83 protein-coding genes and 10 pseudogenes are annotated in these 95,191 nt (G+C 55.2%); 72 read left to right on the top strand and 21 right to left on the bottom strand.

Features of this window, described 5'->3' with window-relative positions:
* Positions 1 to 57 precede the first annotated feature (57 nt).
* The 11 genes from traL to QLG07_RS05445 all read left to right on the top strand — a co-directional run bounded on the left by traL (position 58) and on the right by QLG07_RS05445 (position 9,278).
* Positions 58 to 294, top strand: a complete 237-nt coding sequence (gene traL, locus QLG07_RS05495; protein ID WP_282468710.1) for a type IV conjugative transfer system protein TraL — start codon at positions 58 to 60, stop codon at positions 292 to 294.
* 14 nt (positions 295 to 308) lie between these two features.
* Positions 309 to 875, top strand: a complete 567-nt coding sequence (traE, locus tag QLG07_RS05490; protein ID WP_048918017.1) for a type IV conjugative transfer system protein TraE — start codon at positions 309 to 311, stop codon at positions 873 to 875.
* 25 nt (positions 876 to 900) lie between these two features.
* On the top strand, positions 901 to 1,605 hold the full coding sequence (traK, locus tag QLG07_RS05485) for a type-F conjugative transfer system secretin TraK (RefSeq protein ID WP_282468709.1): 705 nt from the start codon (positions 901 to 903) through the stop codon (positions 1,603 to 1,605).
* Positions 1,592 to 2,986, top strand: a complete 1,395-nt coding sequence (gene traB, locus QLG07_RS05480; RefSeq protein ID WP_282468701.1) for an F-type conjugal transfer pilus assembly protein TraB — start codon at positions 1,592 to 1,594, stop codon at positions 2,984 to 2,986. Before traK ends, traB begins: the two co-directional genes overlap by 14 nt.
* 21 nt (positions 2,987 to 3,007) lie before the next feature.
* Positions 3,008 to 3,541 (top strand): type IV conjugative transfer system lipoprotein TraV, encoded by a 534-nt coding sequence (gene traV / locus QLG07_RS05475; protein ID WP_282468700.1) that lies wholly within the window; start codon positions 3,008 to 3,010, stop codon positions 3,539 to 3,541.
* Positions 3,542 to 3,662: 121 nt separating this feature from the next.
* Positions 3,663 to 3,887, top strand: coding sequence for a TraR/DksA C4-type zinc finger protein (locus QLG07_RS05470; RefSeq protein WP_282468699.1), 225 nt, complete (start codon positions 3,663 to 3,665; stop codon positions 3,885 to 3,887).
* 224 nt (positions 3,888 to 4,111) lie between these two features.
* Positions 4,112 to 6,742, top strand: coding sequence for a type IV secretion system protein TraC (gene traC, locus QLG07_RS05465; RefSeq protein WP_282468698.1), 2,631 nt, complete (start codon positions 4,112 to 4,114; stop codon positions 6,740 to 6,742).
* The gene (trbI, locus tag QLG07_RS05460; RefSeq protein ID WP_282468697.1) at positions 6,739 to 7,086 is read left to right on the top strand and encodes a type-F conjugative transfer system protein TrbI; all 348 of its coding nucleotides are present in this window, start codon (positions 6,739 to 6,741) and stop codon (positions 7,084 to 7,086) included. Before traC ends, trbI begins: the two co-directional genes overlap by 4 nt.
* Complete coding sequence (gene traW, locus QLG07_RS05455) at positions 7,086 to 7,733, top strand: type-F conjugative transfer system protein TraW (RefSeq protein ID WP_282468696.1); 648 nt, start codon at positions 7,086 to 7,088, stop codon at positions 7,731 to 7,733. Before trbI ends, traW begins: the two co-directional genes overlap by 1 nt.
* 5 nt (positions 7,734 to 7,738) lie before the next feature.
* The gene (traU, locus tag QLG07_RS05450; RefSeq protein WP_282468708.1) at positions 7,739 to 8,719 is read left to right on the top strand and encodes a conjugal transfer pilus assembly protein TraU; all 981 of its coding nucleotides are present in this window, start codon (positions 7,739 to 7,741) and stop codon (positions 8,717 to 8,719) included.
* Between the two features lie 16 nt (positions 8,720 to 8,735).
* A complete protein-coding gene (locus QLG07_RS05445; protein WP_282468695.1) occupies positions 8,736 to 9,278 on the top strand; it encodes a hypothetical protein in 543 nt (180 codons plus the stop codon).
* A 79-nt stretch (positions 9,279 to 9,357) separates the two neighbouring features.
* On the opposite strand, the gene QLG07_RS05440 is transcribed toward QLG07_RS05445, so the two are convergent.
* A complete protein-coding gene (locus QLG07_RS05440) occupies positions 9,358 to 9,960 on the bottom strand; it encodes a hypothetical protein (protein ID WP_282468694.1) in 603 nt (200 codons plus the stop codon).
* A gap of 59 nt (positions 9,961 to 10,019) precedes the next feature.
* Between QLG07_RS05440 and QLG07_RS05435 the strand changes: the two genes are divergently transcribed.
* From QLG07_RS05435 to traD, 10 genes are all read left to right on the top strand, one after another.
* Positions 10,020 to 10,607 carry a hypothetical protein gene (locus QLG07_RS05435; protein ID WP_282468693.1) on the top strand — a complete coding sequence of 196 codons (588 nt, stop codon included), beginning with the start codon at positions 10,020 to 10,022 and terminating at the stop codon, positions 10,605 to 10,607.
* Positions 10,608 to 10,686: 79 nt separating this feature from the next.
* The gene (gene trbC / locus QLG07_RS05430) at positions 10,687 to 11,286 is read left to right on the top strand and encodes a type-F conjugative transfer system pilin assembly protein TrbC (protein ID WP_282468707.1); all 600 of its coding nucleotides are present in this window, start codon (positions 10,687 to 10,689) and stop codon (positions 11,284 to 11,286) included.
* Complete coding sequence (gene traN / locus QLG07_RS05425) at positions 11,283 to 13,145, top strand: type-F conjugative transfer system mating-pair stabilization protein TraN (protein ID WP_282468692.1); 1,863 nt, start codon at positions 11,283 to 11,285, stop codon at positions 13,143 to 13,145. The genes trbC and traN overlap by 4 nt, the downstream gene beginning before the upstream one ends.
* A 9-nt stretch (positions 13,146 to 13,154) precedes the next feature.
* Positions 13,155 to 13,898 carry a type-F conjugative transfer system pilin assembly protein TraF gene (gene traF, locus QLG07_RS05420; RefSeq protein WP_282468691.1) on the top strand — a complete coding sequence of 248 codons (744 nt, stop codon included), beginning with the start codon at positions 13,155 to 13,157 and terminating at the stop codon, positions 13,896 to 13,898.
* Positions 13,899 to 13,914: 16 nt separating this feature from the next.
* On the top strand, positions 13,915 to 14,160 hold the full coding sequence (gene traQ / locus QLG07_RS05415; RefSeq protein WP_282468690.1) for a type-F conjugative transfer system pilin chaperone TraQ: 246 nt from the start codon (positions 13,915 to 13,917) through the stop codon (positions 14,158 to 14,160).
* Positions 14,157 to 14,705 (top strand): type-F conjugative transfer system pilin assembly thiol-disulfide isomerase TrbB, encoded by a 549-nt coding sequence (gene trbB / locus QLG07_RS05410; protein ID WP_282468689.1) that lies wholly within the window; start codon positions 14,157 to 14,159, stop codon positions 14,703 to 14,705. The genes traQ and trbB overlap by 4 nt, the downstream gene beginning before the upstream one ends.
* A complete protein-coding gene (gene traH / locus QLG07_RS05405) occupies positions 14,705 to 16,075 on the top strand; it encodes a conjugal transfer pilus assembly protein TraH (RefSeq protein WP_282468706.1) in 1,371 nt (456 codons plus the stop codon). The genes trbB and traH overlap by 1 nt, the downstream gene beginning before the upstream one ends.
* On the top strand, positions 16,075 to 18,903 hold the full coding sequence (gene traG, locus QLG07_RS05400) for a conjugal transfer mating-pair stabilization protein TraG (RefSeq protein WP_282468688.1): 2,829 nt from the start codon (positions 16,075 to 16,077) through the stop codon (positions 18,901 to 18,903). The genes traH and traG overlap by 1 nt, the downstream gene beginning before the upstream one ends.
* A 59-nt stretch (positions 18,904 to 18,962) precedes the next feature.
* Complete coding sequence (locus QLG07_RS05395) at positions 18,963 to 19,427, top strand: hypothetical protein (protein WP_282468687.1); 465 nt, start codon at positions 18,963 to 18,965, stop codon at positions 19,425 to 19,427.
* 313 nt (positions 19,428 to 19,740) lie between these two features.
* Positions 19,741 to 21,942: a type IV conjugative transfer system coupling protein TraD gene (gene traD / locus QLG07_RS05390; protein ID WP_282468686.1), complete on the top strand. Its 2,202-nt coding sequence runs from the start codon at positions 19,741 to 19,743 to the stop codon at positions 21,940 to 21,942.
* Between the two features lie 8 nt (positions 21,943 to 21,950).
* Here traD and vapC read toward each other — a convergent pair whose 3' ends face one another.
* The gene (vapC, locus tag QLG07_RS05385; protein ID WP_048918034.1) at positions 21,951 to 22,349 is read right to left on the bottom strand and encodes a tRNA(fMet)-specific endonuclease VapC; all 399 of its coding nucleotides are present in this window, start codon (positions 22,347 to 22,349) and stop codon (positions 21,951 to 21,953) included.
* Entirely contained in the window at positions 22,349 to 22,576 is a 228-nt protein-coding gene (gene vapB / locus QLG07_RS05380) for a toxin-antitoxin system antitoxin VapB (RefSeq protein WP_282468685.1), read from the bottom strand. The genes vapC and vapB overlap by 1 nt, the downstream gene beginning before the upstream one ends.
* Before the next feature lie 116 nt (positions 22,577 to 22,692).
* Between vapB and traI the strand changes: the two genes are divergently transcribed.
* The 14 genes and pseudogenes from traI (at position 22,693) to QLG07_RS05310 (ending at position 36,849) form a co-directional block, all read left to right on the top strand.
* Positions 22,693 to 27,942 (top strand): conjugative transfer relaxase/helicase TraI, encoded by a 5,250-nt coding sequence (gene traI / locus QLG07_RS05375; RefSeq protein ID WP_282468684.1) that lies wholly within the window; start codon positions 22,693 to 22,695, stop codon positions 27,940 to 27,942.
* 1 nt (position 27,943) lies between these two features.
* Complete coding sequence (gene traX, locus QLG07_RS05370) at positions 27,944 to 28,681, top strand: type-F conjugative transfer system pilin acetylase TraX (protein ID WP_282468683.1); 738 nt, start codon at positions 27,944 to 27,946, stop codon at positions 28,679 to 28,681.
* Between the two features lie 67 nt (positions 28,682 to 28,748).
* Entirely contained in the window at positions 28,749 to 29,423 is a 675-nt protein-coding gene (finO, locus tag QLG07_RS05365; RefSeq protein ID WP_282468682.1) for a fertility inhibition protein FinO, read from the top strand.
* A 356-nt stretch (positions 29,424 to 29,779) separates the two neighbouring features.
* Positions 29,780 to 30,397 (top strand): DUF2726 domain-containing protein, encoded by a 618-nt coding sequence (locus QLG07_RS05360; protein WP_282468705.1) that lies wholly within the window; start codon positions 29,780 to 29,782, stop codon positions 30,395 to 30,397.
* Positions 30,398 to 30,595: 198 nt separating this feature from the next.
* Positions 30,596 to 31,189, top strand: coding sequence for a hypothetical protein (locus QLG07_RS05355; RefSeq protein ID WP_282468681.1), 594 nt, complete (start codon positions 30,596 to 30,598; stop codon positions 31,187 to 31,189).
* 361 nt (positions 31,190 to 31,550) lie between these two features.
* A pseudogene (locus QLG07_RS05350) lies at positions 31,551 to 31,652 on the top strand (hypothetical protein); the annotation flags it as partial.
* Positions 31,653 to 31,782: 130 nt separating this feature from the next.
* Positions 31,783 to 32,307 carry a phospholipase D family protein gene (locus QLG07_RS05345; protein ID WP_222941367.1) on the top strand — a complete coding sequence of 175 codons (525 nt, stop codon included), beginning with the start codon at positions 31,783 to 31,785 and terminating at the stop codon, positions 32,305 to 32,307.
* 130 nt (positions 32,308 to 32,437) lie between these two features.
* Entirely contained in the window at positions 32,438 to 32,698 is a 261-nt protein-coding gene (locus QLG07_RS05340; RefSeq protein WP_166712764.1) for a replication regulatory protein RepA, read from the top strand.
* Between the two features lie 91 nt (positions 32,699 to 32,789).
* Positions 32,790 to 32,993, top strand: coding sequence for a RepA leader peptide Tap (gene tap, locus QLG07_RS24225; RefSeq protein ID WP_321187767.1), 204 nt, complete (start codon positions 32,790 to 32,792; stop codon positions 32,991 to 32,993).
* Positions 32,986 to 34,053 (top strand): Replication protein, encoded by a 1,068-nt coding sequence (locus QLG07_RS05330; protein WP_282468680.1) that lies wholly within the window; start codon positions 32,986 to 32,988, stop codon positions 34,051 to 34,053. The genes tap and QLG07_RS05330 overlap by 8 nt, the downstream gene beginning before the upstream one ends.
* Positions 34,054 to 34,947: 894 nt before the next feature.
* On the top strand, positions 34,948 to 35,544 hold the full coding sequence (locus tag QLG07_RS05325) for a DUF2913 family protein (RefSeq protein ID WP_282468679.1): 597 nt from the start codon (positions 34,948 to 34,950) through the stop codon (positions 35,542 to 35,544).
* Positions 35,545 to 35,663: 119 nt separating this feature from the next.
* The gene (locus tag QLG07_RS05320; protein WP_282468678.1) at positions 35,664 to 35,921 is read left to right on the top strand and encodes a hypothetical protein; all 258 of its coding nucleotides are present in this window, start codon (positions 35,664 to 35,666) and stop codon (positions 35,919 to 35,921) included.
* Positions 35,921 to 36,148: a hypothetical protein gene (locus QLG07_RS05315; protein WP_282468677.1), complete on the top strand. Its 228-nt coding sequence runs from the start codon at positions 35,921 to 35,923 to the stop codon at positions 36,146 to 36,148. The genes QLG07_RS05320 and QLG07_RS05315 overlap by 1 nt, the downstream gene beginning before the upstream one ends.
* 89 nt (positions 36,149 to 36,237) lie before the next feature.
* A complete protein-coding gene (locus QLG07_RS05310; protein ID WP_282468676.1) occupies positions 36,238 to 36,849 on the top strand; it encodes a DUF2913 family protein in 612 nt (203 codons plus the stop codon).
* On the opposite strand, the gene QLG07_RS05305 is transcribed toward QLG07_RS05310, so the two are convergent.
* Complete coding sequence (locus tag QLG07_RS05305) at positions 36,846 to 37,775, bottom strand: Rpn family recombination-promoting nuclease/putative transposase (RefSeq protein ID WP_282468675.1); 930 nt, start codon at positions 37,773 to 37,775, stop codon at positions 36,846 to 36,848. The two genes, QLG07_RS05310 and QLG07_RS05305, sit on opposite strands and share 4 nt — an antisense overlap.
* Positions 37,776 to 37,920: 145 nt before the next feature.
* Between QLG07_RS05305 and QLG07_RS05300 the strand changes: the two genes are divergently transcribed.
* The 4 genes from QLG07_RS05300 (at position 37,921) to QLG07_RS05285 (ending at position 43,898) form a co-directional block, all read left to right on the top strand.
* Complete coding sequence (locus QLG07_RS05300; protein WP_282468674.1) at positions 37,921 to 41,745, top strand: DNA-binding protein; 3,825 nt, start codon at positions 37,921 to 37,923, stop codon at positions 41,743 to 41,745.
* Between the two features lie 439 nt (positions 41,746 to 42,184).
* Positions 42,185 to 42,859 carry a tyrosine-type recombinase/integrase gene (locus QLG07_RS05295; RefSeq protein WP_282468673.1) on the top strand — a complete coding sequence of 225 codons (675 nt, stop codon included), beginning with the start codon at positions 42,185 to 42,187 and terminating at the stop codon, positions 42,857 to 42,859.
* A gap of 174 nt (positions 42,860 to 43,033) precedes the next feature.
* Complete coding sequence (gene parA, locus QLG07_RS05290; RefSeq protein WP_282468672.1) at positions 43,034 to 43,657, top strand: ParA family partition ATPase; 624 nt, start codon at positions 43,034 to 43,036, stop codon at positions 43,655 to 43,657.
* A gap of 1 nt (position 43,658) precedes the next feature.
* Complete coding sequence (locus QLG07_RS05285; protein WP_282468671.1) at positions 43,659 to 43,898, top strand: plasmid partition protein ParG; 240 nt, start codon at positions 43,659 to 43,661, stop codon at positions 43,896 to 43,898.
* A gap of 144 nt (positions 43,899 to 44,042) precedes the next feature.
* Here the strand turns inward: QLG07_RS05285 and umuC are convergent.
* Positions 44,043 to 45,083 (bottom strand): annotated as a pseudogene (umuC, locus tag QLG07_RS05280) (translesion error-prone DNA polymerase V subunit UmuC); the annotation flags it as partial.
* Positions 45,084 to 45,540: 457 nt separating this feature from the next.
* On the bottom strand, positions 45,541 to 46,764 hold the full coding sequence (locus tag QLG07_RS05275) for an IS91 family transposase (RefSeq protein WP_282468670.1): 1,224 nt from the start codon (positions 46,762 to 46,764) through the stop codon (positions 45,541 to 45,543).
* A 935-nt stretch (positions 46,765 to 47,699) separates the two neighbouring features.
* Between QLG07_RS05275 and QLG07_RS05270 the strand changes: the two genes are divergently transcribed.
* The gene (locus QLG07_RS05270; protein WP_282468669.1) at positions 47,700 to 48,740 is read left to right on the top strand and encodes a CAP-Gly protein; all 1,041 of its coding nucleotides are present in this window, start codon (positions 47,700 to 47,702) and stop codon (positions 48,738 to 48,740) included.
* 422 nt (positions 48,741 to 49,162) lie between these two features.
* Here QLG07_RS05270 and QLG07_RS05265 read toward each other — a convergent pair whose 3' ends face one another.
* On the bottom strand, positions 49,163 to 49,822 hold the full coding sequence (locus tag QLG07_RS05265) for a YetF domain-containing protein (RefSeq protein ID WP_282468668.1): 660 nt from the start codon (positions 49,820 to 49,822) through the stop codon (positions 49,163 to 49,165).
* Positions 49,823 to 50,026: 204 nt separating this feature from the next.
* Here QLG07_RS05265 and QLG07_RS05260 point away from each other — a divergent pair.
* A pseudogene (locus QLG07_RS05260) lies at positions 50,027 to 50,383 on the top strand (transposase); the annotation flags it as partial.
* A gap of 867 nt (positions 50,384 to 51,250) precedes the next feature.
* On the opposite strand, the gene QLG07_RS05255 reads toward QLG07_RS05260, so the two are convergent.
* From QLG07_RS05255 to QLG07_RS05245, 3 genes and pseudogenes are all read right to left on the bottom strand, one after another.
* A complete protein-coding gene (locus tag QLG07_RS05255; RefSeq protein WP_282468667.1) occupies positions 51,251 to 51,505 on the bottom strand; it encodes a helix-turn-helix transcriptional regulator in 255 nt (84 codons plus the stop codon).
* A gap of 255 nt (positions 51,506 to 51,760) precedes the next feature.
* Positions 51,761 to 52,443, bottom strand: a pseudogene (locus QLG07_RS05250) (IS1 family transposase).
* 1,761 nt (positions 52,444 to 54,204) lie between these two features.
* Positions 54,205 to 55,995 carry a sensor domain-containing phosphodiesterase gene (locus QLG07_RS05245; protein ID WP_282468666.1) on the bottom strand — a complete coding sequence of 597 codons (1,791 nt, stop codon included), beginning with the start codon at positions 55,993 to 55,995 and terminating at the stop codon, positions 54,205 to 54,207.
* Between the two features lie 756 nt (positions 55,996 to 56,751).
* Here QLG07_RS05245 and QLG07_RS05240 point away from each other — a divergent pair.
* The 8 genes from QLG07_RS05240 (at position 56,752) to QLG07_RS05205 (ending at position 65,283) form a co-directional block, all read left to right on the top strand.
* Complete coding sequence (locus tag QLG07_RS05240; protein WP_282468665.1) at positions 56,752 to 58,593, top strand: methyl-accepting chemotaxis protein; 1,842 nt, start codon at positions 56,752 to 56,754, stop codon at positions 58,591 to 58,593.
* A gap of 490 nt (positions 58,594 to 59,083) precedes the next feature.
* Entirely contained in the window at positions 59,084 to 59,314 is a 231-nt protein-coding gene (locus tag QLG07_RS05235; protein WP_282468664.1) for a hypothetical protein, read from the top strand.
* Between the two features lie 413 nt (positions 59,315 to 59,727).
* Positions 59,728 to 60,627, top strand: coding sequence for a GGDEF domain-containing protein (locus QLG07_RS05230; RefSeq protein ID WP_282468663.1), 900 nt, complete (start codon positions 59,728 to 59,730; stop codon positions 60,625 to 60,627).
* Between the two features lie 1,328 nt (positions 60,628 to 61,955).
* On the top strand, positions 61,956 to 62,159 hold the full coding sequence (locus QLG07_RS05225) for an Hha/YmoA family nucleoid-associated regulatory protein (RefSeq protein ID WP_282468662.1): 204 nt from the start codon (positions 61,956 to 61,958) through the stop codon (positions 62,157 to 62,159).
* A 1,076-nt stretch (positions 62,160 to 63,235) separates the two neighbouring features.
* Positions 63,236 to 63,976, top strand: a complete 741-nt coding sequence (locus tag QLG07_RS05220) for a site-specific integrase (protein WP_282468704.1) — start codon at positions 63,236 to 63,238, stop codon at positions 63,974 to 63,976.
* Positions 63,977 to 64,340: 364 nt separating this feature from the next.
* The gene (locus tag QLG07_RS05215; protein ID WP_348994607.1) at positions 64,341 to 64,508 is read left to right on the top strand and encodes a GGDEF domain-containing protein; all 168 of its coding nucleotides are present in this window, start codon (positions 64,341 to 64,343) and stop codon (positions 64,506 to 64,508) included.
* Complete coding sequence (locus tag QLG07_RS05210; RefSeq protein ID WP_348994606.1) at positions 64,480 to 64,848, top strand: GGDEF domain-containing protein; 369 nt, start codon at positions 64,480 to 64,482, stop codon at positions 64,846 to 64,848. Before QLG07_RS05215 ends, QLG07_RS05210 begins: the two co-directional genes overlap by 29 nt.
* A 144-nt stretch (positions 64,849 to 64,992) precedes the next feature.
* On the top strand, positions 64,993 to 65,283 hold the full coding sequence (locus QLG07_RS05205) for an EAL domain-containing protein (RefSeq protein ID WP_282468661.1): 291 nt from the start codon (positions 64,993 to 64,995) through the stop codon (positions 65,281 to 65,283).
* A 609-nt stretch (positions 65,284 to 65,892) separates the two neighbouring features.
* Here the strand turns inward: QLG07_RS05205 and repE are convergent.
* A complete protein-coding gene (repE, locus tag QLG07_RS05200; protein WP_282468660.1) occupies positions 65,893 to 66,636 on the bottom strand; it encodes a replication initiation protein RepE in 744 nt (247 codons plus the stop codon).
* Between the two features lie 530 nt (positions 66,637 to 67,166).
* Between repE and QLG07_RS05195 the strand changes: the two genes are divergently transcribed.
* The 3 genes from QLG07_RS05195 to QLG07_RS05185 all read left to right on the top strand — a co-directional run bounded on the left by QLG07_RS05195 (position 67,167) and on the right by QLG07_RS05185 (position 70,763).
* Positions 67,167 to 68,327, top strand: a complete 1,161-nt coding sequence (locus QLG07_RS05195) for an AAA family ATPase (protein ID WP_282468659.1) — start codon at positions 67,167 to 67,169, stop codon at positions 68,325 to 68,327.
* Positions 68,324 to 69,280 (top strand): ParB family protein, encoded by a 957-nt coding sequence (locus QLG07_RS05190; RefSeq protein ID WP_282468658.1) that lies wholly within the window; start codon positions 68,324 to 68,326, stop codon positions 69,278 to 69,280. The genes QLG07_RS05195 and QLG07_RS05190 overlap by 4 nt, the downstream gene beginning before the upstream one ends.
* 1,147 nt (positions 69,281 to 70,427) lie before the next feature.
* Entirely contained in the window at positions 70,428 to 70,763 is a 336-nt protein-coding gene (locus QLG07_RS05185) for a hypothetical protein (RefSeq protein WP_282468657.1), read from the top strand.
* Between the two features lie 10 nt (positions 70,764 to 70,773).
* On the opposite strand, the pseudogene QLG07_RS05180 reads toward QLG07_RS05185, so the two are convergent.
* A pseudogene (locus QLG07_RS05180) lies at positions 70,774 to 71,476 on the bottom strand (IS1 family transposase).
* Between the two features lie 109 nt (positions 71,477 to 71,585).
* Here QLG07_RS05180 and QLG07_RS05175 point away from each other — a divergent pair.
* Together QLG07_RS05175 and QLG07_RS05170 are read left to right on the top strand one after the other, a co-directional pair.
* Positions 71,586 to 71,777: a hypothetical protein gene (locus tag QLG07_RS05175; RefSeq protein ID WP_282468656.1), complete on the top strand. Its 192-nt coding sequence runs from the start codon at positions 71,586 to 71,588 to the stop codon at positions 71,775 to 71,777.
* Between the two features lie 679 nt (positions 71,778 to 72,456).
* A complete protein-coding gene (locus tag QLG07_RS05170; RefSeq protein WP_282468655.1) occupies positions 72,457 to 73,206 on the top strand; it encodes a LuxR family transcriptional regulator in 750 nt (249 codons plus the stop codon).
* Here the strand turns inward: QLG07_RS05170 and QLG07_RS05165 are convergent.
* Positions 73,178 to 73,810 (bottom strand): acyl-homoserine-lactone synthase, encoded by a 633-nt coding sequence (locus QLG07_RS05165; protein WP_282468654.1) that lies wholly within the window; start codon positions 73,808 to 73,810, stop codon positions 73,178 to 73,180. The two genes, QLG07_RS05170 and QLG07_RS05165, sit on opposite strands and share 29 nt — an antisense overlap.
* Positions 73,811 to 74,345: 535 nt before the next feature.
* On the opposite strand from QLG07_RS05165, the gene QLG07_RS05160 reads away from it, so the two are divergent.
* Entirely contained in the window at positions 74,346 to 74,957 is a 612-nt protein-coding gene (locus QLG07_RS05160; protein WP_282468653.1) for a DUF2913 family protein, read from the top strand.
* Here the strand turns inward: QLG07_RS05160 and QLG07_RS05155 are convergent.
* Positions 74,954 to 75,818, bottom strand: a pseudogene (locus QLG07_RS05155) (Rpn family recombination-promoting nuclease/putative transposase). The gene QLG07_RS05160 and the pseudogene QLG07_RS05155 overlap by 4 nt on opposite strands.
* A gap of 29 nt (positions 75,819 to 75,847) precedes the next feature.
* Positions 75,848 to 76,346: pseudogene (locus QLG07_RS05150) on the bottom strand (recombinase family protein).
* Between the two features lie 315 nt (positions 76,347 to 76,661).
* On the opposite strand from QLG07_RS05150, the gene QLG07_RS05145 reads away from it, so the two are divergent.
* On the top strand, positions 76,662 to 77,330 hold the full coding sequence (locus tag QLG07_RS05145; RefSeq protein ID WP_282468652.1) for an epoxyqueuosine reductase QueH: 669 nt from the start codon (positions 76,662 to 76,664) through the stop codon (positions 77,328 to 77,330).
* An 80-nt stretch (positions 77,331 to 77,410) separates the two neighbouring features.
* On the opposite strand, the pseudogene QLG07_RS05140 reads toward QLG07_RS05145, so the two are convergent.
* Positions 77,411 to 77,533, bottom strand: a pseudogene (locus QLG07_RS05140) (LysE family translocator); the annotation flags it as partial.
* 350 nt (positions 77,534 to 77,883) lie between these two features.
* Between QLG07_RS05140 and QLG07_RS05135 the strand changes: the two are divergent.
* The 6 genes from QLG07_RS05135 to QLG07_RS05110 all read left to right on the top strand — a co-directional run bounded on the left by QLG07_RS05135 (position 77,884) and on the right by QLG07_RS05110 (position 81,395).
* Positions 77,884 to 79,536 (top strand): methyl-accepting chemotaxis protein, encoded by a 1,653-nt coding sequence (locus tag QLG07_RS05135; RefSeq protein ID WP_282468651.1) that lies wholly within the window; start codon positions 77,884 to 77,886, stop codon positions 79,534 to 79,536.
* Positions 79,537 to 79,819: 283 nt separating this feature from the next.
* Complete coding sequence (locus tag QLG07_RS05130) at positions 79,820 to 79,945, top strand: chromosome partitioning protein ParB (protein WP_282468650.1); 126 nt, start codon at positions 79,820 to 79,822, stop codon at positions 79,943 to 79,945.
* A 41-nt stretch (positions 79,946 to 79,986) separates the two neighbouring features.
* Entirely contained in the window at positions 79,987 to 80,184 is a 198-nt protein-coding gene (locus tag QLG07_RS05125; protein ID WP_282468649.1) for a plasmid SOS inhibition protein A, read from the top strand.
* 20 nt (positions 80,185 to 80,204) lie between these two features.
* Positions 80,205 to 80,537 carry a plasmid SOS inhibition protein A gene (locus tag QLG07_RS05120; protein ID WP_282468648.1) on the top strand — a complete coding sequence of 111 codons (333 nt, stop codon included), beginning with the start codon at positions 80,205 to 80,207 and terminating at the stop codon, positions 80,535 to 80,537.
* Between the two features lie 238 nt (positions 80,538 to 80,775).
* Positions 80,776 to 81,108 (top strand): type II toxin-antitoxin system RelE/ParE family toxin, encoded by a 333-nt coding sequence (locus QLG07_RS05115; protein ID WP_191931319.1) that lies wholly within the window; start codon positions 80,776 to 80,778, stop codon positions 81,106 to 81,108.
* On the top strand, positions 81,105 to 81,395 hold the full coding sequence (locus QLG07_RS05110) for an XRE family transcriptional regulator (protein WP_191931320.1): 291 nt from the start codon (positions 81,105 to 81,107) through the stop codon (positions 81,393 to 81,395). The genes QLG07_RS05115 and QLG07_RS05110 overlap by 4 nt, the downstream gene beginning before the upstream one ends.
* Before the next feature lie 857 nt (positions 81,396 to 82,252).
* Here the strand turns inward: QLG07_RS05110 and QLG07_RS05105 are convergent.
* The 5 genes and pseudogenes from QLG07_RS05105 to QLG07_RS05085 form a co-directional block, all read right to left on the bottom strand.
* On the bottom strand, positions 82,253 to 84,376 hold the full coding sequence (locus QLG07_RS05105; protein ID WP_282468647.1) for a tyrosine-type recombinase/integrase: 2,124 nt from the start codon (positions 84,374 to 84,376) through the stop codon (positions 82,253 to 82,255).
* Between the two features lies 1 nt (position 84,377).
* A complete protein-coding gene (locus QLG07_RS05100) occupies positions 84,378 to 85,361 on the bottom strand; it encodes a tyrosine-type recombinase/integrase (protein ID WP_282468646.1) in 984 nt (327 codons plus the stop codon).
* 73 nt (positions 85,362 to 85,434) lie between these two features.
* Positions 85,435 to 85,662 (bottom strand): annotated as a pseudogene (locus QLG07_RS05095) (DNA polymerase V subunit UmuC); the annotation flags it as partial.
* An 8-nt stretch (positions 85,663 to 85,670) separates the two neighbouring features.
* Positions 85,671 to 86,120 (bottom strand): translesion error-prone DNA polymerase V autoproteolytic subunit, encoded by a 450-nt coding sequence (gene umuD / locus QLG07_RS05090; protein WP_282468645.1) that lies wholly within the window; start codon positions 86,118 to 86,120, stop codon positions 85,671 to 85,673.
* Entirely contained in the window at positions 86,117 to 86,347 is a 231-nt protein-coding gene (locus tag QLG07_RS05085) for a hypothetical protein (protein WP_282468644.1), read from the bottom strand. Before QLG07_RS05085 ends, umuD begins: the two co-directional genes overlap by 4 nt.
* A gap of 406 nt (positions 86,348 to 86,753) precedes the next feature.
* Between QLG07_RS05085 and QLG07_RS05080 the strand changes: the two are divergent.
* The 10 genes and pseudogenes from QLG07_RS05080 to QLG07_RS05035 all read left to right on the top strand — a co-directional run.
* Positions 86,754 to 87,434 (top strand): annotated as a pseudogene (locus QLG07_RS05080) (DNA methylase).
* A complete protein-coding gene (locus tag QLG07_RS05075; protein ID WP_282468643.1) occupies positions 87,431 to 87,655 on the top strand; it encodes a hypothetical protein in 225 nt (74 codons plus the stop codon). The pseudogene QLG07_RS05080 and the gene QLG07_RS05075 overlap by 4 nt, the downstream one beginning before the upstream one ends.
* 47 nt (positions 87,656 to 87,702) lie before the next feature.
* Positions 87,703 to 88,113: a DUF1380 family protein gene (locus QLG07_RS05070; RefSeq protein WP_282468642.1), complete on the top strand. Its 411-nt coding sequence runs from the start codon at positions 87,703 to 87,705 to the stop codon at positions 88,111 to 88,113.
* A 450-nt stretch (positions 88,114 to 88,563) separates the two neighbouring features.
* Positions 88,564 to 88,989 (top strand): antirestriction protein, encoded by a 426-nt coding sequence (locus tag QLG07_RS05065; protein ID WP_282468641.1) that lies wholly within the window; start codon positions 88,564 to 88,566, stop codon positions 88,987 to 88,989.
* A 41-nt stretch (positions 88,990 to 89,030) separates the two neighbouring features.
* Positions 89,031 to 89,438, top strand: a complete 408-nt coding sequence (locus QLG07_RS05060; RefSeq protein ID WP_282468640.1) for a DUF1380 family protein — start codon at positions 89,031 to 89,033, stop codon at positions 89,436 to 89,438.
* A gap of 218 nt (positions 89,439 to 89,656) precedes the next feature.
* Positions 89,657 to 90,097, top strand: a complete 441-nt coding sequence (locus tag QLG07_RS05055) for a hypothetical protein (protein WP_282468639.1) — start codon at positions 89,657 to 89,659, stop codon at positions 90,095 to 90,097.
* 118 nt (positions 90,098 to 90,215) lie between these two features.
* Positions 90,216 to 91,592: a DUF3560 domain-containing protein gene (locus QLG07_RS05050; protein ID WP_282468638.1), complete on the top strand. Its 1,377-nt coding sequence runs from the start codon at positions 90,216 to 90,218 to the stop codon at positions 91,590 to 91,592.
* Between the two features lie 63 nt (positions 91,593 to 91,655).
* Complete coding sequence (locus tag QLG07_RS05045; protein WP_282468637.1) at positions 91,656 to 92,222, top strand: methyltransferase; 567 nt, start codon at positions 91,656 to 91,658, stop codon at positions 92,220 to 92,222.
* A 730-nt stretch (positions 92,223 to 92,952) separates the two neighbouring features.
* Entirely contained in the window at positions 92,953 to 94,839 is a 1,887-nt protein-coding gene (locus QLG07_RS05040) for a ParB/RepB/Spo0J family partition protein (protein WP_282468636.1), read from the top strand.
* 42 nt (positions 94,840 to 94,881) lie between these two features.
* The coding region (locus QLG07_RS05035; RefSeq protein WP_282468635.1) for a plasmid SOS inhibition protein A at positions 94,882 to 95,191 on the top strand (310 nt) is incomplete at its 3' end.

Raw genomic sequence — 95,191 nt, 5'->3', positions numbered from 1 at the left:
GGATGTGTGATCTGATCCTTCAACTCAGCAAAAGTTCGATTTAATCAACAAAGCCGTCTGCCCGTGGACGAACTGATCCCCGCCATCATTTGCCTGGGATGGGGGATATGGTCGCAGCACTACCTTTTGGGAATTGTCGCGGGCGTACTGGCCTATCTGGCTATTAAAAAACTGAAAAAAGGGCGTGGCAGTACGTGGCTGCGGGACCTGGTCTACTGGTATATGCCGACCTCCCTGCTGAGGGGCATTTTCCACGACGTACCGGACTCCTGCTATCGGCAGTGGATCAAATAGACAGGATTATTCACATGGATCATGGAGCACGCCTCAGTACACAGCGCGTTATCGCCATCGGATTTCTCTCGCTGGGAACACTGCTGCTGCTGAGCCTCAGCACTAACGTCATTCAGGGGATTAACAACTACCGCCTGCAGAATGAACAAAAGGTGGCGGTGACGCCGATGCTCTACAACGCACCGTTCGCCGTGTCACAGAATCAGGCCGATGCGTCATACCTGCAGCAAATGGCCCTCTCGCTCATCGCCCTGCGGGTTAACGTCACGCCGGAAACCGTGGATGCCTCTCACGAGCAGCTGCTGACCTACGTCCGGCCGGCGTCCCAGAACGCACTGAAAATCAGGCTGGCGGAAGACGCCACGCGTATCAAGGACAACAACGTGAACTCCTCCTTCTACATGACCAGCGTGAAGGTGTATCCGGCCAGCAGCCGCGTGGACGTGCGCGGACAGCTCAAAACCTGGATTGGCGATTCCAGACCCTATCCTGAGCTGAAGCAGTACGTCCTGCAGTTTGAACGTCAGGACGGGGTCAGCTGGCTGGCTCACTTCGGAGAAATCAGCGATGAACAAAAATAGCCTCAAGACGCTGACCGCATTACTGATGCTGGTCACCGGGCACACGGCGGCAGCGCCGGCGGCTGTATCCGCGACCGTCGTGCCGCTGGCAAACGGGGGGCAGGCGAGTATCGCCGTCAGCAACACCGACCCCAACCTCTTCACCGTGGCGGGCGACCGCGTGACCGCACTGACCAGCCTCGACGGTGAGCTGACCCGCCAGGAGCAGACGGCCAGCGGCGGCGTCATTGTCAGCACCCTCAACAAAAAACCCTTCACCTTTATCCTGGAAACGGAGCGTGGGTTGAACTTCTCCGTGCAGGCGGTGCCCCGTGCGGGCGTGGGCCGGACGATACGTCTCGTGAGTGAGCTTTCCGGCACCGGTGAGGCAGCGCGCACCTGGGAAGAGTCTTCCCCCTATGAGGCCACGCTGGTGTCCCTCAGCCAGCACCTGCTCGGCGGAAAACTGCCGTCCGGCTGGCAGAGCATTCCGGAGACGAACGAAATCCTGACCCCTCCCGCAGGCCTTACTGCCCGCGCTGAGCGCGTCTGGGTGGGTAACCATCTCAAAGTGGTGAGCTATCGCGTCACCAACGGCACCGCCGCCGACCGTAGCCTGAAGGAGAGTGATTTCTGGCAGCCGGGCATCCGGGGGGTGCTGTTCGCCGTGCCTGCCCGTCAGCTGATGGCGGGAGGGGCGCTGCAGGTCTTCATCATCAGCAGCGGGGAGGCGGCGGATGGCCAGTATTAATGCGCTTGTAAAACGTAAGCAGTTTGTCTGGCTGGGGATTGTGCTCGCCACGGTCGGCGTGGTCGGTGGCGGAGGCTGGTATCTGGCGGAAGCCCGCAACGGAGAGGGCGCAGCGCCTTCCGTGGCGGACGAGCCCGCTCCGGACATGACCGGCGTGGTGGACAGCACCTTTGACCAGAAGGTGCAGCAGCATGCGACCACCGAAATGCAGGCGACCGCCGCCAGCATGCAGAAGCAGTACGATGCCATGCGCCGCGAACTGGAGCTGGTCAGCAAGGGGCAGTCCGACTACCAGCGGCAGATTGACCGGCTCAGCGGCGAGAACGCGGCGCTGGCCGCGCAGGTGAGTGCGCTGGGGGCGAAGCCGGTCACCGCATCGGGCGAACCGGCTCCGCAGCCGCCGTCACCGCCGCCGGGTCCGGAAGGTGAGCCGCAGCCCGTGGGCTTCCCGCCGCAGGGCGGGGGCGCGGTCCCCCCGCCGACGGCGTTCTATCCCGGCAATGGCGCGACGCCACCGCCGCAGGTGAGCTATCAGTCCATACCGGTGCCAAACCAGGTGCAGCGTAAAACGTTCAGCTACGGCGACGGGAAAAAAGGCCCCTCTCTGCCGTATATCCCTTCCGGCAGCTTTGCCAAATCGATGCTGATTGAAGGGGCGGACGCTAACGCGTCCGTTACCGGGAACGAGTCCACCGTGCCGATGCAGGTGCGCCTTATCGGACGGGTTGAGATGCCCAACAGCAAAACCTACGACCTGACCGGCTGTTTTGTCGGCCTGGAGGCCTGGGGTGACGTTTCCAGTGAAAGGGCCATCGTTCGCACGCGCAGCATCAGCTGCCTCAAGCACGGCGTCACCATCGATCAGCCGATTGCCGGGCACGTGAGCTTCATGGGCAAAAACGGCATCAAGGGCGAGGTGGTGATGCGCAACGGCAAAATTCTGGGCTGGGCGTGGGGTGCCGGCTTCGTGGACGGCATCGGGCAGGGGGCGCAGACCGCCTCACAGCCGGCAGTGGGGCTGGGAGCCACCGCGGCGATAGGGGCCGGGGATGTTCTGAAAATGGGCATCGGCGGAGGGGCATCGAAAGCCGCCCAGACGCTCGGTGACTATTACATCAAGCGCGCGGAGCAGTACCACCCGGTCATACCCATCGGGGCGGGCAATGAGGTCACCGTGGTGTTCCAGGACGGATTCCAGCTGAAAACCATTGAAGAGCTGGCGCAGGATGCATCGCAGGCCAGAAAAGAGGGGGAAGGCAGCAGCCCTGTGCCGCCGCCCTCCCTGCCCGGCAACATGAACGGCATGAACACCGACCAGATGCTCCGGCAGCTGGGGAAAATTAACCCGAATCAGTTTATGCCCGGCGCAGGGGCACAGTAATCGCGCAATGAGGAACCGTACATGAACAAGATACCGCTACTCACGCTGACCCTGGGCAGCATCCTGGCCCTGTCGGGCTGTGCCGGAACGTCCGGCGACTTTGAGTGTAATGCCACCACGTCAGATACCTGTATCACCATCGAACAGGCGAACGAAAAGGCCAAAAGGCTGGAAGAGGGCAGCGGCGCAAAGCCGGATGCGGTCGCGCTGCCTCGGCTGGCTGAGGGGAACTTCCGCACCGTCTCCGCGCAGCCACTGGCCGCGCCAGTAACGCCCCCCGCCGGGGCGTCCACGAATGTACCGCGTCAGAATGGGCCGTTTATCCGCACCGCGGCACTGACCGCGCCGTCCGCTGCGCCTGCCGGCTACCCGCCGCTGCCGGCGTCGCCTTCAGCCTACGACAGAATCGTTGATCCGCGCCCGCTACGCGTGGGCGAAAAGACGGCAGGGCTCTGGATCGCGCCCTATATCGACACGCAGGACGTTTATCACCAGCCGACCCGGGTGTTTTTTGTGGTTAAACCGTCAGCGTGGGGAACCCCGCGCGTTAACTGAATCCTGAGCCGCCACCGCGTGTGGCGCCCGTTTTTGAAAAATCTGTCGTTCTCACGCGTGCCCTGAAACGTGAAAAGGGATGGGCGGTAGCGTGTCAGGACGGTGCGACCAGGGAGCGCTGATGGCAGACGAACCCGATCTTCTGCAGGAGCAGTACGAATTGCTGAACCAGCTGCATATTCAGGCCGTCCGGCAGCAGTGCTGCCGGCAGGGAGTGAGCCTTACCCTGTGCGAGCGCTGCGGTAATGCCATACCCGCCGGACGGCAGCAGGCCATCCCGGGCGTGCGTACCTGTACGGAATGCCAGCGGGTTCTGGGAATCCGGAAAAAACAGTATCTGAGGTGAACGATGAGTAAAGCAATCACTGAGCAGGGCAATGTTAGGGTCCCGGGCTGCACGGGAGGCGGTAAGACGGTTTTCTGCGCTCAGATGTTACAGGTGTTTCTTGCGCGTGCTGATGTCAGCCAGCGCCGGGAACAGTACAGCGGCGGGGCGGGTGAGGCGTTCGCCAGGGCGATAAGTGAGAACTGCGCTCTGAGGGTCGCAGAGTGCAAAAAAGGACGGACGCCATGAGTAGCCCGATGGATGCAGTAACCCGCACGGTCAACGCGCTGGTTACCGCGCTGAAAATGCCCGATGATTCCGCGAAGGCGAATGACATTCTCGGACAGATGAACTTTCCGCAGTTCAGCAGGCTGCTGCCCTACCGTGATTATGACGCCCGGACCGGGCTGTTCATGAATGACAAAACGATGGGGTTTATGCTGGAGGCTCAGCCCATCAACGGGGCGAATGAGACCATCGTCGCGTCGCTCGAAAACCTGATGCGCACCAAGCTGACCCGGGAAGTGCCGCTGGCCATTCACCTGGTGTCCAGCCCACTGGTGGGGCAGGACATTCAGTACGGCCTGCGCGAACTGTCCTGGACCGGCGAGGAGGCGGGCAGGTTCAACGCCATCACCCGCGCCTATTATCTGAAAGCGGCTGAGGAGGGCTTTCCCCTTCCCGAGCATCTTAATCTGCCGCTGACGCTGCGCAATTACCACGTCTACTTCTCCTGCTGCGTGCCGCGCAGGCGGGGCAGCCAGGCGAGCGTAATGGAGCTGGAGAACCAGGTGAAAATCATCCGTGCGTCCCTGCAGGGCGCGCAGATTGTAACCCGGAGCGTTGATGCCGATGCGTTTATTCGCATCGTGGCGGAAATGGTGAACCACAATCCGGACGCGCTCTACGGCAGGGATCGCGAGCTCGACCCGCTCAAGGACCTGAACTATCAGTGCGTGGACGACGGCTTTGACCTGAAGGTGAAGGCGGACCACATGACGCTGGGCCTGCGTGAAAACGGGAAAAACAGCGCGGCGCGCATCATGAACTTTCAGCTGACCCGCAACCCGGAGCTGGCATTTTTATGGAATATGGCCGACAACTACAGCAACCTGCTGAGTCCGGAGCTGTCCATCTCAAGCCCGTTTATTCTGACCCTTATTCTGTCGGTTGAAGACCAGGTGAAGTCGCAGAACGAGGCCAACCTGAAGTTTATCGACCTGGAGAAAAAATCCAAAAACAGCTACGCCAAATTCTTCCCCGGCGTGGTGCAGGAGGCGAAGGAGTGGGGTGACCTGCGCCAGCGACTCTCCTCGGGCCAGTCGTCACTGGTGAGCTACTTTCTGAACATCACCGTTTTCTGCCGCGATGAGCAGGAAACGGCGCTTAACGTCGAGCAGGACGTGCTGAACAGCTTTCGTAAAAACGGATTCGAGCTCATCTCTCCGCGGTTTAACCAGATGCGTAACTTCCTGGCTAACCTGCCGTTCACCGCCGGCGGCGGTTTGTTTAAGCAGCTGAAGGCGTCCGGCGTCGTGCAGCGTGCCGAAAGCTTTAACGTGGCCAACCTGCTGCCGGTGGTGGCTGACAGCCCGCTGGCCAGCTCCGGCCTGCTGGCACCCACCTACCGCAACCAGCTGGCATTCATTGACCTGTTCAGCCGGGGAATGGGCAACACCAACTTCAACATGGCGGTCTGCGGCACCTCGGGCGCCGGCAAAACGGGCCTGATCCAGCCGCTTATCCGCAGCGTTATCGACTCCGGTGGCTTTGCCGTGGTGTTTGATATGGGGGATGGTTACAAGTCGCTGTGCGAGAACATGGGCGGGGTGTATCTGGACGGCGAAACGCTCAAGTTCAACCCGTTTGCCAACATCACCGACGATAACATCGACGAGATGGCCGAACGCCTGCGCGACCAGCTCTCCGTGATGGCCAGCCCCAACGGCAACCTGGACGAGGTGCATGAAGGTCTGCTGCTCAAGGCGGTGAAGGCCACCTGGCTTGCGAAGAAAAACCGCGCGCGCATCGACGACGTCGTGGACTATCTGGTCATGGCGCGCGACAGCGAGGAGTACAGCGGCTCCCCGACCATCCGCAGCCGCCTTGATGAGATGGTGGTGTTGCTGACCCAGTATACCCGTGACGGCGTGTACGGCAGCTACTTCAACTCCGACGAGCCGTCCCTGAAGGACGAGGCCCGGATGGTGGTGCTGGAGCTGGGCGGCCTGGAGGACCGGCAGTCCCTTCTGGTGGCGGTGATGTTTTCCCTCATTCTCTACATCGAAAACCGCATGTACCGCACGCCGCGCAGCCTGAAAAAACTCAACGTGATTGATGAAGGCTGGCGCCTGCTCGACTTTAAAAACAACAAGGTCGGGGCGTTTATTGAAAAGGGCTACCGCACCGCCCGCCGCCATACGGGGTCGTACATCACCATCACGCAGAATATCGTCGACTTTGACTCAGAAACGGCTTCTACAGCGGCCCGCGCCGCGTGGGGTAACTCCTCTTACAAAATCATCCTCAAGCAGTCGGCCAAGGAGTTCGCCAAGTACAACCAGCTTTATCCGGATCAGTATTCACAGATGCAGCGCGACATGATCGCCCGCTTCGGCGATGCGAAAGAGCAGTGGTTCAGCAGCTTTATGCTGTCGGTGGAGCACCTGACCTCCTGGCACCGGCTGTTTGTCGACCCGCTCAGCCGGGCAATGTATTCGTCAGACGGGGCGGACTTTGAGTTTGTGCAGCGTCGCCGCCGGGAGGGGCTGACCATCCACGAAGCCGTCTGGGAGCTGGCCTGGCAGAAGTCCGGGCCGGAAATGGCCTCGCTCGAGCGCTGGCTTCAGGAGCATGAAGGGAGAACGATCTCATGAAAAAAAACACGCTCGTCACTGTCGCGCTGATTGCCGGCACGCTCATTGCCAGCGCCGGCATCAGCTGGCTTACCTGCTGGCTGAACCGTCCTGTGGTTGCGGCCTTCAACATGAAATCCACGGTGGATGCCTTCTTTGAAAGCACCACGCGCCGGTCGCTGGATGAGGAGCAGGCAAAAGCACTCTCAGACCGCTTTAACGCGTCACTGGAGGCCAGCCTCCGGGACTGGCAGGTCCGCCATCGTGCCCTCATCCTTGTCGCACCTGCTGTGGTGCAGGGGGCGCCGGATATCACGCGCGACATCCAGAAGGACGTGGCCCGCCGGATGAAGGAGGGAACGTGATGCGCGCTCTTGCCCTGGGCCTGACGCTGCTGACCGGCAGCGTGACGGCCGCTGACCTCGGGACGTGGGGCGATCTCTGGCCGGTGGCGGAGCCGGATATGCTGACTGTTATCGAAAGCCGGCTGCAGGCGCTGCAGCAGTCTGGCGAGATGGACCAAAAGATGACGGCGTTCAAAGACCGCGTGGTGCGCAACAGCCAGCGTCCGCCGGCCGTGGAGGGGATAACCCGCGCGGTGCGCTACGGGAGCCGCTGGTTTGACCCGAGTATCCGCCTGGACAGGGGCCTGTCAGACCATGAGGGCCGGGTGTTTGCCCGGGCCGGTGAGGTCTTTAATCCCCTGAGCGTGGTGCCCTTTAATGAAACCCTGCTGTTCATTGACGGTGACGACGCGGAGCAGGTGGCCTGGGCGGCACGCCAGAAGCCGCTGACGCTGATAACCCGCATTATTCTGGTGAAGGGCAACATCCCGGAGACGTCGGAGAAGCTCGACAGCCGCATTTTCTTCGACCAGAACGGCGCGCTGACGGCCCGCTTCGCCATCAGCGAGGTTCCGGCCCGCGTCACGGCGGCACCCAGCGGGATGCGACTGAAGGTGGAGGTGATTCCGCCGGAAATGACGCAGCATGATGAGGGAGGTGCCCGGTGAAAATCCTGACTGCTTTGCTGTTCGGGCTGACTCTGTGGGGCAACAGCCACACGGCGGCGGCGGCGGACGCCGCCTGCGAAGGGCGTTTCGTCAATCCGATCACCGATATCTGCTGGCGCTGCATGTTTCCCCTGTCGCTCGGCAGCACAAAAGTCACCGGCGGCGATTTACCGGACACGGCCAACCCCGCCAGCCCCATCCAGATCTGCCCGATGACGCCGCTGGTGCGCGTCGGGCTGGCAATAGGGTACTGGGAGCCGATGGCCATGACCGACGTGGCGCGTTCTCCGGGCTGCATGGTGAACCTCGGCGGATTCACCATCAATCTCGGGAAAATGGGGATGGGCACCGCCAGAAAGGATGACAAACAGGTCAGCGGCGCGTTCTACCACGTGCACTGGTACAAATACCCGCTGACGTACTGGCTGAATATCATCACTTCTCTCGGGTGCCTGCAGGGCGGCGATCTTGATATCGGATACCTGTCTGAAATCGATCCGACATGGGGTGACAGCGCCCTGACCTCCATTCTGAATCCGGAGGCGGTCATTTTTGCCAACCCCATCGCGCAGGGTGCATGTGCCGCCGACGCGCTGGCGGGCGCAGCGGGTATGGCGCTCGACCCGCTGTTCTGGTGCGCCGGTTCGCAGGGTTCAATGTATCCCTTTAATGGCTGGGTCAGCAATGAGTCCAGCCCGCTGCAGTCTTCGGTTCTGGTCAGCGAGCGCATGGCGTTCAAGCTGCACCGGCAGGGGCAGATAATGGAGAGTATCGGCGTCGATAAGAAGGTCTGCTTCGAGTATCCGTCCCCCATTATTCCCAAAACGCGCTGGCGCTATCAGATGGTGAATATGTATCCGGACGTGGCGCAGTGCCATCCCTTCGGCCGGACCGTGATGCGCTGGGAGACGGGGCGCAACCCGCCGAACACGAGGAAAAACTACGGCTACCTGTTGTGGCGCAAGCGCAACTGCGTATTTTTATAACCTGAGGCGGTGGTTCATGCACAAAAATTTTGTTTTTCTGAAAACGTCGACAGACCAGGTCTGTCAGTCGCTGAAGACCGCGCCTCTGGCCTCGCTGGACGGCATGAGCAGCTTTTGTGCTGCGTTTAATTCCATCTCTGCCCGGCTGCGTTTTGGCATCCTCCCCCGCCCTGAAAGAATTAACGCGCTCGGTGCGGGGTTGTGGCTGACAAAAATGCGCGTGGCGGAGCTTTCCGGGCACCGGTGCGCGGCGGTGAGCGAGCTGGAGAGGCTGGTTGATTTGCTCGGGCGGGTCAGCTGCATACTGAAAGAATGCTGGATTTACCGGAAATGGACGTCTTCGCGGGCATCGACAGCAGTGTCGGTTCTGGCGATCGTTCCGGCATTTCTGGTGTTATGGCTGGTGTCGTGGGCCGGCGGGTCGTTTCCGTTGTGTTCAGTCATGGTGGCATGCTTTCCCGGCGTGACTGCGGGTGTCAGCCTCTGGATCAAAGATCCGGTCGGGATATTCTGGAGCCTTTACAGCTGTATACCGTTATATATCCTGGTAAACACGTGATCGATTCATGATCCAGTCTTATAGTTGTAAATTTTGAAGGCCCCCCCGTTGCGATGCACCTTGAATCCGTTGGGATGCTTTAAGTATGTAAAAAAACGATAACGTGTTTACCGCCATATCTCAGATTCAGGACCATTGCTTCAGGAAGGTGAGTTTTTCTTTCTTTAACGGTAAATGCTATTTCTCTTTCTCTCAGACTCTTACTTAAGCAATCGCGCAGTCCCGCTCTTAACAGGTGCGACTCGAATACGATGGTTTTACTGGGAAGCATACTCATAAGATGGCTGATATCCCCTGCAATTTTATCACTAATATCTTCTGGAGAACCGGTTGAAGGCAGGGTTTCAATGTATCTGGGGTTAATATCTATCCGCAAGCTCGATAAGAAGGGCGTTAGCAACATATCGGGAACTGTTGTTTTTAACATTGATGACGAAGCAAAGTAAGATAAAACCCAGAAGGCAGCTACTGATAAGAACGTCATGGGATATAGCGTAAAAACATTTGCTCCGAAATAGTGGGGGTTTTCCAGTGTCGTCAAGCACAGGGCTGAAGACAGCGCCAATAAAGCCAGTTCTGCAAAGAAGGGTCTTCTCAGTATTATAAAAAGATAATGATTGTCTCTGAAGCGAAAGCGGAGAGCTACAGTCAGCAATATTAACAGGATAAAAAATTCAGCCATTCGGGCCTCCGCTCCCTGGTGAAATACCAGCGCTGAGCAATCTGATAAGGAAATGATACATGTATAACCGCGACCACGGAAATGAATTTGCCTGCATCCGCGAGAGGTTGAATGAAAATTTTCGTCGTATGTCCGGTGGACCGTTCGCCCACCTTTATCACGCCGTCGCTATGCAGCGCAATCTTTCAGACATACAGTGGATGCTGAATCATAACTTTTATCCGGCACCTGGACATGTGAGTTTTGTTATCAACGCGCTACGCAAAGAGAAATTCAGGGTGGTCAGGGAAAACGGATGCCGGGCAGCGTCAGTCGCCGAGCTTCAGCACATGATCGCTACGTTAAAAGATATACGGAGGTTTTTACAGCTTGTCACCCGGTATGAGCAGGAGGGGGATATTATTAAAATCCACCGGCAGCCTGGGTGGGGGAGTGTCGGGTCGTTTCTCCTGCTTGCGATTATTTTTGGTTTGGTTCTGGCGCAGGGATTTATATTATCAGGTCATTCTCCTTCGGGGGTTTATCTGTGCGGCGTTGCTGTATTTTTTGCGCTGTCATTCATTCTGGATAACAAAGCTCAGCTGTATTCGTTTGCCGGGCTGACGGTGTTTACTTTCTGCGGTTTTATTTCGTGGGTAGTGAGTTAGTCAGTAAATACAACCCGTCAGCAGCATTAATTAGCGTGAGGGCAATATGATTAAATTAATAACCGGGCTGGCCTGGGGGATGGGTGTGTTTTGTGCGAGCGTTTCCGCCGCTGACAATACGAATACACCGGATAATCGTCAGGGGCTTAAAGAGCAGGAGTCTTTCAGCCAGCAGCTGAGGGAACAGGACAATACGCCGCTGCGCCAGATGCTGGAGCAGCAGGTCCGTCAGAACCCTCTTTCAGCCGACGACGCCCGTTTTATCGGCGATCTGAAGCAGCAACAGGATGAGGCTCAGCAGGACAGACCGACCCACGGTGCCCTGTATTTCGTCTCCTTCGCTATCCCGCAGGCGGGGCTTAAGCGCATGCTGACCGAGGCCCGCCGCTACGACATTCCCGCCACCCTGCGGGGTATGGTGGACAACGACATGAAAACGACGGCAACCGCCGTGATGGCGCTCGTTCAGGACGGTTCAGCCAGCGGCGTGGCCATCGACCCGACCCGCTTTCGCGAGTACGGGATAACCAGCGTGCCGTCACTGGTGGTGTACTGCGAAAGTGGCCATGACGTCATCCGGGGCAATCTTCGTCTTAAGCTGGCGCTTGAAAAGGTGGTGGAGAAGGGCGACTGCCGGGACGAGGCGCAGCGGCTGCTGAGCAGGGGAGAGACCCGATGAGAAAAGCAATACTGATGTCGGTGCTGGCTTTCACCACCCCGATGGCGGGCGTGAATGCACTTGCTGATGCCGGTGCGCAGTACAAAGGCGGTGCTGACTTTGCGAAACAGGTGAAGGGGCAGGGGGAGAGCAGCCTGAAAAACTTCAACCCCGGGGCCAGTATCCCCGGCTATACCGCTACGCCGGAGGCGCAAAAATACTATGGCGGCGTCACGTCGACCGGCGACGGTGCGCTGAAAGCGGACGGTAGCAGTGGCTGGACCCGCAACGAAGCAACAAAGGCGGTGACCGACTCGTTTATCAACAACCCGAAGGAGGCCATCTCACCCGACGCGCCGTTTATTAAGGCCAGCCAGGACGTCCAGTCCCGGGCAGACGCCATCACCGGTAAAACCGGGCAGCTGCAGTGCGACGCGCAGAATATCACCCGCAGTGAGTTCACCAACTACAGCTGTGAGCGTGACCTGCTGGTTGAGCAGGCCTGCATCCGCTCGGCCAGCATTGAGGTCACCGGCTCGGTGGAGACGGTCAAAACGGAGCTGGTACTGGATCCGGCAAAATCAGGCCCGGTTTATCTCAGTGACTGGTGGGTCCGGTATGACTTCATCGTCCCCGAAAAGGGAACCATCAGGAACGGAACGCTGGACATGCGTTTCCCGGCCAGGCCGAATTACAACGGCGGGCAGTTTAACTACACCGTAAAAATTCCCGGTGCCTCACTGAGCACAAAGCTCAATGAGCGGCACGCCTTCAGTACCCCGGTGCGTCAGGTTGCGAAGGGTGAAAAGATTTCTCTGCTCATGCGTTATAACACCAGCGGACACCATGACAGCGGGCGCGACGCCTTTGTCCGCAACCTGAAAAACGGAACCTACGTTCTGAAGGTCACGTTAGCGATGGAAGCAGAGCGATATACGCCAAAGCCGGTGGTGAAATGGAATGAAAGCTGCCCGTTCAGTAAGAGTGAGGGCACGCTGAAGAGAACCGAGTGTACCGAACCGGGCAGCACCAGAACAATTGTCATTGAAGGCAAGCCCTACCCGGTTACTCAGGCGTGCTGGAAGTATAAAGATACCTGGATGACCCAGGCGGCAGACGCCGGCAGCTGCAAAAAGTATATCGACAACCCCGCCTGCACGCTTTCCTCCCGGCAGTGCGCCTTCAGTGCCGAAGGCGGCGGCTGCCTCCATGAGTATGCGACCTGGTCCTGTGAGACCCGCACCGCCGGCAAGGTGATGATCTGCGGCGGCGACACGTTCTGCCTTGACGGGGACTGCGAGCGCGCGCAGCAGGGGAAAAATAACGATTTTGCGCCCGTCGTCTCCTCTCTGGCCGCGCTGGCTGCGGCAGGTAAGGACGTTGCCGCACTCAATGGCGTGGACGTCCGCGCCTTCACGGGCAGCGCAAAGTTCTGCAAAAAGTTCGCGGCGGGCTTCAGCAACTGCTGTAAAGACGGCGGCTGGGGTCAGGACGTGGGGCTGGCGAGCTGCAGCAGCGACGAGAAAGCGCTGGGCAAGGCCAAAGAGAACAAACTCACGGTCAGCGTCGGGGAATTCTGCTCGAAAAAGGTGCTGGGCGTGTGCCTGGAGAAGAAGCGTGGCTACTGCCAGTTTGACTCAAAGCTTGCCCGGATTGTTCAGCTGCAGGGGCGCAATGGCCAGCTGCGTATCGGCTTCGGGGCGGCCAGCAGCCCTGACTGCCGGGGTATCACCCAGGATGAGCTGCAGAAAATCAGCTTCGACCGTCTCGACTTCTCGGACTTCTTTGACGATTTGCAGAAAAACCAGCGCATCCCCGAGAACAGGGCGCTGACGGAACGCGTTCGTGAGCAGATAGCCACTCAGCTTAAGGGTAAGTAAGGCGGGCACATGAAAAAACGACTCTCCCTGACGGCGGCCGCGCTGCTGCTCAGCCTGCCGGCGCTGGCGAAGGATGCCGGCTGGCAGTGGTACAACGAAAGCCGCACGCGGCAAACTGAAGACCTCGCGGCGGCTGTGGCACCGCCTGCACAGCCGGACATCATGGGCAAGCTGGCCGCGCTGCAGCAGGCCACAACGCGGGCAAGGTCTGAGGCCATCCTGTACCCGGGCGTGGAAAGCTTCACCCGCTATTTCCGGCTGCAAAATTTCTGGGCGCAGCAGGCCGGGCTGTTCGCCATGAGCGCCAAAAAAGCCATGCTGGCGCATCCCGAGCTGGACTACAACCTGCAGCACAGCCACTACAACGGCACCGTGCGCAACCAGCTGGCGGCCGATTTTGCCGACCAGCGAAGGGCCATTGAGGGACTGGCTCAGCACTACGGGGTGATGTTCTTCTACCGCGGGCAGGATCCGATTGACGGCCAGCTGGTTCAGGTCGTCAAAAACTTCCGCGAGACGTATCACCTCAGCGTCATTCCGGTATCCGTCGACGGCATCGTGAATCCGCTGCTGCCGGATACCCGGATGGACGGGGGGCAGGCGGGCCGGCTGGGTATCCGCCACTTCCCGGCGCTGATGCTGGCCGATCCGAAAAGCGGGACGATCAGACCCGTCTCGTATGGCTTTATCAGCCAGGACGACCTGGCGAAGCAGTTCCTCAACGTTTCCACCGATTTTGCCCCCAACTTCTGACGCAGGGAGCGTACGCATGCGCATATTCCGTTTTCGACTGCCCGGGTTTGACGTGCCCGGATTATGGGTGCTGAGCCTTGGCGCCTGGTTTTACATTGTGTCCCGCCTGGTCCGCCGTGAGCCGGAGATGGCCGTTCTGCTGGCGCAGATAATCGGCGTCTCGATGGCGCTCTGGGGCGGCTACCGCATTATTAACCGCTGGATTGACGACGCCCGTGAGGCTGAAAAAGCGCACGACGCCGGGGAGAAGCAAGCACCATGAACCGTAGACAGACACTTTTTGTCACCACGCTCGCGGCTTTCAGCCTCGCTTCGCAGGCGGCAACGCTCGACGAGGTCAGAACGCTCTGGAACCCGCAGGGGGGGCGCGCGGCTGAAGCCCCGCCCGCCCCGGAGCAAAGCCCGGTGATAAAACCGCGTCCGGCGAAGCCGCCCGTCTGGTACCGGCTGAGCAACGGCCGCCAGGTTAACCTCGCCGACTGGAAGGTGGTGCTGTTTATGCAGGGTCAGTGTCCCTACTGCCACAAATTCGACCCGGTGCTGAAGTCGCTGTCTGAACGCGTGGGATTCGGCGTTATGGCCTACACCATCGACGGTCAGGGAGACGCGTCCTTTCCGGACGCGCTACCCGCACCGCCGGAGGTGATGAAAACCTTCTTCCCCAACCTGCCCGTGGCGACCCCCACCACGTTTCTGGTGAACGTCAACACGCTTGAGGCCCTGCCGCTGCTGCAGGGCGCCACCGACGAACCGGGTTTTATGGCCCGCCTGGATACGGTTCTGCAGATGCGGGGGGCCGGAAAATGATGAATTTATTCAGCCCGCGCACGGTTCTGGGCGGCGTGCTTCTTGCCTGCTCCGCCGCCGCGTGCGCCGATGTGAACAGCGATATGAACAGCTTTTTTAATAAGCTGGGCTTCGACGCCAACACCAGCCAGCCCCAGGTCTGGCAGGGGCAGGCGGCAGGATACGCCTCCGGCGGATCGATGCATGCCCGCACCCAGGTGAAAACCGTACAGCTGGTCTCGATGACGCTGCCCGACATTAACGCCGGATGCGGGGGTATCGACGCCTACCTGGGCTCGTTCAGCTTCATCAACAGCGAGCAGCTGCAGCGATTTGCCAAGCAGATCATGTCAAACTCGGCCGGTTACTTCTTTGACCTTGCCCTGCAGACCACGGTGCCGGAAATCAAGACTGCAAAAGACTTCCTGCAGAAGATGGCCAGCGACATTAACAGCATGAATCTCAGCTCCTGCCAGGCCGCGCAGGGCATTGTGGGCGGGCTGTTCCCGCGCACGCAGGTTTCCCAGCAGAAGGTCTGCCAGGACATCTCGGGGGAGAGCAATATGTTTGCCGACTGGGCGGCATCCCGGCAGGGCTGCACGGTGGGGGGCAGCATGGATAAGGTGCGTGATAAGGCCAGTGATAAGGATAAAGAGCGCATAACGAAGAATATCAACGTCATCTGGAATGCGCTCGGCAAGAACCGCATGTTTGACGGAAATAAAGAGCTGAAGGAGTTCATCATGACCCTGACCGGCACGATGGTCTTTGACGAGAAGGGGAACATCACCCCGCTTCCGGCAAGGACGACCGACCGCGACCTTATCCGGGCCATGATGGAGGGCGGCACGGCACGGGTGTACCACTGCAACGACAGCGACAAGTGCCTGAAGGTGGTTGCCGATGCCAGCGTCACGATAAGCCAGAAAAACGCCCTCAAAAACCAGATCAAAGACATCCTCGCCGGCATTCAGAACAAGGCCGTGACCGATGAGAAGCTCACCGAAAAAGAGAAGGGCTTCATCACCAGTACCACGATCCCGGTTTTCAAATACCTGATTGACCCGCAGATGCTGGGCGTGTCGAACAGCCTGGTGTATCAGCTGACCGACTACATCGGCTACGACATCCTGCTGCAGTACATTCAGGAGCTGGTTCAGCAGGCGCGGGCGATGGTGGCCACGGGTAACTATGACCCGGCCGTGATGGAGGCCATCAACAACAACCTTAACGAAGCGACCCGCCAGATAGCGTCCTTCCAGACGCAGGTCCAGGTCCAGCAGGATGCGCTGCTGGTTGTGGACAGGCAGATGAGCTACATGCGCCAGCAGGTCTCGGCCCGCATGCTGCAGCGCTACCAGAATAATTACCACTTCGGGGGAGCGCGCTGATGCAGGAAATCTACGTCATTGCCGGCGGTGACTGGCTGCGGGGAACCCTCAACGCCATCGTCACCTTCATGAACGGCAGCAGCTGGGCAACGGTACAGCGCATGGCGATCGCGTTTTCAGTGCTCCTGGTCGCGGTGAACTGGATACGCCGCCACAACGTGATGGATATGTTGGGCTGGGCCGGAGTGCTGGTGCTGATGTCGCTGCTGGTCGGGGTGCGTACGCCGGTGCAGATAGTGGACAACAGCGACCTGACGCGGGTTTACCAGGTGGACAACGTCCCGGTCGGGCTGGCGCTGCCGGCGTCCCTGACCACGAAAATCGGCTATGCCCTTGTGCAGGGCTATGAGATGGTGTTTTCGCAGCCCGACAGCGTGACCTACAGCAAGACCGGGATGATATTTGGGGCGAATCTGGTGTCGCGCAGCACCGACTTTCTGTCGCAGAATCCGGAAATCACCACGCTTTTCACCGACTACGTTCAGAACTGCGTGATGGGCGATATTTTCCTGAACAGGAAATACAGCATGGAGGACCTGATGAACAGCCCCGATCCGTACACGCTGATTTTCTCAAAGCCCAGCCCGCTGCGGGGCGTGTTTAACGACAAAAATCAGTTCCTGACCTGCGAAGAGGCGGCCAGCGTTATCAAACCGAAGCTGGCGCTCGATACCCAGACCGGCGGAAAGACCTGGAGTTACTACGTGCGCCAGGCGTTTGGTGGCCGTCCGAATCCGGATGCGCTGTTCAGCCAGATGGTGGGCGACAGCTACAGCTACTTCTACGGGGCGGGGCAGAGCGCCGCGCAAATCATGCGTCAGAACGTCACCATGAATGCGGTACGCAACGGCATCATGAGCTACGCGGCCCGCAACGGTGACACCTCAAGCCTGCTGAACATTTCCACCACCTCGTCGATGGAAAAACAGCGGCTGGCGCATGCCACCGTCGGACAGGTGGCGCTGCGCTCCCTGCCGATGTCGCAGACGCTGATTGTGGGGCTGACGATAGGCCTGTTCCCGCTGATGGTATTGGGCGGGATGTTCAATGCGGTGACCCTGAACGTGCTCAAAGGCTACGTGCTGGCCATCATGTGGGTGCAGAGCTGGCCGCTGCTGTATGCCATCCTGAACAGCTGCATGACGTTTTACGCCAAAGCCAACGGCTCGCCGGTAGTGCTGTCCGAACTCTCGCAGGTGCAGATTAAATATTCCGACCTCGCCACCACGGCAGGCTACCTGTCGATGCTCATTCCGTCGCTGGCGTGGGGCATGCTCAAAGGACTGGGCGCAGGGTTCTCAAATCTCTACAGTCACCTGGCCTCTTCGTCCATCAGTCCTGCGGCCACAGCCGCCTCTGGCGCTGTGGATGGCAACTATTCGTATGCCAACATGCAGACCGAGAACGTGAGCGGCTATAACTGGAACACCAACAGCTCAACGGTGTTTGGGCAAATGAGTCAGCAGCTGGGGAATGGGGCAATGACGACCCGCACCCGGGGCGGCGACACGGTGCTGGACAGCTCGGGGGCCATGTCCAGACTGCCGGTGGATATCAACGTATCGCGCCAGATAGCGAGTGCGCAGCAGCAGATGGCCCGTGAGTCTGAGTCTCAGGCGCAGACGGCAATGAGCGGGTTTAACAGCAGCATCAGCAGTGCCTGGAATACCCTGCAGCAGTATACCGGCCAGAGTGGCAACAGCAGCACGATGACCCGGGGAGCGGACAGCTCGCAGGGCGGGCAATCGTCCATGATGGCGAGCAAAATGCGCAGCGCCGTAGAAAGCTATGCCAAAGCCAACAACATCAGCGAAGACCAGGCCACGCAGGAGCTGGCTCAGTCTTCTGTTAATACATCAGCAGGACTGCATGCATCACTTACTGGCAGGGCAAGTGGTGGATTTAAAGTTTTAGGTACTGGCGCTACTGTTGAAGTAGCAGCTGGAGGGAAAGCAAGCATAGATGGTATAGATCAAGACAGCCATTCAGCAAGCTCAGGAACGCGTGCCAGTCAGGACGCCCGCCACGATGCCAGCGCCCAGGCGGTGTCTGACTTCAAGCAGGGGATGGACTATTTCACCAGCCAGAAAACCAGCGAATCCGGCAGCCACAGCCAGAACAATGCCGATTCGCGGGTAGACCAGCTGGCGGCGTCGCTCAGCAGCGCGAAAAGCAGCTACGCGCAGTACAGTGATGCGCATACCCGCAGCCAGGAATATGCGGAAATGGCCTCACGTACCGAAACTATGTCCGGGCAGATGAGCGAGAATCTTACCCAGCAGTTTGCTAACTTCGTGGCGAAACGCGCGCCGGAGAATGCCGAAGAGATCCTGACCAATACCGGCTCACCGGAAGTCGCAGCGCAGCGTTCTGCGCTGGCGCGGGAATTTGTGAATGAGCAGGTAGCACCTGTCGTGGATGCGCATTATGTCAGTGCCAGAGATGCTGCTGGCAGCGGGATGGGAGCTGTTTCTGGAGGAGGCAATGCCGATGCGGTCCGGGCAGATTATGCGAGCCACAGCCAGGAAGTTGACCGCCATGCGTCCAGTGCTGGCATCGCTAATGACGTTGGTGATAAAGTAGACACAATGATAAGCGGAAATAAAAATTCACAGGCGGAAACCCGTCACAATATAGATGGACAGTCAGGCGAAATCAGCGCACGGCAGGACAGCCTGAAAGAGAATCACGCTGAAGTGCGAGCAACACAGAATAAAATATATTCTGACGAGAAAGAAAAGCAAAATTTAATCTCGGGTGCAGCTACGCAGGAAGAACTAACTCAGCGAGCACGAGAAATGCAGGATAAATTTAAAAAGAAAAAATGAGGTGCATGATGCTTACACAAAAAGTCATCCGACAGGAAATAGATGAACTTAGGAGGGTTATGAGCAATGACACCCTCACTATCCCTAGTCTTTGGGAATGTGCAAAACCGGGGGTTTTGATCCTGTTATGGATGTTTTTATGCCCATTAATAGCTTTCAGTATAAGTGGTGGCGGCTTTGAAAGTACGCTATTCGCAGTAGGTTTTAGCTCTTTTATTGGTGTAATTATGTTGTTCGGCGTAATGAATGCTAGAGGTTTTATCCTTGCAATTCCTAAATCGTTTCGCGAAAAGTCGAAGATTGTCAACATATTTAAAAACAAGATAAAAGTGTATGCGTTGCTGTATATGATTTTGAACATGGCATTTTGCGTATTGGTAGTGTTCTGGGGAGTGAAGGCATTGCTATATGCAATGGCAATGATTTTCCTATCTGTTGTGTTGGTTTTTTCCTTTAATGCGGACGTTTCTCGCTATCAACTCTCGGCATTCACCGAGATCGTGAAAGCCTTTAAAGCACAATAACAGCACCCTGCCTGCTGGGTCGACCAGGTCCCCCGGCAGGCAATCCCCAGCTGCTTTGATCACAACCCAATCGCTTAACTGACCATGCCTTTTACCCTAGACGCTGAACGACTGTGCAAATCCTTTGTGCAGCCGTGAAGCGTTGCCGGCACAGCCGGAATTCGTGGTCGAATTAAACCGGAACATGCTCCCGGGCTTCACCGGGGCCAGCATTCGGTTTTGTCGGGATAAGTAATCGCAGCGCCAGTGATGCTTATCAGCACTGCAGTGAATTTAATTTCTTTAATCCTCACTTTCATTCCGGACGAATATTATGAGTTTTAATGCCAAGGATATGACCCAGGGCGGTCAGATCGCGAGCATGCGCATCCGTATGTTCAGCCAGATCGCCAACATCATTATTTACTGTCTCGTTATTCTCTTTGCCATCATTGTCGTCCTGACCTTCTGGGTGAAGCTCTCCTGGCAGACGTTTGTGAACGGCATGCTGTATTACTGGTGCCAGACGCTGTCGCCGATGCGCGATATCCTTAAATCCCAGCCGGTCTATACCGTGCGCTATTACGGGAAGGAGCTTAAGTACAACGCGTTTGAGGTACTGCAGGATAAATACCTCGTCTGGTGTGCGGGGCAGGTCTGGGCCACTTTCCTGCTGGCTGCCGTCATCGGCGCCGTGGTCTGCGTGGTGACGTTCTTTACCGCCACCTGGGTGCTGGGCCACCGGGGCAGGCAGCAGAGCGAGGATGAAACCACCGGAGGGCGTGAGCTGAGCGATGAGCCTGAACGCGTGGCGAAAATGCTCAAACGCGACGGTGTGGCCTCCGATATCAAAATTGGCGAGCTTCCGCTCATTAAGGACTCGGAGATCCAGAATTTCTGCCTCCACGGTACCGTCGGTTCCGGGAAGTCCGAGGTTATCCGCCGCCTGATGAACTATGCCCGCCAGCGCGGCGACATGGTTATCGTTTACGACCGCTCCTGCGAGTTCGTTAAAAGCTACTACGACCCGGCAACGGATAAAATCCTCAATCCGATGGATGCCCGCTGCGCGGCCTGGGATTTATGGCGGGAGTGCCTGACGCAGCCCGACTTCGACAACGTGTCCAACACGCTTATCCCGATGGGCACGAAGGAAGACCCCTTCTGGCAGGGCTCAGGGCGCACCATCTTTGCCGAGGCTGCCTATCTGATGCGCAACGATAAGGACCGCAGCTACAGCAAGCTGGTCGACACGCTGCTCTCCATTAAAATTGAGAAGCTGCGCTCGTATCTGAAAAACTCCCCGGCAGCGAACCTGGTGGAAGAGAAAATCGAGAAAACGGCCATCTCCATCCGTGCCGTGCTGACTAACTACGTCAAGGCCATCCGCTACCTGCAGGGCATCGAGAACAACGGCGAGCCGTTCACCATCCGCGACTGGATGCGCGGCGTGCGTGAGGATGGCAAAAACGGCTGGCTTTTCATCTCCTCCAACGCTGACACCCATGCGTCGCTGAAGCCGGTTATCTCCATGTGGCTCTCCATTGCCATCCGGGGCCTGCTGGCAATGGGAGAGAACCGGAACCGCAGAGTGTGGATTTTTGCCGACGAGCTGCCGACCCTGCACAAGCTGCCGGACCTGGTTGAGATCCTGCCGGAGGCGCGTAAGTTCGGCGGCTGCTACGTCATCGGCATTCAGTCCTACGCCCAGCTGGAAGATATTTACGGGCAAAAGCCGGCCGAGACGCTGTTCGACGTGCTGAACACCCGAGCCTTCTTCCGCTCGCCGTCGCGTAACATTGCGGATTTCGCCGCCGGTGAAATCGGTGAGAAAGAAATTCTTAAAGCGTCAGAGCAGTATTCCTACGGTGTGGATCCGGTACGTGACGGCACCTCGGTCGGCAAGGACATGGAGCGCGTCACCCTGGTGAGCTACTCCGACATCCAGACGCTGCCTGACCTCTCCTGTTACATCACGCTTCCCGGACCCTATCCTGCCGTGAAGATGGCGCTGAAGTACCAGCCACGCCCGAAGGTGGCGCCGGAATTTATTCCGCGTCCCCTGGACGAACAGGCGGATGCACGCCTGAGCCTGGCCCTGGCCGCACGCGAAGACGAATCACGCAGCATCGCCATGCTCTTCGAACCGGATGCAGATGTTATCGCGCCAGAGGCCGGTGCAGAGCTTACTGGCCAGCCGCAGCCGCAGCCGATACAGCAACCTCAGCAACCGTCTCCGATGACCCGCACCGCCGACGCTGCAACGGCTTCGGCAGCCGTCGCAGATTCGTCCGGCACCGGCACCGGCACCGGCACCGGCGGCGTGGAGGCGGAGCTGAAGACTAAGGCGGAAGAGGCTGAGCAGCTGCCGCCCGGCATCAGTGAGAGCGGTGAAATGGTGGATATGGCGGCGTGGGAGGAATGGCAGGCGGAGCAGGATGAGCTGTCTCCCGCGGAGCGACAGCGTCGGGAAGAAGTGAACATCAACGTTTACCGAGGGCCTGAAAAGGACCTTGAGCCGGGAGGGTATATCTGATGCTCAGATCAGCACCAGTCTTCAGTACGTATACCCGGAATACGCTCGAACTCGCGGATGTTGTTTGTGACAACTATCAGCCCGCGGCTTCGTGCATGCCCCGCAATCATCTGGTCGTATGGCCCCACGGGCGTTCCCTTACGGGCCAGGTCGGCGCGGATTTGACCACTATGTATCGCAGCCTGAGCGTCATAGTCCAGGACTTCAAGACGGGAGACAAATCCCTCAACTACGGCAAGATTGCGCTCCGGGGCCTGGCTTTTTTCCGCACCGTATATCAGCTCCATCAGGGTGATGGAGCTGATGCACATTCTGGACGTGTTAAGGTTGAAGCGTTCTCTGACGTGTTCAGGCTTGTTCTTGATAGTAAAAATGCAGATGTTGGTATCAAGCATGAATTTCAGCATCAGAAACCTTCTCTTTCCTGCTCCGGGGGCTGTTCCCTGCTGCTCATGAAATCGGCGCTGACGCATTCATCATTGAACCAGCTATCCCAGCTTTCTCCGGCTGGCGTAATGAGCCTGCTTCTGCCAACGGCAATAACCTCGACGTGTTTCACGCCCGCCGGAAAGGAAATTGATTTAGGCAATCTGACGGCCTGGGTCCGGTTACTCAGGAAAAGTGTTGTATACATGACAGCCCCTTACTTTGGATATACGCATTGTATATACATTATGGGGCGGCAGGGCGTGTCTGTCAAAAAGGTATACGTTCGGTTTCTGACGGTGGCAGTCGGGGAGGGAACATCTGATGATGAGCATCGGCTCGGTTAAATCCGCCGGCAGCGCGGGTAATTACTACACCGACAAAGACAACTACTACGTCATCGGCAGTATGGGGGAGCGCTGGGCCGGAAAGGGCGCTGAAGCGCTGGGGCTCTGCGGCGGGGTGGACCAGAAGGTCTTTACGAAGGTTCTGGAGGGACGCCTGCCGGACGGCAGCGACCTCAGCCGGACTCAGGACGGCACCAATAAGCACCGCCCGGGCTACGACCTGACCTTCTCCGCGCCCAAAAGTATCTCGGTGATGGCGATGCTCGGTGGCGATAAGCGTCTTATTGAGGCTCACAACCGCGCGGTGGAAACCGCCCTTAAGCAGGTGGAGGCGATGGCCTCCACGCGGGTAATGACAGAGGGTAAGAGTGAGACGCAGCTCACCGGCAATCTGGTGATGGCGCTGTTCAACCACGACACCAGCCGCGACCAGGAGCCGCAGCTGCATACCCACGCCGTGGTGGCCAACGTGACCAGGCAGGGTGACGAGTGGCGCACGCTCAGCACCGATACGGTGGGTAAAACCGGATTTATCGAGAACGTCTACGCAAACCAGATAGCCTTTGGCCGCCTGTACCGTGCCGCGCTGAAGGATGACGTCACGGCGATGGGGTATGAGACGCAGACGGTCGGTAAACACGGCATGTGGGAGCTCAGGGACGTCCCCACAGCGCCCTTCTCAAGCCGCAGCAAGGCCATTCAGGCGGCGGTCGGGGAGGATGCGTCCCTCAAATCCCGCGACGTGGCGGCGCTCGATACCCGCCAGTCCAAACAGAAGGTGGACCCCGAACAGCGCCTGGTGGAGTGGATGCAGACGTTGAAGGAGACCGGATTTGATATCCGGGCATACCGTGCGGCGGCAGACCAGCGCGTGCAGAAAGGAGACGTTTCCGTTACCGCCGCTGAGACGCCTGACGCCGGTGCCTCCGTCGGGCGGTCAGTCGCGATGCTGAGCGACCGGCGGGCGCGGTTCACGTACTCCGAATTGCTGGCCACCACGATCTGGCAGCTGCCCGCGCAGGCGGGCATGGTGGAAATGGCGCGTGAAGGCATCGATGCCGCGATACAGAACGGGCAGCTTATCCCGCTGGACAGAGAGAAGGGGCTGTTCACCTCGAACATCCACGTACTGGACGAGCTGTCGGTGTCGGCCATTACCCGTGACCTGCAGCGGACGGGGCAGGCGGACGTTTATCCGGGTAAGGGCGTGCCCCGCAGCCGGCCATACGGCGACGCCGTGAGCGTGCTGGCGCAGGATCGTCCCCCGGTGGCCATCATTTCGGGTCAGGGCGGGGCGGCCGGCCAGCGTGAGCGCGTGGCGGAGCTGGCCATGATGGCGCACGAGCAGGGGCGTGACGTGCAGATTATCGCCGCCGACAGGCGTTCGCGCAGCGCCCTTATGCAGGATGAGCGCCTCAGCGGTGAGTATATCACCGACAGGCGGGGACTGACGGAGGGCATGATTTTTACGCCCGGCAGCACGCTGATTGTCGACCAGGGTGAAAAGCTGACCCTGAAGGAGACGCTGACGCTGCTCGACGGCGCGCTGCGCCACAACGTCCAGCTGCTGATTGCCGACAGCGGCCAGCGCACCGGGACCGGCAGCGCCCTGACCGTGATGAAAGAGGCCGGGGTAAACACGCTGGCGTGGCAGGGCGGTGAGAGGACGCAGGTCTCGGTTATCAGCGAGCCCGACCGGCGGCAGCGCTATGACCGCCTGGCCGAGGACTTTGCGCGCAGCGTCCGCGCCGGGGAGCAGAGCGTGGCGCAGGTCGCCGGGCCGCGCGAGCAGGCGGTGCTGGCAGGCATTGTCCGCGAGGCGCTTAAGGCGGAAAAGGTGCTGGGCGGGCGTGAGGTCAGTATCACCACGCTGGAGCCGGTCTGGCTCGACAGCCGCCATCAGCAGGTGCGCGACCACTACCGGGAGGGGATGGTCATGGAGCGCTGGGACGGTGAAGCGCGCACCCGGGAGCGATTCGTCATTGACCGCGTGACGGGCCGCAACAACAGCCTGACGCTGCGCAACGCGCAGGGGGAGACGCAGGTGACGCGCCTGTCTGAGCTCAACAGCAGCTGGTCGCTGTACCGCACCGGCACGCTGCAGGTGGCCGAAGGCGACCGCCTGGCGGTGCTGGGTCAGGCGCAGGGGACGCGGCTGAAGGGGGGCGATACGGTGACCGTCAGGGCGCACGGGGAGGCGGGGCTCGTCGTCAGCCTGCTAGGGCGTAAGGCGGACGTGGTCCTGCCCGCCGGCGACGGTCCGTTTACGGCGGCGAAGGTGGGCCAGGGCTGGGTGGAATCACCGGGCCGCTCTGTGAGCGACAGCGCCACGGTCTTTGCCTCGCTGTCGCAGCGCGAGCTGGATAACACCACGCTGAACAAACTGGCGCTCAGCGGTCCGCAGGTGCGTCTTTATTCCGCGCAGACGGCTCAGAAGACGACGGAGAAGCTGTCGCGGCAGTCCGCCTGGAGCATCGTGTCTGAACAGATTAAGGATGCGGCCGGGCGCGGGCGTCTCGGGGATGCCCTGGCGCACCAGAAGGCCAGCCTGCACACGCCGGCGCAGCAGGCTGTCCATCTGGCCATTCCGTCACTGGAAGGCAACGGCCTGGCGTTCACCAGGCCACAGCTGATGGCCGCCGCGAAAGACTTTGCGCAGGGCAGCCTCAGCCTGCAGGCCATCGAAAAGGAGGCGGAACGTCAGGTGCGCAGCGGCGAGCTGCTGTCGGTGCCGGTATCGCAGGGAAACGGCCTGCAGCTGCTGGTCTCCCGGCAGTCTTATAATGCCGAAAAAAGCATCATCCGGCACGTCCTTGAGGGAAAAGAGGCCGTCCCCCCGCTGATGGCAGGGGTGCCGGACGCGCAGCTGGCGGGGCTGACTGACGGACAGCGCAACGCCACGCGCATGATACTTGGGTCCACCGACCGCTTTACCCTGGTACAGGGCTACGCGGGGGTGGGTAAGACCACCCAGTTCCGGGCGGTCATGTCGGCCCTCGGTACGCTCCCGGCCGAGCAGCAGCCCCGCGTTATCGGCGTGGCCCCCACCCACCGGGCGGTGAGTGAAATGCGCGACGCCGGCGTGCCGGAATCGCAGACGCTGGCGGCCTTTATTCACGACACGCAGCAGCTGCTGCGCGGCGGCGAGCGTCCTGACTTCAGCAACGTGCTCTTCCTGGTGGATGAAAGCTCGATGGTCGGCAACGCCGACATGGCGAAAGCTTACGGTCTGATTGCCGGAGGCGGCGGTCGTGCGGTCTCCAGCGGCGATACCGACCAGCTGCAGTCCATCGCCCCCGGCCAGCCCTTCCGCCTGCTGCAAAAGCACAGCGCCATCGACGTGGCGGTGATGCAGGAGATTGTGCGCCAGACCCCTGAGCTGAAGCCCGCCGTCTACAGCCTGATTAACCGCGACACCGGCAGCGCCCTGACGACCATTGAGCGCGTGGCGCCGGCACAGGTGCCGCGTCAGGCAGGTGCATGGCAGCCGGACAGCTCCGTCATGGAGTTCAGCCGCGAACGGGAGCATGCCATAGCGCAGGCGGTGGCATCCGGTGACCTGACGCCCGGGGCGCAGCCGGCAACCTTGCTGGAGGCCATCGTGAAGGACTATGCCGGGCGTACGCCAGAGGCGCAGGCGCAGACCCTCGTTATCACGGCCCTGAACGCCGACCGCCGCCAGGTGAACGCGATGGTCCATGATGCCCGTCGTAATGCCGGGGAGGTGGGTGAAAAAGAGGTCACGCTGCCGGTGCTGACGCCCGCGAATATCCGCGACGGCGAGCTGCGGCGCATGGAGACGTGGGAGGCATCCCGCGACAGTCTGGTCCTGCTGGACCGCACGTATTACAACATTGAGGCGCTGGACAGGGATGCTCACCTGGTGACGCTGAAGGATGCGCAGGGCAACACCCGCAGCCTGTCGCCCGCGCAGGCGGCGACGGAGGGCGTCACGCTCTACCGTCAGGACGCCATAGCCGTGTCGGAAGGCGACCGGATGCGCTTTTCGAAAAGCGATAACGAACGGGGCTTCGTGGCCAACAGCGTCTGGTCGGTCAGTGAGATAAAAGGTGACAGCGTCACGCTAACCGACGGCAGGCAGACCCGCACGGTTAACCCGGCGGCGGAGCGCGCGGAGCAGCATATCGATCTGGCCTACGCCGTCACCGTCAACGGATCTCAGGGGGCGAGCGAGCCGTTCTCCATCTCACTGCAGGGTACGGAGGGCGGACGCAGGCAGATGGTGAGCTTTGAGTCGGCCTACGTGGCGCTGAGCCGCATGAAGCAGCACGCCCAGGTCTACACCGACAACCGGGAGAAGTGGGTGGCCGCGATGGAGAAGTCGCAGGCGAAAAGCACGGCGCATGACATTCTGGAACCCCGCGGGGACCGGGCCGTCAGCAGTGCCGGACGCCTGATGGGCACCGCAAAGCCGCTGGGCGAGGTGGCGGCCGGACGGGCAGTACTGCGCCAGGCCGGACTGTCGCCGGACGCGTCAATGGCGCGCTTCATCTCGCCGGGCCGAAAATATCCACAGCCCCACGTGGCGCTGCCGGCCTTTGACGGTAACGGAAAGCCGGCGGGCATCTGGCTGAGCGTGCTGATGCCCGGTGAGGGTGACGTGCGGGGGCTGACGGATAAAGGCCGCGTAATGGGCAGTGAGGAGGCCGCGTTTGCCGGCCTGCAGATGAGCCGCAATGGGGAGTCGCTGCTGGCGCCCGATATGCCGACGGCGGTGAAGCTGGCGCGGGAAAATCCGGACAGCGGGGTGGTGGTACGGCTGCCCGGCGGAGAGGGGCGCCCCTGGAACCCCGGTGCCATTACCGGGGGGCGGATCTGGTCAGACGGCGTTCCCGACGATGTGGTCACCGGTACGCAACGCGGCGAAACGCTGCCGCCGGAGGTGCTGGTGCAGCAGTCCCGGGAGGCTGAGGCACAGCGGGAGCTGGATAAGCGCGCAGAAGAGGCGGTCCGCGAGATGGCCCGCAGCGGCGACGGGCCAGCCGCCGGGGCTGAGGTCGCCGTGCAGGATGTGGTGCGGGATATGGACCGGGTGAAAGAAATGCCGCCATCCCCTGTCATGCTGCCGGATGCGCCGGAAGAGCGCCGTAGGGATGAGGCGGTGTCTCAGGTGGTGCACGAGAGCGCGCAGCGGGACCGCCTGCAGCAGATGGAGCGCGAGACGGTGCGCGTCCCTGAGCGTGAAAAGACCCTGGGAGGCGACTGAAATGCGGGCTGAAAACCATCCGTTATTCCCCCTGGTTGTGGTGGCCGACTGCTGGCTGCAGCGTCTGCTCATCTGGACGCCGGGGCAGGCTGACCTGATTAAAACCGTGGCGCTGCTCCTGATGGTGGGAGACCACCTCAGCATGCTGTGCGGGCTCAATAACGACTCGCTTCGCCTGGCCGGGCGGGGAGCGTTTCCGCTGTTCGGCCTGGTGTGGGCCATAAACCTTGCCCGGCGTCCGCACATTCAGCAGCGCGCCCTGAACCGGCTCTGGATATGGGCGGGGGTGGCGCAGGGTGGATGGATACTGGCGGGACTGCGCCCGGACCTGGGCAATATCCTGTTTACCTTCGCGGTCAGCGGTCAGGCGCTGGCGCTGATGCAGCGGCACGGACCCCGCATCTGGCCTCTGCCACTGATGCTGGTACTGGCCTGGCTTCCTTTCTCGGGCGGCAGCTATGGCCCTGCCGGCGTCATGATGCTGCTGCTGGCCTGCGGGGTCTGCATGACGGGGCGGCGCACGACGCGCACGGGGCTGGCATGCTGTCTCGCGCTGGCCATGCTGGCGCTCAACGCTGCGGACGGCGCGGCCCTTGCCATAGCGGGGCTGGTGATACCCGGCATAGTCCTGACGGTGCTGAGCCGCACCTGCAGTCGGGTCACGCGTTTCTGGCCACGGGAGTTCTTCCCGCTGTTCTACGCCGCGCACCTCGCCGTTATCGGACTGATAGCGATGTGATATCAGCCGGTTCAGGATAAGGTAGAGTAGTGCGATAACGATGAAACAGACGTATCCGGAGGAAAAAATGAAAGAGCAGGGGCGCCCAACGCTGACGCTGCGCCGTAAAGCGGCACCTGAAGGTCAGGGCAGCGGTAATGACGGCGGTGAGGAGCGACAGGCGGGGACGGTCAGCGTAAGGCGCAGAAAGACCGTCGTGGTAAACGCCGCGCCGGCCAGAAGGGGTAAGCCGCAGGTTGCGGATGAGAAGGCGCTGCAGGCGCAGGAGAAAGCAGCCCTGAAAGCGGAGAGGACCCGTCAGTGGGCGGAGGAGCAGGCGAGGGGGTGCGCGGCGATGAAGGCTGAACGGCACAGGCCTGCACCAGAGCCTGTGTACCGCAAGGTGATGCCGCTTGCGGACGCGCTCGCGCTCCTGGGGAACTGCTGGCCCGCCCTGGTGATGGAGGGTAAACCGCAGCTTCTGGCGGTCGGTATCCGGGAGGCGATGCTGGCAGATATTCGCGAGCGCGGGCTGGGTATCTCCGGGAAGGCGCTGAAGCGCTGCCTGTCGGCGATAACCCGCTCAGAGGTATACCTCGATGCGATGACGGCGGGTGCCTGGCGTAAAAACCTTGCCGGGGAGCCGGTTGCACAGGTGGGAGTGGACGAAGCGGCCTGCGCTGCGGAGCGTAAGGCACAGGAAAGCAGGAAGCGACAGCGCAGGGCGACCAGGGAGAAAGCCGCCTGCGGGGTGACGAGCTAAGCGCGAGAACAGCACCACTCAGACCGGAAGAAAACGACGGAATATAACGATTTCTGTCGTTTTCGTTGCCCTCCACCGAATGAATACAATCAAACCTGCTCATGGATGTTTCGTTATGCCGGTTATGAAGCAGGTAGGTATTAAATATCTGGAAGAGCTGGTTTTTTATTGCCAATTTAGACCTGCACCATGTCTGCTTTGGGCTTATATATAAATAACGTCATTATTATCACCAGCTCAACCAGAGTAACAATTGAAGGGGTGTGTGGTTAATATGCGCGGAAAATTACGAATGCGAAAGGGAGAGGGAATAAAATGGTGAAGATAACGATTGAATATCAGGAGGGAGCGTAATGATGAATGCCGGTGCAGTGTTGTTTTTTGTATCCCTGCTGATACTGGCGTCCCTGCTGACCCGCGTACTGCCAGTAAGGCGGCCACGGTCTCCGCTTATCAGGCGGCTGAAGGAGGCGGGCATCAGGCCGGGGGATACCGAAAACCTGATGGCCAGCGGCGTTTTCTGGGAGCGCCAGGCGCAGCTGATGACCGACCGGGAGGTGCATTTTATGCAGGGGCTTCTCCGGACGGTGGACATGAATCGGTGGTATCTGTGCCCGCAGGTCAGGGTGGCTGATATCGTGCAGATTACGCCGCGCGTCAGGGGCCGGAGCCGGACGTGGTGGAAGCTTTTTCACATGGCGGCACGGTGGCACTGTGACGTGGTTATTGTAGACCGCAGGACGTTTCGCGTAGTGGCCGCCGTGGAGCTCGATGATGCGTCCCACCTGAAGAAGAGTCGCCGCAGGCGTGACATTCTGCTGGACGAGGTCATGCGCCAGGCTGGCCTGCCGCTGCTTCGAAGCCGCGATGCCCGTGAGCTGCAGGGAATGATACGGGACTTTCTGGCGGCGTACGCGGCTGAGGCCGGAATATCCGGTGAGTCAGATGCCGTCACTCAGCAAGGGGCGGGCTGAATGATTAAATTAAGGTGCGCTTAAATTACTTCCTGCCCGTTTCAGCCCGGAAACAGAAATTTTCCACGAAGAAATGACGATTTAAAACTTACTACTATAAGCCAACTTAGTTTCAGCCATGAACTTATGCTGGTGCTTTTAATTACTACCCGTCGAAAATCAAGTTTGAACTTCAGTTTTAAAATGAAAAGGTGATATATGAAATTAACGGAATATACCGTAATGGTGTTTTTCTGCTGTCTGATATTCCTGTTTGCCTTTCTGGCAATAAGCAGCGTTCAGTCTGAGGGGGGCGGATTGAAAACATATGTGCTGATGAGCATGCCGTTATTTCTCTGGATGATTTATCAGTGCGTTACTGTGATGACTGAAAAGGCCCGCACCCGTGAAAGCGATGAGGTCACCTTCATGAGGATGGCGGAGCAGGTACGGCAATATGAAAAAACAGAGCGCGTGGCCGGTGGCCGCCGGCTCCTGAAAGGCATTCTTGAGTGTCGCGAGGTGGCACGGGCGATAAGGCAACCCGAGTGTGAAGACGCATCCCTGACGCTGAGCCGGGTGGCTTACATTGAGCGGCTGATGAATGCCCTGGTTCCTGGTCTGTGCAGGAAAATGCCGGAAGGTGAGATACAGATGTGGATGCGGATGCTGAACGAACCGGCCCCTGGTGAAGGCGCTGCAGGTGAGCGCCGCAACGAAAGACCCGCCACTCAGGGCGGGTCGGGGGAGGAGAGAGAGGGATTGCGCCTGGTATCCGGAGATGCGGAGTGGGTGGAAGGAGGTAAATCATGAGTTTCTTCAGCTACTTCCGTCTCCGCGCCGCGCAGCAGGTGCTGTGCGTCTCTTACAGCGTGCCGGGGGCGCTATTCCTGACGACGGCGTTCTCGTCATTCGGTACGTGGTCCGTTTCGTTGTTCTGGGCATGCCTTACGGCATTGATGGTGCTCACATGGGGCGGGCTGGCGCTGTACACACGGGAGACTGACCGGGTTCGTAAGCTTGCTGCCTCGCGGGAGGCCACCATCCGCAAAGGTGAATGTGTCGTTGTGGCCAGGATGAAGGCGTATGAGAAGGCACAGCTGATGTGGGAGGTGCTGCAGGACGATGATGTTGTCCGCCGTCAGCTGCAGGCGTGGGGGCGCTGCATCATGCGTTACCCGAACCGCCGGACGATGGCGGCTGGTTTCTGGGCTCAGTCCATGATACCGACGACGGGCCTGTCTGCTACTGGTTCCGCAATACCATAAGGGCCTGACGCCTCCGCCAGGCGTCGTTGTCCAACCCCGGCCAGCGGGAGAAAACGAGTTTCTCCCACTGCCGGCGTTTCTGAATAAATCAGTGAAGGAAATAATGTGAAAATTAACCGTACATTCGGCAGATGGTGTCTGTCCGCACTGGTTACTCTGAACCTTTGTTTAACCGCGCCGATCGTTTATGCCGCGAGCACAGAGGCCGGGTTTTCCCCGGAAGGAACTGCCCTGCAGCTGGTTCTGAAAACCATTACGACCGCACAACATGAAATACGCCTGATGGGCTATTCCTTCACGTCGCCGGAGGTTGTCCGTTCGCTCATTGCCGCAAAACGGCGTGGTGTGGACGTCAGGGTGGTGCTGGACTGGAAAGCCAACGCCGGAAAGAATAACAGCGCAGGCAGAGCTGCCATGAACCTGCTGGCCGGTGCGGGTATCCCGGTTCGTACAGCGGATGCGTGGAAAATTCTTCACGACAAAGTGATTATCGCTGATGGCCGTAACACCCAGGTGGGCTCTTTCAACTATTCCCGGGCAGCAGACCGCTCGAACTCGGAGAATGTACTCGTGGTGTGGGACGACCCGGTAGTCGCATCGAAATATCTGAAGCACTGGGGTTCCCGCTGGGCGCAGGGAACGGATTGGAAACAGACGTACTGACATCCCAGGAAACGATCTTGAAACGTAAACCGTGCGCCAACACAGGTTACGTTCATAAAGTAAGTCGCTGATTTAAGGAATTTGTAGTACTCTCTGCAAAGATCCTGATTTGATCCTTGAGGAGGCATAGATGTCGCAGGTTGAAAATGCAGTAACTTCCTCATCGAAAGAAAAGCGTTCTTACCGAAAAGGTAATCCGATGACTGCTTCTGAAAAGCAGTTAGCGGCTGTAGCCCGAAAGCGGATTACACACAAAGAAGTAAAAGTCTTTATACGTAACCCTCTTAAAGATCGCATGATTGCACTGTGTGATCAGGAAGGAATAACTCAGGCCCAGTTCATTGAAAAACTCATCGAGCGGGAACTTAGTGAACAGGGGCTGCTGAAGTAAAGGCTTTACTTTTTGATGTTCAATGTTAGATTACTGATCGTCTGAAGAATTTTGGCTGGCCACGCCGTAAGGTGGCAGGGAACTAGTTCTGATGAGGTGTCTACCCGGAACCAGAAAAGCAAAAACCCCGATAATCTCTCTAATCTTGGCGGGTCAGGAGATTAACGGGGCCTACTTAAACTGTATAGAAGCTGTTGCTCTATGCAGGGAGTATAGTTTTATGCTCAGAAAACTGCAATACCTTCTGTGCTACCAGCTCCTTCCGTGCAACATAAGCGCAGGAAGGTGTGACTGAACGCATCCTTACAATTTCTCCGACCGGAGCGTCCATTGCTTCTGCCGGTGCTTACCGTCCTTCCCGCCGCGGCGAGTCCAACTCGCTGCGCAGGGGCCAGTCGAAGACGCACCGTAATCATCAGCCTGAATTCAATGGAAAAACCCCACGCGGCATGGCGTCAAAGGTCGTGGCTTGCATCCGCCATCACGACTGGTGCCGCAATGCCGACCTGATAGCCCTGCGTCAGAAGGGGTACACCCCCTACAGCCGCATGTTCGACCGCACGTTTCGCCCAAAGCCGATGCGCATCACCGCACGCTCCGAGAGCCGCGAGGCCCTGAGCGCCCTGTCTCTGGTGCTGGCCGCAAACTGCGACTACAGCCCGGACAGTGAGTACATGTTTGAAGTGATGCTTCCGGTTGAGGACATGGCGCGCCGCATGGGCGTTCTTCACGTTTACGAGAGCGGCCGCAAGGCTTACGACGTGCTGCTGAACGCGCTGCGCGTGCTGGAGCAGCTGGACTACGTGGTGGTTCACCGCGACCGCGATGCGGACTCCGGCCAGAACAAGCCGATGCGCATCTTCCTGACCGAATCCTTCTTTACCTCGCGCGGCATGTCCCTGGAGGACATCCGGACCTGGCTGCACAGGTACCGCCAGTGGGCGGTAGCCTCGGGCATCGCCGAGTCCCTGCGCGACAAGTACGCCCGTCACCAGCTCAAAATGGCCCGCCTGGGCATCAATATCGACGGCCATCACTCCCTGAAGAACCGCCTGAAGAAAATAAAGCGCTGGGTGGTCAGCCCCGAACTGCGCGCCGAAAAGGAGCGCGTGACCTCCGACATCGAGCGCGCGCTGGACGGCCACGCCGCGAACCTGCGGCAGCTGCGCCCGGCTAAGGGCAGCGACCGCTACCGGAACGCCTGGCGCCGCTACGCCGCGGGCGGCGAGCTGACCATGGCCGTGCAGATGAAGCTGGAGCAGTCCGTCAGGGCGGAGCATCCGCAGCTGAACGTGACGGACGCCGAGAAATACTACCGTCTGCTGCTGGAGCGAGCCGGCGTCCCGCTGCCGTAATATCCGCCGTACATCCACCACGCCTCCCTCCCCGCGGCCTCCGCGCGTCGTATGCTGGTATTTCCGGATGCCCGGCAGGAGCACCCCTGCGCGCAATCCGGCCAGAACCCCTCCCTGACGTCCTTTTTCCGCCCGTTTCCGCCTTCACCTGCATCGGTATCGCCACGACAACTCGACAGGCTCACCATTAACTTCGAACAGCACGACCAACTTCACACCTGAGCCTGATTAGCTTCGAAACCCCCTCAGCAGGTACCGTTAACTTCGAACGTTACTTCTGAACAAAACATGCTTTCTAAAGAAAGAGTACCCGGAGCCTGCTGCGCAAGGCTTCAGGGTAGCTCTCTTCGCTCTGCTCAGAGCAAAACACCCCACCGGTCTGAAAACCCTCACGTCTGGTCAGAAAGACAGAAATAGCTCCCCGGAAAAGACCCCCGGGGCAGAAGAAAAGGGGCAGGCGTGACGCACCGCACTCACGCCACATCAGCCCAGCTGCAAAGCCGCGCCGCCCCGGGCCAGAGGCCCGGAACCGTGTGGCTTTGATGCCGGGTGTTGTAACTATCTGATTTATCGCTTTGGAAGGTGTCGCTGAAGCTCTCTTTTGTCTCCGACCGGCAGGCTTCTTCGTCGCTGTAAGAACGCTGCTTAAGGGCGTCTGGCAGGGAAGGGTTGGGTTTGTGGCACCGTGAGGCCCGTAACCGGCTTCGCCGGGCTGACGGCGCCCGGTGGCATCCGTGCCGTCCTTAACCGCATATGGCGCCTCCATGCCGCTGACGCGGCATCCGGTGAGGGGCTGCGCACTGCTCGCCCCTCTGCAGGCAGCCGGGTTTTCAGGTTCCCGGTTCACGTTTACAATTACCTGAAAGCACTCTGATTAACCGAAAGGACGAATGAATGGATAACGGAAACCTCAGCGCCAGCCACCTCGCCTGGTGCGGACTGGTGGCCCTGCAGAACGCCCGCGCTGACGGAGAGGTCAGCTCGCCGGCGCAGGAAAACCTGTTTCTGGTCAGGTGGCTGGCGCTGGCGGAAAAACAGCGCAGGTTCAGCAGGGAGCTGGCCAGCGACATCAGCTGGCTGCTGAAGGAGGGAAGGGGAAAGGGCGTGCATGCCGACCTGCCCGGCAAGCTGAACTACCTCTGGCGCGCCGGCAGTGGCAGCCTGGAGGCGCAGAACGACCTTTACCGCCTGCAGCATGCGCTGAACGCGGTGAGGATGACAGGGTGGGTGTACATGGTCCTGTCGGAGAAGGAGTGGAGCGGGCGCAACAGGATACGCCTGAATCCCGCCGTGTCGGGAATCTACATTAACCGGGCAGCCCTGGAAAACGGGTTTGATGACGGGGGAAAACAGCGTTACCCGCTTCCCGCGCGCATCAGCGGGAACCTCGCCGGGCTGGACGTGCTGCTGAAGCGTTCGGGGTGGTGTCGTGAGCCGGTGAACGGCGATGACCCGATGCTCCACAACCTGCTGGCCCTGCCAGAGCACTGAAGGGCGCTGACGCGCATGGGAAAACATCCGGCCACCGCTGATATTCTTACGCTGGACCTCAAAGCACGGACAGGCTTATTATCCGAACACAGACCGGCGGTGACGGACAGGGGGAAGTCATGAAGGATGACAATTTTGACGACGACAGCCACAAGATAACCGGAGACTGGTTATCACTGGAGTCCAGCTTTATGGTGGGCGAACTCTGCTTCAGGATGATGGCGCGGGGCGAAGCCCCTCTGCGTGCAGCGCTTACGTCCACGCTTAAAGAGGCGCTGGCATCGGAGCAGAACTCTGCAGGTCCGGGTGCACTTTCACTGCAGCTGGCCATTAAACAGCTGGAAACAGGACCGGCGAACGGAAAGCCGGAGCACTGATGACGGATTTTGACCGTACTCCTGACAGCTGGCACATGGCGTGCTGCCTTCTGGGAAGCTGTTGCTTCAGGATTGCACTGCGCGGTGACGAAACATCGGCTCCTGCACTGCTTGCGGAGCTGAAAAAGCTGGAGGCCGTCTTTTCAGGTTTGCCCGGCGGCGAGTATCTGCCGCTGCGCCTCGCCATTGAGCAGGTGGAGATGGCGGTCGCCGGTGAGGGAGGCTGAAGTCGCTCGCGCCTGACCTGCTAATGACGTAACGGAATTTTGACGGTTCCCGGGTAGAACCCCATATTTTATACAGGGAGTTAGCCAACGTGGCTGTGACAGAAAAATCGGGCCATCTGGCATGGTGCGCGCTGGTAGCGCTTGCACTTGCCAGACAGGATGGTGGCGTTCTTTCGCCGGCGCAGGAAAACCTCTTTATCACCCGATGGCTGGCGGCTGCGCTGAAGCAGCGTCGTTTCTCGCGTGATGTTACACCTGATATCGAATGGCTGCTGAAACAGGGGCGCCAGCTGGGCGTAGGCGCGAAGCTGGCCAGCAAACTGAATTACCTCTGGCGCTCCTGCACCGGCGAACTGTCTGAGCAAAACGATCTGTTCCGGCTGACCTATGCGCTGGAAACGGCGAAAGATATGCTCTGGAACTACCGTCTGCTGAGCGACAGGGAGTGGTCAGGCAGATATGCTGTGGAACTCAGTGCCAGCGTGAACGGTATTTACCTGTCACGCACCCGCCTCGATGTCGCTTTTGACGAAAATGGCAGGCAGATAAACCCGCTGACAGCACATCTGACGGGCAACGTTGATGACGTGGTGGCGCTGCTTAACGAGTGTGGCTGGCAGGCAGCGTCAGCACAGGATGACTCCCTGCCTCACCAGTTTACGCTGATAGCCAGACAGGGAGTGTCAGAAAAGGATGATTAGTGGCGGAGTTGCGCCAGGTCGTCTTCAGTCAGACCTGTCATTTTTATGACGGAACTGCGGTCAATGCCGTTCTGCAGCATGGTAAGGGCTATTTTCAGGGTTGCCTGGCGCTCCCCCTCCTTAAGGCCGCGTTGTTCACCGAGCTGAATGCCCTTCTCGATGCCCTTCTGTTCAAGCTGTTGTGCGATGGTCATAAGTGCGTCTCCGTGTTGCGGCACACGCTGTGCCAGCTCGCGTACAAAGGCTTCAGCGTCGGATGTTTCGCCAGCCTGTACGATATAGTGTACCAGCGAAATCACCTGCGATGAAGACAGGTAACCGGCCAGTAAAATGGGCGCCAGTCGTTCAACCAGTTCTGCCAGGTCCCGGTGGTGAATATGTTTCTGCAGCAGGGTCAGGGCAGCCATGCTGCGGTGGTCTGCGATTTCGTCATCAGGAATGACGGTAACGTCAACCAGCGGGAAGGCACCACCGTAGAGTCGGCCTGCCAGCTCCGGGTCGTCAAACTCATCCAGCCACCGGGTGGAGTAGGGATACGGGCTGCGTTTACCCGCATAGAACAGCACCGGTATCACCAGGGGCAGCTTTTTATGCCCGGCCTCCAGGTGACGCTGCATGGCCGCCACCGCGTAGCGTATCAGACGAAAAGCCATGTGCCTGTCGGGCGAAGACTGATGCTCGATGAGCACGTGAACGTAGCCATCACCGGCAGCAGTTTTCAGGCTGTAAAGAACATCGCTGAAGTACTGGCGGAGATCGTCCTCGACGAACGAGCCGGATTCGAGCTTCAGCGTGCTGAGATCGCAGATGGCGCGCAGTTCTGCGGGCAGGTGGAGTTCCATAAAATCACGGGCAATATCCGGCTGAGTCAGAAACTGCCGGAATGTGGCGTCATGGGGTGTTTGTGTGCTGTTCTTCTTTTTCATTGGCTGATAGCCTGTGTCTATTACTTCTTTCTATATTATCACGGGCAGTTGCTGAATCAGCTCGAAAAACTAATATATGATGATTGATGAAGATAGAAGTTAGCATAAAACCGGGCGGAATGTCTGCCAGCCATAAGGAACGGAAATGACAATGCTGGAACGTATAAAAAATTTCTTCGGTAATTTGAACTCAGATACGCGCAATCAGGATGCCACAGAAAACCAGAATGAAGAAGTCTATGATGCACTGACACCAAAGATAATAACGAATGACAGTATGAAGGAGTATTTCAAGGCCCTTGATTTCGCTTTTTTAAAGAAAGATGTGAGAAATATCGCGATTACCGGTCCTTATGGAGCAGGAAAAAGTACTGTGATACTTTCTTATCTAAATGCCAGGTTGAAAAAAGACTTCATCAATGTGTCCCTGGCAGATTTTTCAATGTCAGGAAAGAAAGACGCCCACCCCCCAGAGAATGCTGAAATTGAATTAAGCATTCTTCAGCAGATCCTCTATAAAGAAAATAAGGATAATCTTCCCGACTCTCGGATTGACAGAATTCAGAACAGAGATATAAAACACGTTATTTCACTTTTTGGAACATCCATCAGCATAGTGGTTCCGTTATTTTGTTTGTGTTTATCCGTTTTTCCAAAAAAAATTCTATCATTCTTCAGTGTGAATGAGGCGACCATTTCTCTTGTAAATGATGCTTATCCTGAGCGTTTATGGTGCAGTACCGCACTGGTGTTGGTAACCTTGTTTTGTATCGTCAGGGTGGCGTCAAAGGTTGGTTTCTTTGATAAAAAATTAAAACTAAGCAAGATAGCTTTTCTTCAGGCGAGTGCAGAGATGGCTCAACAGGAGTCATCCTCACTGCTCAACAACTGTCTCGACGAAATTGTCTATTTCTTCTCCCGTTCAAAGAGTAAAATCGTGGTATTTGAAGATCTGGACAGGCTTGGTAATACGGAAGTTTTCGTGAAGCTGAGGGAGATAAACCAGATAGTAAACAATAACCTTAAGAATGATCCTGTAAGATTCCTCTATGCCTGTCGGGATGATATTTTTCTCGGAGCTGATATACGCACTAAATTTTTTGATTTCATCGTTCCTGTTGTACCCGTGCTGGATGCCAGAAATGCCTATACCCATCTGAAAAATAAACTAAAAGATTTCCCCGTTAAGGATGATGTGCTTCTTAAGCAAACGTCTCTGTATATTACAGATATGCGTTCACTACATAATATTGCCAATGAGTTTAATTTATTCAGGCGAATGGTTGATGAAAATAAAAATGAAGCGAAGATTTTTGCGGTTATTTTTTACAAAAATATCTACGCGCAGGATTATAGTTTAATTGACAAGAAAGCAGGGGTTTTGTATTCTTTTATAAAAGATTACTGCCTAAAAAAACTGCATGAAAACTATTTTTCTTCTTTAAATGAAAGGGAAAGTAATCTTTCTGCTAAACTCGAAAAATTAAAAAAAGAGTCAGCATCATCATCTGCTGATGTAAGAATGGAAATTATCTGCAGGTATATTTCAAAGGAACTATGGTCAGCAATACATTTTGCCCACGACCAATATGGAGGCCGTCAGGGAACTGGTAATGCCACACCGGGGAATTTATATGAAAATGTACATGGGTTCGTAAAATTTTTCAGTAGCAATGATCCTGTTTATATCGGTTATTATGAACAAAGTTACAATAGATACCATTATTTTCAAATCGAAGCCGGAAATATCATTGATGAATATGAAAAACGATCAAGACTGGTTTCTTCAGACCGGATGCAGGAATACAAAAAAACCGCAATTGAACTGGAGGAAGTAAAGGAGGAGATACGTACCAGAAACTCTATCACGCTTGCAGAGTTAACGACACTTATCGGAGAAAAAAAATTTAGCAAAATTGCGGAGCATTACATAGAACAATGTAATTCCCCGGATTTTCTTGATGAAAAGCAACTTGAGACTGTTAGCGCTGGTTTTCTCCGTGGTGGTTTTGAGGTTCTTTATTACCTCTTGACGAATGGCTATATCATGCAGGATTACATGAGGTTCCGGTCCATATTTCATGAAGGAGCAATCTCTGTTAATGATAATGATTATATTAAAGCAGTAGGCCGTTTTATGGGTTGTAACGATGTAAATGACAAATTTTCTCTCGATAATGAAAAAGATGTGCTTTCAGAACTGGTCGACCAGAATTACATTTACCGGGGAGGAGCCATTCATCATCAGCTTGTGGCTTATATGATGAATAACCTAAACGCAGTGAATATGCAGTGTCTTTCTGGCATGATCTCAAAGATTTTCGAAAAAAATGTCGATGAAGTTATTTCTGTATTCGATGTTCTGGCGTCGAAATTCACTCAGCAGGATACCTTTTCAGAATTTATTGTTCTCTCTCTACAAAATAATCGCTATCTTGACAGAATGCTGTCCCTTCTTGAGGGAAGAGAGTCAGATGTGATACAAACAAAAATTATCATAAATATGATTGCGTTTGTGGAGCCAGATACATCAGGGGATCGAGAACATTACAGGCAGTTTGTTGAAAACAGGGGACACCAGCTGATCTCTCATCTGAATTATGATACGTTTCAGCCGTTCCTCGACAACATAAAAAAACTCGGGGTAGTCTACGATGACATTATCCTGCCGGTAACAGATATGGAGGTCAGGGCTTTACATTTCATCGCTGATAATAAGATGTATAGCTTTGACAAAGCCAACTACAGGGCGGTGGTCGCGGGTCTGATATCCGATGATAAGGTATCACGTGAGAATGTTGATGCCCGGCCACTCTCACTGGTCACTGATTTTAACCTGGAAAATGTTAAAGCACATATTGATTCAAATATTGATATTTTTGCCCGCGAGATATTCATCGGCTCAGAGGAAAACAGCGAAACAATCGTCAGTCTGCTACTGCACCCTTCCCTGAGCGGTGAGGTCAAGGCTGAGATCCTGGAAAAAATGCGGTTTTCCGTGCCGGACCTGGCCCTTTTCAGAGAGGACGTCGACGTGGAGGCTGACGGACTTTCTTGGCACGATCTGTTCTACCGGTATGATCATGTTGAACCGGGATGGCCGTCTCTGCTCGCCTATATGTCTGAAGAGTGTAACATGCCCGTCCTGACCGGCTATATTGAGAAGCATGCACTGACCCTTAGCGGCCAGCATGTTGAACTCACTGACGGAGATAAATATGAAATCCTGTACAGGAAAGTCATCTGCAATGATGAACTCAACGATTCTGCATATGGTGCAGTTCTTAAATCTTTAAATATTAATATTGAATGCTGGGATGAAAAGCTGAGCTTCAGTAATTTCCGGCGGATCATAGAAAACAACAGGGTCACTCTGAATGCTGAATCATTCATAAAGGCAACAGACCGGTTCGGCTCGCTAACCGATGATGCTGAATGCGAAACTTTCCTGAGCTGGTTCAAGCAGTATAAAGATGAGTTCCTGAGTGATACGGACCTTTATCTTCGTGCTGATGGTGGCGATGCCTTCCTGGAAGAACTACTGACGAAGATATGCCGTTCAGCTGATTTCAGCGTGAAGGAAAAGGCGGAGTTGCTGCTGAAATATAACACTACGTATAATGAGAATTTCCTGGACAGTTTAAAACTATCCAGTGACGTGATTAAAGGGATGATTAAACTATCGCGTAATGACAGTCAGAAAATAAGTTTTATAATCGACCTTCTGGTTTATACAGATATTCGCAGGTCGGAGATTTCAGACCTTGTGACTGAGTTAGATGAATCAGAATATAAAAAATTATTCAGTCAGCAGACGGCCACGCTGGCACTGAGCAACCGTGATGAAGCTGAATCCTTTATGTCCGCCCTGCAGGAGAGGGAATTCATCGTCGAATGGTCGCTCCGTGACGACGGGAAGTATTCCGTTATCTGTCGAAAAAAATTGCGTCAGGAACCAGGCGACAGCTGACACCGATCTGGTTGGGGATTTCCGCTGGACTCCCCAACCGCCCGGCCCGGCCGGCATATGGCACATTTACCCTTTTGTAACAGATGGTTAATGCCTATCTCTACTTCCCTTTCGCCAAGCCAGTGCACATTGGCTCCAATTGAGGTTACGTTTTTTACGCTCTATCCGTTTTTTCCCCAACTTTTATGCGATGCTGTCCTGACCGATCACTGATTTATTCGGCTTCACTGCGCCGGGGCTGACACAGCACAATAGTGCATTGTGCGCTGACTAGGCGATCGTCGAGGGTGTCAGCGTGAGATAGCGGCCTTTGTAGGGCAAAAAAAGCACAGCGTGCGGAGAATGAAAAATTGAGTATATCCCCCTCGAGATGGGACAGAATTCACGTAGCGCGATCAGTCTGCCTGGCGGTTTTGCGCGTGCCGTCCGGCTACGCGAAATGGCCATTGCTGCCGATCTTGATGTGCCTCGCTACCTGCTTGCGCCGGAAATTGCGGTATTGCTCGACTACCTGCCTGATCTGCGCCAGCGCATGCTGATTGAAACGCTGTGGAATACCGGTGCCCGTATCAACGAAGCGCTGGCGCTGACGCCGGGTGATATGTTCTTCAACTCCGACCTGCCGTTCGTGCGACTTCGCACCCTGAAGCAGCGAGTGCCCCGTCCGCGTAGGCGACCGACCAGGGAAGAGCAACAGCTCTGGGTGGCCCCGTTTAGGGCGGTGCCATTGCCAGATGCCGGTTATGTGCGCCGGCTGCAGGAATACTTTGCCACGTTCAAATTGCTGCAGCGTCGGGCGACCCCGATGTGGGATGTGGCCAGCCAGGAAACACCGCGCAACTGGCTGCGGGCGGCGGTCCATCGTGCCGCCCAGGATGGTGTAACCTTCTCGGTACGCCCTATTACCCCCCATACGTTTAGGCACAGCTATGCGGTGCATCTGCTGATGAGCGGTGTGCACATCAAGCAGGTGCAGGCGCTGATGGGCCACAAGCGACTGGAAAACACAGAAGTCTATACGAAGATCTTTGCGCTGGACGTCACGCCGGATCTGGAGTTCTCCCTTCCGGCCGATGAGGCACGGAGGCTGTTGGCATTGCCTGGCGCAAGATAGCTGTCAATCGTGTTTACTGGTAAGTACAAATACGATTTCACAGAAAAACGCATTTAATGATTTCAGTATTGACCTCGTCCCCGGTTATGCATACACTGCAATTGAATCGTAATTGTTATTTTGCGGAAATGTGATTTTACTGAAAATCGTAATTACTCATACCAGGAGAGCCTGATGATTATCTCTGTACTGAACCAGAAAGGTGGGGTTGGCAAAACCACACTCAGCGTGAATATCGCCGCAAGACTGGCGGCGGATGGGGCGCGTGTGTTGCTGCTTGATGCTGATCCTCAGGGCAGTGCCCTGGACTGGGCGGCAGCAAGGGAAGAAGAGTCGGCTTTCCCGGTGCTGGGTTTACCGCGCGCAACTCTGCACAAGGATATTGGCAAGTTTACCGAGGATTATGATCATATCGTTATCGATGGCCCACCCCGCGTCACGGATCTTGCCCGTTCTGCCATCATGGCTGCAGACCTGGTCGTGATCCCCGTCCAGCCCAGTCCATATGACGTTTGGGCGGCACAAGAAGTTGTCACGCTGATCCATGAAGCCAGAATCTATAAAGAAACCCTTAAATCTGTATTTGCGGTTAATCGTAAAATCGTAAATACTGCGATCGGCCGCGATGTGGGTGAGGCGCTGTCTACCTATGAAACACCGGTGCTGGAAGCCACGGTTTCACAGCGCGTGATTTTTGCTGAGGCAGCTGCGGTCGGTAAGGCGGTATTCGAACTTGAACCTGATTCCGCAGCGTCTAAAGAGATACGTGCCCTGGTTAACGAGATTCTGGAGCAATAACATGAGTGTAAAAAAAGTGACTTTCGGTGCCAAGCCAACCAAACCTGCTCCCAGCGCGGATGCATGGGTAGAAAGCCGCTCTGTTGAAGAAGAACCACTCCCTGTCGAGAAAATGAAGCGACTCACTATCGATATTCCGGAGAGTCTCCATAAAGCCATCAAGTCATCCTGCGCCCTGAGAGGGGCCAAGATTGCTGATGAAGTGCGTGAGCTGTTGTACAGTAAATACGGAAAAGAGTAATTCTGCATTTAAGATTTTACGATTAAACGCATTTAAGTTTCTGTTTGCTTCGGTCTGCCTGCTGGCAGGTACATCAAGAAACCCTGTCCGGTGTTTAACGTGATAGTGTCCATCAAATCGGTGGACACTATGCTTACAGGTCTTCTACCTGACATGTGCAACCGGAATGTCATCCCAGTGGGTTGTCCATGCCGGTGAAAGCATTTCCCGCTTCATCTTCCATTCGGTACTTATTCCCTGACCTGCAAACCACACGTTGCCCAGCCCGGACTGATTGATACCATCAAGCGCCTTCATAAGCTGCTCACTGTTGGCCCGGGGCTGTGCATCTCCAAAAAGACTCAGCTGAGAGACGCCGTCTGGTGTGAAGTCATCCAGCATAATCCCGGCTTTCATGTAACGCCGGCCTTCCAGCCAGATACGATCCAGGCTGCGCATGGCTACTTCAATAATGTCGCGCGTGTCCTGAGTCGGTATGCAGAGCTTTTCGCCTGCGGAGTTGCCGTAAAATACCTCTCCGACGGCATGGGGCGACGTCCGTATAAAAACGAAGACACGCCTGCAGAACTGTCGCTCTCCCCGGAGTTTTTCTGCCGCACGCGTCGCGTACTGGCAGAGTGCCTGCTGCATGGCCACCTTCGAAGTGATGCGTTCACCGAAGGACCTCGAGCAGCAAATCTGCTGTTTGGCCGGTGGCAGTTCCTCAACCGGAATACAGGATTCGCCGTTCAGTTCGCGCACGGTTCTCTCCAGCACCACGTTAAAGTCTTTGCGGATGAGGGCCGGGTTCGCGCGCGCCAGCTGCAGGGCGTTGGTGATGCCCATGACGTTCAGCCTTTTGCCGATGCGACGGCCCACGCCCCAGACTTCCTCCACGGGCTGATTTGCCAGCAGCGTTTCAGTGCGTTTCGGATTGCCCGGCGTGAGCGCCAGCACGCCGCGGAACTGCTTCCACTCCTTGCCTGCCCACTGCGCGGATTTCGCCAGGGTCTTTGTCGGTCCCATGCCGACGCCAACGGTCAGTCCCGTGGTGGCCAGCACGTGCTTGCGCAGGCGCCTGCCAAAGTGTTCAAAGTCCTCACAGCCATCGATGCCGGTCAGGTCCAGGAACATCTCATCGATGGAATACTGCTCGACGCGTGGCGTCATTTCTTCCAGTGCCGTCATCACTCTCGTGCTAAGGCTATGATTTATGTGGAATGGAAAATCTACAGTATTAGTTCAGACTTGAATGACTGTTATGAGCGAACAGCAGACATCAGCATAAAGCCCTTTCAGTCTCTTTTGGCTTTTCCTGTAAGCCGGATCACCAATCCGTCTGTGCTAAATGGCAAAACCATCGGGCAATGCCCCGAATCTGCAGAGGCAGCATTACGGGTCCCACGGCCGATTTCAGATTGCAGAAATGGAGCCCGACTCTGCAAGGGGTAGGAAAGTTACTTCATGTAGGAACGTATTACCGCCACGATCTCATCAAGGTCTTCCTTCCGCTCCTGCTCGATGGTTAGGAGATTGAATCGCTCCTCTTGGGAGCACCTGACCATGAAAAGTGACACCGCCTACGCCATTACTGCTGCTGATCTGCGTGGGCTTTGATGTAAAAATACTGTCTTCGCCGTATTTTTAACCTGAAACCCTTTTTTCAGGCGCACCGATCCCGCTCAGGCATCCGCAGCCATCGTTTTTTCGCCATCTGTTGCAGCCTGTCTGAGAGCATTTTTGTGGCGTGCTCACCTGCCACGGCGCCGGCAAAACGCAGCCGGCCTTTGCAGAGGATGCACTGGTACGGGTCCGTACCCAGGAAGCCTTTCATCAGCACCGCGAACCCGGGGCGTTTCGGTTTTTCCCGTACCGTCATTTCCAGCGCTTCGTAAACCTTCGGCAGCAGCGTCCGCCGCTTGCGGTTGGCCAGAAAGCCCGAGTAGCGCACCATTTTAAAATGCCGTGCCGGAACGTGGCTGATATAGCGGCCGATCATCTCTTCCTGACTCAGCGTCTGGCGTTTATGCTTTCCCGTGCGGTGATCGAGGTAATGGTGGACCACCGCGCCGCCGGCATAGTGTCGCAGCCGTGAAGCCGACACCGGCGGGCGCTTCAGGTAGCGTCCCAGGTACTTCACGCTGTGCCAGGCTCCCCGGGTCTTCTTCGCGAAATGTACCTTCCAGTGCCGGCCATACTGTGCCTTCAGGTAACGCCGCCACTGGGGCTCATCGCGGATGTGGCCCAGGCCCGGCAGGGTGCCGGGACTGACCCGCTCATAGCTGTCGCGCAGCAGGCGGATAACGGCCCCCCGCCAGATTTCCTCAACGGCCTTCTTTCTGAAGAAAAGGCTGCGCCAGGCGCCGTGCTTAACGTCAAGCCCACCGCGGGTGACGGAAACGTGGATGTGCGGGTGCTGATTAAGTTGGCGGCCGTAAGTATGCAGGGCACAGAAGATACCGACCTCAATACCCTGCCGGCGTGCCCACTTCAGCATGGCGCGGGTGGCGCAGCGGAACAGGTCGTTGAGCAGGGGCCAGTTGTTGCTGAAGAAGGGCCACAGCAGGTGGGGCATGGTAAAGGTGATGTGCTGCCAGTCGCAGTCGGGCAGCACGTGCTGCTGTTCGGCTATCCACTGCTCAGTTGATTTCATGCCGCAGGCGCTGCAGGCCCTGGACTTGCAGCTCTGGCAGAAGAAGCGTGAGTGTGTGCAGTCCGGCGAGGCGCAGCAGTAACGGCGTACGCCCATGGCGCAGGTTCCGCAGGCGAGCATGCGCTCAACACAGAGGCGGGTCCACTGGCTGATGCTGTCGCCGTGTTTTTCGAGGTAGCGGTTCCAGCCGTCATCTACGGTGAAGAGGAGTTTAGCGGGGCGGGGGATATACATGAGACCGAGTATAAAACGGAGCGCCGGTCATGCGAACACCCGAAGCTGCGGAGCAGCGCCGCTCACGCCGCAGGCGTGCTACGTTCATAAAACGACCTTGCTGATATTCGAAAAAAGGCCGGGCCTTGCATCTTTCAAATTTTTTTGTTGAATCAATCGACCATCCAGACGATGGGTGGCGATGATCGTTGAGGCCCTTTAAGGAGCGGATTTCCATAGCAAAGCAAATCGTTAAAATCATCAACCGACCTGCGGAGAGCAAAGCGTTAAGGCTCCTTGTGGTTCTCACGATATGGCATGCCGGGCAGCAGATTGAATCGCTTCTTTAGGATCAATGTGAGCGGAAATATCCGCAGGCTTTTTTGTTTGTCGGTTTCAGGGCCCCCTCCTGGCAGGCACGCAGCGAATTTATCCACAGCTGCGGTTGAAAAACAGGCAATAAGCTTGTGGATAAGAGCCCCGACCTGCCGGAAAGCCGTAGCACACAGCGCCACAACTTTTGCAGAGCGGTTTGTACAGATATTAGTCAGCCTTAGATAGGTATGACAAAAAAGGCGACCAGCATGCCCGGACACTTTTTATTAATGATGCCCTCGCCGTCGTTGGAGTTGCCACAAATTATGTCCGGACGATGTCTGACACGCATGCATTTCTCACTGATATAAAGACCATGAACACGTCGCTATACCGATTCGCTTTGAGTGGCTAGTGAGCAGTGACAGAACCAAAAAACAGCTTTTGTACGACAAAGTGAGTGAGCGTCTCGTCTGCAACGTCTAGCGGTCTGTACGGTCTGCCGCACTGCACATTCCTCATCCTACAGGGCAGATGATGGCTGTTTCGGCTAACTGACTTCGGCAGCACATATTTTTACTAAGATTGAGCCGGGTGTGGATGAATCCCACCTTTTCATAAGATTTTAAATGGAGATGATAATGGAAATTGTAAAACAAACGGAACTAAGCAGGCGTGTCTCGTGGGGGAGCATCATTGCTGGTGTGGTAACGGTATTGGCAGTTTCTCTGCTGCTGACCACGCTTGGGACCAGCCTGGGTTTTTCACTGCTTTCACCGCAGTCTGACGATATGATTAACGGTGCCGACAAGGCTTTTCTGGTCTGGTCAGTTATCTCAATCGTACTGAGCCTGGCCTGCGGCGGTTTTGTGGCCGGCAGGCTGGCGGGTGCGGATGGAACCATCCATGGATTTCTCTCATGGGCCACATCCCTGCTTGTCGCTTCTGTCCTGGGCTTCTCCGCCGCTGGCGGCATTCTGCACATGGCGGGAAGCGCGGTTGGCGCGGCAGCATCTGCCACAGGTTCTGCGGTGATCGGGCTGGGCAGCGCCGCAGGTAAAGTCCCTGGCGCAACAGTAGATTTCGCTCAGAATATCGCTGACAGACTCGGACTGAATACTCAGCTTACGCTTCCACAGATGGACAAAACGGTACTGGAGGCACTGCGCAACAGCAACATCAAAGAACTTCAGCCTGAGTTTCTGCAGTCCCAGCTTCAGGCTGCCGGGCGCGACATTGCGGCTTCGGTTAAAGATTTGGCCGTCAACCCCGGCAACAGCGACGCCATTGTTGATACACTTAGCGGTAAACTGAAATCCCGGGCGGAAGCGGTCAGCAAAGGTGTCGACAGGAATGAGGTGAAAAAGGCGCTGACAGAAAATACTAATCTGTCACCGGAAGAGGCGGAGAGGGCCGTAGATAACTTCACTCAGGCGCATGACAAAACCGTTCAGGAGGTCAACGATCGCATGACTCAGCTTCAGGGCAATCTGAACGATGCGAAGGCGCAGTACGAAGACTTCAGAGAGCAGGCAAAAGAGAAAGCATACGAGGCCGCCAGCGCAGCTGCAAAGATTGCACTGTGGTCATTTATCGCTCTTCTGGTGGGGGCTGTTGTTAGTGCGCTGGCCGGTTGGTGGGGGGTGAATACCCACCCTGCATACCGGAAACTCAGGGCCTGAAAGAAATCGGAGGGCATAATCATCACGCCGGCATTCCGGCCCTTTCTCTGATGGTTGTTCGCCTCCTAATTCAGCATAAATAAAAAGGCCTGCGGATTTATCCGCAGGCCTTTTGTCTGCTGAAAACTGCAATGATCCCGCACGCGTCAGATTCCTCCCGAGATGGCCAGCCCTGTCGTTGCTGCTCATTGCCAGGATGAAGGGTTTGTGTCTGATCTGGACGGCTCTGTCACTTATGCCATATCACGTATCAGTTTCTGCCAGACCGTTTGTGTAATATAAGTAATGATAGTCCCCTAAAGGTCTCATTAACTGTTACGGTAGAGCCGGAGCTGGCAGTTTATCGATGTCAGCTTCGAGAAGTGCATAGCCGAAAGCAGGATGACACCATAACTTATCTTGAGCCATTATAATAAATAAGTTTATGGATGTAATTTTTTTACTTCCCCATCGTTCAGAATGAACGTTAATCGCCCATTCCAGAACTCAGCGATGAAAACATCCTCGCAGGTCACAGAAACCTTTTCCAGTTCATCTTCGAGCCAACGTGCATCTTTTTCAATATCACTGAGCGCACATTCCCGGACTTTGCCATCTTTCATAATGATAACGGATGGCATTTCAGATCCGTCGCGGACTGCAGTTATCTGCCCGTTGGGTTCAATCTGAGCATAGACAATCTCCTGAAAGGAGTGAATACCCTGTGCATGCAACTGAGATGAGACACTAAGGATGTCTATCTTGTTCTTTTTTTTAGATATCGTGTCGACCAGAAACTTCCCTTTCTTTATTATAGGGATGGGCTGGCCTATAGTCACGTTTCGGAAAAAAGGGATGTGCTTGCTTGTCGCGTTGAGTAAAGAAATCAGGCATACGCCAATGAGAAGTACGAGTATAAATTGATATAATGGAATTGAGTCACTATAAATGACCCCCCCTATTATCCCACCCAGAACAAAATTTCCAATAAAGTCTATCGGTGTCATCTGGGACAACTGTGTTTTTCCTGACAGATTAAGGTGGGTTATGACGATCACAAAGCCGATAATGAACTTTACTAACACAAGCCCATAGTATTCCATACTGACACTTCTCCAAAAAAATATTGATTTAAAAGCAGATCAGTTCGCTGAGCTGCCGTACAACATTTATATTATCCTATTATTTCCCAAAATGTCTTCTACCGCGACCAACTGATAACAACTGCAAAAGGACGGCGAAGGCCAATGGGAGTAAAACTGAATCTCCACGGGTTTAACAGACACCTCAGAGTCATGAAAAGAGAGGTGCCCATAAGCGGTAAGCGTTATCCTGAAGAGTTCACGAGCGAAGCGGTTAAACAGGTTGTTGATCACGGCCATTTCATCGCAAGCGTTGCCACCTGTCCTGTATCACCACTTACAGCCTCTATGCCTGGGTAAATAAGTACGATCCCGATTCATCAACCACTCACGCGCAGTCCGATAATCAGTCTGAAAAGCGGCGGCTCCAGATAAAACTGAAGCAGTTATTGAGGCAAGAGATATTTAAACAAACCGCGCGTACTTCACAAAACTGCCCGTATGAGCTACGCCTTTATCTGCGACAACAGCCAATACTGGCCTGTTCGTCTAAACTGTCGGGTTCTGAATGTTCATCCGGGTGAAGAGTATAGAAACGTCCAAGTCTACTACACGCTCAAATCATCCCTGCCCAAGCAACTGTCTTAGTGTAGGATATCTCCCATTTCCCAGGTAGAGCCCTTACACATATCAAGAGTTGCCGGTGTAGGCGGCAATGCCACGCCTTGCGCCTGGGAAACTCGTACAGTCAGTGCACTAAGTTAAGGTGGCAGGGACATGGGGAGCTTCCTGATCCAGGCCATTGCCTATGATATTCTGGCAACTGAAAAGTTATTATCAGGAGAGAATCATGCGCTGTTATCTTAACAGACGCAAACGTGCACCATTCCTTACCGAGGTACATCGTGAAGACTGTCGTGCACGGGGAGATAACGGGCGCTTCCTCGGTTCTTTCAGGACGCTTAGGCAGGCCTGTCAGTTTGCGCGCCTGCATAACTCGAATATTACGTGTTGTCCGTACTGTGTATGTCCGGATACGTCCGACGGCGGGTAAGGCGCTCAGCTGAGGCTTGGGGGTTGGTTAGCCGTTGCTGCCTGCACAAATACTCCTACGTGACAGAGTTTGCAGCAGACATCAGTAAACAACTATTCATACCGCAGATGAGAATCGTAGGGGAAGAGGTTATTATTGTTAATCTGCAGCTTGTGAAATAAATAGGGAAGTAATATTCAATAGCATTGGATTTTATCTATTGCAAGCTGTGATTTTCAGCCTGTGAGTTATTTTAATTATCAAAATAACATGAGTCTTTCTGATGTATTTTTAGGTTACATTTCCAAAAAGATTTTATTTCCTCCATGTTAATATGCTTGGTTACGAAATTATCTGGTTGTCCAGAAACAGACTCTTGGCGTCGAGTTAAAAAATCTTTAACCTGAAAACCGCCCTCACTTTCTGGGGCTGAGCTTAAAGTAAGGATGCCGGCCTGCCAGCAGCAAAAGATATTCATACTCTTTCTGCCGCAGCAGGCCGCCATGCATACCTGATACCTCTTTGGTCTGCCAGACGCGCAGACTTAAGCCAAAGTGTTCTGCAGCCTCCTCCTGAGTCAGGCCCGCCGCTTTGCGAAGTTCGCGCACGTTGTTCGTGACCGTCACCGGAGTTGAAATAGATTTTTGCGACAAAATATTCTCATTAACCATACCAGATCCTTATTCCCGCCGTTTTAATATACGGGATTCACGATGAATTCTCTTTCAAAGGTTAACGCTTATTATGAATACGTCAAGCCAAAACCACACACCATGCGAGAAAGAAGGGTGGTTTCCGGATGCATTACCTGTGAGGTTCAATCAGGCTGTCGCCTTTAAACTGCGGGGGAGTAGAAAATTCAGCCGCCGGGTCAGTGACTATTATAGTACTGGCAACTCATCATTGAACTATTTTGGGTACTGCATCTAATTAGTAGAACATATGTTATTTGATATACGCTCCGATCACTTTTTTGTGGATCTCAACTGAGCGTGGAAAGAAGTTTGTTTAACGAGCCAATCGTTTAATGCAGGCGCGGACCGTCAGGTTTATTGCGCTCAATGCGTTGGGTGAATATTTTGTCGGTCAGATGCTTATTCTTCGACACCTCACGGCCATAGCTGCTACAGTCATCGCCGGTGATCATGCCGATAATGAATGATGCAAGGAGTGCCAGTAGCTCCCGGCAGGTTTTTATCAGTTCGGGGACCAAAAGTGTAAACCAGTACACCGCCTGTTTTGGTTTTGTACGCGCACAAGAGTAAGTGCTGCCGGGCTCATAGCTCATCAAATTTGCAGATAAGCGCTACATCAGCATGGGCAAAAGTTGAAGACATTATTCGCTTTGGCGCGAGTTTTTTAAAGTCCGGATGACGGTGTTAATGCCAATTTTCAGTGTTCTGGCGGTATCGCGAACCCCGTCAACAGAAGGCCATTCCAGTGATCTGCTCTTAAATACCTGGCTCATAAGTGCTTCATAAGCATAAGTGAGCTGAAACACAAGGTGGCATTTACGGCTGCTAAAATTGTCATGACCTTTTGGGTTCTGACCGTGGCGTTAAACCTGAGCAGACTGACAACTTGGACAATGAACGTTAACGTTGGCCATGAGAGAAAATCAAAATCCTGAATTACACATCATATTCAACTAATTAGACGCACCCCCAAAATTAGATATTACCAGCACGCCAGATAATTAATAACTGCCTTGCTTAAAAATACATATCTTTCATTTTTACTAATCTTTGTACTATTATGGTATGGATATTACAACCCGGTTATTAAATTCTTTAGTTGCCATAAAGAAATATATCCCCCCCACAATCAAGCATCTCATGATGAATTTCATGCTGCAATCAGAATTGACTGATTAAGTTTTAATCTAAATCTTATTCAGCAAGATGGCCTTCATTATTACCCTTATGGTAAGTTTATCATAGGAGTTTCTTATGCATTATTACTATCTCGGCAACCTCCAAAACCAGAATGGGATAAGGTTGATCCACAGACAAGGATGCGCAGCTATGCCAACCCGCGAGTTAAGGACATTTCTTGGTTCATTCCATGATTATCCTGCAGCGTTGTTAAGAGCGGGGTACCACCACAACAGATGCCAGGCGTGTCCGGTGTGCCTCAGTAATTACTCTACTCCTGAACAGGCTTTCATAAAAGGGCGGTAAATTGAGATGAATCGCCGCATTTTACTGGTTGTCTACACAGCCAGTAGTGTGGACGCAGCTCTCCATATATAGGAAGCTGCGTTCGCAGCATATGTCAGTATCCTTTAAAACCCCTTTCTGACTAGCTCAGCAGTACCTTTTAGGACAAACCGATGCAGAACATTCTCCATGGATAGTCTTTTTTTCTCAAGTAATTCGCATATGTTCTCGGAATTCACGCTTCTTTCATCCTTTATCAGATTGAGCACTGCGAAACCAATTTCGAAAGCAACAATTTTCGCTCTTTCTTCATCAAGAATCATATCAAACCCATTAATTTTGTTAAACAAAAGGATAGTGCCGGTATACTTAATGTAAGACTTATAGAAATTGACTGCAACCACGTAAATTGATACATGCAGCAGTTGACTTTACTTACATTTATTATAATATTTTCTGCTTTAACCGACCTTCTGAGTCTGGAAGCTGTTCTGCAACAATCTTTTTCATAAATTATGTAAAAGCAGTTAGGACAGTGTTTTTGGGAATTATCTTAGGTGGGGTGTAACTATGCTTACCATTCTTGAAGGTGGCAACCCAGGTACAAAATGGTTTCTATTTATTATACGGTGCACACCCCATTCAACTTATCAGTTAGGTAGAAAAGTAAACTCTCTGTAAGAGAGGATATCATCCTTGACCGTACCTAGCGAAAGCTCTAACTGTTGGAAACTTAAAGTTGTAAAAGTTTTGAGAAATGATTTTTTCAATTTATTGGCTTCTTGAAAGACTAATTATCGCTTTTTTCATCGATTTCTGACTATATCCTGATACTCTTAATTTTTCGATGACGAGTATCCATCAGAAATATGCATCAGCTCCATTTGTTATTGAATTACGCTATTTTGGATGATTCTCCCATCAAAGCAGGTATATTTAAACTAAAAATTTTCGATACCACTCACCCTGCGGCACATCAGGATCGATATTCGAAAATTCATTGACGTGACGGTTAAGAACTGAACTAAGGACAGTGTGGAATAATTCGTCAGAGAATAGCCAGAAGATAATTTTCACACCTACTTGCGAAAAGAGACCTACGGTTTCATTGACTTGTTCTCCGCACTCCCCTAAACCGGATTCCATGTATGAGGGGGAATTTTTAGCTCCGAAAAACAACCTTTATCATTGAGCTGGTTCAGAGGTAAGGTTCAGACACAATTGTTCCGGAGCTGCCACTGTAGCCAGTTATCGATAAGGGGGACAGGGAGGGGACGGGAATAATAAAAACCCTGCGCTTCATCGCACCCCAGGGCTTTAAGAGACACTGCTGTGCTTTCGTCCTCAACACCTTCCGCGACCACCACATAGTCGAGTTCCTTAAGAAGGTTGATAACGTGTCGGGCGATGATCCTGCTGGCCGTATCGGTACAAATTCTGCTTATCAGAGAGCGATCAAGCTTGATAACGTCCATAGGAATACTATGTAAGTAATTGATATTGCTGTATCCTGAACCAAAATCATCAATTGATATGGTAAAGCCCCTAAGTTTTAGCATATCCAGACCCTCCATTGCCTGAGGGCTCTCCAGTATCTTCTCTGTTTCAAGACACTCGATACCCAGGCTTTCCATACGCAGTCCATTTGCAAGCAACTTATCTTCAAGCCTGTCCGCGAAGCGGGGACGAGAGATATCAGAGACGCTGACATTGACCGAGACTGGTAGTGCAAAGCATGTTTTCGACCAGACTTTAAGCTGTTTTACTGTTGCGTCAATAACCCAGTCAGTCAACCTGCCCATCAGACTGGTTGATTCTGCCAGATGAACAAATTCGGCCGGAGAGAGCTCACCCCTGACCGGATGTTTCCATCTGATGAGTGCTTCCAGCCCAACCGGTTTACCCGTTTTGAGTGATATTTTCGGTTGATATACAAGATAAAGACCTTCAGGCTCCTCCAGAGCGCGGGCAAGATCGTTACGTAGGGAAAAATCTGAACAGTGCCGGATATCGTTACTCTCATCATAAGACATTGATCCCGAGCCGGTCACAATAGCTTCGTGAAGTGCACTGATAGCTTTTCTCAATGTCTCTGTCGCGTTTTGTGTTGCCACTCCAGGCAGGAAATTCACGTCTCCGGTAGAGATTTGGAGGTCGATGGTGATGTTATCCATGATTTGTACGCAGATCCCATGAAGTCTGGAGTTGATTTTTTTAGCGGAGAACCTGCCATCATTAGGAGTGAGGAGTGCAAAACGCCCCGTGGCCACGGTATAAAGAACATCTTTAGTATTCAGTTTGAGCCTGAGCCTTAGCATTACGGCCATATCACGCAGCAGCGTCTCAATCGCAGTAATGCCCAGAGAGCGTGCCATGTCATAGGCTCTTGGCATATCAATGCAGTCAATCAAAATAATACGGTAACTGATATCAAGAGGATTGCCCGACAGCCTTTCCAAATCCCTGATCAAGCGCTGGCGGTTAGGAAGATGAGTCACCACATCAACATATCCCGCGGAATGCCAGGCTTCCAGGTAGCCTGTCACGACAGAAGCCAGCAATTGTAGCGCCTGCTCCTGCGCATTGTCGAAGACATGCGGTGCCGTATCTGTCACGCAGAGCGTGCCAATTATCATACCATCGCGTGTAACAAGAGGCGCACCGGCATAAAAACGGATATGAGGTGCGCCGGTTGTCAGCGGATTGTTTCTGAAACGTGGATCCAGGAGCGTATCAGGGCAGACCAGAACCATACCTTTTGCAACCGTGTGCCGGCAAAAAGCGTCTTCAAGCGTGCTTTTCCGAAGATCGAAATTTTTGGATGCTTTTATATACTGGAATTCATCGTCGAGCACAGAAACAAAACTGCCCGGAATACCCAGAACCTGGCTTGCCAGGGCGACAAACTTGCCCAGGATTTCGTCGCGATGGCTGTCATCATCCGATAGCAGTCCGAGTGCTGATTTCTTTTTATCTTCGTCTGAATTCAGGGCTGAAAGCATTTTTTTGCCAGTAGTTGAGATGAATGTTGGGTGTATCATTTGTATAAATACATAAAAACACATCCGATATGAAAAAAGGCTTAAACCTTTGATGGTAAAAATCCAAATAGAAACAAGCTGTTAATAAAAAAGCTTGGCTTATTTTAACTCACAACTTTGGAAAATGTAAGTTAGTGTTGCATTTTTATTTATCCTGGACTTTTCAGTCCATGACGTTTTTAAAGCGTTTAAGTTTAAATACTTACAGTAGGTTTTCTTGAATTTCAGGATGCTTTTACGTTTCCCTGGTGAGTTAATTGAGCGCATTGATAAATGTATCTTTAACCGCAGACACAACGTCATGGAGCCTTCCTTGAAGTGATAATTAACTTAAGTTAATGATTTTATGTAATTTTTAAAAGAGATTGCTGTTTGTATGACTTCAGGTGTATCAGTAAGAACTGTGATTGCATATTCACAGTTCTTACCGATATATTGTTTAAAGTTAAACAACTGAACATCCTTTTTTCAACTAAGTAATACGCCTTCTATCTTATAAAAAGACTCGGTTTTTGGAGGGATGGCTTAATAAGCCTTTCGCACAGCTCTTAAAATGAGGTGATCATAACACAGTGAAATATATAATAACAAAATCCTTACATTAAAATGTGGGCGGGAGAGTAAAAAAAACTAACGAAGCGAAGAAAATCTCCGATAACAGATGAGCCGGCTCCTTTATCTGCATCGTGGGCTTTATTGAAAAAACGGACTACCATTATGGAAAAGAAAGTTACATGCGCTGAATTTTTAAAAAATTTAAGCGTGGGGAAAAAACTGACAGCTGGTTTTTTAGCTGTCGTTGCCGTAGCCTTGCTCATCACCGCCGTGGGGTTAACAGGCTTTCGTGAAATACATGAAAACCTGAAACTTCAAAAAATGACCGTGGATATGGTCATTGATTTGGGTGATGCCCGCCTCAACCGTACCCTGCTGCAGTACACTGGCAATAGCGGATATGCTGAAAAGAATATGGTCGCGGTCGGTAAGATTCAGGCAAAGCTGCAGGAGCTGGAGAGAGCCGAGATGGCTGAGGAAGGGACGGTAAAACTGACTGCAGCTACTCGAATTTTCAGTCGTTATCTTGAGGCACTCGCTGCCTTTACCTCTGCACAAGATAAGACTCAGGCTCTTTTGACAACGGCCAATACCGAAGAGCTTACCCGGATCCGGGATGCGGTATCTCTGTCTTCTCAGAACTCGACACTTTCACCAGAGCAGGCTCTTGTTGAAATGAGAACAGGAAATGACCTCACCTCGTTAATCTCTTCTATTCAGGCGTTCCTGATACATCCCGACCAGGGAGGTATCAACGGGATAGCATCAATAGCAGGCAGGATAAATGACAACCACAGCACGTTAATGGCTGTGGACTCAGGGAAGCCTGCTGAGATTGTCGAATCATTGCCTGCGAAAATAATGACAGTACAGGCACTGCTAACAAACTATCTTGCGCTCTCCGATAATAAGGCGCTACGCTCGAGGGAGCTGTCCGGAGTGTCTGGTGAGTTACGTACGGCCATTACGGATATGTTTATTTATCAGCAGGAGCGGTCGGCTCAAACCGTAAGCAGAGCGCGCCTTTTCATGCTGAGTGCTGCTCTGGCTGGTGTAATCTTCGCGCTATTTATCGCCTGGTGGATTACCCGAAATATTACCTTACCTCTGCGTGAGACACTCGATGCAGCAAACCGCATTTCTGCCGGCGATCTGACACAGACCATCTCAACACAGCGAAAGGATGAACCCGGCCTACTTTTACAATCGGTTGGCGTAATGAGCCATAATCTGCGACAGATTATCACTAATGTCCGTGAGGGTGTGGATAGCGTTGCCAGGGCATCAGCAGAAATCGCTGCAGGTAATATCGATCTTTCATCAAGAACCGAGCAACAATCAGCCGCTGTGGTACAGACTGCGGCAAGCATGGAACAACTTACCTCTACAGTCACACAGACTGCAGGTAATGCCAGAGAAGCAAGCAGGCTCGCTCAGGAGGCTTCCGACAATGCAGGTCAGGGGGGCGATATTGTGAATGAAGTGATCAGGACCATGAGTGAAATTTCACAGAGTTCTGCGCGTGTCACTGATATCATAAGCGTTATCAATGGAATAGCATTTCAGACCAACATATTAGCACTCAATGCAGCAGTTGAAGCGGCCCGCGCCGGAGAACAAGGGCGAGGTTTCGCCGTGGTTGCTGGGGAGGTAAGAAATCTTGCTCAGCGGAGTTCAACAGCAGCAAAAGAAATCGCGATGCTAATCAATGAATCCGGAGTAAAGGTAGCGGACGGATCGCGTCTGGTGAGTCGTGCAGGGGAAACCATGATTGGCATTGTTTCATCAGTGAAAACAGTGAAGGAAATAATGGCCGAAATAGCGACTGCCTCTGAAGAACAGAGCAGAGGCATACTACAGGTTAGTCTGGCCATGACAGAAATGGATACCACTACGCAGCAGAATGCTGCGCTGGTTGAAGAGTCTTCCGCTGCTGCAAGTTCGCTGGAAGATCAGGCACATCAGCTTGAAGAGACTGTCGCGGTATTCCGCACCGGAACCTAAGGTGTAAGTGTAGAAGCCCTGGTAGAGCCCGGTAGAATCATTATCGTTTCGGCGTGTCGCCCACCCGCTCCTCATGTGGTCTGGGTCCGGGTGGTGGTGAGCGCCACTTGGGATATTAGGGCCGCTTTGGCTGCGGCCTGCGCCCAGTTTGTGAAGAATAACGTGAGGGAGTTTGTGCGGTTGCCGGAGCTTGTACTTAAAGTCTGGGTTAACTGACCGCAGACTGAAAGCCGAATTACGAATCCCTGCTATAGGGTAGGAGTGCAACTGCTATATGAAAAGCTATCTCAAACGAGGGGCAGCGTTCGGGAAACGGAACGCACGTTAGGGGGGATATCTGCTCTTGTTCCCTTTTTGGCACCTGCATTGCACAGATACCAGTCCATTCATTTACGTCGGCAAACCATTTTTCTCTCATAATTAAAGCCTTCAGAGCCGGATTTATTCAGTGAGCGCGAGAGTAAGAAGTTTAATCTACCAGGAGAAACTGTTGGCCCAAGGCCTGATTTGGTTAACGTGTATAGCCTCACCCTCTGAAATTCGGCAAAGCAGCTTAATAAGTGTCGCACCCTTGCTTTCTGAGTGGAATAAACTGTTTGAAGTGAGGAGAATAGAAGGTTTTGATAAAAACTTCGGCAATCCTGACTTATGCAGCCAACTCGTGGAAAGCAGTAACTACCTCAAAGGTAAATTTCAACTCGCAGAAACCGCGCCGCTCTAAATGATTATTAATAACCACCTCATATTAAAATAAAAAGTCTCATAATCATCTGATTTTTATATGCCTTTAATTAAAAGCTAGGCATTAAATTAATATTTACAGCCTTGCTGTAATTTGTTTTTATTTCTTTGAAAAGGTAGTCATAAAAATAATGCTGATTCAGCCACCAAAACGGCTGTTCGTTGTGTGTTACTGATGTTTATAGATTTTAGAGTGCAGCGTGCTGTATCAGAAAGAAAATCTGGCTGCTCATAGCGTGCTTTTGTGGGTCTGAAACGGGCCGTGTATCAATAAAAGCAGCAAAATTTCTTAACCATATCCTGAGACCACCTACAACCGGAACGGCACAAATTATAACCTTTATAAACAATCACGTGGTACTATCGTCTCTTAAACTCAACCAGGATTACGTGATGAATTTCAAGGTACACGACAAGCTCATTCATGAAGTTGAATCCCCCAAAGGCCTCCTTTACCGGATGGTAATCATTTACGCCTGCTTTATGGCCACCCTGATTATTGCGCTCTCTCTGGCTATGGGGTATACATCAAGACTAAATTTCTACTTTTTTATAAACTCATGTACCGTAGCAGCAATGGCATGGTTTATCAGAAAGTCGTTTAACATCCACTCCAAAGCGACGCATCTATTAGTGTTCAGGATTAGCTTATTCCTGCTTCTGAACTCATCACTGGCTTCTATGGCTGGCGGTCTCAGCCTTATAGAAAGAGATACAGCATCTTTAATAGCAGCCCTTCTCTACGCACCTGCTATATTAATGGTTATCTATTCTTTCCGAATATTCATATCATTTGTGAACGACAGTTATAAATCAGCGGTTAATCTGTCATTAACAGACGAATTGACAGGTTTGCCAAACAGGAGGCACCTTAATGTTAAGCTCAGAGAAATTGAGCGGGGTGCAGGGACTATTTGCATTGCAGATATTGATCACTTCAAAAAGATCAATGATACATATGGTCATGAGGCTGGAGATAAGGTGTTGAGAAATACCGGGCTAAGGCTAAGTAATTTTGTAAATGACAAAGTCTTCATTTCCAGGTCAGGTGGCGAAGAGTTCGCTATTGTGATTTTTGATAACACTAATGCTGAAGATATCATACAAAAGATAAAAACATCAGTTTCAGATGCGTGTAATGGTAGCATTAGTGTAACTCTAAGTATTGGTGTGGCCACTAAACAAAAAAAGGACTCGTCCTCTTCTATCATCACTGCTGCTGATAATGCACTTTATCAGGCTAAAAGAGCGGGAAGAGATCGCATCATGTATGCGTCCCGCTATTATAATTAATTCAGATAAATATCATAAGGGCGACTTAGCATCTTATTAATAGTCTCGTTCCCTCAACAGATATCTCCAGCGGTGTTTATCGCTGACGGTTATTCAGGTTGCCTGCAGCTGAGCTACTTTGCGATACGCTTTTTCTGATAAAAAGACGTAGTAACGACTAAAAGTGTTATTTATATTGAAATCACGTAAAGGAAATAGAAGCTGACAGATCAGTGGCAGACAGCTTCACGCTAAAGGCATACAAAGTCAGTAAACGAGGCCTGCCACAATAGCTGAGCTGGAGTCGTACGACGTGGGTAAAAAACTGAATCTGTCTCAGGTCGTGTTCTCTCACTATCTGTACACAGTTGAACCAACTTATCAGAACTGATATCAGGGCGGCGCAAAGCTAAACCCTTAAGACATTCTCTTAACAGGATTACTCCGGTACAGCACTGAACGTCTGAGTGAAGGATATGGAAGAACCGCGCCCCGGGTACGATCTTTTAGTCACAGCATACATGTTCTGGCAGGCAAAGCAGGAAGTACAACCCGCTGCGGGTAAAACCGACGTTTACGCACCGGCCCTTGACGTTCCCCATCCCCTTGATCAGAGTCGATCCCTTGTTTCATCTATCGTTACTAATTACGTATACCGTACGGTGGTCTGTGCGGGGTGGCTGAGGCTCGTGTTACGTTGTATGACATTCGCGTACCGGCCTGACAGTTCTAACTGTGGCATCTATACTACTCCATCCAGGATTAATCTAAGTCACCGTAGAATGTATATCTGGGACCCTCTATGGTTCGCCTCACACACATCAGAAAGAGGTAAGACATGTATATCCGACTGGATCTCTTTGTCAACATGCCCGGCATCCGCCCGTGCGTCCTGCTTAATGGGGTGCGTTCGGACTACAAGCTGGCAGGGATCCTCATCCCCCGGAGCCGATAGTTGCATGGCGCAACAATGATGTTCCTTCAAAATGAGGTTAATGCCTTCATGAAACAGTGGCAGATGCACACGTCCGCTTTGACTCTCCCTGACTCCGGTGAACCACTGATATCACTGGACGCATTCGCGCGAAAGTCCGGAGTCGCGCCGCTGGAGCTCTGGCAGGCCGCCTCCACCGGAAAACCTTACAGGGGAACAGCCTTACCGGTAGCGGTGAAATCCTACGGAAGCAAGCTGATGTTTTCCGCTGCGTCTGTCGAATTATTTATAGCTGAATATAAACGGACTATATAAAAGGTGCATTTAAATCAGTATATTGAAGTCTTTTATTATTGCCGGGTTTGTTCATTATTCGGCTTTTTTAGCTCATGCTTAACTACCATATGGAATACTGATGACGCGCAACGAATGGCTGCTTAAGTTCAGGCGGTACCAGAATCTGGAAACCCTGGACAAGGTTTATGAACATCTGAGCTATACGGGGGACTGTGTTGAGGAGTTGGCAATGACGCAGGCCTATGACCACCGCAAAGCAGAACTTGCAACCGGCAAACTGTTTGACCGCGTGCCGAAGCACGTCTGGCAATACGTGAAGTAAAATATTATTTCACCGCCCTCTACGGGCGGCTATTTCTCAGAAGCTTAATGACGATGTTTTTACGCACTCATCTTATATAATTTTATATTTAAGACTTTCTGTGGTTAGGGTGAGTAGTTAGAAAGCGTTACGGATGACGCTGCACAATCTGGATATAAAAACTTTTACGAACCAATGAGTTTTAAGACAGCTTTATAGTCATAAGTTCAGGCTTTACCATTATCCTCAGAACGTAATTCAAAATGACTTTTTATTATAGATGCGGGGCTAGCGCAGAGGTGTAAACAGCGCTTAAAGAAGTTAAATAATGCAACATATATTTTTGAATAATAAATGGGTTCGGTTTTTGTTATTATATGTGTAACATCCATTTAACATAATAAATGATTTGTACTTAAGTTTCCATGCACAGTTTTTACTCCATGTCTGGGAGTATTCGTAATCCATGGCCAGACTTATACATTACCTTAAATTTTAATAAATATTATCTTCTCCGGAGAATAAAATTTACACCATAGTGGCTGGTGCCTAAGATTACTTGACGTCATTGCACACAAAAAGCAGCCCTCATTTTATAAATTAAGCATTCTTTCTTAGCGTTGTTTAATATTTTCATTAAAATGAACTGCCGGTAATCATTCTGTACCCGTGAGAGGCTGCACCATAATGACACGGAGAAAGTAACTGAAATTTTCCGTATAGAACTACCTGGCTAACGCTGTACAGAAGGAGTAGATAACAAATAAGCACAGTCTTTTCAATTTAGTGCCACCGCTCACTCCACCTTCCTCATACCGTCACATGCCTGAAGACGCCAAGCTGAAGCTTGGCTCTCTACCTGGCTTTACCCCATTTCTTCCAAATCTCCGGATCCGGCGCCAAAGCCGCACCACGCCTGGATCTGGTGCGATTTCAGTGAAAAAAGGATCCTTTACGCACCTGGTATTACCCCCTAATATGAGGGTAAAACCAAACCGCGGATCCTTGCTGCGCGATTTATTGCGCTGGCCCCGCGGGCTGCGGTGCGGGAAAATAGCCGCATCAACACACAGATCGCGCTACGTGAAAACTTGATGATAATGAGCCCCGTACCCCTGCAGAATTCACCAGAACGCGTCAGTGCACTCAGCATTGCGCCGGGCGTCGATTTTGCCACCGCAGTGGCGCTCCGCCGCCTGGCTACCGCCAGCGGCGTCACCCCCGCCTACCTGCTGGCTCCGGAGGTGGCGGCGCTGCTGCACTACATGCCCGATCGGCGACACCATTTCCTGTTCAGCACGCTCTGGAATACCGGCGCGCGCATCGGTGAAGCGTGCAGCCTTACCACGGAGTCCTTTGTCACTGACGGCCCGCGGCCGTTCGTGCGCATTCTCTCGGAAAAGGTCAGAAGCCGGCGAGGGCGACCGCCTAAGGACGCGGTGCGTCTGGTCCCGCTTACCGATCCCGCCTACGTGCGCCTCGTCGAGAGCTGGATGGCCACCGAGCGCCCGCGGCGCCGTGAGCCATTGTGGGCGGCCACCGACGAAACCATGCGCAACTGGCTGAAGGCAGCGCTGGCGCGCGCGCGCGCTGACGGGGTGCACTTCTCGGTGCCGGTGACCCCGCACACGTTTCGTCACTCCTTTATTATGCACCTTCTCTGCCACCGCCAGCCGCTTAAAGTCATCCAGGCGCTGGCAGGTCACCGTGACGCGCGCTCCATTGAGGTGTACACGCGCGTGTTTGCGCTCGAACTCGCCGCCTCGCTGGCCGTGCCGTTCACCGCCGACGGGGCTGACGCTGCGGCCGTGCTGAGAAGCCTTCCGCCCATGCCCTGACCCCTAAGGTTTTTTTCGCTGCGCCGGTGAGGAAGATATTTCCCCTTTCGTGTACGGCGCCAGCTGTGACAAAAGGCACTCAGATACTGCATTCAGGCTGGGCCTGCTGCTGCTCTCTCTTATCAGCGTGGCAGCCCGGGCCGCCCTCTGCGAGTTTCCTCATGAAGGGATGGTCCCGATGGCGTTCGGTAGCAGCTATGACGGCAAATATGAGGACGCAGATCGCAGGCGTTTTATCATGACTTCCACAGGCTTTGCCACGATCTCCCCGGTCATACCCGGACTGCTCGTCTCGCTCTGCAACTGCTACCCTGAGATTACCGATGCGCGGCTGGAAGCCCTTCGCCTGGCGTGACATGATGAACTGACCGGACTGCATATCCGCTGGATTTTTATTAAAAAGCTCGATCAGACGCTGGCAAAGGACGGCTCTGGAGTTGCTGTCATGATTGTTGACCTGGATTGCTTCAAACCCATCAACGATACCTGGGGACCCGCCGCGGGTGACGACGCCCTACTGCGTGTTAGCTGATCGGCTGCGGATTTTTAGCGACAGATGCACCACGGTTGCGTGCACCGGCGGTGAAGAGTTCGCGGTGCTCATTACGGGCGGACCCGAGCGAGAATCGCAGGCCGCGCTGGCGACACAGATCTGCTGCTTACTGTCACGTCCATCGACAACCCTCCCGCAGCCCGTTGCGGCATGCGTCAGCATCGGAATTGCACGGGCACCGGAAGATGCTGACTCGTCAGATGGGCTGCTGCGGTGTGCTGACGCCGCGATGTACCATATAAAAGCACGAAGCGCGGCACGTTTCATTTCTATCACCCTTCATACGGGAGAGACCCTGCACGCCCGGGAACAGTTATAACGGGAAATTCGAGGTGCCGTGCTTCACAACGAGTTTGTGCCACTGGTTTCAGCCAGTCATCAGTCTGCACACCGATCAGATCTCCGGTTTTGAGCTCCTGGCCCGCGCTGGTATTATCCGGAATGCGGCACCCTGCTGCCGGCCATGACGGAATCGCTGCTTCATCAGGCATGCCGGCACTTTCGCGAGCGCTATCCTGAACTGAAGCTGGCACTGAACATCCCCGCCTCCATGGCAGAAGACCTGACGCTGCCTGAGACCGTCCGTCAGCTGCTCCTGGAGGAGAGCTTTCCGCCCTCGCGGCTTGAGATAGAAATTGCCGAAGACGCGCTCATCGCTAACATGTCCAGCTCCAGAATTAACCTGGATAAGTTCACGGCGATGGGCGTCACCGTGTCGCTGGATGACTTCGGAACCGGACACTCAGGCCTCTAACACCTCACACACCACTTGACTGATAAGGTCAGGATTGACCGTTCATGTATTGGGCTCAAAAAGTCCCGAAAAAATCAGATGGTGGATGCGATCCCGGCCATGGAAAAAGTCTTGAGATGCAAATAACGGCTGAGGTCATAGAGCTGATGGAGGCTGCGCGCTGGCTGTCAGAGCACGGCTGTGACTCTGGGCACGGTTGGCTATTCGGGATGCCCGCGCTGTTTACGGGCGCTGCGCTCCAGGAAGTACGGTACGACCTTAAACAGAGGTGTTCCATTGTCCGGTGACAATCGGCCCTCATTATTTGTCTGAGTCACCGGCGCTCATGGGCTTCTGTGACAAACTGCCCCGGCGGGCAGCCCACGATAACCGTGACAGACTGCCCTCATCACGACGGACAGCTGGTATCACGCTGTGATCTTATTACAAAACGTGCAGTCAGTCATTAATGTGACAGGCCACCCTCACCGGAGCGGGATAACCACGGCATGCGGTGATAATCGTCCCTCCGGACGGCGCCGTGAAAGGGAGTTCGGCTCAGGAAAAGCAGCAAAGTGAGTGCCGATGGCGATGAATGACACGAAAGTGACCTGCAGTGAGGGCCGTTTGTCACATTTCCGTGAACGAGAAGACAATATGGGAGGTCAGCCGGCCGGATTTTTTCTCAATATAACTGACGTTCAGCGGCGTACGGCGGTTAATCTCATCGACGACAGGAGCCAGAAAACGTCGGCGGAAGTCCGGCATGCGGGTGTAACTTTGCGGAAGCTGATAGCGCTCTATCATCCATTCAATGCCGAGGATAACCGTACCACTGCTCCGGTTGCCGCGATACTGGCAGAGTGATTCGTAAAGACGCATAGCATAGGGGCTGGTTATCTCGCGCGTCTCGCCCAGGCGGAACTGGGTGAAACGATTCTGCAGCCCGATGAAGTAAGGGATCAGGTAAGGGTTAAGATGAACACTGTAGATCCCCCGCGCAGGACTGTGCGCCCGCTTGATAAACCACGGAAAGGACTCATAGCCTCTCTCATCCCCGAGGTCCTCTTCCGGACGGTAAAACACCACCTCCTTACCCACGAAGTTCTTCAGCGCGTTGCGGATATCCTTGCTGGCTTCGGCTGAGGTGAGGCCGAAGGTTTTCGCATAATGGGACACCGCAATCTCGCACCGGCCGTCATGAAACTCCTCGCCACCCGGTGTCTCCGTGCGACGGATCTGGTCAACAAACAGGTAGAGCATCCGCTTCTGATCGCGCGACAGGCTGTAGGCCGCCTCGGTCAGTTCGTTGGACTGAACAATGCGCTGTCCCGCCTTACGGGGTTTCTGAACGCCGGGGATGTCTGGGAGCATGGGCTGAGTGCGTCTCGGAGAATGTGACATAGCCTGAGGTTGTCACACTGCGCAAAGTGTGTCAATAACCCTGTGTTTTCACTCATTTTTTAAGGGCAGGTTGTCACGCTTATGAGGGCAGAATGTCACGAGAAAGAGCGCTGCTGAGGGCAGAATGTCACGGATTCAGGGCAGAATGTCACAGGATCCGGGCGGCAGGCCGCGTGGAGACGGTATCAGCCACCGCCTAAAAAGGTTTAAAAAGAGTAAAAAGATTTCTTTAAAAATAACCCCTGTATATGTGGATAACTCTGAACGCAGACGTGACAGCTGGCGCGCCCTCGGCTTGCCCGACCCCGCCGTCCCTATAAAAGAATTTTACGGGGACGGCGGGGTCTGCATGTACAAATACGGTAGTGGAGCTTAAATGAAGTTGATTTTATTGTTTATATGCAGGAATATGGAATTAAATCTTAATTCCTGCACACAGGGTGGTTTCATTGAGCACAGCATCACATCAGTCTGAAAAGATCGCCTCACGGGCGGCCAGAATGCTGACCGCGCTGACGGATCAGATCCAGTCGCAGAAGCAGGAAATGCACGAGGACGTTTACTTCCAGGTTTATGCCAAAGCCGCTTTATCAAAGCTGCCAAAGCTCACCCGTGCCAGCGTTGACTACGCCGTCAGCGAGATGGAGGAGAACGGATACGTCTTTGAAAAGCGCTCCGCAGGCTCTTCCACCAAGTACGCAATGAGCATACAGAACATCATCGACATCTACCGTCACAGAGGCGTGCCGCGCTACCGGGACCGTCACGACAGGGCGCTAAACGTATTCGTCGGAAATCTCAAGGGCGGGGTGTCAAAAACCGTCTCCACCGTGTCGCTGGCCCACGGCATGCGTGCGCACCCGCATCTGCTGTTCGAGGATCTGCGTATTCTGGTTATCGACCTGGACCCGCAGTCGTCGGCAACGATGTTTCTGAGTCACACCCGGGCGGTGGGCACGGTTGATACCACCGCGGCGCAGGCGATGTTACAGAATCCATCGCGCGATGAGCTGCTTCAAGAGTTTATCGTTCCTTCCGTCGTGCCTGGTGTTGACGTCATTCCTGCCTCCATTGACGACGCGTTTATCGCCTCGGAATGGACCGCCCTCTGCGGTGAACACCTGGCAGGGCAAAACCCGCACGCCGTGCTGCGCGAGAACATCACGGACAAGCTCAGCGGCGATTATGACATTATCTTCATCGACAGCGGCCCACACCTTGACGCATTTTTAAACAACGCCATCGCCGCCGCAGACGTCCTGATGACGCCGGTACCGCCGGCCCAGGTTGACTTTCACTCGACGCTTAAGTACCTGACCCGCCTGCCTGAACTCGTGAGCATCATAGAATCATCAGGATGTCCCTGCCGGCTGCGCGCCAACATCGGCTTCATGTCGAAGCTGTCCGCCAAGCCGGACCACAAAATGTGCCACAGCCTCGCGAAAGAGATTTTTGGCGGAGATATGCTCGACGTTTCACTACCCCGTCTCGACGGTTTTGAGCGCTGCGGCGAGTCCTTCGACACCGTTATCTCGGCCAATCCTGCCACTTACGTCGGCAGCAGCGAGGCGCTCAGGAACGCGCGCGCTGCGGCTGAGGACTTTGCCAAGGCCGCCTTCGACCGTCTTGAATTTATCCGGCTAAACCAGGAGTTATCATGAGTAAATCACGCAGAACCATTGGCCGAACCTTCAGTGCCCCGGTCATCCCGGAAGCTGAAGAGCGGCAGGAACTGATTTTCACGCTCAGCTCCGGCCGCCGAGCCGTATTTATCCGTACAACGGTTCCTGCAGGTGCCGTGGCTACCGGCACTTATGTCGTCCAGGCGCATAACGGACGCGACCAGTCAGCCCTCACGCCTGAGTCGCTGAGGGACATCACGCGCACCCTCAGCCTGCAGCAGTTTTTTCCGGCCATTGGCGTGCGTACTTCGGAGGGGATTGAAATCCTTGACGGGTCCCGCCGGCGAGCAGCCGCGCTGCTCTGCGAGTGCGCGCTGGAGGTGCTGGTCACCGACAGCACCCTGAGTGCTGCCGAGGCCCGTGACCTTGCCCGTGATATCCAGACCGCGCGCGAGCACAACCTGCGCGAGGTGGGGCTGCGGCTTGCGCTGCTTAAAGAGAGCGGTCTGTCGCAGAAGGAGATTGCCGGGTCGGAAAACCTGTCGCAGGCCACGGTCACACGCGCGTTACAGGCCGCCAGCGTGGATGCAGCGCTGATCGCCGTATTCCCTGTTCCTGCGATCCTGTCACATGCGGATTACCGGCTGCTGATGACGGTGCAAGCCCAGCTGGAGGAAAAAAATATCAGCCCCGCCCGCTTCACCGACGGGCTGAGCCTGCTGCCTGACGACGCGGGAGAGCGTGCGGATGAGGACGTAAAGGTGCACATACTGGCTGCCCTGCGTACGACTGCCAGCGCGGCCGCGCAGGTACCGGCGCGTGATAAGCTCATCACCCGTTCACTCTGGCAGTTCCCTGACAAGAACCGCTTTGCCCGTAAGAAAAGTCGTGACCGGATGTTTGCCTACGAGTTCAGCCGGCTGTCGCCTGAGCTGCAGCGTGACCTGGATGAAGCCATTCAGAACGTGCTGGAAAAGCATCTTCCTCAGTAATTTCTCCATGTGCGGTTTTTATTTAATTTAATGAATTTAAAGTTTTTTTTCAGATTTAATTTGGGGATTTCAGTCTGAAATCTCCACTTCTGTTACCGCCAGCCGTTACCGGAGACGGCACGTGATCCCCTCCTTTCCGGTCCTCCGTCCTGAGTTTTCTCGTGCGTCTGGCAGAGTCTGACGCTGCTGCTACTGTTAATGCTGGCTGGTTACACGGGTAACAGCATGGATACAGGGATTTCACCATGAGCGAATGGCTGCTGGTTTTTTTAAGCGCATTAAGCCGGACGCACGACGCATGTACCGGTTATTCTGAGTTCATCTGACGAAGGTCTTGCGCGGGATGGTGCCTGCGCGATCGCACGTACCTGGTGGGGGGACCCTGTGATGAAGACAGAATGGATGGATGGCACTGGCCTGAGGGGGCAGTCTGTCTGACAGGGATATGGTGGTATGACAGTGAATACGCGCTTCCCGATGACTTCCAGCCAGCGAGGCGCATGTAGGTTACCCGCAGCGGAGCACATCTTCATCTGATCTGACCATCTGACGGCGAGATCTCGCCTCATGATCATTAAGGAGCTATTGATGGTTTGGGGGCTGCGCTGTTTCCGGAGACGCGCATTTTTTTCTGCTCTACCTCCGGTCCCCGAGTGGAATGATGAATATCCGGGGCTGGACGGACCGTATATTCCCGTGCACTGCTTCGTAAACTCATGGCAGGCGGGAATACCCCAGCCCTAGTGTCCACCACAGCTGATTTTTGACAGCACCAGCATCGGCGGGGCTAGCCGGCTGACGCCGGGTCCTGGACCGGCGATTGAAAGCGTTCCGGAAAGGCACCGTTGTAGTTAGTTCTCCATTTGTAATTTTAATTCAACTTGTTGAATTATAGATGCTATTATCCATTTTATGCTGAAATTTCAGGGTGAAATCTCCATGTTTTTCAGACGTAGTGTGAACGGCAAGTTGTTTGTCACCTCCGCTGGGTAACAGGTAATAAAGGCCTCTTGTTTGAGGGGGGCATTGAGGAGCATGCCGAATCTGTGCGCGGAATTTTTATCTTCATTTTTTTAAGGACTAATCCGCATGCCGAGGGCATTCAGTAGATATACTGATAAAAAATTGAACTTCTCTGGTGATTCATATGATGAAGGCGCCACGGCTGGCGGAGCTTCTTAGTATTGTGAAAGCTGAAAAAGATGAAGCAAATGAAGTTACATATCATTATGATTCACCAACGCCTTCGATACTGGATGAAAAGGATGCGCCGCAATATGTTAAGGCGCTAAATTTTGCATGTCATAAGCCGGATATCAAAACATCGCCGTTACCGGTCCTTGCGATGCGGGGAAAATCTCTGTACTGCTTACCTGGTCGAAGCGCCGCCAGGGAGACCTCAATATTGACTGTTTCCCTCGCTAATTTCGACATGATCAGGTCAACAACCAAGTCGGAAGAGAAGCCAGCAGAGACTGGGTAATGACTCCAATTTATTGGTAGTGATTTATTGTCAGATAATGTCCAGTGAATTTATCATGTAGTTCGACCGATTTTGAGAACGACAACCACTTTTGCCCGGCTTTGCCAGGTGCTGTTTCAGATTCAGGTTATGCCGCTCAATGCGTTGCCTATAACGCTCTCTGATAACGTCCAGCTTCCCCTTCGGGCGCGATTCAGACAGCGATCACCCGTCCGTCATCCATATCAACATATCAAAGGCCGACAACAGGCTCAGAAGCCCCTTCAGCATGGTAATAGTCCGCTCACCAAGGACGTAAGCCACGACCGTCCTGTGTATCCTGTGATACGCGTAGAACAACCACCGCTGAAGTGATTTAGCCCCGACGTAGCCCCTACTGCTCTTCCATCTCAGCGCAGACAGTAACATCACTGCCTGGCTGTATACGTGAGGTTACTGACTGCGGACTGAGTTCTAAATGGCGGAAAATGGTGTTGAGGTCAACGCCCATAGTGCGGGCGGGGCCACGGCATCCGACGCAATTCGTGGTCATATCAATGATTTTCTGATGTGTACCGGGCTGAGAGGGGGCAGCTGAAACTGAATTGCCATGTTTACGGCAGTGAGAGCAGAGATTAGCGCTGGTGTCCGGCAGTACTTTTTCCGCTACGCACCACGCCTTCAGTAGCGGAAGAGGAGGGACAGCAGCCACAGTAGCACCTTAAAAAGACCATCATATTCTGAATCGGTAAGTTGGTATCATTACCGTACTTAACAATCCTATTAATTTTTAGTGATTCTGCGAGTTAGCCATTGCAAGAGCGCATCTGCCAGATTAGCTTCGTGCTCCATCGTGGTTTTACAGACGCCCGAGCCTTCGCATCACGTATCCGGCTTTCCGGGCTCACGTTACCCGGTGGTATCCGTGCCGATCTGCCCGGCAAACTGAACTGCCTGTGGCGCGCCGGCAGCGGCAGCCAGAAGGCGCAAAACGACCTTTACCGCCTGCAGCACGCCCTGACGCGCTCGGGCTGACGGACTGGGTGTATATGGTTCTGTGGGAGAAGGAGTGGAGCGGGCGTGACAGGATACGCCTGAATCCCGCCGTGTCGGGAATCTTCATTAACCGAGCAGCCTTGGATAACGGGTTTGATGAGAAAGAAAAAAATGTCACCCGCTTCCCGTTCGCATCATCGGTAATCTTGCCGGACTGGACGCGCTGCTGAAGCGTTCAGGCTGGTGCCGTGAGCCGGTGAACAGTGATGACCCGATGCTGCGCTTTTTGCTGACCCAATAAGGGGGGCGCATATTCATGATTTTTATATTTTCGCAGCCTGCACTGTATGATCCTGATGTGGCGTCACCACTCTGACCTCAAGTCTGTTTAGATTGTACCGCATGAAGCGAAAACAGAGGATGCCCCGGTATGCGCGGGTCTGGAAGATAATTAATTTATTGCGTGGCGGTAGCGAAGAGCTTTAAAATGTGTTTCCGGCCAGCGGTGACTTTATTGTTTGCGTACCGTCTGACCGGATTTCCCTGGTGTTGGCTGTATTAGCTGCCTGGCCTTCAGGCCAGGTTTTTTTTGCTTCAACAACTTACAGTGAGTTTAACTGATAGCAGGTTATTTGTAAGTTATGCTTAAGGTTTGGGGCGGCTGTACTTTAGTAGAGGTTTAACCTTCTGCCAGCCTGAGAATTCGTTTGGAGCGTTAATGTTTGCTTTTTTTTCTGGAAATAACACCGTAACCGACACTTTGCAGGCTTACATTGCAAGAAAACTTCTTCCCTACGGCTCGCCGGACTACGCATACACAGTAGTCAGCAAGAAAAAACCTTCAGAAGTTCTTATTTTTTCCAGTTACCCTGAGGAATGGGTCCGGCTTTACCGCGCCAATAATTTCCAGCTTACCGATCCGGTTATCCTCTCGGCCTTCAAAAGAACCTCACCTTTTTCCTGGGACGAAAACATCACACTGATGTCAGACCTCCGGTTTACAAAAATATTTACGCTTTCCCGTCAGTACAACATCGTTAACGGCTTCACATTTGTGCTACACGACCATATGAATAATCTTGCTTTGCTCTCGCTCATTATTAGCGAAAGTGGCCATCCGGCGCTGGAAAAGCGAATTTCAGCAGAACAAGCTTCCTTCCAGATGCTGCTTATCGATTTTAATGAGCAGATGTACCGGCTTGCGGGGGCGCGGGCAGGAAAACAAAACGAAGCGGGATGCCGGAATGGTGGCGCTATCTTTACCCTGAGGGAGAACGAAGTGCTCTACTGGGCCAGCATGGGTAAAACCTATGCAGAAACGGCAGACATTGCCGGTATATCCGTTAGTACGGTTAAGTTCCATATCAGGAACGTGGTTGTCAAACTGGGGGTCAGTAACGCCCGTCAGGCAATTCGTCTGGGCGTGGAGCTAGACCTTATCAGGCCGGCAGCCTCAGCGGCCAGGTAGTCAGATCAGATGCCTGGATGCTCATGCGGTTGCTGAGTGGCTCAGCAAACCGGTTCTGATCCTGTTCGCCCGCGGGCAGGGAAAGCAGGTAAATTCGCTCAGTTCCGGTCAGATAAGCTTCTTTTAATATCGAAACCTGCCAGCCTGAGCGATTCAGGATCCTGCACATCGCCCGGCTGACTATCGTATGGATGCAGGGGTAGGCATTCTTCCGCGCCCAGTTAATCATGGCGAGAAACAGAAGCTGACTTACAGGATAGTCTTTACCCAAAAGCGCGCGCGCGCGCGGCTTATCCACGAAGAAGCGGCTTGACTCCGTGCCCTCAGCGGGCAGAGTAACCGCGCTGAAGCAGCCATGGAATGTGTGCGTTATCATATTAGGCTGGCTGAGTGCCACAAACCGCACGCTGCATATCAGTTGTCCTTTACAAACCCCCAGGATATAGCGCATTCCTGGCCCGTCAAACTCGTCTGATTCCATCCCCTGACTGCAGAGCACTTCCCAGCCCAGACGATCGCTGAAGATTTGTTTACGCAGACTGTACAGCTCCGCGGCCCGGTTTGTATTCAGGTCTTCATAGCTCACATCAAAAAATTCCAGCATTCCCTACTCCATATATAAAGCGGCAACAGGCCGCACCTGGGATGATTTTAATGTTTTGACATCGCCTTATCATGGATTTTATCTCCTACTATTCCTCGTGAGGTTAGCAGCAATGGAATTGGTAAGGTGAGCATATCACCTCTGGTCAGGTGGCCAGTATCGATGTGCCACTACAACAGCCGCTGGGATCATTAACATACTGATAGAGCTAATGCTTCACTTTGCCTCGATCAGGTCAGTACCCACATCTTCATTTGGATCTTTCGGGCTATTCTCTTTTTATGTCACTTGGGAGGCGATAACACGCGTGTTGTTTATAATATGGGAGCTAAAATTAAAGTTTTTGGAGTTAAAGGAAATGTATGAGAGATACTAAAATACACTGTTCCCTGTATGCCGATCTTTAATGATTAGCCTAACAAAATTCAGGTGAGACCGTCCCTTGAACGCGCTGTCATTTGTGCTTAAATGACGCAACGGAAATTGTGGCGGTTCCAGAGTAGAACCCCATATTTTATACAGGGAGTGAGCCAGCGTGACGCTGACAGAAAAATCGGGCCATCTGGCATGGTGCGCCCTGGTAGCGCTGGCACTTGCCAGACAGGATGGCGGCGTTCTTTCGTCGGCACAGGAAAACCTCTTTATCATCCGCTGGCTGGCGGCCGCGCTGAAGCAGCGGCGGTTTTCGCGCGATGTGACACCCGATATCGAATGGCTGCTGAAGCAGGGGCGCCAGCTGGGCGTCGGAGCGAAGCTGGCCAGCAAGCTGGATTACCTATGGCGCTCCTGCACTGGCGAACTGTCAGAGCAAAACGACCTGTTCCGGCTGACGTATGCCCTGGAAACGGCCAAAGATATGCAATGGAATTACCGCCTGCTGGGCGACAGGGAGTGGTCAGGCAGAAATGCTGCGGAGCTCAATGCCGGCGTGAACGGTATTTACCTGTCACGCACCAGCCTCGATGTCGCTTTTGACGACAATGGACGGCAGATAAATCCGCTAATAGCACTTATGACGGGGAACGTAGTGGGGGTGATGAAGCTGTTTAACCGGTGCGGCTGGCATGCAGAGTCAGCACAGAATGTCTCCCTCCCATACCAGTTTACGCTGATGGCCGGGAAGGGAGTGTCAGGAAAGGATGACTAGCGGCAGATCTGCGCCAGGTCGTCTTCAGTGAGACCGGTGATTTTCATAACGGTATTGCGACCTTCCTGCCTGCCCTCATCTCTGCCCTTCTCGATACCCCTCTGTTCAAGCTGTTGTGCGATGGTCATAAGTGCGTCTGCGTGCGCAGTGCCAGCTCGGGTACAAAGGCTTCGGTGTCTGAAGCTTCGCCAGCCTGTACGATAGATATAGTGTACCAGCGATATCACCTGCGATGAAGACAGATATCCGGCCAGTAAAATGAGCGCCAGTCGTTCAACCAGTTCTGTCAGGTCCCGGTGAGGAATATGCTTCTGCAGCAGGGCCAAAGCGGCCATACTGCGGTGGTCTGCGACTTCGTCATCCGGGATCACGGTACGTCAACCAGCGGCAAGGCACTGCTGTAAAGTCTGCCTGCCATCTCCGGGGCGTCAGACTCACCCAGCCACCGGGTGGAGTAGTGGAACGGCTGCGTTTACCCGTATAGAACAGCACCGGTATCACCAGCGGCAGTTTTTTATGTCCTGCTTCCAGGTGGCGCTGCATGGTGGCCACCGCATAGCGGACCAGACGAAAAGGCATGTGCCTGTCGGGCGATGACTGATGCTCGATGAGCACGTGAACGTAGCCATCACCCGCCCTTATCGGGCTGTAAAGGGCGTCGCTGAAGTACTGGCGGAGATTGTCCTCAACGAACGAGCCGGATTCGAGCTTAAGCGTGCTGAGATTGCAGATGACGCGCAGTTCTGCGGGCAGGTGGAGTCCCATAAAATTACTGCCAATATCCGGCTTAGTCAGAAACTGCCGTAATATGGCGTCGTGAGGTGTGGCTGTGCTTTTTTCTTCATCGGCCCCGGCTCTCAAAATGCCCCACAAATGTTGTCACAGGCCGGTCAACGCTGACATTTGGGCGAAGTGAAGCGCGATTGCCCAAGTGCACCGTAACGGTGTTGTCTGGCCCCTTGCCTTTCTGGCCACTCCGTGCCGACTGTATCGTCACGCAGGCGCATGTTGGTCTGTCGTGAGGTACCAAACTGGCGCGCAACGGTGCTGATACTAACACCCGCCTGTAGCTTTTCACGCGCGGCCTGCCTCTGTTCATGGCTCAGAGCCGGATACCGGACCGTGCCGGCTGTTCCACTGCCTTTCGCACGTCCATTCTGCCACATCCCAGGCGATCAAGCCTGGTCACAATCAGCACATCGCCATTTTCCATGCGATCAAGTAAAGGGCGAAACCGGGCCGTTCGCTGGCCACCACCTAACCGCTGATTTGTTCCTCAGTCATGCGCCGGGGTTGAATGGCAAAACCGGCCGCTTCAATTTCCCTGCGCTGATTTTCAGTTGTCTGTTCAAGGGGAGAGACGCGGTAATATGCAAAAACTCATGACATGGCTTACTTTTTCCTACGAATTGGATGTCAGAACTGTAGCGGATGTCTAAAACTGACTTTACTAAGTTTTGGACAGGTACCACAGGTGGTGCCGGTAACCGGTCGGTTTCGGACGTTGAATTGCAGTCGTCACGCCATTTGGTTATAACAAAAAACATTATGGTTGGAAGGAATAGGGAGGACCTGTACGAGTGAGTTTCAGGTGAGTGCCGGGAGCTGAGATTGCGGAATTTTTACGAGGCTTATCGCTATTCACGATAGTTCACCTTTGATGCTACACTCTTCTCAATTATCATTATCCCAACGAATAAATTAATGACCAGCGCTGATTTCAAACGCCCTAAACTGGAACTCCCGAACGGGGCAGGAAAACTGCTACTACACTCGTGTTGTGCTCCCTGTTCCGGCGAGGTTATGGAGGCGATCCAGGCCTCGGGAATCGACTACACCATCTTCTTCTACAACCCGAACATTCACCCGAAGAAAGAATATCTGCTTCGTAAAGATGAGAATATTCGCTTTGCCGAACAACACGGTGTTCCGTTTATCGACGCGGACTACGACACGGATAACTGGTTTGAGCGTGCTAAAGGCATGGAATGGGAGCCCGAGCGCGGCATTCGCTGTACCATGTGTTTTGACATGCGCTTTGAACGGACGGCGCTATACGCCGCTGAAAATGGCTTCAGCGTGATCAGTAGCTCACTGGGCATTTCGCGCTGGAAGAATATGCAGCAAATCAACGACTGCGGACAGCGGGCTGCCGCGCACTATCAGGGAATAGTTTACTGGGACTATAACTGGCGCAAGCAGGGCGGTTCGTCGCGCATGATTGAGATCAGCAAGCGCGAGCAGTTCTACCAACAGGAATACTGTGGCTGCGTTTATTCGCTGCGTGACAGCAACCTACACCGGAAATCCCAGGGCCGTTCTCTTATTCAGCTCGGTAAGCTTTACTACGGTAAAGAAGACAAGCAGGCATGATTTTTATGTGACGCCCTCTGTAGCGTGACAACCTTCCTGCTGCTTTCCTTTAACAATTTCATGCGCCACCCGGCACGGAACAAAGCCTTTTTGCCGCCCTTAGCACACGCGGTACACAGAACAAGCGCCGTATCGTGGCCGGGAGTCAGGGTAAGTAACAGTGCTGGGAGAGAGAATCTGAAGGGGGAATCGTTAACAGTCATTTTCTTTGTCCGAAAGAGCAGATGCTAATCATTTATTTCCCTGCAACCAATCTATCAAATGTTACTTTTATAGGTCCGCTATAATTGCTTGAAGCTGCTGTCGTGGCATCAGGTTCAGCTTTGTGCCAGAAACGGATATTGCCAACATACAAGAATGCTCTTAAAAAAGCGGCCGCAACCAGAGTAAATAACCAAACTTATCATATCAGTAAAATTAAATCATGGTTTTCTCATACAGTGATAGCAGAAATTGCTAACTATTTTTCGCCTGATGCCGATAAGCATTTGCAATGCCGCATTTTCGCACTAGCGGTGCTTTGATTTATTTAACAAATTAGGTGGAAAATAACATGACGATTACACAGCGGCTATTCACAGTATTTTCTTTACTGGCCGCCGCGCTTATCACTTTGGTAATCGTGGCAGTACTGGTGCTTACGGGTTTTCAGTCACGCTTCCAGTACATACAAAGTAATGCAACCCCCTCTATTATCGACCTCGGAAAACTGGTGGACGGCAGTAACCAGCTGATTATCTGGATGTACCGCCATCAGAGCGCAACCGACCCGGCCAGGCAGGACGAAGTTGAGAAGCGGCTTACTGACAAGTTAAGTCAGCTGGAGTCACTCAATCATTATTACCTCGAAAATGATATTTCCAGTGAAGAAGACAGAGTAATGAATGAGGCAGCATTTGCCACCATCAAAGACTTCCGCAGCAGGCTCCCGGCTTTTCTTCAGGCCTCACGCTTGCAGAATGACGCCGTATCGCTTACGGAAATCCAGGGAAGCAATGGCAGTGGTTCAGCTGCCCGCGCTCTGATTGCTGGCTATCAGAAACAGCTTAAGCTGAATGTAGATATTGGTGAATCGCTCAGCGTTCAGAATACCCGAATCTATCAGAATTCTTTGTGGGGGATGATCGGTGGCTCAGCGGTCGTTATTTTTGTGCTGGCCTTTTTCACCGTCAGAACGATAACCGGCATCCGGAGAAATCTTAATGCCATGCGCTCCACCATACAGCAGGCAAGTTCACGCCTTGACCTGACGCTCCGGGTTGACGATTCGCGTAAGGATGAAATCGGCCTGACGGCAAGGGCATATAACGAGCTGGCGGATAATGTTGCTGCTTCCCTGATCTCCGTGAATACCTCATCCCAGTCTGTGAGCACGGCCTCTGCGCAGATATCTGCAGGCAATGAGGACCTGTCAGCCCGAACCGAGGAGCAGGCGGCCTCCCTTGAGCAGACGGCGGCCAGTATGTCGGAGCTAAGCGAAACGGTACGTCAGACCGCAGAGAATACCGGCACCGCGAGCCAGCTCTCGCAGAACGCCCGCAGTCTTTCAGAAGAGAGTGCGCAGAAGGTAACCACGATGCTCCGGACCATGTCCGATATCAAAGGCAGTTCAGCAAAAATCACCGATATCATTTCTGTCATTGAAGGCATTGCCTTTCAGACCAATATTCTGGCACTTAATGCAGCCGTAGAAGCGGCTCGGGCCGGTGAGCAGGGCCGCGGATTTGCTGTTGTGGCCGGAGAGGTTCGCAATCTTGCGCAGCGTTCATCGTCTTCAGCACGCGAAATAAAAGTTCTCATAGAGTCATCAATGCATTTTGTGGAAACAGGCGCACAGCAGGCAGAAGATGTCGGAAATAACATGGGAGTCCTGAAGGAAGCTATAGGGCAGGTTACAGACCTTGTCAATGAAATTGCGGCCGCCGCCCATGAGCAGATGCTGGGCATCGGACAGGTACACCAGGCAGTGAATCAGATGGACGACGTGACACAACAGAATGCGGCACTTGTTGAGCAAGCATCAGCAGCCTCAAACTCACTGATGGAGCAGGCAACAGTTTTGAACCAACTGGTAGCAGCCTTTGTCGTCGGTTCCAGCCCGGAAATGGCATTACCTACTTCAACAGCGTTTAAATCATCCTTACCAGGCAGGCAAGCCGTCAAGAACAAAGCTGAGTCGATGGAAGAAAACTGGCAAAGCTTCTGATGCCGGTGAGGTTGCGTATACCGCTATGGTCAGACGGTTAGTCATCCTCCATTGCAGCTGACCCTATGACTGAATCCGATGTACCCGGGGCCGCCTGACATCAAAAGCAGGTGGCGCCGAGCGAATCATATTTTCATATGCAGTCTGATCAAATTTCATCTACCTGCCGATGCCTTCGTAAACTTAAATGCTCATCTTTTTCACCCGGATTGTTATTAAAAACTGAGGGATACAAGACTCTGGTTTATCTCTCAAAGACTGAAACGACAGCGATGCCGAAAAAATGAAGAAGGGTGATGCTGCCGTGCTGGCCGCTGAAGAACTGGCGGCCGGCAGCTGGCTCCCGGCGTGGATGAAACCCGCCGCTGGCGCCAGTGAGGAAACCACTCCCGGCGCACGCGCCGCCTGACCACAGGCCGCCCCGCGAGGGGCGGCATTAAGGAGAAAAAAATGAGCCAGGAACTGACCGTAATTTCCGCCAGCCGTGCGCTGGTTCCCGTCAGCGATGCCCGTCGCGCCGCTATGGACGCGATTGACGAGGTGGAAGACAGGCGCCGGAACGGGCGGCGTTTGTCCGGCCAGCCGTATTCGCGGGCGTTCTTCCGCCACCTTTCAGGGGCGGGCAGAGCCTGCTACGTGCCGGGATAATGTGGGAGCCGCGCAGCCGGATGACCAGCATCAGTGAGTACGATCACGCGCTGAACGTGCTGCTGGAAAGCCACGGGCTGCACTGCCCGCTGCCGCTGTCGGGCAGCGTGCGCCAGCAGCTGTTTCCCGAATACTGCTTCGCCCTGGATGATCGTCGTGAGAAGATGCGGGCACTGTCCATGCACGCAGCGGCCCGGCGTGAAGCCAGCCAGGCGGCGCGGGAGTTCATGCTGCTGCAGGGACGGGCAGGGCAGGCGGAGTCTGAGCTGAACTTTTGCACGCCGGTGACCGTCAGCGCGTGGTACAACAGATGGGAAAGGGAACTGCCTGAAGCCGCTTTCTGGCGATGGTAAAAGCGGTTCCCTTCACTGCGCTCGCTTCGCTGCCTGCAAGGGATGGGCAACCCTCTGTGGTCAGTGATGGGTGATCTGGCAGAAAATAACGGCAGGACGCCGGGCAGGCTGCACGCACTGGAGTCCGGATTTTGTCTCAACAGGCTGTCTGAAAAAGAGCAGGCTAACCCTGGCGTATTGCGGTGAAACAGGTATAATTGATTTATACGTTTTTACGTAACTTTAATAAAGAGAAAGGATGCGCAAGCCACTCAGTTTTATTGACAGCAGCCTGGATGATTTGAAGCTGTTCCCGGGCGAAATGCAGAGTGAAATCGGTCACCAGCTCGACAGGGTACAGCAGGGGCTTGATCCTGATGACTGGAAGCCTTTCGCGACCGTAGGGCCAGGAGTCCGTGAAATTCGAGCGAAGGGAACGGACGGGATATACCGTGCCATGTATGTGGCTAAATTTGAAGAAGCGGTGTACGTGCTGCACTGTTTCCAGAAGAAAACGCAGGCAACCAGCCAGCCTGACGTCCAGCTGGCCCGTAAACGATTTAAAGAACTTGTTCAGGAGCGTAAGCTATGAAAATTCAGACATTTGAAAACGTCTGGGATGCTCTCAGCCCGACGAAGGAAGAAGCCGAAAACATGAAGGTCCGTTCTCAGCTGGCCATCGCGCTGAACGGCCTGATTACAAAGCGTGGACTGAGTACCACTGAAGCTGCCGAGTTGCTGGGCGTCAGCCAGCCGCGCATTTCCGAGCTGTCGAAGGGAAAAATCCACCTGTTCAGCGTTGATAAGCTGATTACGATGCTGGCTCATGCCGGGATGCACATAGGCACGATTGAAATCAGGGAGTCCCTGGCCGCCTGATCCACCGCATAAAATCTCTCCCGAACTGCTGCGCCTCCGGCGCGGCGGTTCATCTTTATAACCTCCATTATGACCTCACTGCCAGTTTCAGAATGAAGGTGCTTTGTATTCTCTCTCTGTCTTATGTTCCCCATCTTCTTCTGACGTCTGCTTTCACTCTTCCTCGTTTTTAACAGCCTGAAAAAAGGCGTAACGCCCCGGGCGTCTGTCCCTGCGGGACACCACTCTGTCATGCTGCGCACAGAGCCGCGCCGCGTCTCTGCCCTGGCCCGTTCCGGGCCGACGGGTTTCCATCGCATGACGTAACCCTGTAGCCGGCTGTCGCCGGCGCACTCACTGGCCGCGCGGCGGCCGCTGAGGACGCCACGCCGTTCCGCCGTGTCGGGCGCGTTCATGCTCATCTCAACTTCCGTGCCCCCCTCCCTGCGGTTCTTCGCGGAGGGCTGGTCGTAGCACCGCCGGTTCGGGCAGAAAGGGGTGAAATGCACGTCGCCCAAAACTTTTCGAAGCGGGGTCGTCCATTTCTGTGATTATCCCGCCTGTACTCTTATTAACGCGAACGCTTCAGACAGCCATCTTAGAGACAACCTGATAGTCTTTCACTCTCTTTGGACAGGCATGACAATTTTTCCTGCGATCACTGACTAGCAAACCGATACTTTCACTGTCCGCTGCTGGCACAGGCTGTGTGAAAACCCTGACTCAAAACTGAAGTGCGCGCATCTACGCAAAATCTGGAATTGCTCGACTGGTTAGCTGTGTCAAATTTTACGTATGAGCGCAGTTTTCAGCCCTGTTTTCGGCAGTTTAAGCGACCAAAACAGTTTTCACACAGCCTGGGCACAATGCGGCCCGTTTTACCGTTCTGGTTTAAGGGGCAATCTTTTAAGTGCCTGTTCAATTTTATCTGCGTCCTGTTCCACGATGGCTCTCTCATCGGGTGTGAGCGGAACCTCCTCAAGGTAACGTCGAACAGAGGCTTTGCTTTCCAGTATCAGTCCACGTGCACTCTGTTTTAGCAGATTAAAGTCGCAGCCAATGCAGGCCATCCGGTGCTGACAACTGCTCCAGAAGGGATTCGTGCAGTATGAATCGCCCAAATCATAGTATGTCGCAGATCCGGTCAGGCTGGCGGCTTCCGGATCATGGTCAATCAGCACGCTTATCATGTGAGCGACACGGTCTGCTTTGACGAACGATGCGGCCAGCTGAGTCGGGCGAATACGCAGATAATGCATGGTGGACTGAGGCGTTGAGTGCCCCGTCCACTGCATCAGTTCATACAACGACATGCCCTGCGGCACGCTGGCCAGCGCGGTCACTGCTGAGGCCCGCCCCCTGTGGCTGGTTATCGTTCCGCCGCTGTCTTCTAAAGGTACCCCTGCGCGTGCGCACAGCATCGGTATCACCGTGCGGTTGAGGATGGTGCCGCCGGCAGGCTTACCACGGAACTGGAACAGAAGCCTGACTTTCTCACCGGTTCGTTCGTCGGCGAGCATCGCCTGTTCTGACGGGCGTTCATCCAGCCAGATGTCGACGTATTTTTTCACCACGGCCGCCACCGGTTTCACAAAGGCTTTTGAGGTTTTCCCTGCAGGGATATGCAGGTAGCACAGGGTACCGGCCGGGATGATACTGCCGTCGTCCTTCACGATATCGTCCGCCTGCGCCGCGATGCACCCGGTGGTCAGGCGGAGCAGCTCACTCTTCCTCACCCCCGCATGGGTCCAGATGACAGCCATCGCCTGCAGCATGGCAAGCGGGTAATGTATTTCAGTGAGGAGATCTTCCTGACGCAGATTCAGGCTGGCCCAGATGAGCTTCAGCCAGACCGGATCGTCGATTACCCGGGGATTGACGCCGCGACGGAAAAGGGGCGTATCCGGCGTGGAAAGATGGCGGGCAGGGCTGAAGCGCAGGCGCCCCCAGCCCCAGTTTTCGTAATCAATCATAAACCGGCGCAGTGAATAGATAAAATGCGCCCTGGAATGCGGCATCATGGGCTCGCCAGAGCGCACCGATTTCCGCGTGCCCCTTTCCGTGCCCAGCTGAAGCTCATCCACGTTCATCCGGCCTACCGCAGCGATAAAGCTGGCGCAGGTTTCTATGGTCCAGTCTGCCGGTTCCCGCACCTGCGGATGTTCCTTTGTCAGCCAGAGGCCGCAGCGCAGAATAAAGCTGTACTGGTTTTCACGGGTGCGCGGCCTGAGCACCGATGTTTCCCGCCAGCGCCGGCACCAGTGTACCCAGGCCGGATCGATCCCTTCCACCGGTTTCTCGTACCACTTCGTGTAGTTTCGCATCCTCATCGGGGCGCTGATGATACCCAGCGCAGCGAGTGCGTGCGAAACCCGCCCGACATAACGGGAAGTCCCAGCCTCCATGCCGGACTGGACCTGCCACAGCAGCTCCGGCGTAAACGTCTCCAGCCGGGGATCCCGGTTCATAATCATCAGCGTGGCCAGTATGCCGGATATGTGATTTTTCTGGCTGGCCGGGGCATAACCCAGCGACAGCAGCGTATCCGTCAGGCGGTGCAGCTCCTGGCGATAAAAAGCCTGGCCGAAGATGGCAGAAGCGTAGAGGGCAGGTTTGCGTATATCGGGGAGGCTGAGAGGGTCATGCAAATCCGCCAGATACCAGGCAAAGGCGGCCATTAAGGGGCGGCCCTCCCTGACTTCCCGGCAGAGCGTCCGCCAGCGTTCCTGTGTCCATCGCCAGCACGGCATGCCTGAGGAATGCATCTCGCGCAGCAGTCCGGCTATCACCAGCCCGGCGATTTTGCTGCCGCAGCCACTTCCGCCTGCAATATCCATCAGCGGCCTGATGAGGTCTGGCGCAGGCTTCATCCGCAGCATACCGGAGCGGCTGTAAGCGCTTTCGAGCGCCGCGCACTCAGCAGGCGTCAGCGACGCCTCAAGCCGGTATTCAGTAATGTCGAAGGGACGCCAGCTGCTTTCAGTCGGTTTGTGCGGGCTCATGTTATTTCTCCGGGCTGAAAATAAGGTTCGCCATCCTGATATCTGCCGTTTCAATCGCTCCGGCCATCCTGGCGGCAAGGTCACGGGCCGACAGGTGGATATAAATCTGTGTTGTGCTCAGGTCGCGGTGTCCCGCATAGGTGGCAAGCTCGTGCAGCTTCCAGCCCGCGCGGGCCAGATGCGTCAGCCGCAGGTGCCGGAAGGTATGAGTTGAGATGTCCGGCATCGCGGACTCCAGCGCCCATTTCCGGACCGTTTTGCTCCAGGTCCAGAATGAAAGCGGCGCGCCCTGATTACGATCGGACGCGGAACGGAACAGGGCCCCTCTGACCATTCCGGTCCGCTTCATCTGCATGAGGTGGGTCGCCAGCGCGGGCACGACTGCCGGGCTGTAACAGACAATACGCTCACGCCGGCTCTTGGTAGTTTCTGCCCGGATGCGGATAAGACGGTGCGCGAAATCGAAGTCTTCGATGCTCAGCGAAGTGACTTCAGACCGCCGCAGCGCACCGTAGTAGGTTAATGCCAGCATCAGGCGATCACGCAGCGGGGAAGCGGCGGCATGAAAGAGAAAAGCCTGCCACTGCGCATCGTCAGGAATACGCGGCAGTTTTACGACGCGGGGAACCAGTCCACGGCCGGAACTGAGCATGTCAGGCGTACCGGACCGGGGCAGCGGATTGACCGTGCAGAGGTCCAGATACATGAGAAAGTCATACCAGAGGCGGATTGCCGACAGGCGAAGCTGGAGCGTGGCGCTGGCCGAGGGAAAAGGCATGCCGGGCAGCTGAGGGCTGATGTACGCGGCCAGGTCTTCAAACCGGGCCTTTTCAGGTGCAATCCTGTGCTGGCTGCAGAACGCAAAAAAATGGCGGAGGGCACTGCGGTAGGCCGCAAGCGTGGCCTGCGCCCGGCCCAGATTTGATAACAGCTTCAGCCAGCGCTCTGCAAGTAACAGAGCATGTTCATCCGGTGGAATCAGCATCGTGTTCTCCTCTGACAGCAATATCGCTGCACAAAGTTTACTCACTCAATGTTGCATTCCACTTAACTTACTATAAGGCATAATTCGAGCTAAAGACATGCACGCGCTCCGCGTAATCCTGCGTCTTTATCTGGAACCACGGTGCGCCCATTTTTATACCAAGTTTTTTGGCGCCTGCGCTCCGTGCGATCACGCAGCCGTCGTTATTTGAAAGCACCACGACGGGCTTATCGCGCAGGTCCGGGCGGAACAGCGCCTCACAGCTGGCGTAAAATGAGTTCACGTCCGCCAGTCCGAACATGGGCATGGTTACCTCCTGCGCGCCCGCGTGCTGTTGAAGAACCACGTCACCACGCCGAGCAGCTGCAGCTCCTCCGGGTAAATTGCCGCGTACTCAGAATTCATCGGCAGCAGGGCGAGGCGCGGCTGCAGCTGCAGGCGCTTGACCGTGAACTCTCCCTCCACTTCGGCAATCACGATATCCCCGTGTGAAGCTTCCTCGGCCCGGTCAACGACCATGACGTCGCCGTCATAAAGACCCAGTCCCTCCATGCTGCTGCCGCTGGCGCGCACGAAAAAAGTTGAGGCGCGCCGGCGGATGCAGAGCTCGTTAAGGTCCAGCTCCTTCTCGACGTAATCCGCTGCCGGGGAGGGGAACCCGGCAGCGCACGGCTCGGAAAAGAGGGGAACGGAAACGCGGGGAGTATTGGGGGCCGGCAAAATCAGCTCCAGGCCCTGAGCAAAGGTGGCTGACTTCATTTTCCGGCCCCCGGGCTGAATGCTGCGGGTCCGGTGATTGCTCTGAGTGTGGTGCGCATGACAAACCCTCCTGAAATACTGTCTATATATACAGTATCGCCGTGAGCAGTGTGTATTTCAAGATGGCCAAAAGCAGAAAGCGTTCCGGCAGGCGTATCTTCCTGAAAGCCGTTCGTTTTTAATTTGCGGGGCCGGTACCGGTCTTCCTGCAGCAGCAGAGTTTCCATGCCCGGTTCTGCAGTGGCCCTTTGCCGCGTTGCTGGCGTGACAGCCTGCCCCTGACGGGTTTTGACTGCTTAAAAGTATGTCGCTGCGCTCCGCTTCTGAGCCGCCCGACGCCCTGCGGTCGCCAGCCGGCGGGTGTGGGGTGCCGTGCCGCTACTGTAGCCGGGCCGCTGCGCAGAAAAGGGAGGCTTCGCCACCATCCTCACCCGGTCGCAGTGCTTTAAGAATGCATTCTCCGCTGTCTTCCCGTCGTTCTCCGGCTCAATTTTCGCCGTCAAACCGTCCAGCCAGCGTCAGCTTTTATCTGCGCTGCGGCTTGCGGTGGTGCCCTTGTCTGCTCCGCTTGTCGCCCGGCTGTCGTATCGGCACGGCACAAGAGGGTGCCCCCATCAGATAAGGAGTCAGCGCATGTCACGTTTCATTCAGGGTAACTGCATCCAGATTATGTCCGGCTTTCCCGATAAGGCCGTGGATTTCATTCTCACCGATCCACCGTACCTGGTCGGCTTTAAGGACCGCGCCGGGCGCACGATAGCCGGCGACAAGACGGACGAGTGGCTCCAGCCCGCCTGTCATGAGATGTACCGCGTGCTGAAAAACGACTCGCTGATGGTCAGCTTCTACGGCTGGAACCGTGCCGATCGCTTTATCAGCGCCTGGACCGCTGCGGGTTTTCGCATCGTCGGCCACTTCGTATTTGCCAAAACCTACGCGTCAAAATCCGCCTACGTCGGCTATACGCACGAGTGCGCCTACGTGCTGGCCAAAGGACGCCCGCGCCTGCCGGAAAATCCGCTGCCGGACGTGCAGGACTGGAAGTACACGGGCAACCGGTTTCACCCGACCGAAAAGCCCGTGACCAGCCTGCAGCCCCTGATTGAGTCGTTCACGCACCCGGGCGCTATCGTGCTCGACCCGTTCGCGGGTTCCGGTTCGACCTGCGTCGCGGCGCTCCAGTCCGGTCGTCGCTATATCGGCATCGAGCTGCTGGAGTAGTACCACCGCGCGGGGCAGCAGCGCCTGGCGGCCGTACAGCGCGCCATGCTGCAGCCTGCCGCCAACGGTGACTGGCTGCCGGAGGCCGCATGACGAATTACGCAGGTCTGGAACCGCTGCGCGAAGACGTGGCGGCGCTGGCAAACGACATATACGAGCTGCTTTCCAGGTTGGAAGCCCTGGAATCTCCAGGGCACCACGATGCCGAAACGGTCGCGGAGCTGCTTGCACGCAATGCGATCTGCCGCATCAGTGACCTGTACATGGAGGCGTACCGCGAAGCGCTTGTCCTGAACGCCTGCTTTAAAGACTGACGTATCCGGCCGGGAAAGCCCGGCCACCATTAAAACCGGAGAAAATGATGTACGGGACACGAAAAGAGATTAACGAAAAGCTGAAACGCGCCTTCACCAACAGCGAACCGCTGGCCGTGCTGGTCTGGTCACGGGAAACCGTGACGGACGTTATCGACGAAGAGCTGACCGACGCCGAGGCTGATCGCCTTCTGTGCCGCATCGGCGGGGTGGCGTTTTACGGGCACGCGGCGGAGGGGATTTCTCGCCATACCCTGAGCGAATGGCTGCGGTCTGACAGAAAAACCATACAGACGGTGACGGTGGACGCCGCGCTGCTGAAAAAAATCACGGAGAGGGCGCAGCGCGCGCTGCTGTCAGAGGAGGGGCGCGCCTGGGATGCAGGCAGTGACTGCCCGCCGGGGGTACGCGAGGGCCTGGACGACGTGGCGCGCATGCTGACGCTGCTGGCCGCCTGACGCTGAGCAAGGCCTGACCGCCGGAGGCGACGAAGCCCGTCGCTTCCGGACGGGTACGGGACCCGCGAGAGACCAGCCGGCGGCGGAGCGGCAGGTACGGGCGCGGGCATCGAACCCCCGCCCGTACCCCAACGCCACGCGGCAGTTCCCGGCAATGCCGGGGCCGCAAAGGACGCAGGCTGAGCCTGCCCACGGGGTAAAACGGTACGCCATGAGGCCGCCGTGTCGTGTGGGCTTACGCCGTGCCCGAACCTTAGCCGGGCCGCTGCAATCGCAAGAGTCCGCTGCGCCGTCTCTCCTCGCCCGTTCGCGCCCGTCACGGGCATTCAGCCCGCAACGGCCTTGCGCTGCGGCCTGCGGGGACGCTCCTGCGCTTTCCGCTTTGCGCCCGTCTCTGGTGTGGTCACGGCGCAAGCCCACGCCGTATCACATGCTAACCGTGGAGATGCCATGAACACACAGATCCCCGCCGCCGTCCAGGCCGATCGCTATGTAACGATGCGTTTTTTGCCGATGCTCTTTTCTCACGACTGGGTGCGCGCCGAACACAACGTGTTTCTGTACGCCAGCCGCTTTCTCACGGGCTATGACGGCTGCGAGTGGCATTTTGTTGCGCTGGAAAACGGCGGGGGGTTCATGCAGCCCGATGGCGACGAATGGCACTTCAGTAACCCGGACAACGGGGCCGGTCTGAGCCTGTCGGCAGAGGCGGCGGGCATCGTCATCACCGCAATGGTGCTGAACCACCGCAGCTGGTTCTATGACCGCCATGACGAACCGGAGCTGTGTGAGCACTACTGCGGGCGCTTTCGCCAGCTGACCGGGTTTATCTCAGCACACCCTGAATACAGCGCCATCTGCCGCGCGCTTAACTGACAACGCCGGGCGGCGGCTGCCGCCGCCCGTAAGGATATGAAATGTACGGAACGCCGAACGAACTCTGTATACAGCTGCTTAAGCAGTTTGCGCCGGGTGAAAGAATTACGCTGATTGTCTGGACCAGCGGGAATGTATCAGACGTGCTTGACGGGGAGGGCATCACCCCGGAAGAAGCCGACGAAATTAACGCTGACATCAGCGAGCTTGATTCCGTGCACGAGTATGGCGTGGGCGAGGAAACGCTACGGGCGATGCTGGAAAACGTGCGGGAATCAGCCCGCGCAGAGCGGGAAGTGCGGGTGACGGCGGGCACCCTGGAGAGGATTGCCAGGCTTGCCGGAGAGTATATCCGCCGGGAAGAAGCTGAAGGAGGCGAAGGGGCCGCCAGAAGGCAATTCCCTCTTGAGCTGGATGCGCTGGAGGCCGTCAGAAAGCTGGTGATGTGAGAAAAAAACGGGCAGGGAGGCCCGTACACTGACCGCTGTCAGCCCGCGAAAAACCTGCCCGCCTGCGGCGGGGCGGGGGGAACGGCGCCTGCGGCGCCACGCTCCCTCCGCCTTTCTGAAAAATCCGTTTTACCCGTCATTCAGCAGCCCATGATTTGCCTGAACTGTCACTGTCACTGTCACTGTCACTGTCACTGTCACTGTCAGTGGATGTGGATGTGGATGTGGATGTGGATGTGGATGTGGATGTGGATGTGGCACTGGCACTGGCACTGATTGTGGTTGCTGTTTTGGGTTTGGTTTTGGTTGTTGTTGTGGTTGAGGTTGTGGCGTGGGTGCGGGTGGTGGTCTGGTCCGCCGGTCGCTTTCAGGCAGACTTTTCTGCCCCGGGCGTCTCCCTGCGGGCCGCGCTGTCATGCTTCGCACCGAGCCGGCAGGCCGTCTCTGCCCTTGCCCTGCGGGCCGGCGGGTTTCCATCGACTGACGCAACGCCCGCAGCCGGCATGCTGCCGCCGCACTCACTGGCCACGGTCGTGGCCGCTGAGGACCGGACCGCGTTAGCGCCGTCCGGGGCCGTGCCATGCTCATCCACCGGTGGCCGATGTTCCCGTGGTATTTCCGTCGCAGGGAACTACGCCACACCGCCTCGCTCCTTCTGACAAGGCTGAAATGCACGCCTGCGGCGGCCCTGTCAGCGCTCCCCGGTGAGGCTTTTTCCCCTTCTGCGACGGCGAATACTCACAGAAACATCATTTAACCCACAGAAGGAGAAGCAGCATGTCACAGCAGAACGTCCAGGGCGCGACAGCGAAGCCTACAGAATCACCACGTTTTCAGACCGAAGGGCAGGAGTACCGGGCCACTTACTCCCCCGATGATAACAAGTTGCGCCTGTACGCGGATTCACGTCTCGGTGAAGAGACGTTTAAACGCGTAAAAGATGCAGGATTTAAATATGCGCCTAAGCAGGGGCTGTTTGTGGCACCCATGTGGACACCGTCCCGCGAGGATTTACTGCTGGAGCTGGCCGGGGAGATCGAAGATGAGGATCAGACGCTGTTTGAACGGCAGGAAGAGCGTGCAGAACGTTTCGAAGGCTACAGCGTTAAGCGGGCAGCAGAATCTGAGCAGGTGCTCACCGCAGTGGATAACCTTGCCTCCGCCATTTCTTCAGGTCAGCCGATCCTGGTTGGCCACCACAGCGAACGCCGCGCGCGCAAACACGCACAGCGTATCGAGAACGGAATGCGCAGGGCCGTAAACCTGTTTGAAACCGCCGAATACTGGGAGCGCCGCGCAGAGGCATCCCTGCGGCTGGCAACGTATAAAGAACGCCCGGACGTGCGTTATCGCCGTATCAAAAAAATTGAGGCCGATTTGCGCAAGTCGGAAAGACATATTGAAAACGCCCGGCTGTTTATCCGGCTCTGGTCATGTGAAACCCTTGACCGGCAGATGGCGCTGAAAATTGCAAACGGCGACCATGTTTGTGCCCGCTTCACGCTGGAAAAGTTCCCGCGCCCGGCGGAGAAAAGCCAGTATGAAGGCCAGACGTCCGTATGGTCAGCGCTGACGGATGAAATCATTAACGCCGCACAGGCGCGTGAAATCTGCGTTCGCGTCCATCAGCGAACAATCGACTGGCAAAACCGCTGGGCAGGACACTACCGCCATCGCCTGATGTATGAGCGCGCCATGCTTGACGAAACCGGCAGCATTCTGGCGGCCGGCGTTGACATGGTTCCGGGCGGTAAAGTTATGAGCCGTGGCGAATGGCTGACGATCATCCGCGTCAACCGCAGCGGGGGAGAAATCAGCTCCGTAGTGACCAGTGAATATTCATTCATGGGCCGCAGGGGAACGACGGTTATCCGGCGTGACCGCATTACGGATTATGCAGCACCCACAGCAGAGGTCGCCGCAGCGGCAAAGGTTGCCGCAAAACGACCGCCGATCGTGAATTATCCGGGGGAGGGCTTCATTACCCTGACAAAACAGGAATGGAGTAAAAAACATGCTGATTTTAAACAGGTGCGCGGCATTGCAGCAGGTGACGATCACGGTGCTTACCGCATCCGCCGGGTGCTGTCGTCGGGCTACTCACTGACGCCGGTATATATCACCGATTTGAAAACGGTGGAAATCCCACGCTGACAGGCAGTGTTTCCCGGCTCTGCCGGGAAACCTTCCGCAATGGTTTACACAGAGGGCAAACGAATGCAGACCGGACTTAAAGCGCGCATAGCGCAGATGCAGCAGAAGCTCAGTTCCCGCCATCCGGTGGGTGAAGTACACGCAGACAGCCAGCTGTTCGTCACACCCGACCCGGTATGTGACAGACTTGTCGCGCTGGCTGATATCCGGCCCGGTGACCGGGTTCTGGAGCCGAACGCGGGTACCGGGGCTATCCTCCGGGCCGTTCTGGCCGCGCAGCCAGCGGCCCGCTGTGAGTGCGTTGAAGTGAATTATGTGCTGGTTCAGCACCTGCTGTCAGCTTTTCCCGGCGTGCCGGTCAGCTGCGGGGATTTTCTGAACTTTACCCCTGATGTACCTTTTGATCGCATCATCATGAACCCGCCGTTCAGGCACGCGGTCGATCTGAAGCACATCCTGCATGCCAGGACGATGCTGGCACCCGGCGGTAATCTGGTCGCGATCTGCAGCAACGGACCCCGTCAGCAGAAAGCGCTGTGCGACCTCGCGGTGCACCATGAAACGCTGCCGCGCGGCACGTTCACGTATACGGACGTTTCAGTAATGATTGTCCGCATTGATGCTGATTAGCTGCGCTCAGGGAGCATTCCCGGGTATCCCCCGGGATTCCCTATCTGTAACCGGGGGATCGTCCGGCCCCGTGGTCGTATGCCTCTGCAGCCGAAAGCCGGGCGGGCCTGCGGCCCGGGGTGAACAGTGCTGACGCACTGAAATACCCCCTTCGCCTGTCCTTGCTCTGCCCGGTCTTTCTCTCACTGTCTATCTTCCTGCTGTGATTTGCTTTCCTGCTGTATTTCCTGCTGTATTTCCTGTTGCTGCCGTGCTGCTTAACATCACTGAAAACCAGATGCTAAAGCATGGCCCCCTGCGGCTCCCCGGCGTTGCCGGCTCGTCAGCCCCACTGCGCTAACCGGCAAAGCCGCTAAGCTCCGCCGAATCCCGCAAGCGGGTTTCGGGCCTCCCGGCTGGGGTCTGATGGCGAACTGCCAGGGCGTGCAGCTGGCTGGCGCCAGCGCGCTCACTGGCCACGGTCGTGGCCGCTGAGGACCGGACCGCGTTAGCGCCGTCCGGAGCCGTGCCATGCTCATCCACCGGTGGCCGGTGTTCCCGTGGTATTTCCGTCGCAGGGAACTGCGCCACACCGCCTCGCTCCTTCTGACAAGGCTGAAATGCACGCCTGCGGCGGCCTTGTCAGCGCTCCCCGGTGAGGCTTTTTCCCCTTCTGCGACGGCGAATACTCACAGAAACATCAGCAAAGAAAACCCGCGCTGCGAAAAAGTTAGCGACTGCCGTTGAGGCGGTGCTGGAAAAGGCCACCCTCGCGTACTTCCCCCTTTCCCGCCTGGTGAAGTCCCCGCTTCAGGCCCGCAGGCGTCCGCATACCGCTGAGGATATCCGCGACACGGCTGAAAGCATTGCCGGGGTCGGGCTTATCCAGAATCTGGCGGGGCATGAAATGGCCGATGGCCGGATTGGTATCTGCGCCGGGGGCGGGCGGCTGGAATCGCTGGTGCTGCTGCAGGGCGAAGGGCGCTGGCATCCCGACCAGCTGGTCCCGGTGCGTATCGTGCCGCAGGATATGGCGAGAGCCGTGTCGCTGACCGAGAACGGCAGACGCCGGGACATGCACCCGGCTGAGCAGATTCAGGGCTTCCGCGAGCTGTCGGAAGAAGGCAAAACGAACGCGCAGATTGCTGACCTGATGGGCTACAGCACCCGCCACGTTGAGCGCTGCATGAAGCTCGCCGGGCTGGCACCCTCGCTGCTGTGCCTGCTGTCCGAAGACCGCATTCAGCTCGACCACTGCCACGCGCTGGCGCTGGCCGACACCCATGAACGCCAGGAAGAAATCTGGGAAGGCGCCGTCAGCCGCGCGTATGACGTCCCGTCCCCGCAGATGATCCGCAGCCTGGTGACCTCGGGCGAGGTGAAAACGTCAGGCAGCGACCTTTTCCGCTTCACCGGGCTGGATGCGTATATCGCAGAGGGCGGCGAGCTGCGCACCGACCTGTTCAGCGACGAAAACGAGGGCTGGGTCGATTCCCTGACGCTGCAACGCGCCGCGCTGAACAAACTGTCCGTCATCGGGGCTGAGATTGCGCAGCGCGAAGGCTGGCAGTGGAGCGAGGCGCGGCTGAGTCAAATCAGGACGTGGGGCGATGATGCCAGGGCGTATCGTCACTATCCGTTCCCTGAGCGCGTATTTACCGCAGAGCAGGCGTCCCGCCTGGAGGAGATTGAAACGCTGATGGACGCGGCCAGCGACGACGAACGCACCGCGCTCGATGCCGAAGTCGCGGCCATCCATGACGCCGGGGAAGCGGCAGCGTGGCCTGAAGCAACGCGCCAGCTCTGCGGCGTGGTGGTATCGCTGGACCACGGCGTGATCAATATCCAGCGCGGACTGGCGCACATCACCGAAGAAGAAGCCGCCGCCATCGAAGCCCGCCAGGCCGCAGCGGTTGCGGCCGTCACGCACGCACAGCCGACCGTTGAGGCCGATGAGTTCCCCGCCACGCTGGTGAAAGCCATGTCCTGCGAGCGCACGCTGGCGGTACAGGCCGCGCTCTGCACGCAGTCCGATATGTCGGTCACGCTGCTGACCTGGCATCTGGCAAAGGGGGTGTTCACCTCCGGGCGCGGCGGTCCGGATCCGTCCCGCGTTCAGCTCAACGACAACCAGTACGTGCTGCGCGAGAAATCCTTATCCGGTGAAAACGGCAGGGCGTACCGCTTCCTGATGGAAGAAAAAGCCCGCTGGGAGGCCCGCCTGCCGGACGACTGGCGTCACGACATGCGCTGGCTGCTGGCCTGGACCCCGGAGGAGAGAAACGCGCTGCTGGGCTTTATGTCTGCCCTGTCAGTCGACGGCATGCAGGATCGGGAACACGGCCGCACGCAGCGCAGCAGCCTCGACGGGCTGGAGGTCGCGATGGCATTCAACCTTTACGACTGGTGGCAGCCGACCGCAGAAAACTACTTCAGCCGCATCGGAAAGGCGCAGATTTGCGCGGCGATGAGCGGGGCGGGACTGACGGGCAAGGCCAGCGATGCCGAAAAAATGAAGAAGGGCGATGCCTCAGTGCTGGCCGCTGAAGAACTGGCGGCCAGCAGCTGGCTCCCGGCGTGGATGAAGCCCGCCGTCGATGCCAGCGAAGAAACCACCCCGGACGCACGTGCCGCATAACCCACGGGCCGCCCCGGGAGGGGCGGCATTAAGGAGAAATCAATGAGCCAGGAACTGACCGTCATTTCCGCCAGCCGTGCGCTGGTTTCCGTCAGCGATGCCCGCCGCGCCGCGATGGATGCGATTGCCGAAGTGGAAGACAGGCGCCGGAACGGGCGGCGTTTGTCCGGCCAGCCGTATTCGCGGGCGTTCTTCCGTCACCTTTCAGGGGCTGGCCGTGCCAGCGGGCAGAGCCTGCTGCGCGCCGGGATAATGTGGGAGCCGCGCAGCCGGATGACCAGCATCAGCGAGTACGAGCACGCGCTGAACGTGCTGCTGGAAAGCCACGGGCTGCACTGCCCGCTGCCGCTGT

The organism is Erwinia sp. V90_4 (assembly GCF_029967685.1).
GTDB lineage: Bacteria > Pseudomonadota > Gammaproteobacteria > Enterobacterales > Enterobacteriaceae > Erwinia > Erwinia aphidicola.
Note: the sequence above shows the minus strand (reverse complement) of the source record. Positions and strands in the feature narration are given on the sequence as shown.

What these genes read in the sequence shown, in the direction of transcription:
- traE (WP_048918017.1), top strand. Translation starts at nt 309, where the DNA reads ATGGATCATGGAGCACGCCTCAGTACACAGCGCGTTATCGCCATCGGA.
- traK (WP_282468709.1), top strand. Translation starts at nt 901, where the DNA reads ATGCTGGTCACCGGGCACACGGCGGCAGCGCCGGCGGCTGTATCCGCG.
- traB (WP_282468701.1), top strand. Translation starts at nt 1,592, where the DNA reads ATGGCCAGTATTAATGCGCTTGTAAAACGTAAGCAGTTTGTCTGGCTG.
- traV (WP_282468700.1), top strand. Translation starts at nt 3,008, where the DNA reads ATGAACAAGATACCGCTACTCACGCTGACCCTGGGCAGCATCCTGGCC.
- QLG07_RS05470 (WP_282468699.1), top strand. Translation starts at nt 3,663, where the DNA reads ATGGCAGACGAACCCGATCTTCTGCAGGAGCAGTACGAATTGCTGAAC.
- traC (WP_282468698.1), top strand. Translation starts at nt 4,112, where the DNA reads ATGAGTAGCCCGATGGATGCAGTAACCCGCACGGTCAACGCGCTGGTT.
- trbI (WP_282468697.1), top strand. Translation starts at nt 6,739, where the DNA reads ATGAAAAAAAACACGCTCGTCACTGTCGCGCTGATTGCCGGCACGCTC.
- traW (WP_282468696.1), top strand. Translation starts at nt 7,086, where the DNA reads ATGCGCGCTCTTGCCCTGGGCCTGACGCTGCTGACCGGCAGCGTGACG.
- QLG07_RS05445 (WP_282468695.1), top strand. Translation starts at nt 8,736, where the DNA reads ATGCACAAAAATTTTGTTTTTCTGAAAACGTCGACAGACCAGGTCTGT.
- QLG07_RS05440 (WP_282468694.1), bottom strand. Translation starts at nt 9,960, where the DNA reads ATGGCTGAATTTTTTATCCTGTTAATATTGCTGACTGTAGCTCTCCGC.
- QLG07_RS05435 (WP_282468693.1), top strand. Translation starts at nt 10,020, where the DNA reads ATGTATAACCGCGACCACGGAAATGAATTTGCCTGCATCCGCGAGAGG.
- trbC (WP_282468707.1), top strand. Translation starts at nt 10,687, where the DNA reads ATGGGTGTGTTTTGTGCGAGCGTTTCCGCCGCTGACAATACGAATACA.
- traN (WP_282468692.1), top strand. Translation starts at nt 11,283, where the DNA reads ATGAGAAAAGCAATACTGATGTCGGTGCTGGCTTTCACCACCCCGATG.
- traF (WP_282468691.1), top strand. Translation starts at nt 13,155, where the DNA reads ATGAAAAAACGACTCTCCCTGACGGCGGCCGCGCTGCTGCTCAGCCTG.
- traQ (WP_282468690.1), top strand. Translation starts at nt 13,915, where the DNA reads ATGCGCATATTCCGTTTTCGACTGCCCGGGTTTGACGTGCCCGGATTA.
- trbB (WP_282468689.1), top strand. Translation starts at nt 14,157, where the DNA reads ATGAACCGTAGACAGACACTTTTTGTCACCACGCTCGCGGCTTTCAGC.
- traH (WP_282468706.1), top strand. Translation starts at nt 14,705, where the DNA reads ATGAATTTATTCAGCCCGCGCACGGTTCTGGGCGGCGTGCTTCTTGCC.
- traG (WP_282468688.1), top strand. Translation starts at nt 16,075, where the DNA reads ATGCAGGAAATCTACGTCATTGCCGGCGGTGACTGGCTGCGGGGAACC.
- QLG07_RS05395 (WP_282468687.1), top strand. Translation starts at nt 18,963, where the DNA reads ATGAGCAATGACACCCTCACTATCCCTAGTCTTTGGGAATGTGCAAAA.
- traD (WP_282468686.1), top strand. Translation starts at nt 19,741, where the DNA reads ATGAGTTTTAATGCCAAGGATATGACCCAGGGCGGTCAGATCGCGAGC.
- vapC (WP_048918034.1), bottom strand. Translation starts at nt 22,349, where the DNA reads ATGCTGAAATTCATGCTTGATACCAACATCTGCATTTTTACTATCAAG.
- vapB (WP_282468685.1), bottom strand. Translation starts at nt 22,576, where the DNA reads ATGTATACAACACTTTTCCTGAGTAACCGGACCCAGGCCGTCAGATTG.
- traI (WP_282468684.1), top strand. Translation starts at nt 22,693, where the DNA reads ATGATGAGCATCGGCTCGGTTAAATCCGCCGGCAGCGCGGGTAATTAC.
- traX (WP_282468683.1), top strand. Translation starts at nt 27,944, where the DNA reads ATGCGGGCTGAAAACCATCCGTTATTCCCCCTGGTTGTGGTGGCCGAC.
- finO (WP_282468682.1), top strand. Translation starts at nt 28,749, where the DNA reads ATGAAAGAGCAGGGGCGCCCAACGCTGACGCTGCGCCGTAAAGCGGCA.
- QLG07_RS05360 (WP_282468705.1), top strand. Translation starts at nt 29,780, where the DNA reads ATGAATGCCGGTGCAGTGTTGTTTTTTGTATCCCTGCTGATACTGGCG.
- QLG07_RS05355 (WP_282468681.1), top strand. Translation starts at nt 30,596, where the DNA reads ATGAAATTAACGGAATATACCGTAATGGTGTTTTTCTGCTGTCTGATA.
- QLG07_RS05340 (WP_166712764.1), top strand. Translation starts at nt 32,438, where the DNA reads ATGTCGCAGGTTGAAAATGCAGTAACTTCCTCATCGAAAGAAAAGCGT.
- tap (WP_321187767.1), top strand. Translation starts at nt 32,790, where the DNA reads ATGAGGTGTCTACCCGGAACCAGAAAAGCAAAAACCCCGATAATCTCT.
- QLG07_RS05325 (WP_282468679.1), top strand. Translation starts at nt 34,948, where the DNA reads ATGGATAACGGAAACCTCAGCGCCAGCCACCTCGCCTGGTGCGGACTG.
- QLG07_RS05320 (WP_282468678.1), top strand. Translation starts at nt 35,664, where the DNA reads ATGAAGGATGACAATTTTGACGACGACAGCCACAAGATAACCGGAGAC.
- QLG07_RS05315 (WP_282468677.1), top strand. Translation starts at nt 35,921, where the DNA reads ATGACGGATTTTGACCGTACTCCTGACAGCTGGCACATGGCGTGCTGC.
- QLG07_RS05305 (WP_282468675.1), bottom strand. Translation starts at nt 37,775, where the DNA reads ATGAAAAAGAAGAACAGCACACAAACACCCCATGACGCCACATTCCGG.
- QLG07_RS05300 (WP_282468674.1), top strand. Translation starts at nt 37,921, where the DNA reads ATGACAATGCTGGAACGTATAAAAAATTTCTTCGGTAATTTGAACTCA.
- QLG07_RS05295 (WP_282468673.1), top strand. Translation starts at nt 42,185, where the DNA reads ATGGCCATTGCTGCCGATCTTGATGTGCCTCGCTACCTGCTTGCGCCG.
- parA (WP_282468672.1), top strand. Translation starts at nt 43,034, where the DNA reads ATGATTATCTCTGTACTGAACCAGAAAGGTGGGGTTGGCAAAACCACA.
- QLG07_RS05285 (WP_282468671.1), top strand. Translation starts at nt 43,659, where the DNA reads ATGAGTGTAAAAAAAGTGACTTTCGGTGCCAAGCCAACCAAACCTGCT.
- QLG07_RS05275 (WP_282468670.1), bottom strand. Translation starts at nt 46,764, where the DNA reads ATGTATATCCCCCGCCCCGCTAAACTCCTCTTCACCGTAGATGACGGC.
- QLG07_RS05270 (WP_282468669.1), top strand. Translation starts at nt 47,700, where the DNA reads ATGGAAATTGTAAAACAAACGGAACTAAGCAGGCGTGTCTCGTGGGGG.
- QLG07_RS05265 (WP_282468668.1), bottom strand. Translation starts at nt 49,822, where the DNA reads ATGGAATACTATGGGCTTGTGTTAGTAAAGTTCATTATCGGCTTTGTG.
- QLG07_RS05255 (WP_282468667.1), bottom strand. Translation starts at nt 51,505, where the DNA reads ATGGTTAATGAGAATATTTTGTCGCAAAAATCTATTTCAACTCCGGTG.
- QLG07_RS05245 (WP_282468666.1), bottom strand. Translation starts at nt 55,995, where the DNA reads ATGCTTTCAGCCCTGAATTCAGACGAAGATAAAAAGAAATCAGCACTC.
- QLG07_RS05240 (WP_282468665.1), top strand. Translation starts at nt 56,752, where the DNA reads ATGGAAAAGAAAGTTACATGCGCTGAATTTTTAAAAAATTTAAGCGTG.
- QLG07_RS05230 (WP_282468663.1), top strand. Translation starts at nt 59,728, where the DNA reads ATGAATTTCAAGGTACACGACAAGCTCATTCATGAAGTTGAATCCCCC.
- QLG07_RS05225 (WP_282468662.1), top strand. Translation starts at nt 61,956, where the DNA reads ATGACGCGCAACGAATGGCTGCTTAAGTTCAGGCGGTACCAGAATCTG.
- QLG07_RS05205 (WP_282468661.1), top strand. Translation starts at nt 64,993, where the DNA reads ATGACGGAATCGCTGCTTCATCAGGCATGCCGGCACTTTCGCGAGCGC.
- repE (WP_282468660.1), bottom strand. Translation starts at nt 66,636, where the DNA reads ATGCTCCCAGACATCCCCGGCGTTCAGAAACCCCGTAAGGCGGGACAG.
- QLG07_RS05195 (WP_282468659.1), top strand. Translation starts at nt 67,167, where the DNA reads ATGCTGACCGCGCTGACGGATCAGATCCAGTCGCAGAAGCAGGAAATG.
- QLG07_RS05190 (WP_282468658.1), top strand. Translation starts at nt 68,324, where the DNA reads ATGAGTAAATCACGCAGAACCATTGGCCGAACCTTCAGTGCCCCGGTC.
- QLG07_RS05185 (WP_282468657.1), top strand. Translation starts at nt 70,428, where the DNA reads ATGATGAAGGCGCCACGGCTGGCGGAGCTTCTTAGTATTGTGAAAGCT.
- QLG07_RS05170 (WP_282468655.1), top strand. Translation starts at nt 72,457, where the DNA reads ATGTTTGCTTTTTTTTCTGGAAATAACACCGTAACCGACACTTTGCAG.
- QLG07_RS05165 (WP_282468654.1), bottom strand. Translation starts at nt 73,810, where the DNA reads ATGCTGGAATTTTTTGATGTGAGCTATGAAGACCTGAATACAAACCGG.
- QLG07_RS05145 (WP_282468652.1), top strand. Translation starts at nt 76,662, where the DNA reads ATGACCAGCGCTGATTTCAAACGCCCTAAACTGGAACTCCCGAACGGG.
- QLG07_RS05135 (WP_282468651.1), top strand. Translation starts at nt 77,884, where the DNA reads ATGACGATTACACAGCGGCTATTCACAGTATTTTCTTTACTGGCCGCC.
- QLG07_RS05130 (WP_282468650.1), top strand. Translation starts at nt 79,820, where the DNA reads ATGAAGAAGGGTGATGCTGCCGTGCTGGCCGCTGAAGAACTGGCGGCC.
- QLG07_RS05125 (WP_282468649.1), top strand. Translation starts at nt 79,987, where the DNA reads ATGAGCCAGGAACTGACCGTAATTTCCGCCAGCCGTGCGCTGGTTCCC.
- QLG07_RS05120 (WP_282468648.1), top strand. Translation starts at nt 80,205, where the DNA reads ATGACCAGCATCAGTGAGTACGATCACGCGCTGAACGTGCTGCTGGAA.
- QLG07_RS05115 (WP_191931319.1), top strand. Translation starts at nt 80,776, where the DNA reads ATGCGCAAGCCACTCAGTTTTATTGACAGCAGCCTGGATGATTTGAAG.
- QLG07_RS05110 (WP_191931320.1), top strand. Translation starts at nt 81,105, where the DNA reads ATGAAAATTCAGACATTTGAAAACGTCTGGGATGCTCTCAGCCCGACG.
- QLG07_RS05105 (WP_282468647.1), bottom strand. Translation starts at nt 84,376, where the DNA reads ATGAGCCCGCACAAACCGACTGAAAGCAGCTGGCGTCCCTTCGACATT.
- QLG07_RS05100 (WP_282468646.1), bottom strand. Translation starts at nt 85,361, where the DNA reads ATGCTGATTCCACCGGATGAACATGCTCTGTTACTTGCAGAGCGCTGG.
- umuD (WP_282468645.1), bottom strand. Translation starts at nt 86,120, where the DNA reads ATGAAGTCAGCCACCTTTGCTCAGGGCCTGGAGCTGATTTTGCCGGCC.
- QLG07_RS05085 (WP_282468644.1), bottom strand. Translation starts at nt 86,347, where the DNA reads ATGGAAACTCTGCTGCTGCAGGAAGACCGGTACCGGCCCCGCAAATTA.
- QLG07_RS05075 (WP_282468643.1), top strand. Translation starts at nt 87,431, where the DNA reads ATGACGAATTACGCAGGTCTGGAACCGCTGCGCGAAGACGTGGCGGCG.
- QLG07_RS05070 (WP_282468642.1), top strand. Translation starts at nt 87,703, where the DNA reads ATGTACGGGACACGAAAAGAGATTAACGAAAAGCTGAAACGCGCCTTC.
- QLG07_RS05065 (WP_282468641.1), top strand. Translation starts at nt 88,564, where the DNA reads ATGAACACACAGATCCCCGCCGCCGTCCAGGCCGATCGCTATGTAACG.
- QLG07_RS05060 (WP_282468640.1), top strand. Translation starts at nt 89,031, where the DNA reads ATGTACGGAACGCCGAACGAACTCTGTATACAGCTGCTTAAGCAGTTT.
- QLG07_RS05050 (WP_282468638.1), top strand. Translation starts at nt 90,216, where the DNA reads ATGTCACAGCAGAACGTCCAGGGCGCGACAGCGAAGCCTACAGAATCA.
- QLG07_RS05045 (WP_282468637.1), top strand. Translation starts at nt 91,656, where the DNA reads ATGCAGACCGGACTTAAAGCGCGCATAGCGCAGATGCAGCAGAAGCTC.